Genomic DNA, 113,207 nt, shown 5'->3' with positions numbered 1-113,207 from the left:
GGTCTGGCGGCCCGCTTCGGCCGCCAGCTTGACCAGGGAGCCGACGCCGTCCTTGTCGATCGTCTCGAAGGGGCTGACGCCGAAGATGCCCTTCTCCAGGTACGCCGTGAAGAAGCTCGCCTCCACGTCGTCGCGGCTGAAGCCCCACACCGTCTGGGTCAGGTCGTTCGTGCCGAAGGAGAAGAACTCCGCCGCCTCCGCGATCTGACCCGCGGTGAGCGCGGCACGCGGCAGCTCGATCATCGTGCCGATCGCCAGGTTCAGCTCCGTGCCCGTCGCCGCCTGGACCTCCGCGATGACCCGGTCGGCCTCCTCGCGGACGATCTCCAGCTCCTGGACCGTGCCCACGAGCGGGATCATGATCTCGGCGCGCGGGTCGCCCTTGGCGTTCTTACGCTCCGCCGCCGCCTCCGCGATCGCGCGGACCTGCATCGTGAACAGGCCGGGGATCACGAGGCCGAGGCGTACGCCGCGCAGGCCCAGCATCGGGTTCTGCTCGTGCAGGCGGTGTACGGCCTGCAGCAGGCGCAGGTCGTTCTCGTGCGGCTCCTGACGGGACTCGGCCAGGGCCACGCGGACCGACAGCTCCGTGATGTCGGGCAGGAACTCGTGCAACGGCGGGTCCAGGAGACGGACCGTGACCGGGAGGCCGTCCATCGCCTCGAAGAGTTCGACGAAGTCCTTCTTCTGGAGGGGAAGAAGCGCCTTCAGCGACGCCTCGCGCTCTTCCTCCGTGTCCGCCAGGATCAGGCGCTCGACCAGCTCGCGGCGGTCGCCGAGGAACATGTGCTCGGTGCGGCACAGGCCGATGCCCTGGGCGCCGAACCTCCTCGCCCGCAGCGCGTCTTCCGCGTTGTCGGCGTTGGCGCGCACCCGCAGGCGGCGCTTGCGGTCGGCGAACGCCATGATGCGGTGCACGGCCTCGACCAGCTCGTCGGCGTCGTCGGCGCCCGCGTGCATACGGCCCTCGAAGTACTCCACCACGGGAGAGGGGACGACCGGTACCTCACCGAGGTACACCTTGCCGCTGGAGCCGTCGATGGAGATCAGGTCGCCTTCCTCGACGACGTGGCCGCCCGGCACCGTCATCCGGCGGCGCTTGGTGTCGACCTCCAGCTCCTCAGCGCCGCAGACACAGGTCTTGCCCATGCCGCGGGCGACGACGGCGGCATGGGAGGTCTTGCCGCCGCGGCTGGTCAGGATGCCCTCGGCGGCGATCATGCCGTCCAGGTCGTCGGGATTGGTCTCGCGGCGGACCAGGATGACCTTCTCGCCCGATCGGGACCACTTCACCGCGGTGTAGGAGTCGAAGACGGCCTTGCCGACGGCCGCGCCCGGCGAGGCCGCGATGCCGCGGCCGACCTGCTGGACCTTGGCCTTCTCGTCGAAGCGCGGGAACATCAGCTGCGCGAGCTGGGCGCCGTTGACGCGCTGGAGGGCCTCCGCCTCGTCGATCAGGCCCTGGTCGACGAGCTGCGTGGCGATGCGGAAGGCCGCGGCCGCGGTGCGCTTGCCGACGCGGGTCTGCAGCATCCACAGCTTGCCGCGCTCGATGGTGAACTCGATGTCGCAGAGATCCTTGTAGTGGTTCTCAAGGGTCTCCATGATCTGCATCAGCTCGTCGTACGACTTCTTGTCGAGCTTCTCCAGGTCCGCGAGCGGCACCGTGTTGCGGATGCCGGCGACGACGTCCTCGCCCTGCGCGTTCTGCAGGTAGTCGCCGTAGACGCCCTGGTGGCCGGAGGCGGGGTCGCGGGTGAAGGCGACGCCGGTGCCGGAGTCGGGGCCGAGGTTGCCGAAGACCATCGAGCAGACGTTGACCGCGGTGCCCAGGTCGCCGGGGATGCGCTCCTGGCGGCGGTAGAGCTTGGCGCGGTCGCCGTTCCAGGAGTCGAAGACGGCGCGGATGGCGAGGTCCATCTGCTCGCGCGGGTCCTGCGGGAAGTCCCGGCCGGTCTCCTTCTTCACGATCTTCTTGAAGGTGGTGACCAGCTTCTTCAGGTCGGCGGCCTCCAGCTCGGTGTCGACCGCGACCTTCTTGGCCTCCTTGGCCTTCTCCAGGGCGTCCTCGAAGAGTTCGCCGTCGACGCCGAGGACGGTCTTGCCGAACATCTGGATGAGGCGCCGGTAGGAGTCCCACGCGAAGCGCTCGTCGCCGGCCTGCTCGGCGAGGCCCTTCACGGACTTGTCCGAGAGGCCGATGTTGAGGACCGTGTCCATCATGCCCGGCATGGAGAACTTCGCGCCGGAGCGTACGGAGACCAGGAGCGGGTTGTCGGCCTGACCGAGCTTCTTGCCCATCCGGCTCTCCAGCGCGTCGAGGTGTGCGCTCACCTCGTCACGCAGTGCCGCCGGCTCCTCGCCGCTGTCGAGGTAGACCTTGCAGGCCTCCGTGGTGATGGTGAAACCGGGCGGGACCGGAAGGCCCAGGTTCGTCATCTCGGCGAGGTTGGCACCCTTGCCGCCGAGGAGGTCCTTGAGGTCCTTGTTGCCCTCGGTGAAGTCGTAAACGAACTTCACGCCCTCAACGCTGTTGCCCGACGCGGGTCGCTGCTGATCTTTGTTTTCCGACACGGGTCTCGACTCCTCGAGGACGCGGTGGCTGCCCTGACGTCGAGGAACATACCCAGATCGAAGGCGCCTGGGTACGTCCACTTGCACGTCATACGCCTGTAACCAGTCGTCTGCCAGCGGATCGAAAGTCAAGGCTTGGCAAGCAACCGAGGCTTTTTGTTTTCACTTCTTGAACGCATCAACACCCGTAGACCGTGCGCAGCGCTCATATGAGCGGCTTTCGGCACGTCTGATTTTCTCCGATGAACGATCAAGTCGTGGCACTGAGTGCCACCCCTTGATGAAGTGCAATCGCTCTTGATTCGCTCATCTGAGCGCAACCCTTATCAGGGGTGGCGAGAATCACGCTCCCACAGGGGACGGGATTTCACCATGCGGACGAGTATCCGGACGGTCGAGCCCTCACACGCCCGGGAGGGGCCGAGCCCTTGCCCTTCCCCTGCCGAATCTGTTCACCGCCACGCCGCGGGCGACCGTGACTCCGGCCGCGGCCGGAGTGCCGGTGACGTTCTCCGCGGGCGGCCAGGTGGTCGGCACCGCCGTCACCGACGCCTCCGGGGCGGCCCCCTCTCAACACCGGCCTGTCCCTGCTGCAGGTCCTCAGCGGCAGCTACACGGCCTCCGCCACGGTCAAGGGGACCCTGGTGCGGGCCAACGGCATCCCGACCCCGTGCGTGCCCCGCTGTGACACTCGAGGCCGCTCGGCCGGGCGCCGTGTACGTCATGACACGGCACGGCGCCGGCAGGCCGGCCGGTAGCGTCGGCACCGGTCCGCCGGAGCTGGCGCTCGACGCAGCCGACCACTCGGCGCGGCGCCGCGCCGAGTGCGCCGTACGGCACGGGGCGCAGCGGACGGTCGACGGGCGCCCTCCCCCGACTGCCGTGAAGGCTCTGCGACGGCACCTTCACCCCGCGCTTCCCAGTGGGTACCGCTGGCCTCGGCGGCCGATGCCGAGGCCGCCCCTTGCGTGAACACGGGGGCCGGATACCGAGTGCCCCGAGGCCGTGGACGGCCGGCAGCGATTCCACCGCGGGCAGACGGTCGGGGCCGGCGAGGACACGCCGGGCGACATCACCGGCAGCGCGATCGCAGCCGGTCAGTGCGGTGCGGCACCGTGCCGGGCGGCAATGAAGCGGGCGGGCATGCCGCCCTTGACGGGGCCAGGGCAAAAGGGCTGCTCCGGCTCCGTGCCGTTCACACGCCCAGCGCCCGCAACCGCTCCTCCACCCGCTCCGGGGCGTACAGGTGCTCCACCACCACCGCACCCGCGCCCACCAGCGCCGCACGCTCCCCCAGCCGCGAGGTCACCACCTCCAGATGAGCGGTGGAGCGCGGCAGCGCCCGCTGGTACAGCAGCTCCCGTACGCCGGTGACGAACGCGGTGCCCGCAAGATCACCCGCGATCATCAGCACGCCCGGGTTCAGCAGGGTCACCACGGTCGCCAGCACCTCGCCGACCCGGCGCCCCGCCTCCCGCGCCAGCCCCACCGCCTCCGGATGCCCGGCCGCCAGCAGCTCCCGCACATCCGAGCCGGACGCCGCCGCGACCCCCGCCTCCGCCAGCCGCCGCGCCACGGCGCCGCCGCTCGCGACGGCCGCGAGACAGCCGTAGGAACCGCACCGGCACAGCGCCCGCTCACCGCCCGGCACCCGGATGTGCCCGATGTCGCCGGCGCCGCCGTCGACGCCCCGGTAGACGCAGCCGTCCACCACCATGCCCGCGCCGATACCCGTGGACACCTTGACCAGCGCGAACGCCGAGCAGTCGGGGTAGGACGTGCGCTGTTCGCCGTACGCCATCAGGTTCGCGTCGTTGTCGACCAGGACCGGGACCGGTGGCAGGCCCGTGTGGTCGGTGAAGGCTCTGGCGAGGCGGCCCGTTATGTCGTAGCCGTCCCAGCCCGGCATGATCGGCGGCTGCACCACCCGGCCCGACTCGCTGTCCACCGGGCCCGGCACGGCCAGCCCGATGCCGCACACCTGTGCCGCGGGCCGACCCGCGGCGGCCGGCAGGCCGGCGAACCAGCGGCCCAGTTCGCCGAGAACGGCCTCCGGTCCGTCTTCGATCACCAGGGTTCCGGAGCGCTCGGCGAGGATCTCGCCGGTCAGGGTCAGCAGGGCCGCTCGGGCGTGCCGGGTGTCCAGGTCGGCCGCGAGGACGAGCGCGTGCTCGTCGTCGAACTCGAGGGTGATGGAGGGGCGGCCGCCCAGCGGTGAGTCGACCGGCCCGCCGGCGCCCTCGCGCAGCCAGCCCGCCCGGAACAGCCGGTCCAGGCGCTGGCCGACGGTCGCCCGGGACAGCCCGGTCGCCTGCTGCAGCGCCCCGCGCGTGGTCGCGCGGCCGCTGCGCACCAGCTCGAGCAGGTCCCCGGCGCCGGTCTGCGGCGCGCCGCGCCCGGCCCTGCCGGGCCGTGCGGCCTCTCCGGTCCGCCCGGTCCGCCCGGCTTCTCCGGTCCGTCCGGTCATGCCCGCACCCCCTTGCGTTTCCCCATCCTGCATTACACAGTAGGTTCTGCGTGTTAAATAGACGTAACTCAAGGTGGTCCCGGCCGGTCCGCTCGGCCGCACGTCTTTCGGGGAGTCCCGAGTGGATCGCACGGCCCAGCTCAGCGCACGCGGCACCGAGCCGATCACCGCCCGCCGCACCGGGCGGGACACCGCCCACGATCCCCCAGCCGTACCCGCCGGACTGCACGGCAGGGCCGCGGCCGTACTGAACGCCAATTGGACCGGCACCTCCACCGTGCCCTCCCGCACCCTGTATCCGCACCAGTGGTCGTGGGACTCGGCGTTCACCGCGATCGGGCTCAGGCACCTCTCCCCGTTACGGGCGCAGACGGAGCTGGAGACGCTGCTGGCCGCGCAGTGGGGCGACGGGCGTGTGCCGCACATCGTCTTCAATCCCGCCGTCCCCCTCGACGCCTACTTCCCCAGCCCCGACTTCTGGCGCTCCACCGGCGCCGGCCGCGCCGCCGGCGCCCCGCGCACCGTACAGACCTCGGGCATCGTGCAGCCACCGGTACACGCGCTGGCCGCCTGGCTGGTGCACCGGGCCGACCCGGAGGTGTCCCGGGCGCGCGGCTTCCTCGCCGGGCTGTATCCCAAGCTGGCCGCCTGGCACCGGTATCTGCTGCACCGGCGGGACCTGGGCGGCGGCGGGCTGGTGTCCGTGGTGCACCCCTGGGAGCAGGGCATGGACAACAGCCCCTGCTGGGACGCCCCGCTCGCCCGCGTCACCCCCGCCCCGGCCCGCTCCTTCCGCCGCGCCGACCTCGAGCACGGGGCGGCCCAGGACCGGCCCACGGACCTGGACTACGGGCGCTACGTACGCCTCGCGGCCGACTACCGGGACCGCGGATACGCCGACGGGAAGGGCGACTTCGCCGTCGAGGACCCCGCCTTCAACGCCCTGCTCATCGCCTCCGAGCACGCCCTGGCGCGGATCGCGCACGAGCTGGGCGCGCCCGGCGCGGCCCGCCACGCGCGCGCCGAGCGGCTGACCGGGGTGCTCGTGGCGCGGCTGTGGGACCCGGCGCGGTCCATGTTCTTCGGCCGGGACGTCGTCGGCGGCGGCCTGATCGGCGAGCGCGGGGTGTCCGGGCTGATCCCGCTGCTGCTGCCGGCGCTGCCGCGCGAGCAGGCCGCGGCCCTGGTCACCACGCTCACCGGGCCGCACTTCGGGCTGGGCACGACCACCCGCCTGGTGCCCAGCTACGACCTGCTCGGCGAGTCCTTCGACCCGCACCGCTACTGGCGGGGCCCGGCCTGGTTCAACACCGGCTGGCTGATGGAACGCGGGCTGCGGACCCACGGTGAGCGGGAGCGGGCCGACGGGCTCGCGCGGGCGCTGCTGACCTGCGCGGACACCTCCGGTTTCGCCGAGTACGTCGACCCGTACACCGGCGAGCCGTGCGGGACGCGGAACTTCGGCTGGACGGCGGCGCTGGCGCTCGACCTGTTGCACGGCCCGGCAGGGCGGTCCCTCGGCGCGGGCGTGTCCCCGGGGGCCGGCGAGACGTTCGGAAAGAGCAGCGACAGGGACTCAAGGGGAGGGGACGGGGGATGAGCGATCGGCATCATCTGCTGGTGTACGGGGGGACGTTCGCCGCGGTGGGCGACGGCGGCGACATCACCGGGGTGCGCGGCGGGCACGTGCCCGACGGGCTGTTCGTGCGGGACGGGCGGCATCTGAGCCGCTGGCAGCTGACCGTCGACGGCGCGGTGCCCGAGACACTGACGCCGGTCGCGGGCGGGGACACCGCGCGCTGTGTGCTGGTGCCGCGCGGCGGCCGCGACGAGCCGCCCGCGTACACGCTGTTCCGGGAACAGGCCGTCGGGGACGGTTCGTTCGTCGAGGTGCTGCGGGTGGTCGGCAACCGGCCGGTGCCGACGACGGTACGGCTCGCCCTGACCGTCGACGCCGACTTCGCCGACCAGTTCGAGCTGCGCTCCGACCACCGCACCTACGCCAAGCTCGGCGTCGTACGCTCCCGCCGGATCCTGGACGACGGGGTGGAGTTCACCTACCGGCGCAGCGAGTGGCGCTCGTGCACGACGGTCGGCGCGGACCCGGCCCCGGACGCCGTCGAGGAGACCGGCACGGGCGCGCGGCGGATGGTGTGGACGCTGGATCTGCCTGCGCACGGCACGGCCGAGCTGACCCTGCGGGTGATGGCCCGCCCGCACGGGGAGAAGCGGGCGCTGCGCGTGCCGCGCTCCCCGCGGTCGGTCGCCGAGCGGCTGCGGGCGGACGAGGAGCGGTTCCTCGAGGGCGTGGCCTTCCCCACCGGCTGGCCGGAGCTGGCCGCGGCCTGTGCGCGCGGCCTCGCCGACCTCGCCGCGCTCCAGGTGCCGGCGCGGGGACCGGACGGCGAGGAGCTGCGGGTGCCCGCGGCGGGCGCGCCCTGGTACCTGACGCTGCTCGGCCGGGACGCCCTGCTCACCTCGCTGTTCACCCTGCCCTACCGGCCCCGGCCGGCCGCCGACACGCTCCTCGCGCTCGCCGCGACCCAGGCGGGCGAGGACGGGGCCGCGCCGGTCGCCCAGCCCGGCAAGATCGTGCACGAGGTCCGCCACGGCGAGCTGGCCCACTTCGGGCAGGTGCCGTACGGGCGGTACTACGGCTCGGTCGACGCGACCCCGCTCTTCCTCGTCCTGCTCGGCGCGTACGTCGAGCAGACCGGCGACAGCGAACTGGGCCGCCGGCTCCAGCCGCACGCCCGCGCTGCCGTGGACTGGATGCTGGACCACGGGGGGCTCACCTCCCGCGGCTACCTGGTCTACCGCGCCGACCGCGGCGGCCTCGCCAACCAGAACTGGAAGGACTCCCCCGGCGCGATCTGCTCCGCCGACGGCACCCGGCCCGGCGGCCCGGTGATGGCGGCGGGCGCCCAGGGCTACGGCTACGACGCGCTGCGCCGCACGGCGTGGCTGGCGCGCACGGTGTGGCGGGACGAGGCGTACGCGGCCCTGCTGGAACAGGCCGCCACCGATCTGCGCGACCGCTTCCAGCGGGACTTCTGGATGCCGGAGCACGACTTCCCGGCGCTGGCCCTGGACGGGACGGGCCGCCGGGTCGACGCGCTGGCCTCGGACGCCGGGCATCTGCTGTGGTCGGGGCTGCTGGACAAGGAGTACGGCGAGCAGGTGGGCCGACGCCTGCTGGAGCCGGACTTCTTCTCGGGCTGGGGCGTGCGCACGCTGGCGGCCGGGCAGCCGGCGTACCACCCGCTGTCGTACCACCGCGGTTCGGTGTGGCCGCACGACAACGCGGTCATCGCGCTCGGGCTGGCGCGCTACGGGTTGCACGACGAGGCGCGGGTGGTCGCACGGGGGCTGGTCGACGCGGCGGCGGTGAGCGGGCACCGGCTGCCGGAGGTCATGGCGGGGTATGGGCGCGGGGCTCATGCGGAGCCGGTGCCGTATCCGCATGCGTGTGTGCGGGAAGCCAGGTCTGCGGCGGCTCCTCTTGCGCTTCTTGCGGCTGTGGGCGGCGCATAGGGGGCCGGAGGGCGTCGCAGGGGTTCCGTCGTCTGCGGGGTGCGGGTCACTGTGGCTTGTCGCGCAGTTCCCCGCGCCCCTTGCCGGCATTGCCCTGCCCGGCACTTCTCGGAACCGTTTGCCGGGTGTTTGCCGAAGCTCGTGAACGGGGGTCCCGGGGCCGTCGTACGGGAGGACGTCGTGGCCCACCGTCGGAAGGACCCCGGGTTGTCTCAGGACACCAGTACGCGTGAGCGGGAAGAGGGCGCCGCGGCGCCCCTCGCCGCCGAGTCCTCCGGCGCCCGCCGCTTCTTCCGCGCCCCGCACGTGCGTGCTCGGCTCGCCCGGTGGCGGGCCCGGCATCCCTCCGCCGCCCGGTGGTTGTCCCTCGCCGTCACCGTGCTCGCCGCTCTTCTCGTCCAGATGGCCCTTCAGATGCCGAACACGCAGGCCGGGCTGCGGCCCTCCGCGTTCGTGCGGCTGCCGGCCGAGGCGATCATCGGGGCGGTCGTGCTGCTGTACCTGCCGCGGCGGGCGCGGATCGTCGCGGCGGCGCTCGCCGGGGCGCTGGTGGGCTGGCTGGCCGTGCTGGACATGCTGGACATCGGCTTCACGGAGTATCTGGGCCGGCCGTTCAACATGATCCTGGACTGGGGGCTGTTCGACGACGCCCGCTCCTACGTCGCGGACTCCCTGGGCTCCACGGCGGCGCTCGGTCTCACGGTGGGCGCGATCGCCCTGGTCGTGGCTCTGGTCGTCCTCGTCGCGCTGTCCGCCGTGCGCCTCGGCTCGGTGCTCGCCCGGCACCGGGCGCGCGCGGCCCGGGGTGCGCTGATCGCCGGGACGGTGTGGATCGCGTGCACGGCGCTCGGTGTGCAGTTCGCGGGCGCCCCGCTGGCCTCGCGGCACGCCGCGGCCGTCGCGAAGGCGCAGGCCCGTACCGTCCGGGACACGGTGCGCGACGAGGCCGCGTTCGGCAAGGAGGCCCGGGCCGACGCCTTCGGGAACACCCCGCCGGCCCAGCTCGTGCCGGATCTGCGGGGCAAGGACGTGATCTTCACGTTCATCGAGAGTTACGGCCGCAGCGCGATCGAGGACCCGGTCATGGCGCCGGGCGTGGACGGCACCCTCGCCGCGCGCACCCAGGCGCTCGCCAAGGCGGGCTTCCACGCGAAGAGCGGCTGGCTGACGTCGGCGACGTACGGCGGCGGCAGCTGGCTCGGCCACTCCACCTTCATGTCCGGCCTGTGGATCAGTAACCAGCAGCGCTACCGCACGGTCATGGCCAGCGACCACCTGAGTCTGACGAAGGTGTTCGCCAAGACCGGCGCGTGGGACACCGTCGGGGTGATGCCGGGCGTGGTGAAGGCCTGGCCGGAGCAGAAGTACTACGGCCTGGACAAGGTGTACAACGCCTTCCAACTGGGCTACCACGGACCGAAGTTCAGCTGGTCGACGATGCCCGACCAGTTCGCGCTGCAGCAGTTCCAGCAGCGCGAGCACGGCCGTGAGCGCGGCAAGCCGCTGATGTCGGAGATCATCCTGACCTCCAGCCACCAGCCCTGGGCGCCGATCCCGCACATGGTCGGCTGGGACCAACTGGGCGACGGCAGGATCTACGGCCCGATCGAGAAGGCGGGCAAGAAGTCCGCGGACGTCATCGCCGACTCCACGGCCTCCCGCGAGGAGTACGGCAAGTCGATCCAGTACTCGGTGACCGCGCTCACCCAGTGGCTTCAGCGCTACGGCACCGAGGACACCGTGCTGGTCTTCCTCGGCGACCACCAGCCGATCGCCCGGGTCAGCGGCAACCACGCCAGCCGGGACGTCCCGGTGTCCATCGTCGCCAAGGACCCGAAGGTGCTGCAGAAGATCGCCGGGTGGGGCTGGACCGACGGGCTGCGGCCCGCGCACACCGCGCCGGTGTGGAAGATGAGCGCCTTCCGCGACCGCTTCCTGACGGCGTACGGCTCCGTCCCCCACCCCTCCGGGGAGTGACCGGCCCCCGCCTCTCCGGGAGCTGACCGTCCCCCGCCTCTCCGGGAGCTGACCGGCCCCCGCCTCTTCGCAAGCTGACCGTCCCCCGCCGCCCGGTGGCCGGTCAGCCGCCGGAGGTGTCCAGCTCGGCGTCCTCGGTGACGCCCGCGCAGTCGTAGGGGTCCTTCAGCCAGCCGTCGGGCAGGACCACACGGTTGTTGCCGGAGGTGCGGCCGCGCGGGCCGTCGGCGCCGGCCGGCCAGGGCTGGTCGAGGTCCAGCTCGTCGAGACCGGAGCGCAGGTCCTCAAGGGTGGAGGTGATCGCGAGGCGCTTGCGCATCTCGGAGCCGACGGCGAAGCCCTTGAGGTACCAGGCGACGTGCTTGCGGAAGTCGATCACGCCCCGCGACTCGTCGCCGAGCCACTCGCCGAGCAGGGTGGCGTGCCGGACCATGACGTCGGCGACCTCGCGCAGGGTGGGCCGTACGAAGTCCGCGGTGCGCCCCTCGAAGGCGGCCACCAGGTCGGCGAACAGCCACGGCCGGCCGAGGCAGCCGCGGCCCACGACGACGCCGTCGCAGCCGGTCTCGCGGACCATGCGCAGCGCGTCCTCGGCGCACCAGATGTCGCCGTTGCCGAGGACGGGGATCTCCGGCACGTGCTCCTTGAGCCGGGCGATGGCGTCCCAGTCGGCGGTGCCGCCGTAGTGCTGGGCGGTGGTGCGGCCGTGCAGCGCGATGGCGGTGACGCCCTCCTCGACGGCGATGCGGCCGGCGTCGAGGTAGGTGAGGTGGTCGTCGTCGATGCCCTTGCGCATCTTCATCGTCACCGGCAGGTCCCCGGCGCCGCTGACGGCCTCGCGCAGGATGGCCCGCAGCAGGTTCCGCTTGTACGGCAGCGCGGAGCCGCCGCCCTTGCGGGTCACCTTCGGGACCGGGCAGCCGAAGTTCAGGTCGATGTGGTCGGCGAGGTCCTCCTCGACGATCATGCGGACGGCCTTGCCGACAGTGGCAGGGTCGACGCCGTACAGCTGGATGGAGCGGGGGCGCTCGCTCTCGTCGAAGCGGATCAGCTGCATGGTCTTGTCGTTGCGCTCGACCAGCGCCCTGGTGGTGATCATCTCGCTGACGAACAGACCCTTGCCGCCACTGAACTCCCTGCACAGGGTGCGGAAGGGCGCGTTCGTGATACCCGCCATGGGAGCGAGTACCACCGGCGGTGCGACGAGGTGCGGACCGATTCGCAGCGTGGAGTTCACATCAGTCGTGGGCGTGGGCATGGCCCCATTGTCGCGTACGCCTGCCCACACGAACCAAAGTAATTAGTTAGGCACACTAGCAATAAGGGGTATCGTGGTCCCATGCCTGAGCTGAGCCCTCGCCGCAGACTGCTCGTGCTCGCGATCTGCTGCATGAGCCTGCTGATCGTGAGCCTCGACGTCACCGCTCTGAACGTCGCCCTGCCCGCCATGCAGCGCGACCTGCACGCGTCGACCTCCGGGCTGCAATGGACGATCGACGCCTACACGCTGGTCCTGGCCTCCCTGCTGATGCTGGCCGGCTCCACCGCCGACCGCGTCGGCCGCAAGCGGGTCTTCATGGCGGGCCTGGTGGTCTTCACGGCCGGATCGGCGCTGTGCTCCCTCGCGCCCAGCCTCGACGCGCTGGTGGCTTTCCGCATGATCCAGGCGGTCGGCGGCTCGATGCTCAACCCGGTGGCGATGTCGATCATCACCAACACCTTCACCGACCCGCGCGAGCGGGCCCGGGCCATCGGCGTGTGGGGCGCGGTCGTCGGCATCTCCATGGCCGCCGGCCCGATGGTCGCCGGGGTGCTGGTGGAGACGGTCGGCTGGCGGTCGATCTTCTGGCTCAACCTGCCGGTCGGCCTCGCGGCCCTGCTGCTCACCCTGCGCTGTGTCCCCGAGTCGCGCGCCCCCAAGGCCCGCCGCCCCGACCCCGTCGGCCAGCTGCTGGTCATCGCCTTGTTCGGCGCCCTGACCTACGCGATCATCGAGGCCCCGGCCGCCGGCCTCGCCTCCGTGCTGCCCTTCGCCGCGGTCGCCCTCGCCGCCCTGCTCGGCCTGCTCTGGTACGAGCCGCGGCGCGACGAACCCCTCATCGACCTGCGCTTCTTCCACTCGGCGCCGTTCAGCGGGGCCACCGTGATAGCGATCAGCGCGTTCGCGGCACTGGGCGGCTTCCTGTTCCTGTCCACGCTGTACCTGCAGAACGTGCGCGGTCTGAGCGCTCTGCACGCCGGTCTGTGGATGCTGCCGATGGCCGTGCCGACGTTCCTGTGCGCCCCGCTGTCCGGGCGGCTGGTCGGCTCCCGCGGTCCTCGGCTTCCGCTGCTGATCGCGGGCGTGGCGATGACCGCGAGCGCGGTGCTGTTCGCCGGGTTCGAGGCGGAGACGTCCGACGTGACGCTGTTCCTCGGATACGTGCTCTTCGGCATCGGCTTCGGCTTCGTCAACGCGCCGATCACCAACACGGCGGTGTCGGGCATGCCGCGGGCCCAGGCCGGGGTGGCCGCCGCGGTCGCCTCCACGAGCCGGCAGCTGGGGCAGACCCTGGGCGTTGCGGTGGTCGGGGCGGTCTTGGCCTCCGGCGTGGGAGCGTCGTCGTACCGGGAGGCGTTCGTCTCGGCAGCGAATCCTGGTTGGTGGATTCTGGTGGGCTGCGGGCTCGCGGTGCTGGTGCTGGGCGTCCTGAGCAGTGGGCGTTGGGCTCGTGAGACTGCGTCGCGTACGGCCGAGAGGCTTCAGTCGGACGAGGTGCGGCAGGTTGCGGGGGCCTCTGAGCGGGCCTAGGGCCTCTCGTTTGGATCATGCCGGGCTCGCGGGGTCTGGCACCGCGCCTCGCCGCGTTGTCGTCGGTTGCCATGGCTCCGCCATGGCGCCGTCCTCCGCCTTGCGATCCACGGCACCAGACCCCGCTCCCTGATCCGGCCTGATCCAAACGAAAGACCCTAGCCGCGGGTGGTTCGCGTTGCTAGCGCCCACGCGGGGAGCCGCACAGTGTCACGCCCCGCGCCCCTTCACGGCGTATCCGTACAGCTTCTCCAGACGTGCCCTCGTCTCCTCGTCCGCCGGGACGTAGGTGACCATGCGCGCGCCGACCTCCGGGTTGAGCCACAGGTCCGTGTGGTCCAGCACCAGGCGGCCCACGTACTTGTTGAGGAATTCCTTGCGCTTGGTGCGGTGGGCCACGACCTCGTGGCGGTCCCAGGCCTCGCGGAAGTCGGGAGACTGGTCGCGCAGCCGCTTGAGGAGCATCTTCCAGGCCGGTTCTCCCAGGTGGCCGGCCATCGCGGCGCGGAAGCGGGCGGCCATCAGCCGCTGGGCCTCCTGAAGGTTCACGATCGAGGACTGCCAGTCCGGGTGGGTGTAGGACAGGACCAGGCAGTTGCGGTCCTCGGGCGGTACCGCGTCCAGGTCGCACATCAGCAGGCCGTAGGTGCGGTTGTAGGCGACGATGTCGTACCGGTCGTTCTGGATGGCCGCCGGGACCGGCTCCAGTTGCTCCAGCAGGGCCCGCACCGCGGGCGTCACCGAGGGGCAGCTCTGTGCCGGGCTCGGGTCGACGGCGCCGGCCAGCTGGAAGAGGTGGGCGCGTTCGGTGCCGTCGAGCCGGAGCGCGCGGGCGAGGGAGTCCAGTACCTGCACGGAGACCTGGATGTCGCGGGCCTGCTCCAGCCACGTGTACCAGGTGACGCCGACCGCGGAGAGCTGGGCGACCTCCTCGCGGCGCAGGCCGGGGGTGCGGCGCCGGCGGCCGCGGGGCAAACCGACCTGCTCGGGGGTGAGGCGCTCACGGCGGCTGCGCAGAAAGGCGGCCAGCTCGTGGCGGCGGATCTCGGTGCCGTGCGGGGCGGCGGGGCCGGGCTGCGTCTCCTGGGCCAGCATGGTCATGCTCCCAGGATGCCGCCTCGCGGGTCCTGTTTCCAGGTAGTGCTGGTACCAGGACAAGGACACTCTGGTACCAGCCTCCGGCCCGGCGCAGGCTAGGTGGCGTGACCGAGACCATCACTTCACGCCCTGTCCGATCCGACCCTGCCACACCGCCCGCGCTGAGCGGGCCCGGGTTGTTCGCGGTGCTGCTCGCGGCGGCACTGCCGCTGATCGACTTCTTCATCGTCAACGTCGCCCTGCCCACCATCGGCCGCGATCTGCACGCCGGCGAGTCCGTGCTGGAGCTGGTCGTCGCCGGGTACGGCGTCGCCTACGCCGTTCTGCTCGTCCTCGGCGGCCGGCTCGGCGACCTGTTCGGCCGGCGGCGCCTGTTCCTCGCCGGGATGGCCGCCTTCGGGCTGACGTCGCTGGCGTGCGGGCTCGCCCCGGACGCCTGGACCCTGGTCGCCGCACGGGTCGCCCAGGGCGCCGCGTCCGCCGCGATGCTGCCGCAGGTGCTGGCCACCATCCAGGCGGCCACGTCCGGCGCGCGCCGCGCCCGCGCGATGGGCCTGTACGGCGCGACGGCCGGCCTGTCCATGGTCGCGGGCCAGATCCTGGGCGGCCTGCTGGTCGCCGCCGACCTGTGGGGCACCGGCTGGCGCTCGGTGTTCCTGGTCAATGTGCCGGTCGTGGTCGTGGGTCTGCTGCTGGCCGCGCGCACGGTGCCCGAGACGCGCTCACAGCGTCCCGAGCCGGTCGACGGCCCCGGCACGGTCCTGCTCGCGGTCGCCCTGCTCACCCTGCTGGCCCCGCTCACCGAGGGGCGGGCGGCGGGCTGGCCTGTGTGGACGTGGCTGTCGCTGGCCGCGTTCCCCGTCGCGGCGGCCGCCTTCTTCACCGTGGAACGCCGGGCGGATCGGGCCGGCCGGACCCCGCTGGTGCCGCCGAGCCTGTTCGCGCTGGCGTCGCTGCGCCGGGGACTGGTGCTGATCCTGCCGTTCTCGATCGGGTTCAGTGGGTTCATGTTCGTCGTGGCCGTCGCCCTCCAGCAGGGAGCGGGCCTCGGCCCGGTGGCGGCCGGGCTGGCGCTGGCCCCGCTGGCCGTGACGTTCTTCTTCACCTCCCTGGCCGGTCCGCGCCTGGTGGCCCGGTTCGGCACCCGGGTCGTCACGGCGGGCGCGGTGCTGCAGGGCGCAGGCCTGGCGCTGATCGTCCTGGCGGCCTGGCGGTCCTGGCCCCACCTGGGCGTTCTGGAACTGCTGCCGGGCGGGGCGGTCGCCGGGGTCGGCCAGGCCCTGCAACTGCCCGTGATCTACCGGGTGGTCCTCTCCGAGGTGCCACCCGCGCGGGCCGGCGTCGGCAGCGGCGTGATGACGACGACCCAGCAGGCGTCCCTGGCGCTGGGTGTGGCCACGCTGGGCACCCTCTTCCTGTCCCTGACCCCTGGGATCGGCATGCGGGACGCCCTGATCGCGGCCCTGCTGGTCCAGCTGGCCGGGGTGGCGCTGACGGGCCTGCTGAGTCTGCGGCTGCCGCGGACGGTGGGCTGAGCGATGAGTTCCGGTGCCGTGGCCGGTCGTAACCCCCGTCATCACGCGCCCGCACCGGAAGGCCGAGGAATGAGCAGCACGCTGTACGACACATTGCGCCGACGGGTCGACGACGGCACCGTCCCCGGGGCGGTCGCCCTCGTCGCGCGAGGCGATGACGTCGAGGTGGTCGCCGTCGGCTCGGCGGACGCCGGCGGCAGCGTCCCGATGAGCCGGGAGTCGATCTTCCGGATCGCCTCGATCACCAAGCCGGTCACGGCAGCCGCGGTGCTGATGCTGGTTGACGAGGGCCGCGTCGCACTGGACGACCCGATCGCCGAGTGGCTGCCGGAGCTGGCGAAGCCGCGCGTGATGCGCACGCCCGCGGGACCCGTCGAGGACGTGGTCCCGGCGACGCGGCCGATCACGGTGGAGGACCTGCTCAGTTCCCGCCCCGGCTGGGGCTTCCCGTCGGACTTCTCACTGCCCGCCGTCCAGAGCCTGTTCCAGGTGCAGAAGGACGGCCGCTCCCTGCAGAGCTGGCCCGGCCCGGACACCTGGCTCGCCCGGCTCGCCGAGGTGCCGATGCTGCACCAGCCGGGCGAGGCATGGCTGTACGGCACGGCGTCCGACCTTCAGGGGCTGCTGGTCGCCCGGGTGACGGGCCGTACGCTGCCGGAGTTCCTGGCAGAGCGGATCTTCGAGCCGCTGGGGATGAAGGACACCGCGTTCGAGGTCCCGGCGGCCAAGCGGGACCGGTTCACCTGGGCCTTCAACCCTTCCGAGAGCGGTGACCTGGAGCTCGCGGACACTCCGGACGGCGAGTTCGGCAGCGTTCCGCGCTTCACCTCGGGAGGCGGCGGGCTGGTCTCGACCGCCGACGACTGGCTGGCCTTCGCCCGCATGCTGCTGTCCGGGGGCGGGGACCTGCTGTCCCCCGCCTCGGTGAGCCGGATGACCGGCAACCATCTCACCGAGGAACAGCGTGAGAGCGCGGCGCTCTTCCTGGAGGGACAGGGCTGGGGCTACGGCGGCCAGGTCGACATGGTCCCGCGCGACCCGTGGAACGTCCCCGGCCGCTACGGCTGGGTCGGCGGCACCGGCACGACGGCCCATCTGATCCCGGCGACGGACACGGTCACGATCCTGCTGACCCAGGTGGCCATGCGGAACCCGACACCGACCCCGCTGATGCGGGAGTTCTGGCGGGCGTGCGCCCGGACCGGGGCCTGACAGATCGCCGTTCTCCCGAGGAGGCTTTGGATGCGCAGCGTGACCTACTCGATGAGCGTCTCACTCGACGGCTACATCGTCGGGCCGGACGGCACCTTCGGCTGGACGGCGCCCGACGAGGAGACGTTTCGTTTCTGGACCGACGAGATCCGGCAGGTCGGCGTCCACCTGCTGGGACGACGGCTGTACGAGACGATGCTGTACTGGGAGACCGCCGACCAGGATCCGTCGCTGGACGACTCCCAGCGCGAGTGGACCGCGCTCTGGAAGGCGCTCCCGAAGGTGGTGTTCTCCACCACGCTGTCGACGGTGCAGGGCCGTGCCCGCCTGGCCTCCGGCGGCCTGACCGAGGAAATCGAGCGGTTGCGGGCCGAGCCGGGGCGGGACGAGATCGCGATCGGCGGCGCGAGACTCGCCGCCCAGGTGGCCGCGTCGGGTCTGATCGACGAGTACCGGGCCATGGTCTACCCGGTGCTGGTCGGCGGCGGCATCCCGTTCTTCCCCCAGCACGAGCGCCGGGTGGATCTCGAACTCGCCGAGACCCGCACCTTCGGCTCAAGAGTGGTCTACCTCCGCTACCTCGTGGCGCGCTAGGCCAAGCTGGCGAAGTGCCGGGAGGGCGGCGTGCCGGGCGGGCCGCCTCTAGCGGTCCGTCAGTCCCCGTATCACCAGGTCCGCCACCGCCGAGAAGTCCGTCTCGATCGCCGGGTCCGTCCACTCGGCGGCGTGGCACGGGTCGTGGAAGCGGGCGGTGGCCTGGAAGACGGCGCGGGCCGCGACGGCCGGGTCGGCCGCGGTGAAGGCGCCCGAGGCGACGCCGTCCTCGACGATCCGGGTCAGCTGGGTGGTCAGGTCGGCGATGTGCTCGCCGACCGTGGTGCCGTTCTCGTCGGTCAGCACCGTGTAGGTGGCGAACAGCTCGGGGTCGCCGCCCGCCTTCTGCCGCTTGGCCTCGAACAGGGTCGCGAGCCAGGTCCGCAGCCGCTCCTTCGGGTCGTCCTCGGCCGCGGCGATCGCGGCGAGCCGTTCCGAGGTGCGGTCCAGCCACCGCTTGGTCACGGCCTCGCGCAGCGCCGCCTTGGTGGGGAAGTGCCGGTAGACGCTGCCGTGACTGACGCCGAGCGCACGGGCCACGTCGACCACGGTCGCCTTGGCCGGTCCGTGGCGGCGCAGCACCTCCTCGGTGGCTTCGAGGATGCGCTCGGTGGTCAGGGTCTCGCTGGTCGGAGGCATGTCTAGACGGTACCTGGCACCGGGATCAGCGTTCGCTGTCGAGCATGGCCATCTGTGCGGGGGCGTACCGGTCGCCGGCCACCGCGTCCGCCGGCACGGCGGCCTCGATGGCGGCGAGGTCGGACGCGTCCAGGGTCACGTCCAGCGCGCCCACGGCCTCGCCGAGCCTGTCCCGGGTGCGGGCGCCGACCAGCGGGACGATGTCCTCACCGCGGGAGAGCACCCAGGCGATGGCGATCTGGGCGACTGTGGCGCCCTTGGCCTCGGCGATCTTGCGCAGCGACTCGACCAGCGCGAGGTTGTGCCGCAGGTTGTCGCCCTGGAAGCGGGGCGAGTGGGCGCGGAAGTCGTGCGCGGCCAGCTGCCGGTCGCCGGAGAAGTGGCCGGAGATCAGGCCGCGGGAGAGCACTCCGTACGCGGTGACGGCGATGCCGAGTTCGCGCAGCGTGGGCAGGATCTCCCGCTCGGGGCCACGGGAGATGAGCGCGTACTCGATCTGGAGGTCGGCGATCGGGGCGGTCGCGGCGGCCCGGCGGATGGTGTCGGCGCCGACCTCGCTCAGGCCGATGTGCCGGACGTACCCCTTCTCGACCAGTTCGGCGATCGCGCCGACGGTCTCCTCGATCGGCACGTCGGGGTCGAGCCGGGCGGGCCGGTAGATGTCGATGTGGTCGACGCCGAGGCGCTGGAGGGAGTACGCGGCGAAGGTCTTCACGGCGGCCGGGCGGCCGTCGAAGCCGGTCCAGTCGCCTGCCGGGTCGCGGAGGGCGCCGAACTTGACGCTGAGCAGCGCGTTCTCGCGCAGGGCGGGCGGCGCGGTGCGCAGCGCCTCGCCGATCAGCAGCTCGTTGTGGCCCATGCCGTAGAAGTCGCCGGTGTCGAGCAGGGTGACGCCGGCCTCCAGGGCGGCGTGGATGGTGGCGAGGGACTCGGCGCGGTCCGCCTCGCCGTACATGCCGGACATGCCCATGCAGCCGAGGCCGAGGGCGGAGACCTGGGGGCCGGTGGTTCCGAGGGTGCGGGTTCGCGTCGTCATGGCTCCAGCCTGACATGACGGCTGACAGATTTCAATATCTGTCAGCTGTCATTCCAACTTCGTCGCCGCAGCCGCCTCCCGCACCCCCCGTCACGGCCCTGCCGGACCCTCGTCACCCCCTGCCGCGTCGGCCCGCGGTTCGACCAGGGCCCGCACGGCCGGCCGGAGCAGGGCGGCGACGCGGTCGGCCGGGGCGTCGGACAGCGGCGCCAGACCCAGGAGCTGATGACCGATGGTGATGCCCAGCAAGGCGGTGACGACGAGTGCGGCACGCAGCTCGGCATCCTCGGCCTCGGGTAGCGCGCCGCCGATGCCGGCGATCTGGCGGCCGAGGGCGTCCCGGACGTACTCCGCCGCCGCGGGGTCGGTGAGCATGGACCGCATCATCGCCAGCGCACCCTCGGGGAGACCGCCCAGCTTGAGGCCGAGCGTGCCCAGCAGCTGGTCGACGAGCGCGTCGGAGCCGAGGTCCGCCGGTGGCGCGGGGAGCGTCTGGACGGCCTGCGTGAACAGCTCGCGCTTCGAGCCGAAGTACTGCATGACCAGGGCGGGATCGACGCCCGCCGCCGTCGCCACGGCCCGGATGGTGGTGCGGTCGAACCCCCTCTCGGCGAACAGCTCCCGCGCACGGTCGAGGATCCGTGTCTCGGTGGCTCGGCGGCGGTCGGCTCGGGACGGGGGCGGGGTCGGCACGCGTTCACTCTACAGCCGTTGACCGAACGCCCGGCCGACACCTATCGTCGTTCACTCACCGAGTGTTGAGTGAATGGAGTGGTCCCATGCAGGAACACGACCAGCACGAACCCGCCGCCCGGACACCTCACGAGGTGCTGGCCCGCTACCGCCGGGCGATGCTCGACAAGTCCGCCGACGACCTCGCCGATCTGTATGCCGAGGACGCGGTGCACGAGTTCCCGTTCACCGCTCCCGGCTTCCCGCCGCGCTTCGAGGGCCGCGAGGCCGTGCGCGCGGGGTACCGGGCGGCCTGGGGTGCGAGCCCCGCCCGGGTGGAGGCGATCGAGGAGCTCGCCGTCCACGACACCGGCGACCCGGAGGTGATCGTCGCCGAGCAGGTCGTGCGGGCGTCCCTGCCGGGCGGCCCCGCCTTCGCGGTGCCCGGCCTTCTGGTCCTGTGCGTCCACGACGGACTGCTCACCCGGGTCCGCGACTACCTGGACGCCTCGGGCGTCGCCACAGCCGGAAGGTGAGGAGAGCGCACGAAAAGGCCCGCCCGCCGGCCCGGATGAACCGGGCGGCGGGCGGGCGCGAGGCGAGAGGCGTCAGCAGCCGACGAGACGCTGAGCCAGGTAGCCCTCGATCTGATCCAGGGAGACCCGCTCCTGCTTCATCGAGTCACGCTCGCGGACGGTCACCGCGTTGTCGTCCAGCGTGTCGAAGTCGACCGTGACGCAGAACGGCGTACCGATCTCGTCCTGGCGGCGGTAGCGGCGGCCGATCGCGCCGGCGTCGTCGAACTCGATGTTCCAGTGCTGGCGCAGCGCCTGTGCGAGGCCCTTGGCCTTCGGGGACAGCTCGGGGTTGCGGGACAGCGGCAGCACCGCGGCCTTCACCGGCGCCAGACGGTGGTCCAGGCGCAGCACGGTCCGCTTCTCCATCTTGCCCTTGGCGTTCGGCGCCTCGTCCTCGACGTAGGCGTCGAGGAGGAAGGCCAGCATGGTGCGGCCGACACCGGCCGCGGGCTCGATGACGTACGGCGTCCAGCGCTCGCCGGCCTCCTGGTCGTAGTAGGCCAGGTCCTGGCCGGAGGCCTTGGAGTGCGCGCTCAGGTCGTAGTCGGTGCGGTTGGCGACACCCTCCAGCTCGCCCCACTCGCTGCCGCCGAACTGGAAGCGGTACTCGATGTCGGCGGTGCGCTTGGAGTAGTGGGAGAGCTTCTCCTTCGGGTGCTCGTACCAGCGCATGTTCTCCTCACGGAGACCCAGGCCGGTGTACCAGCTCCAGCGCTGCTCCATCCAGTATTCCTGCCACTGCTCGTCCTCGCCGGGCTTGACGAAGAACTCCATCTCCATCTGCTCGAACTCGCGGGTGCGGAAGATGAAGTTGCCCGGCGTGATCTCGTTGCGGAACGACTTGCCCATCTGGGCGATGCCGAACGGCGGCTTGCGGCGCGAGGTGGTCTGCACCTGTGCGAAGTTGGTGAAGATGCCCTGGGCGGTCTCGGGGCGCAGGTAGGCGACGGAGCCGGAGTCCTGGGTCGGGCCGAGGTGCGTCGACAGCAGACCGGAGAACTGCTTGGGCTCGGTGAACTGGCCCTTGTTGCCGCAGTTCGGGCAGTTGATGTCGGCGAGGCCGTTCTCGGGGGCACGGCCCTTCTTCTCCTCGTAGGCCTCCTCCAGGTGGTCCGCGCGGAACCGCTTGTGGCAGGAGGTGCACTCGGTGAGCGGGTCGGTGAAGGTGGCGACGTGGCCGGAGGCGACCCAGACCTCGGGGGCCAGGATCACGGACGAGTCGAGACCGACCACGTCCTCGCGCGACGTCACCATGTAGCGCCACCACTGGCGCTTGATGTTCTCCTTGAGCTCGACACCCAGCGGTCCGTAGTCCCAGGCGGCACGCTGTCCGCCGTAGATCTCACTGCAGGGGAAAACGAAGCCACGGCGCTTGCTCAGGCTGACGATGGTGTCGATCTTGTCGGCGGCCACGGTGCTCTCTTCATTACGACGACGGGCGACGAAGCGAGATGCTTCCAGCGAATGCTTCAGCGTACCGGCGCGGGCTCCCCCTCAACCAAATCGGGGGCCCGGCCGGACGGGCAAAACGGGGCCGGTCCGGCGCTCTCAGCAGGCTTGTTGACAACGGTTTCCATGTTAGTTGAAAATGACTGTCATGAACGTACGACGTCGCCTCATATCCGCCGCCGCGGCCACCGCCGTCGCCGGCCTCGGGATCGGCACCCTGACCGCCTGCGGCGGTGACAGCGCGGCCGCCGGCAACACGGACAAGTTCGACGTCGTCGCATCCTTCTACCCGATGGCCTATCTCGCCGAGCGGATCGGCGGCAGCCATGTGAACGTCACCAGCCTCACCGCGCCCGGCCAGGAGCCGCACGACCTGGAGATCAGCGCCCGGCAGCGGGGGCGGGTCGAGCAGTCCGACGCGGTGCTCTACCTCAAGGGCCTGCAACCGGCCGTCGACGAGGCCGTCGGCCAGTCGGAGGCCCGCACGAAGATCGACGCCGCCTCCCTGACCACTCTGGAGAAGCACGGCAACGAGGTCGGCGGGCACGCCGCCGAGCACGACCACGAGCACGACCACGAGCACGGCGAGGAGAGCGGCGGCCAGGACCCGCACATCTGGCTGGACCCGGTGCGCTACGCCGAGGTCGCCCGCGGTGTCGGCGCCGCCTTCGCCAAGGCCGACCCGCTCCACGCCGCGGACTACCGCAAGAACACGGCCGCGCTGGTCGGCGAACTCGACGCCCTGGACGCCGAGTTCGCCGCCGGGCTGAAGAACACCAAGACCAAGGTGTTCCTCACCACCCACGCCGCCTTCGGCTACCTCGCCGAGCGCTACGGCCTGACCGAGGAGGCCATCAACGGCCTCGACCCCGAGTCGGAGCCGAGCGCCGCCCGCGTCAGGGAGCTGGAGAAGATGGCGAAGGCGGACCATGTCTCCACCGTCTTCTACGAGACCCTCGTCAGCGACAAGACCGCCAGGACCGTCGCCCGGGACGCGGGCCTGAGGACCGACGTCCTCGACCCGATCGAGGGCATCACGAAGAAGTCCCGCGGCCAGGACTACCTCCAGGTCATGCGGGCCAACCTCAAGGCCCTGCAGACCGCTCTGGGGACCAAGTGAGAGACCGATCGGAGGGCGGCATGCCCGAGCCCGTCATATCGCTGCGCGGCGTGCGCGCCGAACTGGGCGCGCGGCCCGTGCTGCGCGGCATCGACCTGAGCGTGCACCGCGGCGAGGTCGTCGCGCTGCTCGGGGCCAACGGCTCCGGCAAGTCCACGGCCGTGCGCAGCGTCATCGGCCAGGTGCCGGTCAGCGGCGGTGAGATCGAGCTGTTCGGCACCCCGCGCCGCCGGTTCCGGCAGTGGTCCCGGGTCGGGTACGTCCCGCAGCGCACCACCGCCGCCGGCGGTGTCCCGGCGACCGTGACGGAGATCGTCTCCTCGGGCCGGCTCTCCCGCACCCGCTTCGGCGTCTTCCGCAAGGCCGACCGGGAGGCCGTACGGCACGCCCTGGAGCTGGTCGGGATGGCCGACCGGGCGGGCGACTCGGTGAACGCCCTGTCCGGCGGGCAGCACCAGCGGGTGCTGATCGCACGGGCGCTCGCCGCCGCACCCGAGCTGCTGATCATGGACGAGCCGATGGCGGGCGTCGACCTGGCCAGCCAGGAGGTGCTCGCGCACACGCTCAAGGGCCAGGTGGAGACCGGGGCGACCGTCCTGCTGGTGCTGCACGAACTCGGGCCCCTGGAGCCCCTCATCGACCGCGCGGTGGTGCTGCGCGACGGCTGCGTGCTGCACGACGGCCCGCCGCCCAAGGCCGTCGGCCAGCACGCCCTGCCCGGCCACGACCACGTCCACCCGCACGCACCCGCGGGCACCGAACCGATCCGCACGGGACTGCTGAGCTGATGGACATCCTCGACTACGCCTTCATGCAGCGGGCGCTGCTCGCCGCCGTCCTGGTCGGCATCACCGCGCCCGCGGTCGGCATCTACCTGGTGCAGCGCCGCCAGGCCCTGATGGGCGACGGCATCGGCCACGTGGCGATGACGGGTGTCGGCCTGGGCTTCCTGCTGTCGGCGTCCCCGGTGTGGATGGCCACGCTGACGTCCGTGCTGGGCGCGGTGCTGATGGAGCTGATCCGCTGGTACGGCAGGACCCGCGGCGACATCGCCCTCGCGATGCTCTTCTACGGCGGTATGGCCGGCGGCGTGATGTTCATCAACCTCGCCCCGACCGGCTCCAACGCGAACCTCACGTCGTACCTCTTCGGCTCCCTGTCCACGGTGTCGCAGTCGGACGTCGTCGCGATCTGCCTGCTCGCCGCGTTCGTGGTGCTGGTGACGCTGGGGCTGCGCCGGCAGCTGTTCGCCGTCAGCCAGGACGAGGAGTTCGCGCGGGTGACCGGGCTGCCGGTGCGGGCGCTGAACCTGCTCACGGCCGTCACGGCCGCCGTCACCGTCACCGTCGCGATGCGCGTGGTCGGGCTGCTGCTCGTGAGCGCGCTGATGGTGGTGCCCGTCGCGGCCGCCCAGCAGCTCACCCGCAGCTTCGCGGCGACGTTCGCGATCGCCGTCGCGATCGGCGTGACCGTCACCATCGGCGGCACCGTCACCTCGTACTACCAGGACGTGCCGCCCGGCGCGACGATCGTGCTGCTGACCATCGCGGCGTTCATCGCGCTCACCGCGGTGGCCGCCCCGCTGGCCCGGCGCCGCGCCCGGGCCCTGTCCGCCGCGCAGCCCGCAGGGGACCCGGCGGAGTGCACCATCCCGGCCGGCCGGGACGCTCCGGACGAGATCGGCGTCTGACCGGCTCCTGTCCGGGCTGGCACAATGGCCCGGCAGGGGCAGACGCCGTCGAAGGAGGCAACCGGTGACGACCGCTGGACCGCCCGTGAAGGGCCGCGCCACCCGGCAGCGTGCCGCCGTGGCGGCGGCGCTCGACGAGGTGGACGAGTTCCGCAGCGCGCAGGAGCTCCACGACATGCTCAAGCACAAGGGCGACTCCGTCGGGCTCACCACGGTCTACCGCACCCTGCAGTCCCTCGCCGAGGCCGGCGAGGTCGACGTCCTGCGCACCTCCGACGGCGAGTCCGTCTACCGCCGCTGCTCCACCGGTGACCACCACCATCATCTGGTGTGCCGGTCCTGCGGCAAGGCCGTCGAGGTGGAGGGGCCGGCCGTCGAGAAGTGGGCGGAGGCGATCGCTTCCGAGCACGGGTTCGTGAACGTGGCGCACACGGTGGAGATCTTCGGGACGTGTGCGGACTGCGCGGGGCGCTCCGCGGGTTGAGGGTGAGCCGTCCCACCCTCGGTTCACACGCGCCGTAGGTGGGTGTCCAGGATCTGGCGGAGGCGGTCCACGTCCTGCGGGGTCCGGGCGCCGCGTTTGGCGAGGATGTTGGCGCAGCGGCCCGCGCGGTCGGGGCTGCGGAGGATGAAGACGTGGTCGGACTCGGCGTAGCTGCCGTAGTTGGCCCAGCCGGTGCGGACGTCCGCGTGGGCGCTGACCAGGCGTACGCCCGCCGCGCCGACGGTCACCCGGACCTGGCCGTGGTGCTCGTGCGCCTTGCGCAGCTGGGCGGCCGACAGACGCGGCACGTAGAGCATCAGCACGCCCCACACGATCAGCGCGATGCCGATCCCGAGGTTGTCCGAGGGCCTGATGACGAGCAGCACCACCCCGATCAGGGCGACCGTCGCCGCCAACGCCGGGTGGTACAGCAGCCCGGACACCCCTTTTCGCTTGCGCATGAGCAGCCGGACCGCGTCCGTCATGTCCTGCTGCTCGTGGGTGTACTCGAGCTCGACCGCGTCGTCCTGAACGACGTCCCACCCCATGTCCATGACCATGAGGCGGGATCGTACGGCAACGGCGATCAGCTCTCCTGGCGGCCCTCCATCGCCAGCAGCTCCTCGTTCGGGATGGCGCCGCCGAAGCGGCGGTCGCGGGAGGCGTACTCCAGGCAGGCCCGCCACAGGTCGCGGCGGTCGAAGTCGGGCCACAGCACGTCCTGGAAGACCATCTCGGCGTAGGCGGACTGCCACAGCAGGTAGTTGGAGGTGCGCTGCTCGCCGCTGGGCCGCAGGAACAGGTCGACGTCCGGCATGTCCGGGTAGTACATGTACTTCTGCAGGGTCTTCTCGTTGACCTTCGACGGGTCGAGGCGGCCCGCCTTCACGTCTTCGGCGAGGGCCTGCGCGGCGTCGGCGATCTCGGCGCGGCCGCCGTAGTTCATGCAGAAGTACAGGGTGAGCCGGTCGTTGCCCTTGGTCTGCTCCTGGGCGATCTGGAGCTCCTTGGCGACGGACTTCCACAGCTTGGGCATCCGGCCCACCCAGCGCACCCGCACCCCGAGTTCGTCGAGGGTGTCGCGGGTCTTGCGGATGAAGTCGCGGTTGAAGTTCATCAGGAAGCGGACCTCGTCGGGCGAGCGCTTCCAGTTCTCGGTGGAGAACGCGTACAGCGAGATGCTGCCCACACCCATCTCGATGGCGCCCTGCAGGACGTCAAGGACGCGCTCGGCGCCGACCTTGTGGCCCTCGGTGCGGGGCAGCCCGCGCTCCTTGGCCCAGCGGCCGTTGCCGTCCATGACGATCGCCACGTGGCCGGGGACCAGCTCCCCGGGGAACTTCGGGGGCCGCGCGCCGGACGGGTGCGGCTCCGGCGTCCTGTACTCACGGCGCTGGCGCCCCAGGAACCCGCGTACGGCCATGTGCTTCTCGTCTCCTTCGGGTGTCTCTACTGTTCGACGTACCGCAGGGAGCGCAGGCCGCGCTCCAGATGCCAGTGCAGGTAGGCGGAGACCAGTCCGCTGCCCTCCCGGACGTACCGCGGCTCGCAGGCGTCCGCACTCTCCCAGTCTCCCGTAAGCAGTGCGCCGAGCAGCGCCAGGGTCTGCGGGGAGGGCACCACGCAGCCGGGAACCCGGCAGTCCACGCACAGGGAGCCGCCGGAGGCGACGGAGAAGAACCGGTTCGGGCCGGGCATGCCGCACTTCGCGCAGTCTCCGAAGCTCGGCGCGTAGCCGTTGACGGCGAGCGAGCGCAGCAGGAAGGCGTCGAGGATCAGGTTCGGCGCGTGCTCGCCGCGGGCGAGCGTGCGCAGCGCGCCCACCAGCAGCAGGTACTGCTGGACGGCCGGCTCGCCCTCGTGGTCGGTGAAGCGCTCGGCGGTCTCCAGCATGGCCGTCCCGGCGGTGTACCGGGCGTAGTCGGTGACGATCCCGCCACCGTACGGCGCGATGGTCTCACTCTGCGTGCACAGCGGCAGACCCCGGCCCACCAGCTCGCTCCCGCGCGCGAAGAACTGCACGTCGACATGGGAGAAGGGCTCCAGCCGCGCCCCGAACTTCGACTTGGTCCGCCGCACCCCCCGGGCCACGGCCCGCACCCGCCCGTGTCCACGGGTCAGCAAGGTGATGATCCGGTCCGCCTCACCCAGCTTCTGCGTGCGCAGCACGATGCCGTCGTCGCGGAACAGGCTCACAGCCCACCTCCGGCGGACACCGGCCGGGGGTACGGGGGTTGCCCCCCGGGCGAGCACAGCATGATCCGGTCCGCCTCACCCAGCTTCTGGGTGCGCAGCACGATGCCGTCGTCGCGGAACAGACTCATGGATCCATTGTGCCCTTACGAGTGGACCGGCAGGACCGGTCACGGACTGTACAAAGGCGTGTACGCAGCTGCTCCCTGCCCGCTGCGGCACCGGGGCGAGCCCGGGGGCAAACCCCCGTATCTACAGGGCTGTTGGCCGGATGGGGCCGTGGGCCGTGATCCGCGAGGCTCGTCGGCATGACCTCGATGAAACGCCACGGCGCGCTCGCCGCCGCCTCCGCCGTCCTGCTGTCCCTCGCCGCGCCGCTCACGGCGGCCGCCGCGCCCGCCGGGCGCACGGCCCTCGCCTGGGGCCCGTGCCCCGGGGCCGCGCCCGCCTCCCGGCAGGAGTGCGCGACCCTCGCCGTCCCCCTGGACCACAGCCGCCCCGGTGGGCCGGTGATCGACCTCGCCGTCTCACGGGTGCGCAGCGAGAGGCCCGGGGCGCGGCGCGGTGTGCTGCTGATGATCCCCGGCGGGCCGGGCGGCTCCAGCCTGGACGATCCCTCCGGCAAGGGACAGAAGCTGCCGAAGGAGGTCCGCGACGCCTACGACCTCGTCGGGTTCGCGCCGCGCGGCATGGCCCCCTCGACGGCCGTCGACTGCGGACTCGACCACGCCGACCTGGCCGTTTCCCGGCTGCGGCCCTGGCCGGCCCCGGACGGCTCCGTCGAAGGGAACCTGGCCACCGCGCGCCGCATGGCCGACGCCTGCGCCCGCAACGCAGGCGAGCTGCTGCGGCACCTCGGCACCGTCGACGAGGCCCGCGACATCGACCGCATCCGGGCCGCGCTGGGTGAGCGGCGCGTCTCGGCGTGGGGTGTGTCGTACGGCACGTACGTCGGGGCCGTCTACAGCCAGTTGTTCCCGCAGCGCACCGACCGGATCGTGCTCGACAGCAACGACGACCCCGATCCCGCCCGGGTCTCGCGGGCCTGGCTGGCCGGGCACGAGCAGGGTGTGGAGGACGTGTTCCCGGTGTTCGCCAAGCGGGTGTCGGCGCCCGGTCACCCCTACCGGGTCGCGGACACGCCGGACGGGGTACGCCGGGAGTTCCTGCGGCTGGCCGCCGAGCTGGACCGCCGGCCGCTCCCCTGGCCCGGCGCCAACCCCCCGGAACTGAACGGCAACGTGCTGCGCCAGACCATGCTGGACAGCCTGTACGACCCCGACCGGTTCGACGGCCTCGCGCGGCTGATGACCGCCGCCCGCGAGGGCACGCTGCCGCCGGCGCCGGCCGGCCCGCCGGAGCCGGTGCTGCAGAACGTGGCCGCGGTGGGCGCCGCGACGCTGTGCAACGACGTGGCGTGGCCGACGGATCCGGCGGTCTACCGCAAGGACGTCGGTCTGAGCCGCAAGGCGTACCCACTGACCGCTGGCATGCCGCGCAACGCGATGGTGTGCGCCGCGTGGCCCTACCCGCCGCGGCAGGCGCCGGTGCGGATCACCGGCCGGGGGCCGTCGAACGTCCTGCTCGTGCAGAACGAACGGGACGTGGCCACCCCGCTCGCCGGGGCCCGAAGGCTCCGTGCGGCGCTGGGCCGGCGCGCGGTCATGGTCACCGTGAACTCCACCGGCCACGACGCCTACCTCGCCAACGGCAACGCGTGCGGGGACGACACGGTCTCCCGCTTCCTGGCGACGGGCGAGCGACCGGACGGCGACGTGTACTGCCGCTGAGTATCTTTCCGGCCCCGGGCAACCGAATCGGCGCGATCGGTGGTCTGGAGGGCGAGGAGGGTGCTTGATGCAGGCCGAACTGGAGGACCGGTTCCATGACTTCGTCTCCGCCAGGTGGTCGCACCTGGTGCGGACCGCGTATCTGCTCACCGGCGACGCACACCACGCCGAGGATCTGACGCAGACGGCACTGGCGAAGGCGTACCGGTCATGGCGGCGCGTGGCGCGCAGCGACAACCCGGAGGCATACGTCCGCCGGATGCTCGTCAGCTGCAACAGCGACCGCTTCCGCAAACGGCGGGTGGCCGAGTCGCTGACGTCGGCGCCGCCGGAGACGGCGGGTCGGGACGAGGTGGGGCCGTCCGACGAGCGGGGTGCGCTGATGACGGCGCTGGCCGAACTGCCGCCCCGGCAGCGGGCGGTGGTCGTCATGCGGTACTGGGAGGACCTGTCGGAGGCGGAGGTCGCCGAGGTGCTCGGCTGCTCGCCGGGCACGGTCAAGAGCCAGGCGTCCAAGGGACTGGCGAAGTTGCGTACGTATCCGGGGCTGATGGAGTTCGCCGGTGGGGCCGGTGGGCGAGGAGGCGGCAGGTGAGCGGCGAACGGCACGAGCGGGACGACGCGTTCGAGGAGCGGCTGCGGCAGCTGCTGTCGAAGGACGCCTACGAGATCCGTCCGGCGCCGGCGCCGTATCCGCGGATCCGGCGGCAGGGCGCGCTGGAGCGGCGGCGCCGGGTGGCGGCGGCCGGGGCGGCGCTGGTGGTGCTGACGGCGCTGCCGGTGGGGGCGTACGCGCTCGGCGGCGACGGTGAGGGGAAGGCGGACACGGCGGCGCCGCGTCCCTCGGCCACGGCCCCGGCGAGCCCGGTGCCGGCCCTGTCGCCGACGCCGTCGGGTCCGGCGAAGCCCGCCGACCCCGGCCGGCAGCTGCTGGACGGGATCACGTTCGCGCAGGCGGCGGACGGGCTGAAGAAGTGCATCGCGTACGACCGGGCGAGCAACAAGGACCTGCGCGGTCCGGCGCGCTGGCCCGACCCGGGCAAGGCCGCCGACTACCGGATCATCCTGGCCATGCGTTCCACGGGCGACTCCAACACCCCGGGCGACGGCATGTTCGTCGTCGCCGTCAGGGAGCGGCCCCCGTCGACCCGGGTGATCTGCAACCTCAAGAACGGCGAGGTGCAGAACCTGAACGGCGGTGGCGGCGGCGCGGAGGAGGCCGCGCCCGTCTCGGCGGACATCAACGGCGGCAAGCTGTACCAGCAGTCCTTCCTCGACAAGGGCCACTGGAAGCTTCCGTTCCGCTGGGGCTTCATCGGGACGGTGAAACCGTCGGTGGCCCGGGTGACGGTGTCGTACGGCGGTGGCACGGGCGAGGCGGTGCTGGACCACGGCTGGTTCGCGGCCTCGGGCACGCTGAACCGCCAGGTCACCACGGCCCCGCACGTCAAGGGCTACGACAACGCCGGCAAGCTCGTCTACGACTCGGACCGCGACCCGATGTACGAGAAGACGCTGCCGTAGTCCCGCCGGTACGGTCGGGCGGGAGGGGACGAGGTCGCGGGCCGCGGCCTCGTCCGACGCAGCGTCCCAGGGAGCCGCAGATGACCGTGCCCGCACCGCTGACCGGTGTGATCCCGCCCGTGTGCACGCCGCTGACCCCTCAGCGGGAGGTGGACGTGGACTCGCTGCTGCGGCTGGTCGACCATCTGGTGGCGGGTGGGGTGGACGCTCTGTTCGTGCTCGGCTCGACGTCGGAGGCCGCGTATCTGACGGACCGGCAGCGGCGGCTGGTCGTGCAGAGCGTCGTGGGGCACGTGGGCGGGCAACTGCCGGTGCTGGCCGGGGCGATCGACATGACGACGGCGAGGGTGCTGGACCAGGTGGGTGCGGTGGTGGCGGCGGGCGCGGACGCGGTCGTGGTCACCGCCCCGTTCTACGCCCGCACCCACCCGGCCGAGATCGAGCGCCACTACCGGTCCGTCGCCGCGGGCAGCCCGGTCCCGGTCCTGGCGTACGACATCCCGGTGTCCGTGCCGGCCCGGCCGCCCGCCGATGTCGTCCTGCGGCTGGCCGCCGACGGGGTGCTGGCCGGGCTGAAGGACTCCAGCGGCGACCTGGCCGGCTTCCGGGAGATCGTGATCGGCGCCCGCGCCCACCCCGGGTTCAGCGTGCTCACCGGCTCCGAGCTGATCGTCGACGCCGCGCTGGCCCTGGGCGCGCACGGCGCAGTCCCGGGTCTGGCCAACGTCGACCCGCACGGCTATGTCCGCCTGGACCGGCTGTGCCGGGCCGGTGACCGGGAGCGGGCCCGGCTGGAACAGGAGCGTCTCGCCGCCCTGTTCGGGCTGGTCCACGCCGGCGGCCCGGCCAGGATGGGCGCCGGCTCCTCGGCCCTGGGCGCCTTCAAGGCGGCCCTGCATCTGCGCGGCGTGATCGCCTGCCCGGTGACGGCGGAACCTCAGATTCCGCTCTCCCCGCGGGAGGTGCGGACTGTGGAACGGCACCTGGTGGCGGCGGGGCTGCTCTGACCTCTGCCCCCGGGCGGGTCAGGACGGTGTGCGCGCCGCCTCCAGCAGGCGGGTGACGTCCTCCGTGCACAGGTTCAGCGCGGCGCCCACCGTCGCGAGCGTCTCGCGCTCGGCCGGGATGTAGGGGCCGTCGGCCAGCGCGATACGGGCACCGGTCAGCAGGATCGACTCGCGGCCGACGCGGGCCAGGTGCGGGGCGAGCGGGTCGAGGGCCTCGTGCAGCTCTATGCCGAGCCCTGCGGTGCTGGACCGGTCGGGGTGGACCCGGCCGGTGTCCTCCTCGACCGCCTCGACGAGCGCGGCGAGCTGCTCCTCGCCGCAGTCGGGGAAACCGGCGGCGCGCACGGCGACCGCGGCAGTCTCCAACGCCGTACGGGAGGAGGTGCCGCCCGCGCAGAGCACGGCGACGGCGACGGTGTGGACGGCGTCGCGCAGCATCGCGGAGAAGCGGGTGGTGGTGGGGTGGTCGAGGACGTCCGTGCCGAAGTGGCGGTGGCAGGCGGCGCACTCGACGACCGGTCCGGACGCGCCGCGCGGCAGGACGGGCAGACCGAGCAGGGTGAGCCGCCGCCGGCCGGTCAGGCGCTGGTAGTTGCGGTCGCCGCCGCAGCCGGGGCAGAAGAACTCGCCGTCGCCGACGGGCGTCCAGGCGATGCGGGTGCCCAGGATGCGCGTCAAAGCGCCGGCATGGCCGTTGTGTCCCCGGACTGGCAGCACGTCGCACCTCCGTAACCCCACGGCAACATCGCCGAGCGCTTGCGTGATGTTAGCCACATCCATGAGGCGGAGTCAGCACCCAGGACGAGACCTTTCCGTGACCTGTGGGCGGGTTGGCGCGAAAACGACGGGGCCCCGGCCGCCGTTCCCGGCGGTCGGGGCCCGAAAACTCCCGGTGAGGAGGGTCAGCGGGCGGCGCGGTTGACGGCGGAGACGACCGCCTTCAGCGACGCACGCGTCGTGTTCGCGTCGATGCCGATCCCCCACAGGACCTTGTCACCGATCGCGCATTCGATGTAGGAGGCGGCCTGCGCGGAGGCGCCCTCGCTCATCGTGTGCTCCTGGTAGTCCAGCAGGCGTACGTCCAGGCCCAGGCCCTCCAGGGCGTTGAAGAACGCCGAGATCGGGCCGTTGCCGGAGCCGGTCAGGACGGTGTCGGAGCCGTCGACCGTCGCCTCGACCGTGAGCGTGTCCACGCCGTCGGTGTCGGTCGTCGACTGGCCGGTCCTGACCTGGATACGGCCCCAGGGGTTCTCCGGGTTGGGCAGGTACTCGTCCTGGAAGACGGCCCAGATCTCCTTCGGCGTGATCTCGCCGCCCTCGGCGTCCGTCTTCGCCTGGATGATCCTGGAGAACTCGATCTGCATCCGGCGCGGCAGGTCCAGCTTGTGGTCGTTCTTCAGGACGTAGGAGATACCGCCCTTGCCGGACTGCGAGTTGACCCGGATGACCGCCTCGTAGGAACGGCCCACGTCCTTGGGGTCGATGGGCAGGTACGGCACGGCCCACTCGATGTCGTCGACGGTGACACCCTTGGCCTTGGCGTCGGCCTCCATGGCGTCGAAGCCCTTCTTGATGGCGTCCTGGTGGGAGCCGGAGAAGGACGTGTAGACCAGGTCGCCCACGTACGGGTGGCGCGGGTGGACCTCCATCTGGTTGCAGTACTCCCACGTACGGCGGATCTCGTCGATGTCGGAGAAGTCGATCTGCGGGTCGACGCCCTGTGAGAACAGGTTCATGCCCAGGGTGACCAGGTCGACGTTGCCGGTGCGCTCGCCCTGTCCGAACAGGCAGCCCTCGACGCGGTCGGCGCCGGCCATCACGGCCAGCTCGGCCGCCGCCACGGCCGTGCCGCGGTCGTTGTGCGGGTGGACGGACAGGCAGACGTACTCGCGGCGCGACAGGTTGCGGTGCATCCACTCGAAGCGGTCCGCGTGCGTGGACGGCGTCGAACGCTCCACGGTGGCGGGCAGGTTGAGGATGATCTCGCGGCCCGGGCCCGGCTGGTAGACGTCCATGACCGCCTCACAGACCTCCAGGGCGAAGTCCAGCTCGGTGTCGGTGAAGATCTCGGGGCTGTACTGGTAGCCGAACTCGGTCTCCGGGCCCAGCAGTTTCTCGGCGTACTCCATCACCAGGCGGGTGCCGTCGACGGCGATCTGCTTGATGTCGTCCTTGGAGCCGCGGAACACCACCCGGCGGAACACGGGAGCCGTCGCGTTGTACAGGTGGACGGTCGCGCGCTTGGCGCCCTTCAGCGACTCCACGGTCCGCTCGATCAGATCCTCACGGGCCTGGGTCAGTACGGAGATCGTGACGTCGTCCGGGATCACGCCCTCTTCCTCGATGATCGAGCGCACGAAGTCGAAGTCGGTCTGGCCGGAGGCGGGGAAGCCGACCTCGATCTCCTTGTAGCCCATCTTGACCAGCTGGTCGAACATCCGGCGCTTGCGCTCGGGCGACATGGGGTCGATCAGGGACTGGTTGCCGTCGCGCAGGTCGGTGGACAGCCACCGGGGCGCTGCGGTGATCCGCTTCTCGGGCCAGGTGCGGTCGGGGATGTCGACCTGCTCGTAACCGCGGTACTTGTGGATCGGCATCGGGCTGGGCTGCTGGCGGTTCGCCATGATCGCGTGGGCTCCTCGAGTGTGCGGGAAAGTCCCGGTGTCCGGAAGGACGGCCGACGACGCAACACCAAGCTCCGCGGGGAGGGAGTCGGCCTCGACTACAGGCCCTCGCCGCGGCAGCTAAGAAGAAGCAGCCCGAAACGCATGATGCTCCGCATGCTAGCCCGAGCCGCCCCGGGGGTGAGGGACTGTCCCAGTATGCGGGACCGGCGTCACATAAAGGACAAAAAGTGCGCTGTTCCACACAGCGCCCACGAGGGGTCACACCACCGTGCCACGACGTCACGCTCGGTCGTCAACCACATCCCGGTATTTCACCAATCATGGTTGCAGGTAGTGACATTACAGTCACACAGTGCAAGGGTGCCGGACATGACCACTCACGGGGGCCATCGCCCCGTCTTCTGCACGATCGTCCCGCCGCACCTCCTCGACAAGCTCGCCCGCGCCGAGGACCCCGCCCTGGCCGGCCCGGCCCGCCGCTCGCTGGAGCACGACGCCTTCCAGCGCACCAGGCGCCGCATGACCACGGTGATCGGCGCCCCCTCCGTCGCCCCGCCCTCCGGCGCCCCCGCCGACCAGCCGTACCGCACCATCTACGACACCGCGCACAGCCAGGACCTGCCCGGCACCAAGGTCTGCGAAGAGGGCGCCGAGCCGGGACGGGACGAGACGGTCAACCGCGCCTACGACGGCCTCGGCGCCACCTTCGACCTGTATCTGAAGGTGTTCGGCCGGCACTCCATCGACGACAACGGGCTGCCGCTCGACGCCACCGTGCACTTCGGCGAGGACTACGACAACGCCTTCTGGAACGGCGAGCAGATGGTCTTCGGCGACGGCGACGGCGAGGTCTTCCTCGACTTCACCATCGCGGTCGACGTCATCGGCCACGAGCTGACCCACGGTGTCACCCAGCACACCGCGAACCTGGACTACTTCGGCCAGTCCGGCGCCCTGAACGAGTCGCTCTCCGACGTCTTCGGCTCCCTGATCAAGCAGTACGCGCTCGGCCAGACCGCCGCCGAGGCCGACTGGCTGATCGGCGCGGGCCTGCTGGCCCCGCGTGTCACGGGGGTCGCCCTGCGCTCGATGAAGGCCCCGGGCACGGCGTACGACGACGACATGCTCGGCAAGGACCCGCAGCCGGCGACGATGGACGACTACGTCCGCACCGGCCGCGACAACGGCGGCGTGCACCTCAATTCCGGCATCCCCAACCACGCCTTCTACCTGGTCGCCTCCGCCCTCGGCGGCTACGCCTGGGAGAAGGCCGGCCGGATCTGGTACGACGTGCTCACCGGCGGGGAGCTGAGGGAGGACGCCCTGTTCTCCGACTTCGCGACGCTCACCGTGAAGGCGGCCCGCGAGCGCTACGGCGCAGGGGACGAACTCCAGGCCGTGCAGAAGGCCTGGGAGCAGGTGGGGGTGCGGGCGGTCTAGTTCCGTACTAGACAGTCCCCATGCGGATTCGAGTACGGCGCACGGGCGGTTTCGCGGGCATCGAGCGGCACGCCGAGGTGGACACCGAGGGCCTCCCCGACGCGACGGAATGGCACACCCTGGCCGAACGGGCGATGGCCACCTGCCACCCCACCCCACCGGCCGGGGTACCCGACGGCTTCGGCTACCAGATCACCGTGAACGACAAAACGGCCTACACAGCGGACCCCCACCTCACGGAGGCCCAGCGAACGCTGATCTCCCGGGTACTGAAGGAGGGGGCGTAGGCCCTCCGGGGTGCGGGGCCCTCCGGGGGTGCGGGCGCCTACAGGGTGCGGCGCCCTCTGGGGTGCGGGGGCGAAGCCCCGCCCGGATCGGGGGCGGAGCCCCGCGTCGGTTCCTCTTGGCCGACCGAGGAACCCCGCCGGGGTCCGGGGCGGAGCCCCCCGGGCGGCACTTCCTGGCCCACCGAGACCAGTGGGCGGGCGGGAAACACCCCGGGGTGCAGGGGAGCAGCCCCGCCGGGGTCCGGGGCGCAGCCCCGTGGCGGCACCTCCTGGCCAACCCAGACGCGCGGGCGGGGAAACACCCCCCGGGGTACAGGGGGGCAAAGTCCCGCCGAGCCGGGACGGGGGGCGCACCTCCTGGCCAACCGGCACGGGATGCCGTACGACCGGCGGAGCCGAACGTCAGAAGCCCAGCTTCCGCAGCTGCTTGGGATCCCGCTGCCAGTCCTTCGCGACCTTCACATGCAGGTCGAGGAAGACCGGCGTGCCCAGCAGCGCCTCGATCTGGCGCCGGGACTTGATCCCGACCTCCTTCAGCCGCTTGCCCTTGGGGCCGATGATGATCCCCTTCTGGCTGGGCCGCTCGATGTAGACGTTGGCGTGGATGTCCAGCAGCGGCTTGTCCGCCGGCCGGTCCTCGCGCGGGAGCATCTCCTCAACGACCACCGCGATGGAGTGCGGCAGCTCGTCGCGGACGCCTTCCAGGGCCGCCTCGCGGATCAGCTCCGCCACCATCACCTGCTCGGGCTCGTCCGTCAGGTCACCCTCGGGATAGAGGGCCGGCCCCTCCGGCAGCAGGGGGATCAGCAGATCCGCCAGCAGGTCCACCTGCTTGCCCGCCGTCGCCGACACCGGCACGATCTCGGCCCACTCGAACCCCAGCTCCTTGCCGAGCTGGTCGATCGCGATCAGCTGCTCGGCGAGGGCCTTGGAGTCGACCAGGTCGGTCTTCGTGACGATCGCGACCTTGGGGGCCTTCTTGATCCCCGCCAGCTCCTTGGCGATGAACCGGTCACCGGGCCCGATCTTCTGGTCGGCCGGCAGGCAGAACCCGATCACGTCGACCTCGGCCCACGTCGTGCGCACGACGTCGTTCAGCCGCTCCCCCAGCAGCGTGCGCGGCTTGTGCAGCCCCGGCGTGTCCACCAGGATCAGCTGCGCCTCGGGCCGGTGCACGATGCCCCGCACGGTGTGCCGCGTGGTCTGCGGCCGGTTGGACGTGATGGCCACCTTCTGCCCGACCAGAGCGTTCGTGAGGGTGGACTTGCCGGCGTTGGGGCGGCCCACGAAGCAGGCGAAGCCAGCGCGGTGGACGGTCTCGCCCGGCTGGCCGGATGACTGGGTGCGAACGCTCATGGCGTTCATTGTCCCTGATCCTCGAGCCCCCGCCGCACCGTGAGGGTTCGGTAACCGTCAGGCAATGAAACGTCACGGAAACACACCCGTACACGAGCGGAAACGCACCCGGGTCACCCTCTGACGCAGCCCCCACCCCCGTTGGAGACTCCCGTGACCCTCGCCGCCGCCCACGTGAACACCGGCGACACCGCGTGGCTGCTCGCCGCGACCGCACTCGTCCTGCTGATGACCCCGGGCCTGGCCCTGTTCTACGGCGGCATGGTCCGCGCGAAGAGCGTCCTCAACATGCTGATGATGAGCTTCGTGTCGATCGCCCTGGTCACGGTGGTCTGGCTGGCGGCCGGCTACTCGCTGGCCTTCGGCGACGACGCCTTCGGCGGGCTCATCGGCGGGCTCGGGCAGGCGGGCATGCGCGGTCTCGGCCCGGACAGCGTCCACGGCTCCGTCCCCACCGTCCTGTTCGCCACCTTCCAGCTCACTTTCGCGATCATCACGGCCGCGCTGATCAGCGGCGCGGTCGCGGACCGGGCGAAGTTCAGCGCCTGGCTGGTCTTCGTGCCCGTGTGGGCGCTGCTCGTATACGTTCCGGTCACCCACTGGGTGTGGGGCCCGGGCGGCTGGATCGGACACCGTCTCGGCGCCCTCGACTTCGCCGGCGGCCTCCCCGTGGAGATCACCTCCGGCGCCTCCGGCCTCGCCTTGTGTCTGGTCCTCGGCCCGCGCCTGGGCTTCAAGAAAGACGCGATGCGGCCGCACAACCTACCCATGGTGATGCTCGGCGCCGGATTGCTGTGGTTCGGCTGGTTCGGCTTCAACGCAGGCAGCGCGCTCGGCGCGAACGGCCTGGCGGCCGAGGCGTTCCTCAACACCCTCGCCGCCGGCTGCACCGGCCTGCTCGGCTGGCTCGTCGTCGAGCAGCGGCGCGACGGCCACCCGACCACCCTGGGCGCCGCCTCCGGCGCGGTCGCCGGCCTGGTCGCGATCACCCCGTCCTGCGGCACGGTCTCCCTGCTCGGCGCCCTCGTCGTGGGCCTCGCCGCCGGGGTGGTCTGCAGTTACGCGGTGAGCTGGAAGTTCAAGCTGAACTACGACGACTCCCTGGACGTCGTCGGCGTCCACCTGGTCGGCGGGATCATCGGCACGCTGCTGATCGGCCTGTTCGCCGAGAGGGTGATGACCGGCGGCGCCGAGGGCCTGTTCTACGGCGGCGGACTCGCCCCGCTCGGCAAGCAGCTGGTCGCCGTGGTCGTCGTGGCGGGATACGCCTTCGCGGTGACGTACGGTCTGGGCAGGGCGCTCGACAAGGTCATGGGCTTTCGCGCGAGCGAGGAACAGGAGCACACCGGCCTGGACCTTACGGTGCACGCGGAGACGGCATACGATCACGGCGTCCTGGGCCACGGCGCCCCGGTCGCCCACTCGCTCGTCTCCACCGCCCAGAAGGTCACCCCCCAGGCATGAAGCTCATCACCGCGATCGTCAAGCCGTACCGCCTCGACGAGGTCAAGACCGCGCTCCAGGAGCTCGGCATCCAGGGCCTGACGGTGAGCGAGGCCAGCGGTTACGGCCGCCAGCGCGGGCACACCGAGGTGTACCGGGGCGCCGAGTACCAGATCGACCTGGTGCCCAAGGTCCGCATCGAGGTCGTCGTCGAGGACGCGCTGGCCGAGGACGTCATCGACGCGATCGTGCGGGCCGCGCAGACCGGCAAGATCGGCGACGGCAAGGTGTGGGCGCTGCCGGTCGACACGGTCGTCCGGGTCCGCACGGGAGAGCGCGGACCGGACGCCCTGTAGGGCTGCCTCAGCCCGCGGAGACGGTCTGCCGCACCTCGCCGTCCGGCCCCGCCAGCAGCACCGGCGTCCCGGCCCCGCCGAGGTCGCGGACGGCGGCCAGGTCCTCCGCGGACGCGGACTCCGCCTGAGTCACCACCGCCGCCGCCTCCAGCGACCTGGCACCGGACGCCACGGCCATGGCGACGGCCGTGCGCAGCGCGCTCAGCTTCAGCGAGTCCAGCGCGACGGTCCCGGCGACATACGTACGGCCGGTGTCGTCGCGGACGGCGGCACCCTCGGGCACACCGTTGCGGGCCCGGGCCGAACGGGCCAGGGTGACGATCTTGCGGTCCTCGGGGTCGAGCGCGTTGCTGTCGGTCATGCCCCGAGCATACGAACAGGGCCGCCCGTCATCCGGCCACGGGGTACATCGCCCCGCGCCGGCCCTCCGGGGAGGCCAGCCACTCCAGCTTTGCGGCGGTGTTCGCCTCGTCCAGCGGGGTGTGCAGCACGATCATCAGGTCGGGACGGGCGGGGACCTTCAGCGCCGTCGCCTCCACGACCAGCAGCCCGACCAGCGGATGGTCCAGCTCCTTGCGGATCTGCCCGGCGTCCTCGATGTCCCGCTGCTCCCACAGCGCGGTGAAGTCCTCGCTGACGGCGCTCACTTCGGCGAGCACCGCCTGGAAGCCCTCGTCATCGGGGCGGGCGCTGGACGCGGCCCGGAACTGGGCGACGACCTTGCGGGCGTTCTCCTCCCAGTTCGTCACCCGGGAGCGGAAGAGCGGCTCGGTGAAGAACTCCACCAGGCAGTTCTGCTGGGCCTCGGGGCGCATGCCGAGCACCACGGCGGCGGCGTCGTTGTACAGCACGCAGTTGTAGTAGGCGTCCATGATGTGCGCCGGATACGGCATCCAGGCGTCGATCAGCCGGCGCAGCCCGTCGCACATGTCCCGGTCGACGGAGGCGACTTCGGGCACCGGCGGGTTGAGGCCGGCCAGCAGGTACAGATGGCGCCGCTCGGTGCCGTTCAGCCGCAGCACCCGCGCCACCGCGTCCAGCACCTGCGGGGAGACGGAGATGTCACGGCCCTGCTCCAGCCACTGGTACCAGGACACGCCGACCCCGGCGAGCACGGCGACCTCCTCGCGCCGCAGGCCGGGCGTACGGCGCCGGGGCCCGCCCGCGGGCAGCCCCGCCTCGGCCGGGGTCACCCGGGCGCGCCGGCTCATCAGGAACTCGCGCAGTTCGCGCCGCCGTTGGGACTTCAGTACGCCTGTGGGCACGGACAGATCCCCCTCGCGCTGTCTGGTGGTGCCACCACCACCATAAGCGGTGACTCCCCAGCGAAGTTCCGCAGGCGACAGGCTCGTTGGCATGGCGATCGACACCACCACCACTCAACCCTCCGCCCCCGTGGGCGAACCGCTCGGCGCCCCACGGCTGTCGACACGTGACAAGCTGGTCCTGTTCGTCCTGTGCGCGGCCCAGTTCATGGTCGCGCTGGACTTCTCCGTCCTGAACGTCGCCCTGCCCGTGCTGGGCGCCGACCTCGGCATGAGCCCGTCGGCGCTGCAGTGGGCGATCACGGCGTTCGCGCTGCCGTCGGGCGGCTTCCTGCTCCTGTTCGGCCGCATGGGCGACCTGTACGGCCGCCGCAAGCTGTTCCTGGCCGGTCTCGCCGTGTTCGGCGCGGCCTCGCTGCTCGCCACCCTCGCCTGGGACCCGGCGTCCTTCCTGGCCGGCCGGGCGCTGCAGGGGCTGGCCGCGGCCGCGATCGTCCCGACCGGCATGTCCCTGCTGACCACGACGTTCCCTGAGGGCCCGGCCCGCGACCGCGCCCTCGGCATCTCGGGAACGCTGCTGTCGCTCGGCTTCACCATCGGCATGGTGGCCGGCGGTGTCCTCACCGACGTCCTCGGCTGGCGCTCCACGATGGGCCTCCTCGCGGTGTTCGCGGTGCTGGTGCTGCCGCTGGCGCCGGGACTGCTGCCCGAGTCGCGCACTCCGCAGCGGCCGCGCCTGGACGTGCCGGGCGCGGTGACCGTCACCGGCGGTCTGCTGTCGCTGATCTACTCCCTGTCCACCGCCGCCGACCACGGCTTCGGCCGCGTCGACGTCCTGGTCGCCCTGGCCGCCGGTGTGCTGCTGCTCGTCGCCTTCGCAGTGGTGGAGTCCCGCTCGGAGGCGCCGCTGGTGTCGCTGCCGATGCTGCGCCGGCGCACGGTGGCGTGGGGCAACCTGGGCGGTCTGGTCACCTTCTCGATGATGTCGACCGTGATCTTCGTGCTGACGCTGTACCTCCAGGAGGTACTGCACCTGTCGGCCTTCGAGACCGGTCTGGTCTTCGGCGTGCAGGGCGCACTGTCGGTCGTCGCGGGCTCCCTCGCCGCGAAGGTCATCGGCCGGTTCGGTGCCCGCCGCACGCTGGTCGCCTCGCTCGCCGGGCAGGGCGTGCTGATCGCGGCTCTGCTGGGCCTCGGCGAGGGCGGCTGGTCGGTGTGGCTGGCGACCGCAGCGGTCTCCCTGGCCAGCATGTGCCACCTGGGCGCGATCATCTCCTACGGCCTGACGGTCACCTCGGGCGTCCCCGACGAGGAGCAGGGCCTGGCCACCGGCCTGGTCACCTCCACCCAGCAGGTCGGCATCACCGTGGGCATCCCGCTCCTCGGCGTCCTCGCCACGACCGCCGACGACCTGCTGACGGGCGCCCGCACGGTGATCGCCCTCGACGCGGCGATCGTGCTGACGGCGGCGGTGCTGGTGGCGGTGGGACTGCGCGCACGCCCGGCGAGCGCCTGACCGCGCAGCGAAACGCGGAAACCGGGCCGACGACGAGGCGGCCCGGCTTCCGCGCTCTTCCACGTTCCTAGGAACGGTCCAGACGAAGACGTTCCGCTTTCGGCAGGCCGGCGACCACCAGGTCGTAGGAGTCCTCGACGAGTTCACGGATCAGAGGGTCCGGGAGGTCGCCGTCCACCGTGACCGTGTTCCAGTGGCGCTTGTTCATGTGCCAGCCGGGCACGATCAGCCCCTCGTGCTCGCGGCGCAGCCGGATCGCGTCCTCCGGGTCGCACTTGAGGTTGATCGTCAGGGGCCGCGCGTCCAGCTGGGTCAGCGCGAACATCTTGCCCAGCACCTTGAACACCGAGATCTCGGGGCGGAACGGGAAGTCCTCCTCGGCCGCGTTGAACGACAGGCAGAGGGCGCGCAGCTCCTTGGGGCTCACTCCGGCTTCTCCTCTTCGCCGTCGGGCTCGTCCGCCGGGGCGACCGGCTCGGCCAGCACCGTGACGATCTTGTTGCGCCGCCCGGCCGCGGACTCGGCCGTCAGCCGCAGCTTCCGCCCGTCGGGCAGTTCGACGACGCTGGAGGCGCCGGCGATGGGCACCCGGCCGAGGGCCTTGGCGAGCAGACCGCCGACGGTCTCCACATCCTCGTCGTCGTAGGCCTCCAGGCCGTACAGCTCGCCGAGGTCGCCGATGTCGAGGCGGGCGGTGACCCGGAAGCGGTCGGCGCCCAGCTCCTCCACGGGCGGCAGCTCCCGGTCGTACTCGTCGGTGATCTCGCCGACGATCTCCTCGAGGATGTCCTCGATGGTGACGATGCCGGCCGTGCCGCCGTACTCGTCGATGACGACGGCGACGTGGTTGCGCTCCTTCTGCATCTCGCGCAGCAGATCGCCGGCGTTCTTGGTGTCCGGGACGAACACGGCGGGCCGCATGGCCGTGGAGACCAGTTCGCTCTCGGCGTCCCGGTTGATGTGCGTCTTGCGGGTCAGGTCCTTGAGGTAGACGATCCCGACGATGTCGTCCTCGTTCTCGCCGGTGACCGGGATGCGGGAGAACCCGGAGCGCAGGGCGAGGGTGAGGGCCTGCCGGATCGTCTTGTACCGCTCGATGGTGACCAGGTCGGTGCGCGGCACCATGACCTCGCGCACGAGCGTGTCGCCCAGCTCGAACACCGAGTGCACCATGCGCCGCTCGTCGGCTTCGATCAGCGACTCGGCCTCGGCGAGGTCGACCAGCGCGCGCAGCTCCGCCTCGGAGGCGAACGGCCCGCGGCGGAAGCCCTTGCCGGGGGTGAGCGCGTTGCCGATGAGGATCAGCAGCGACGGGATCGGACCCATGACCCGGGCGAGCGGCAGCAGCACGTACGCCGCCGCCGTCGCGGTGTTCAGCGGGTGCTGGCGGCCGATGGTGCGCGGGGAGACCCCGACGGCGACGTACGACACGAGCACCATCACGGCGATGGCGACGAGCAGGGCCGCGGCGGTGCCCTCGAACTCCTTGAGGCAGGCGTAGGTGACCAGCGCGGCGGCGGCCATCTCGCAGACGACGCGGACCAGCAGCGCCACATTGAGGTAGCGGGTGGGATCGGCGGCGATCTGGGCGAGCTTGGCGCTGCCGCGGCGGCCGGACTTGACGGCTTCCTCGGCGCGGAAGCTGGAGACGCGCGCCAGGCCCGCCTCCGCGCAGGCGGCGAGCCAGGCGACGACGACCAGGGCGATCGCGCCGAGGACGAGTTGCGGACTCATGGGCCTACGACACGGTGGGCGCCGGGGACGGGCCGGTCAGGCCCCGCTCGGCGCGCCAGCCGTCCACGATGGCCGCCTGCAGGCCGAACATCTCCGCCTTCTCGTCCGGCTCCTCGTGGTCGTAGCCCAGCAGGTGCAGCACCCCGTGGACGGTGAGCAGCTGGAGCTCCTCGTCCATGGAGTGCCGCGTCGGCGCGTCGGCGCCCTGCTTGGCGGCGACCTCCGGGCACAGCACGATGTCGCCGAGCAGGCCCTGCGGGGGCTCGTCGTCGTCCTTGGACGGCGGCCGCAGCTCGTCCATCGGGAAGGACATGACATCGGTGGGTCCGGGCAGGTCCATCCACTGCACATGGAGCTGCTCCATGGCGTCGGCGTCCACGACGATCACCGAGAGCTCGGAGAGCGGGTGGATGCGCATCCGTGCGAGCGCGTAGCGGGCGATGTCGAGGATCGCCTGCTCGTCGACCTCGGTTCCGGACTCGTTGTTGACGTCGATCGACATGGTGCTGTGTGTGTCTACTTCCCCTTGTGCGCGGACTTGCCCCGGCCGGCCCTGGAGCCGCCGTTCTCGGTGCCGTGCGTGATGTCGTACTTCTCGTACGCGTCGACGATACGGCCGACCAGCTTGTGCCGGACGACATCCTGCGACGACAGCCGGGAGAAGTGGACGTCCTCGACGCCCTCCAGGATGTCCTGGACCTGGCGCAGACCGGACTTCTGCCCGCCCGGCAGGTCGACCTGCGTCACATCACCCGTGATCACGATCTTCGAGTCGAAGCCGAGGCGGGTGAGGAACATCTTCATCTGCTCGGGGGAGGTGTTCTGGGCCTCGTCCAGGATGATGAAGGCGTCGTTGAGTGTGCGTCCGCGCATGTACGCCAGCGGGGCGACCTCGATCGTCCCGGCGGCCATCAGCCGCGGGATGGAGTCGGGGTCGAGCATGTCGTGCAGCGCGTCGTACAGCGGGCGCAGGTAGGGGTCGATCTTCTCGTAGAGCGTGCCCGGCAGGAAGCCGAGCCGCTCGCCGGCCTCGACGGCGGGCCGGGTGAGGATGATCCGGTTGACCTGCTTGGACTGCAGGGCCTGTACGGCCTTGGCCATGGCGAGGTACGTCTTGCCCGTACCGGCGGGGCCGATGCCGAAGACGATCGTGTGCTTGTCGATCGCGTCGACGTACCGCTTCTGGTTGAGGGTCTTGGGGCGGATGGTGCGGCCCCGCGAGGACAGGATGTTCTGCGTGAGGACCTGCGCCGGGGTCTCCGGGCCGTCGCTCGTGCCGGCGTCGCTGGCCTTGAGCATGGCGATCGAGCGTTCCACGGCGTCCTCCGTCATCGGCTGCCCGGTGCGGAGCACCAGCAACATCTCTTCCAGCACACGCGAGATGAGGGCGACGTCCACGGGGTCGCCGGCGGCGCTGATCTCATTGCCCCGGACGTGGATGTCGGCCGCCGGGAAGGCCTTCTCGATCACACGCAGCAGGGAGTCGCCTGAACCCAGAACGGTCACCATGGGGTGCTGGGCGGGGACGGTGAACTGTGCCTTCGCCTGCCCCTGCGCGGGGGTGTGAGCTGTCGGTGTCTCAGTCATGGGCCGGCGCGGCGCGCCTTGCGGTTCCTCCTCGTCACGGCCGCGCATGGCTTCGAGCGGCCTCGCGACTCCAAGGGTACGACGCGGGGCTGACATCACCGAAGAGCTTTTCGGGGGTGGGGGTGCTTCGGGGGCGGGACTTCGGCCGGTCCAGGGGCGCGGGGGCCGTATGCGCCGGGCGCTGCCCACCCTCACGCCGGGTTGCGGAAGCCGATCGTGGGGACGGCCCGGCGCAGGGGCCAGCACACGGACCGGGCGTCGGGGACCAGGCCGTCGAGGAAGGCGTAGCGGCGCAGGGCCGTCGGGTTCTGGCCGTCGACCGAGCGGACCTCGCGCCACCAGGCGCCGATCTCGGCCCAGCCGGGCGCCGAGAGCGAGCCGCCGAACTCCTGCACCGAAAGCGCGGCGGTGAGGCCCGCGAAGGCGAGCCGGTCGGCCAGCGGCCAGCCGGCGAGCGTGCCGGTGACGAAGCCCGCGACGAAGACGTCCCCGGCGCCGGTCGGGTCCAGGGCCTGCACGGCGATCGCCGGGACCTCCGCGGACTCCCCCGTGCGCCGGTCCACGGCGTACGCCCCCTCCGCGCCGAGCGTGACGACCGCGACCGGCACATGACGCGTGAGGGCGTGGGCCGCCGCCCGCGGGCAGTCCGCGCCGGTGTAGCGCATCGCCTCGTCGGCGTTCGGCAGGAAGGCCTCGCAGTGCTCCAGGTCGGCGAGGCCCGCCAGGTCCCACGCCCCGGTGTCGTCCCAGCCGACGTCGGCGAAGATGCGGGTGCCGCGGCTCGCGGCCTTGGCGATCCAGGGGGCTCGCCGGCCGGGCGTGAGGGAGGCGACGGCGGCGCGGGCGTGGGGCGGATGGTCCGGGGCGGGCTCCTCCGGCGGCGGTTCGTGGCCGTGGGAGACCATCGTGCGCTCCCCCTCGTACGCCATCGACACGGTGACCGGGGAGTGCCAGCCGGGCACGGTCCGCGACGGCGTGAGGTCGATGCCCTCGCCCTGTTCCAGCGCGTCCCAGCAGTACTCGCCGTAGTGGTCGTCGCCGAAGGCGGCGGCCAGGGAGGTCCGCAGTCCGAGCCGGGCGAGCGCGGTGGCCATGTTGGCGACGCCGCCGGGGCTGGAACCCATCCCCCGCGCCCAGGACTCCGTCCCGCGGACCGGGGCGGAGTCGAGGCCGGTGAAGACGATGTCGAGGAAGACGGTGCCCGTCAGGAAGACGTCCCAGGGTGGATCGCCTGCCGTGCGCAGGGCGGCGAGCGGGTCGATCCGGGGCCGGCGGTCGCGGTCCTCTCCCATGGATCCCATCGGTCCCATGGCTCCGGTGGACGGGGTCACGGTGCGCTCCCTGACGTGGTGCGGATCTGGCCAGTTTGCACCACGGCACCGGCGAAGCGCCGCTTCCGTCGGGCAACGCACCGCGCCCGCGCGGCCCGAACCGGTGTCAGAGCCGGGGCGGCGCCGCCCCGGGCCGCCCCGCCCTCCCCGGCCCCGACCGGCGTCAGGCCGGTGCCGCCCCGGCCGCCCCGCCGCCCTCGCCGCCCCCCGCTCTCCCGCCGCCCGTGCCGCACCCGGACTCGTCCCGGGTGCCGCCGGTGCCACGGCGGCCCGCGCCTTCACGCGGCGCCGGTCGTTGCGGCCGCCGCCCCGCACACACAGCGCGCTCAGCGCGGCGAGGAAACCGACGAGGGTGAGGCCGACCAGCCCCGCCTTCGTCGAGCCCGTCGAGTCCTCGATGAGCCCGAAGGCGGTCGGCGCGACGAACCCGCCCAGGTTTCCGATGGAGTTGATCAGGGCGATGCCGGGCGCGGCGGCCCGCGCGTCGAGGTAGCTCTGCGGGATCGTCCAGAAGACGGGGGACGCCGGCTTGAACCCCATGGCGGCCAAGGCAGAGGGCGCCCAGTGCCAGCCATGGCGAGACGAACACCGCCAGCAGGGTCCCGGCGCCGCCCAGGAGCAGCAGCGCCACCAGCACCGGGCGCCGCCGCCCGAGCCGGTCCGAGAGCCGTCCGCTGACGTACACCGCGGCGATCGCGCACAGCCACGGCACCGCTGTCAGCAGCCCCACCTGGAACTCGCTCAGGCCGCCGATGTCGGCCACGATCGACGGCAGCCAGAACGTCACCGCGTAACAGGGCCACGTTGATCGCGAAGTAGATCCACAGGAACACCAGCATCTGCGGATCGGCGAGCAGCTTCCAGCGGGAGGGCTGCGCGCGGGCGCTGTCCCGTCCGTCGTGCTCGGCGTCGATGACGGCCACCAGCTCCGTCTTCTCCTGCTCGGTCAGCCAGTCGGCGGTGTCGATGCCGGAGTCGAGGAAGCGGTGGACGACGAAGCCGAGGACCACGGAGAAGACGCCCTCGATGAAGAACATCCACTGCCAGCCTGCGTGCCCCACACGCCGTGCATCTCCAGCAGCGCCCCGGAGAGCGGGCCGACGACGACGGTCGCCGTGCCCGAGCCCATCAGGAAGATGCCGGTGGCCCGGCCGCGGTGGGAGTCGGGCAGCCAGCGGCTGAAGTAGTAGATGACGGCCGGGAAGAAGCCCGCTTCCGCGACGCCGAGCAGGAAGCGCAGGGCGTAGAACAGGGCGGCGCTGTCGACGAAGGCCATCGCCGTCGCCACGACACCCCAGCTGATCATGATCCGGGTGAGCCAGACCTTGGCGCCGAAGCGCTCCATCATCATGTTGGAGGGGATCTCGAAGATCGCGTACGCGATGAAGAAGATGCCGGCGCCGAGGCCGAAGGCGGTGGCCGACAGCCCGACGTCGGCGCGCAGCTGGTTCTGGGCGAAGCCGAGGTTGACGCGGGCGTCACCAGCGCGGGACCGACGGCGTGACCCACCCGGGGTCGACGGTCCGCATCGCGGCCGCGTCGTCGCGGTCGCGCAGCCGGCCGTCGTCGTCGAGCCAGCGCCGGTGGAGGAAGGCGAGCTTGCCGGGGTCGAGCTCGACGCCCAGGCCCGGTGCGTCCGATACGGCGACACGCCCGCCCTCGAACGTCAGCCGCTCGGTGAGGACGTCCTCCGACTGCCAGGGGTAGTGGGAGTCGCAGGCGTGGTGCAGGTTCGGCACGGTGGCCGCGACGTGGGTCATGGCGGCCAGCGAGATGCCGAGGTGGGTGTTGGAGTGCATGGACACCCCGACCCCGAAGGTGCGGCACAGCGCGGCGAGCTGCTGGGTGTTGCGCAGCCCGCCCCAGTAGTGGTGGTCGGCCAGGACGACCTGGACGGCGTCGCGGGTGAACGCCTCCTTGATCTCCGCGAACGTCGTCACGCACATGTTGGTGGCGAGCGGCACGTCGGTGTGGCGGGCGACCTCGGCCATGGCCGGGGTGCCGAGCGCGGGGTCCTCCAGGTACTCCAGGACGTCCGCGAGTTCCCGGGCGACCTTCAGCGAGGTCTCCACGGACCAGGCCCCGTTGGGGTCGAGGCGCAGCGGGCGGCCGGGGAAGGCGCCGGCGAGCGCGCGGATCGCCGCGACCTCCTGCTCGGGCGGGAAGACTCCGCCCTTGAGCTTGTAGGAGGTGAACCCGTACCGCTCGGTGAACAGCCGGGCCTGCGCGACGATCCCGGCCGGGTCCAGGGCCGCCCCCCAGTCGTCCTTCTCCGCGGGCAGGCCCTCGGGGTGCTCGGCCCACTTGTAGAACAGGTAGGCGCTGTACTCGACGGCGTCGCGCACCTTGCCGCCGAGCAGGGCGTGTACGGGCAGCCCGAGCGCCTTGCCGAGGGCGTCGAGGCAGGCGACCTCGAAGCCGGAGAGGACGGACAGGCGCAGCTTGTCGGCCGTCTGCACACCGCGCAGCCCGCCGACGTCGACCTGGCCGGAGACCCGGGAGGCGTCCACGGCGAGCTCGTCGGCCACGGTGAACAGGCCGTTCAGGTCGCTGACCTGGCGGCCGACCAGACGCTCGGCGAACGGCCGGGCCAGCTCCAGGTACTTGGTGTCGCCGTAGGTCTCGCCGACGCCCGTGATCCCGTCGGCGGTGACCACCTCCACGATCAGCCGCGGGGTGTACGGCTGGTGGACGCCCTGGGTGTTCAGCAGCGGCGGGTCGGCGACGAGGATCGGCGTGAGGCGGACGTCGGCGATGGTGAGGTTCACAGGGCGGCTCCTACGAGGTCGAGTCCGGCGGCGAGCAGGGTCCTCAGGTCGGCCAGGTCGGCGGCCGAGGGGTCGGTGAGCGGGGCGCGTACGGGCCCGACGGGGGCGCCGCGCAGCCGGGCGGCCGCCTTGACCAGGGACACGGCGTATCCGGGGACACGGTCGCGCAGTTCGACGAGGGGGACGTAGAAGCCGCGCAGCAGCTTGTCGACGGCGCCGTCGTCACCGGCGCGCAGGGCGGTGAGGAAGGCGTGCGCGATCTCGGGGGCGAAGGCGTGGACGGCGGAGGAGTAGGCGGGCACGCCGACGGTGGCGTAGGCGCGGGCCTGGATCTCGGCGGTGGCGGCGCCGTTGAAGAACAGGAAGTCCTCGGGTGCGGCGAGGGTGAGGCGCTGGAGGCGGTCGAGGTCGCTGTGGCCGTCCTTGAGGCCGATCACGCCGGGGATCCCGGCGATGCGCCGCAGGGCGGCGGCGCTGTAGGCGACCTGGCCGCGCTGGTAGGCGATCAGGGGCAGCCTGGTGCGGGCGGCGAGCTGCTCGAGGTGGGCGACGAGCCCGTCCTGCGGGACGTCGACCAGGTAGTGCGGCAGGACCAGGAGGGCGTCGGCGCCGGCTTCCTCGGCGATCCGCGCGAAGCGGGCGGCCTGGGCCCAGCCGTACCCGGTGCCGGCGACGACGGGCACGCGGCCGGCCGCTTCGGTGACGGCGGCGGTCACGACCTGCCGGTACTCGTCCTCGTCGAGGGAGAAGAACTCACCGGTGCCGCAGGCGGGGAAGAGCGCGCCGGGTCCGGCGGCGATCTGGGCGGCCACATGCGCCCGGCAGCCGTCCGGATCGAGGGTGCCGTCGTCATGGAAGGCGGTGAGCGGGAAGGAGAGCACGCCGCCCGCCATCCCGTCCCGCAGCCTGCGCGCCGCGTCCGTGCGCCGGTCGTCGACCACCAACTCATCTCCCCATGTAGATGTCGTCTATGTATGAAGACAGAGATTAAGGAGCTGAACAGGCAGCGTCAATGGGTCGGTGACCGGCCTTTACGATCGGCACATGGCGGAGACAGGCGGCGGCGTCCGCGAGGTGAAGTCGGCGGCGCGCACGGTGGAACTGCTGGAGCTGCTGGCCGCGCGCGGCGACCGCCCGGCCCGCCTCCAGGAACTGGCGGACGCCCTTCAGGTGCCGCGCAGTTCGATGTACGCCCTGCTGCAGACCCTGATCTCGCGCGGCTGGGTGCGCACCGACGTCACGGGCTCGCTCTACGGCATCGGCATCCACGCCCTGCTGACCGGCACCAGCTACCTGGACTCCGACCCCCGGGTGCGTCTCGTACGCCCCTATCTGGACGAGGCGTCGGACGCGCTCGGCGAGACGATCCACCTGGGCCGGCTGGACGGCCGCAGCGTGGCCTACCTGGCGACCCGCGAATCACACGAATACCTGCGCACGATCAGCCGTGTCGGCCGCCGTCTCCCGGCGCACGCCGGCGCCCTGGGCAAGGCTCTGCTGGCCGGACACCCCGACGACTACCTCCCGGAAGGCCCCTACGAGGCGCTGACACCGCGCTCGCACACCACCCGCGCCTCCCTGCTCGCCGACCTGGCCGCGATCCGTGAGCGCGGCTACGCGATCGACCGCGAGGAAGGCGTGCCCGGCATCGTCGGCTTCGGCTTCGCGCTGCGCTACGACACCCCGGCACAGGACGCGGTCAGCTGCTCGGTGCCGGTGGCCCGGCTGACGGCGGAGCACGAGGAGCGGATCGTCGCGGTGATGCGGGAGATCCGGGCCAAGATCGAGGCCACGGCACCCGGCACGGGCGGCGCCCCCCACTGGCGATAGCGCGGTCTTCTACCCCGCCTCAGGCACACCAAACCGCGACGTGCGCCAGATCACACCCCCCGCCCTTCTTCCCGCCCGCCGCGCTTGATACAAATTCTGCGCGCGTTCCTGTCCGTCGACGGTCGTCGCCCATCCCCCCTTTTGTGCCGCTCCTTTCGCATGCCCTGGGAACGCCCGTGTCCGCCCCCCGCACCACACCCTGGCCCCTCGTCGCCCTCTTCACGGCCGGGTATCTCGCCCCCTACCTGCTGCCGACCACCGTCGGCCGCCTCGACTCCGGTCTGCCGCTGACGGCCACTCAGGCCGGCGCGGTCGGCAGCGCGCTGCTGCTCGGCTCGGCCACCGCCGGTTTCCTCCTGGTCTCCCGGGTGGAGCGGCTCGGCGCCCGTCTGGTGGCCCGCCTCGGCCTCACCCTCGCACTGCTCGGCTACGGCGGTGCCGCGCTCACCGCCGCCGTACCGGCCGTCGTGGCGGGCGCGGTGATCGGCGGGTTCGGCTCGGGCACCATCACGGCGGTCGCCGCCACCGGGATCGCCGCCCAGAGGGACCCGCACCGTACGACCACGGTGGGCCTGCTCGGCGTCTCGGCCCTGGCCGCCGCCCTGTGCCTGACGATCCCGCATCTCGGCCCGGGCCACGCCCAGCCGCTGGCGGCGATCGCCCTCACCGCCCTCGCCGTCTGGCCCCTGACGAGCCGTCTGCCCGCCGACGCCGCCACCTCTGCGCACACGCGGCGCGCCCCGGCCATCCGCCTCCCCCATCTGCGGGCCGGCCTGCTCCTCGCGGCGGCGATGCCGTGCTGGTCCCTCGCGCAGAACGCGCTGTGGGGGGTGAGCGGCCGCATCGGCCTCGCGCAGGCCCACCTGTCGGAGTCGGCGGTCGGCGCGGTGTTCGCCGTGGCGCTGGGCGCCGGCCTGCTGGGCGTGACGGGCGCGGGCGCGCTCGGCCCGCGCTTCGGCCGCGTCGCGCCGATCGGCGTGGGCACGGTGCTGATCGCGGCCTGCATCGCGCTGAGCGCGTCCGCGACCGGCCCGGCGTCCTTCGCGGCCGGCGAGATCGCGTGGAACACGCTCTACCCGATCGTGCTGTCGTACCTCATCGGACTGGCCGCCTCCCTCGACCCGCAGGGCCGCTGGGCGGTCCTGGTCGGCTCGGCCTCGTCCCTCGGCACGGCGGCGGGCCCGCTCACCGGCAGTGTGCTGGCCGCGCAGGCCGGCTTCCCGGTGATGGGCACGGTCCTGGCGGCCGCCCTGCTGGTGGTCGCCGTACCGATGACGGTGGTCGCGCGGGCGGCGGGCCGGCGCGCGCTGCCGGTGGTCGAGTTCCCCGTGGAGACCCCGGCCGTGGTCGAGATCCCCGTGGCGAGCACGACCCCCCTGGCCCGGGAGACGACCCCGGCCGCCTGACCGGCGTACGTCCTCAGAAGACGTACGCCTCCACCTCGGCGAGATACCGTGCCCGCCGCTCCTCGTCGTCGTCCAGGAAGGAGGCGAGGAAGGAGTTGCGGGCCAGCTCGCGCAGCCGGTCCTCGCTCAGGTGCAGGTCACGCCGTACGGCGTCGAAGTTGTCGCCGGCGTATCCGCCGAAGTAGGCGGGATCGTCGGAGTTGACCGTGCACAGCAGCCCGGCGTCGAGCATGGCGGGCAGCGGGTGCTCGGCGAGGACGTCCACGGCTCGCAGCCGCACGTTGGACAGCGGGCACAGCGTCAGCGGCACCCGCTCGCGCACCAGCCGCTCGACCAGCGCGGGATCCTCCATGCAGCGCAGCCCGTGGTCGACGCGCTCGACGCCGAGGACGTCCAGGGCCTCGGTGATGTACTCCGGCGGCCCCTCCTCCCCGGCGTGCGCGACGCGGCGCAGCCCGAGCGCGGCGGCGGCCTCGTACACCTCGCGGAACTTCACCGGCGGGTGCCCGACCTCGGCGGAGTCGAGCCCGATGCCCGTGATCCGGTCCAGGTAGGGCTTGGCAGCGTCCAGGGTCGCCATGGCCGACTCGGCGGACTCGTCGCGCAGGAAGCACATGATCAGCCGGGTGGAGACGCCGTGCCGCGCCTCGCTGTTCCCGAGCGCCCGCCACAGCCCCTCGACGACCGTGCCCATCGACACACCCCGTGCCAGGTGGGCCTGCGGATCGAAGAAGATCTCCGCGTGCCGCACGCCCTGAGCGGCGGCGCGGGCGAGATAGGCGTCGGCGAGATCCTCGAAGTCCTGCTCGGTGAGCAGCACGGCCATCAGGGCGTAGTACAGGTCGAGGAAGGACTGCAGATCCTCGAACCGGTACGCCTCGCGCAGGGCGTCCTCGTCGGCGTAGGGCAGCTGGACCCCGTTGCGCCCGGCCAGCGCGAAGGCCAGCTCGGGCTCCAGGGTGCCTTCGATGTGAAGGTGCAGTTCGGCTTTGGGTAGCGGCATCAAAACATGTTACGGCGATCTCACCGTCGCTTCGGAACCGGCACCCGGAGCAGATCATGGGCCACGGTCAGCTCCCCCTCGAAGCCGGCGGCCCGCGCCTGCCGCTCGAACTCCTCCGGCTCCGAGTAGCGCTGGCTGAAGTGGGTGAGCACCAGGTGCCGCACTCCGGCGTCCCGGGCCACCCGAGCCGCCTGACCGGCCGTCAGATGCCCGTGGTCGGCGGCGAGGCGGGCGTCCTCGTCGAGGAAGGTGGACTCGATGACGAGCAGATCGCACCCCTCGGCCAGGGCGTGGACGCCGTCGCACAACCGGGTGTCCATGACGAAGGCGAACCGCTGCCCGCGGCGCACCTCGCTGACGTCCTCCAGCCGCACCCCGCCGAGCGCGCCCTCACGCTGGATGCGTCCGACGTCGGGCCCCTTGATCCCGTGCGCGGCGAGCCTGTCGGGCAGGATGCGACGCCCGTCGGGCTCGACGACGCGGTACCCGAAGGACTCCACGGGATGGGACAGCCGGCGCGCCTCGAGCGTGTAGCCCTCGGTCCGCGCGATCACCCCGTCCCCGGCCACCGGCGCCTCGGTGATCGGCACGGTCTCCCGGTAGGCCGTGGCGTACCGCAGCCGGTCGAAGAACCGCTGCCCGGAGCGCGGGTAGTGGGCGGTGACATCGTGCGGGACCTGGTCGAGGTTGATCCGCTGGATCACCCCGGCCAGGCCCAGCGAGTGGTCCCCGTGGAAGTGCGTGACGCACAGCCGGTTCAGGTCGTGGGCGGCGACCCCGGCGCGCAGCATCTGGCGCTGCGTGCCCTCGCCGGGGTCGAAGAGGATGCCCTCGCCGTCCCAGCGCAGCAGATAGCCGTTGTGGTTGCGGTGCCGGGTCGGGACCTGGCTGGCGGTGCCGAGGACGACCAGTTCGCGGACGGACACGGCGGCTACCCGGGCGGCCAGTTCAGCCCGCGCCCGCCGAGGACGTGGGCGTGCGCGTGCCAGACGGTCTGCCCCGCGCCGCTGCCGGTGTTGAACACGATCCGGTAGCTGTCCAGCTTCTCCTGATCGGCCACCGCCTGCGTCTCGCACAGCACGTCCGCGGCCAGCTCGGGCGCCTCGGCGGCGAGCGCGGCGGCGTCCCTGTGGTGCGCCTTGGGGATCACCAGGACGTGGGTGGGCGCCTGGGGGTTGATGTCACGGAAGGCGATGGTCGTCTCCGTCTCACGGACGAGCGTCGCCGGGACGCTGCCCGCGACGATCTTGCAGAACAAGCAGTCGTCCTGCGGCTCCCCTGCCATGCGTGTGCCTCCTCGCGCCGGGATGATCGCGTACGGAGGCATCGTAGCGAGTGGCTCCGACAGTGCCGGCGCCGTCACTTGCCCTGCACGGGCCAGCACGTCGGATCGCCCTGGCACCAGATGGTCCGCGTGACGGTCACGGTGACCGTCGGCCGCGCCGGCCCGGGGCCGTTCCCCGGCGGCCTGACGGGTGACGGGGTGGCGTTGCAGTTGCCCAGCCCGCTCACATGGAACACCTGCTTCCCGCCGACCTTGGCGGTCAGATCCCCGCGCACACAGGCCCCGTCGACGGCCCGGGTCACGTGCCCGGTGACGGCGATGTCCCTGCCGTCCTTGGTCTGTCCCCGGCAGTCGACGGTGGCGACGGTGTCCGCGGTGGCGGAGGGCGTGGCCCCCCGGTCGCCGTAACCGGCCGTGCAGGTCAGCCAGCGCACGTCCACGTGCTGCCGCTGAAGCTCCTTGGTCGCGGTCTGGTCGGTGGTGTAGGCGACGGCGGCCGAACCGAGCCCACCGGGATCACAGGCCACGACTCCACCGACCACCACGACGAGAAGGCCGACAACGGAGGAAAGACGCCTCGAACCGCGCATGCCCAGCAGCGTCCCACCACCGCCCGCCGGACGGTAGACCGCATACGGCCACCGGGCGGGTCAACCGCGCAGCAGCAACCACTCCTGAAGTTCCACCAGATTGCCCTCGGGGTCCTTCAGATGGGCGACCCGCATCCGGTCCGTCATCGGGGCCGGGCCGTGCAGCAGCGCGGCCCCGCGTGCGGTGATCTCCTCGCAGTACGCGTCCAGGCTGTCCACCCTCAGCACCACCAGCGACCGGTGTCCTGCCGCCGTCTCCCCCAACTCGCCCAGCACGGACGCCATCATCGCCCGGTCCTGCAAGGCGATCCCCGCGGACCCCGCGGTGGGGCTGAACTTCTCGTACGGCCCCGAAGCCGCCCCCGACTGCGGCTTCAGCCCCAGCACGTCGGCGTAGAAGCGGTAACACGCGGCGAAGTCGGTGACCAGCAGCCGCACTTGAGCCAGTTCCACGAGGCAACCCCCCAGGTCAGGACCACCGCCCGGTACGGCCGAGCAGCAGTGCCGCGGCCGCCGTCCCGGCGGTCGACGTACGCAACACCGTAGGCCCCAGGACGTACGGCGTGGCACCGGCCTGACGGAACAGCGCCAACTCGTCCCCGGCAACGCCCCCTTCGGGGCCGACGACCAGCACGATCTCCCCGGATGCGGGCAGCTCGGCCGTCGCCAGCGGCTGACTGTCGACGTCGAAGTCGGAGTGCAGGACCCCGGCGAAGTCCGCCGTGCCCAAAAGTGCCGCAACCTGCTTGGTCGTCGCCGCGTCCGCGACCTCCGGGAACCGCACCCGCCGGGACTGCTTGCCCGCCTCCCGGGCGGTGTTGCGCCACTTGCCGAGCGCCTTCAGTCCCCGCTCGCCCTTCCACTGCGTGATGCACCGCGCCGCCTGCCACGGCACGATCGCGTCCACCCCGACCTCGGTCATGGTCTCCACGGCCAGCTCGCCCCGGTCGCCCTTGGGCAGGGCCTGCACCACGGTGATCCGCGGCGTCGGCGCGGGCTCCTCCTCGACCGACGGGACGTCGACGATCAGCCGGTCCTTGCCCTCCACCCCGGTCACCGGGCACAGCGCGTACCGCCCGGCGCCGTCCGTGAGGACGACCTCCTCGCCCACCTGGAGCCGCTTGACCGAGACGGCGTGCCGCCCCTCGGGCCCGTCGAGGACGAACCGGCCCCGGTCCGTCCCGAACGACTCGACGACGAAGACGGGCGCCGTCATCGCACCTCACCCCCATGGCTCCCGGCCGACAACGCTGTCCCCGCCGCCCGGACTTCGCCGACCAGCAGCTCCACCAGCCGCCCGGCCGGCAGGGCCCGGGCCAGCCGGTGCCCCTGTCCCGCCCACAGCGCCATGCCCTGCGCGTCGCCCGCCTTCGCGGCGGCCTTGCGCAGCGGCGCGGTCAGATGGTGGATCTCCGGGTACGCGGCCGGTGCGTACGGGCCGTGTTCGCGCAGGAACCGGTTGACCAGCCCGCGCGCCGGTCTGCCGGAGAACGCCCGGGTCAGCTCGGTCCGCACGAACAGCGGGTTGGTCAAGGCGTCCTTGTGCACGGCGTGCGCCCCGGACTCCTCCGTCGCGAGGAACGCCGTGCCGAGCTGGGCGGCGCTCGCCCCCGCCGCGAGCGCCGCGGCGATCTGGCTGCCCCGCATCAGTCCGCCCGCGGCGACCACCGGGATCGACACGGCCTCCCGCACCTGCGCCAGCAACGCCAGCAGTCCGATCCCCGAGCCGTCGTTCTCCGGTACGTCCCGGTGCGTGCCCTGATGGCCGCCGGCCTCCACGCCCTGCGCGATCACCGCGTCGGCGCCGGAGTGCTGTACGGCGACCGCCTCGTCCGCGGTCGTGGCGGTGGCCATCACGAAGGTGCCGACCCGGTGGAGGGAGTCGACGACCTCACGGCTCGGCACACCGAAGTGGAAGGAGACCACCGGCACCGGGTCGTCCCGCAGCACGGCGAGCTTTGCCTCGTAGCCGTCGTCCCGCCCGCTGTCGGGGTCGCCCAGCTCGGTCTCGTACCAGGTGGCCTCCCCGGCCAGCTGGTGCGCGTAGACGTCGACGGCACCGGATTCGGCGTACTGCGGCTGCGGCATGAAGACGTTGACCCCGAAGGGGCGGTTCGTCAGGCTCCGCAACTGCTTGATCTCCTGGTACATCCCGTCGGCGGTCTTGTACCCGGCGGCGAGGAAGCCCAGCCCGCCCGCCTCGCAGACGGCGGCGGCCAGCGGCGGTACGGAGACGCCGCCCGCCATGGGAGCCTGCACGATCGGATGGGGGAAGAGATCGGTCAGGGAGGACATGACGGCATGGTGTCACGTCCCCCGAACAAGTCCGAACCCACCCGTCCTCTTGGCATAGGCCACAGGAACGGGCCGGTGGCCGGGCGGAGAACCACCCGGCCACCGCAGTCGGTCACCGCCCGTTGAAGACGTCCTTCAGCAGCACGTCACCGCCCGTTGAACGCGTCCTTCAACCGCGAGAACAAGCCCTGCTGCCCGGGCTGGAACTGGCCCGTGGGCCGTTCCTCGCCGCGGAGCTTGGCCAGCTCGCGCAGCAGGCGCTCCTGCTCGGGGTCGAGCTTGGTCGGCGTCTGGACCTCGACGTGCACGATCAGGTCGCCGCGGCCGCCGCCCCGCAGATGCGTGACACCGCGGTCGTGCAGCGGGATCGACTGGCCGGACTGGGTGCCGGGCCGGATGTCGACCTCCTCCATGCCGTCCAGCGTCTCCAGCGGCACCTTCGTGCCGAGCGCCGCCGCCGTCATCGGGATCGTCACCGTGCAGTGCAGATCGTCGCCGCGCCGCTGGAAGGTCGGGTGCGGCAGCTCGTGGATCTCGACGTAGAGGTCACCGGCGGGACCGCCGCCGGGCCCGACCTCGCCCTCGCCGGCGAGCTGGATGCGGGTGCCGTTGTCGACACCGGCCGGGATCTTCACCGTCAGCGTCCGCCGCGAGCGCACCCGGCCGTCACCGGCGCACTCCGGGCACGGGTTCGGCACGATCGTGCCGAAGCCCTGGCACTGCGGGCACGGCCGCGAGGTCATGACCTGGCCCAGGAAGGACCGGGTGACCTGCGAGACCTCACCGCGGCCGCGGCACATGTCACACGTCTGCACGGAGGTGCCCGGCGCGGCGCCCTCACCCGAGCAGGTGGAACACACGATCGCGGTCTCGACCTGGATGTCCTTGGTCGTGCCGAAGGCCGCCTCGTCCAGCTCGACCTCGACCCGGATCATCGCGTCCTGGCCCCGGCGGGTGCGCGAGCGCGGCCCGCGCTGCGACGCCGTACCGAAGAACGCGTCCATGATGTCCGAGAAGTTCCCGAAGCCGCCCGCGCCGAAGCCGCCCGCGCCGGCGCCGCCGGCCTGCGAGAGCGGGTCGCCGCCGAGGTCGTAGACCTGCTTCTTCTGCGGGTCCGACAGCACCTCGTAGGCGGCGTTGATCTCCTTGAACCGCTCCTGCGTCTTCGGATCGGGGTTGACGTCCGGGTGCAGCTCGCGAGCGAGCCGCCTGAACGCCTTCTTGATCTCATCCTGCGACGCGTCGCGGCGCACGCCGAGTACGGCGTAGTAGTCCGTGGCCACCTACGACTCCGCCAGGATCTGTCCGACGTACCGTGCCACTGCGCGTACCGCTCCCATCGTTCCCGGGTAGTCCATGCGGGTCGGTCCGACCACGCCGAGCTTGGCGACAGCCTCGCCGCCCGAACCGTAGCCGACCGACACGACGGACGTGGAGTTGAGTCCTACGTGGGCGTTCTCATGACCGATACGGACGGTCACGCCCGGATCCTTCGCCTCGCCGAGCAGCTTCAGGAGGACGACCTGCTCCTCCAGCGCCTCCAGCACCGGCCGGATCGTGAGGGGGAAGTCGTGCGAGAACCGCGTCAGATTGGCGGTGCCGCCGATCATCAGCCGTTCCTCGTTCTCCTCGACGAGCGTCTCCAGCAGCGTGGACAGCACCGTCGAGACCGTGCCGCGGTCCTCCATTTCGAAGGCCTCCGGCAGATCCTCCACCAGCTTCGGCACATCCGTGAAACGGCGGCCCGCGACCCGGCTGTTCAGCCGGGCCCTCAGGTCCGCCAGCGAGGCCTCGCCGAACGGTGCCGGGCAGTCCACCATGCGCTGCTCGACCCGGCCGGTGTCGGTGATCAGCACCAGCATCACCCGCGCGGGCGCGAGCGACAGCAGTTCCACGTGCCGCACGGTCGAGCGGGTCAGCGACGGGTACTGCACGACGGCGACCTGCCGGGTGAGCTGCGCCAGCAGCCGCACCGTACGGGCCACCACGTCGTCGAGATCGACGGCGCCCTCGAGGAAGTTCTGGATCGCGCGCCGCTCCGGCCCGGTCATCGGCTTCACACCGGCCAGCTTGTCGACGAACAGCCGGTAGCCCTTGTCGGTGGGGATGCGCCCCGCGCTGGTGTGCGGCTGCGCGATGTAGCCCTCGTCCTCAAGGGCCGCCATGTCGTTGCGGACCGTCGCCGGGGACACGCCCAGGTTGTGCCGCTCCGTCAGTGCCTTCGAGCCGACCGGCTCCTCGGTGCCGACGTAGTCCTGGACGATGGCGCGCAGCACCTGAAGCCTTCGCTCACTCAGCATCGCGCACACCTCCAGAAGTCTTCCCTCGGCATCTTCCCCGACATCTCCCTGGCACTCAGCGCGTCCGAGTGCCAGACGTCCCCGGGCCAGTGTACGGCGGTGGGGTACGCCCCCGGCAAGGCTGGTCATACTGCACGGCCGGTTGGGGCTAGCGTCGCGGGTATGACGGTGACTTGGGAAGAGCTGGGGTGGGAACGGCTGGCGGCAGGGGTCGGACGGTGCCGGCTGCCGGGCTGGGACTGCACGGCGGGGCTGGTCGTCGGCGCCGGCACGGCGCTCATGGTCGACGCCGGATCCAGCCTCGCGGAAGGGGCCCGGCTGCGCGCGCAGGCCGAGCGGCTCACCGGTCACGGTGTGACCCATATCGCGCTCACCCATCCCCACTTCGACCACGTCTTCGGTGCGGCGGCGTTCGAGGGCGCGGAGGTCTTCGGTGCCGTCGGCATCGAGTCGGTGCTCACCCCGCGCGGCCGCGAGGAGCTGCGCACGGACGCGGTGGCCAACGGCCTGGACGCGCGGGACGCCCAGGAGGCCGCGGCGGCCCTCGCACCGGCCCGGCACCACGTCAGCGGCGAGTGGACCCTCGACCTCGGCGACGGCCGCCAGGTACTGCTCGCCAACGTGGGTCCCGGGCACACCGCCCACGATCTCGCCGTCCTGGTCCCGGGCGAGCGGGAGGTGGTGTTCTGCGGTGACCTCGTCGAGGAGTCCGGCGAGCCGCAGGCGGGCCCCGACGCCGTACCGTCGCACTGGCCGGACGCGCTGGACCGGCTGCTGTCGCTCGGCGGCGAGGACGCGCTGTACGTGCCCGGTCACGGAGCGGCGGTGGACGCGGCGTTCGTGCGGGCGCAGCGGGACGCCCTGGTGGCCCGCTTCGGCGTGTCGCGCTGATCCGCGCCCCTGTGGGCCCGGATTTCTCCTATCGTCATCCGAATGCGGCAGTACTCCCCCGACCTGACCCCACCCTGGAAGAAGAAGCCCCAGGCCGCCCCCGAGGTCCCGGCCGAGCCGGGCCTGGTGGTGGAGGAGCCCGGCAGCGGCTTCTGCGGCGCGGTGATCCGCTGCGAGGCAGGCACGGTCACCCTGGAGGACCGCTTCGGCAAGCACCGGGTGTTCCCGCTCCAGCCGCGCGGTTTCCTGCTGGAGGGCCGGGTGGTGACGCTGGTCAGGGCCGCCCCGGCGGCTCCGGTACGGCCCGGTCGTACCGCTTCCGGTTCGGTCGCCGTGCCCGGCGCCCGCGCGCGGGTCGCCCGCGCCGGCCGGATCTACGTCGAGGGACGGCACGACGCGGAGCTGGTGGAGAAGGTCTGGGGTGACGACCTGCGCATCGAGGGCGTGGTCGTGGAGTACCTGGAGGGCGTCGACGACCTCCCGGCGATCGTGGAGTCCTTCGCCCCGGATGCGGACGCGCGTCTCGGCGTCCTGGTGGACCATCTGGTGCCGGGCACGAAGGAATGGCGGATCGCCGAAGCGGTGACGAGCGAGCACGCGCTGGTGGTGGGCCACCCCTACGTGGACATCTGGCAGGCGGTCAAGCCGTCGGCGCTGGGCATCCGGGCGTGGCCGGTGATCCCGCGCGGCCAGGACTGGAAGACCGGCGTGTGCCGGGCCCTGGGCTGGCCGGAGAACACGGGCGCGGCCTGGCAGGCGATCCTCGGCCGGGTGCGGTCGTACAAGGACCTGGAGCCGGAGCTGCTCGGCAAAGTGGAGCAGCTGATCGATTTCGTCACCGAACCCGTGTAGGTCAGTCCGCCAGACCCGTGCAGGTCAGTCCACCAGGTCCCGCACCACCGCGTCCGCGAGCAGGCGCCCGCGCAGGGTCAGCACCGCGTGGCCCTCGGCGTACGGCTGTGCCTGGAGGAGTCCGTCGGACAGGGCGCGGTCGGCGGCCCGGCGGCCGTCGGCCTTCAGCAGGTCCAGCGGTACGCCCTCGCGCAGTCGCAGCTCCAGCAGGATGCGCTCGACGCGCCGGTCCTCCTCGCTCAGGATCTCCCGCCCGGCGCCCGGGGAGCGGCCCGCGGCCAGCGCCGCCGCGTAGGCGCCCGGGTGCTTGACGTTCCACCAGCGCACCCCGCCGACGTGACTGTGGGCGCCCGGGCCCGCGCCCCACCAGTCGGCGCCGCGCCAGTACAGCTCGTTGTGCAGGCAGCGGCCCGCCTCGGAGGTGGCCCAGTTGGACACCTCGTACCAGTCGAAGCCCGCCGCGGAGAGGGTCTCCTCGGCGATGAGGTAACGGTCGGCGTGCACGTCGTCGTCGGTCATCGGGACCTCGCCGCGCCGGATGCGCCGGGCGAGCTGCGTGCCCTCCTCGACGATCAGCGCGTAGGCGCTGACGTGGTCAGGACCGGCGCCGATCGCGGCGTCCAGCGAGGCCCGCCAGTCGTCGTCGGACTCCCCGGGCGTGCCGTAGATCAGGTCGAGGTTGACGTGCTCGAAGCCCGCCGCGCGCGCCTCGGCCACGCACGCCTCCGGGCGGCCGGGGGTGTGGGTGCGGTCGAGGATCTTCAGCACGTGCCGGCGGGCGCTCTGCATGCCGAAGGAGATCCGGTTGAAACCGCCCTCACGGAGGGTGGCGAGATAGGCCGGGTCGACGGACTCGGGGTTCGCCTCCGTCGTGATCTCCGCGTCCGGCGCGAGGCCGAACTCGTCACGGATCGCCGCCAGCATCCGCACCAGGTCGCCCGCGGCCAGCAGAGTCGGTGTACCGCCGCCGACGAACACCGTGCGCACCGGGCGCGGGTCGTCGCCGAGCACCTTGCGGGCGAGGCGGATCTCGTCGGTGAGGGTGTCGGCGTAGTTGTCGCGGGAGGCCAGCACTCCGCCCGTGCCGCGCAGCTCGGTCGCCGTGTAGGTGTTGAAGTCGCAGTAGCCGCAGCGGGTCGCGCAGTAGGGCACGTGCAGATAGAACCCGAGGGGCCGCTCGGCGGCGCCGGCGAGCGCGGACGCGGGCAGCGCGCCGTCGTCGGGGACGGGCTCGCCGTCGGGGAGTGCGGAAGGCATGTCTCCCATTGTCCAGGACGGCGGAAGGTTACTCCGCCTGGAGGACCAGCAGCGCCAGGTCGTCCTCCGGCGGCTGCCCGCCGAACTCGTGCACCAGCCGGCTGATCCGCTCGGCGACGAGGTCCGCGTCGAGGCCGGTGCAGCCGGCGAGCGCGCGGGCCAGCCCGTCGCGGTCGTCGAACTGGTCGGGGCCGTTGCGCCGCTCGGTCACCCCGTCGGTGACGCACAGCAGGGTGTCGCCGGGCCCCAGCTCGATCGTCTCGCTGGTGTACGTCTCGTCCTCGACGACGCCGAGCAGGGTCTGCGGGCGCGCGGCGGTACGGACCTCGCCGCCGGGGCCGAGGACCAGCGGCAGCGGGTGCCCCGCGGAGGCCAGGGTGCAGCGGACGCCGCCCTCGTACGGCAGCAGCTCGCCGTAGAGCAGGGACAGGAAACGGGTCTGCGGGCCGTCCCCGGGGGCGACGGGACCGGCGAAGGCGCGGGCGGCGGCGTCGGCGGCCTCGGTGGCGTCGTCGAGGAGAAGCTGGTTGAGGCGGTCGAGGACGTCGGGGACACCGTAGCCCTCGCGGGCCAGCAGCCGCAGCCAGGGCCGGGCCAGTCCGATCACGACGGCGGCCTCGGGGCCCTTGCCCTGGACGTCGCCGACGGCGAAGCACCAGCGGCCGTGCCCGGCCGGGAAGACGTCGTAGAAGTCGCCGCTGGGGCCGCCCTTGTCGCAGGGCTCGTAAACGAGCGCGGTGCGCACTCCGGGGATCTCGGCGACGGCGCCGGGCAGCAGGCCGCGCTGGAGGACCGCGCTGATGGTGGCCTGCCGGGCGTACTGGCGTGCTGCGCCGATGGCGAGCGCGACACGGCGGCTGAGGTCCTCGACGAGCCCGGTGACCTCGTCGGGGAAGCGCATCAGTCCGGTGCGGCCGATGACGAGGGTGCCGAGCGGGCGGCCGCCGGCGACGAGGCGGTAGGCGAGGGCGGCGCCGTGCGGGCCGAGCGCGGCCCTCGGCCAGGGATAGGGCAGCGGTCCGGGGGAGGCGGGGCCGGGCGGGCGGGGCGGTTCCTTCTCCAGGGCCTGGCACAGCTCCTCGACGAGGTGCTCGCTGCTGTGCCACACCCGGGCCGGCCGTACGCCCGGTCCGCCGCCGTCGGCCCACCCGCGCCCGGTGACCTCGTCCTCCAGCCACACCGCGCACCAGTCGGCGAGGCGGGGCACGACGAGCTGGCCGGTGAGGGAGGCGACGAGGTCCTCGTCGAGCTGCCCGGCGAGCAGGTCGGAGGCCTCGGCGAGGAAGGACAGGGCCCCGCGGCCGAGCCAGTCCCGGTCGCTGTCGGCGCCGCGCGCGTCGGGGGCGAGGACCCCGGCGAGCCGGAGGGCGTCGCCGAGGGCGTGGTCGCCGCAGTCGTCTCGGTGCGGGCGGTCGTCGGGGCGGGCGCGGTCCTCGGACTCCGGGGTGAGCCGGGCCCACACCGTCTTGGCGGTACGGCGGTAGGTGACGCCCCAGGACTCGGCGAGCGCGGCGACCAGGCGCAGTCCGCGCCCGTACTCCGGTTCCGGTGTCTCGGCGTCGGCCGCGGTGTCGCGCGGGGCGCGGGCGGGGTGCCGGTCGGTCACCTCGACGACGACGGCGCCGGCCGGCTCCAGCCGGCAGTGCAGTTCGACGTCGGTGCCCGCGTGCACGACGGCGTTGGTGACGAGCTCGCTGACGAGGAGGGCGGCGTCCTGCGCGAGCCGCTCGGTGAGCCGGTCCGCGCCGGGCAGGGCGAGGCCGGTCCACTCGGCCAGCGCCGCGCGGACCATGCCGCGGGCGGTGCCGGGCGCGAGTTCGCCGCCGGGCAGGAGGGCGTGCGCCCGCGCGCGGCTGTCGGTGTGCGCGGCCGCGGCACCCGTCAGGACCTCGGTCTCGCGCTGCGTCGGTACGACCCCCATCGACAACTCCCCGAGCGGTCCGGCTGGATATCTGTCGGTCGATGGCGACAGGGTGACAGACCGGACCGGCGCATAAGCGTGGAGTTACCGAACTGGGTCGCGATGCGTGAGAACCAGGGCGCGCGGATGCCCGGATCCGGACAGAAAGAGTCCGGATCCGGGCATCCCGCGTTCACGAGGCGTCCGCCGCTGGACTATGCCAGGCAGGTCCGCGGCGTCACCGGTCTACCCCTCGCGCGTCCCGGCGTACATCTCGTCCAGCAGGTGCTTGTACTCGCGCTCCACGACCGGCCGCTTCAGCTTCAGGCTCGGGGTGATCTCGCCGTGCTCGACGTCGAGGTCGCGGGGCAGGAGGCGGAACATCTTGATGGTCTGCCAGCGCTGGAGGCCCTCGTTGAGCTGCTTGACGTAGCCGTCGATCAGCTCGACGGTCTGCGGCGCGGCGACCACCTCGGCGTACGCCTTGCCCGCAAGGCCGTTGTCCTTCGCCCAGTCGAGGATGGCCGGCTCGTCGAGGGCGATGAGGGCGGTGCAGAAGTTCCGGTCGGCGCCGTGGACGAGGATGTTGGAGACGTACGGGCAGATCCCCTTGAACTGGCCCTCGACCTCGGCCGGCGCGATGTACTTGCCGCCGGATGTCTTGATCAGGTCCTTCTTGCGGTCGGTGATGCGCAGATAGCCGTCGGGCGACAGCTCGCCGATGTCACCGGTGTGGAACCAGCCGTCGCTCTCCAGCACCTCGGCGGTCTTGTCGGGCAGCTTGTGGTAGCCCTGCATGATGCCGGGGCCGCGCAGCAGGATCTCGCCGTCGTCGGCGATCCGGACCTCGGTGCCGGGCAGCGGCTTGCCGACGGTGCCGGTGCGGTAGGCCTCGCCGGGGTTGACGAAGGAGGCCGCGGAGGACTCGGTGAGGCCGTAGCCCTCCAGGATGTGGATGCCCGCGCCGGCGAAGAAGTAGCCGATCTCGGGGGCGAGCGCGGCGGAGCCGGAGACACAGGCGCGCAGCCGGCCGCCGAAAGCCTCGCGGATCTTGCTGTAGACGAGCGTGTCGGCGACCTTGTGCTTGGCGCCGAGGCCGAAGGGCACGGTGCGGTTGCCGGTGCGCCGGAAATTGTCCTGGGAGACCTTGGCGTACTCGCGGGCGACCTCGGAGGCCCACTGGAAGATCTTGTACTTGGCGGCGCCGCCGGCCTTCGCCTTGGCGGCGACCCCGTTGTAGACCTTCTCGAAGATGCGCGGTACGGCGGCCATGTACGTCGGCTGCACGACCGGCAGATTGTCGATGATCTTGTCCACGCGGCCGTCGACGGCGGTGACGTGGCCGACCTCGATCTGGCCGGAGGTGAGCACCTTGCCGAAGACGTGCGCCAGCGGCAGCCACAGGTACTGCACGTCGTCCGCTCCGACCAGCCCGGTCGCGGCGATCGCCTTGGCCATGTACGACCAGTTGTCGTGCGGCAGGCGCACGCCCTTGGGGCGGCCGGTGGTGCCGGAGGTGTAGATGAGGGTGGCGAGCTGGTCGCGGGTGATCTTGCCGACCCGCTCCTTGACCAGCTCAGGCTCCTGCGCGAGACGGGCGGCGCCGCGCTGCTCCAGCTCGGCGAGGGTGAGCACCCAGTCACCGCTCTCGACGCCGGCCGGGTCGATCACCACGACATGGGTGAGGTCGGGCAGCTCGTCGCGCCGCTCGACCGCCTTGGCGAGCTGGGCGGCGTTCTCCGCGATCAGGATCTTGCTCTCGGAGTCGGAGAGGATGAACGCCGACTCCTCGGCGTTGGTCTGCGGGTAGATCGTGGTGGTGGCCGCCCCCGCGCACATGATGCCGAGGTCGGCGAGGATCCACTCCAGGCGCGTGGAGGAGGCGAGCGCGACGCGCTGCTCCGGCTGGACACCCAGCTCGATCAGCCCGGCCGCGATCGCGTGGACCCGCTCGGCCGCCTGTGACCAGCTGAGGGACTTCCAGCCGTCCGGGCCCTCACCGGAGGCGGCGGGTACCGGGTAGCGGTATGCCTCGGCGTCCGGCGTGGCCGCCACGCGCTCCAGGAAGAGGCCCGCCACGGACGGCGGACGGTTCTCGATCAGGGTAGTTGCGTCGCTCACGACATCCTCCGGGGCCCGCGACAGTGCGGCTGGCGCGACAGTGCGGCTGGTTCCTACCCACGAGACGTTGTTTAACTCGCGAGTAACTATCGGGCAGGGACAGAGTAGAGCCCGACCGCCGCCTGCGTAAGAGCTGACGCCCGGTAGTTTCCCCACTCGATGGCCTGAGAGAACACACGGGGGCCCGGCGCACTTTCGTACGGCGGACCCCTGTGTGACCGGATTTTCCGGGGCGGCGAGGCGCTACCGGCGGTTACTTCTTGCCCTTGGCCGATGCCCCGCTGTCATCGCTGGACAGGACGGCGATGAAGGCCTCCTGCGGAACCTCCACAGAACCGACCATCTTCATCCGCTTCTTGCCTTCCTTCTGCTTCTCCAGCAGCTTCCGCTTACGGGAGATGTCACCGCCGTAGCACTTGGCGAGGACGTCCTTGCGGATGGCGCGGATGGTCTCGCGGGCGATCACCCTCGAGCCGATGGCGGCCTGCACCGGCACCTCGAAGGCCTGCCGCGGGATCAGCTCCTTGAGCTTGGCGACGAGCCGCACACCGTACGCGTACGCCTGGTCCCTGTGGGTGATCGCCGAGAAGGCGTCCACCTTGTCGCCGTGCAGCAGGATGTCGACCTTGACCAGGGAGCTGGTCTGCTCGCCGGTGGGCTCGTAGTCGAGGGAGGCGTAGCCGCGGGTCTTGGACTTCAGCTGGTCGAAGAAGTCGAAGACGATCTCGGCGAGCGGCAGCGTGTAGCGGATCTCGACGCGGTCCTCGGAGAGGTAGTCCATGCCGAGCAGGGTGCCGCGCCGGGTCTGGCACAGCTCCATGATCGAGCCGATGAACTCGGTGGGCGCGAGGATGGTGGCCCGCACGACCGGCTCGTACACCTCGCTGATCTTGCCCTCGGGGAACTCGCTCGGGTTGGTGACCGTGTACTCGCTGCCGTCCTCCATGACCACGCGGTAGACCACGTTGGGGGCCGTGGCGATCAGGTCGAGGCCGAACTCGCGCTCCAGGCGCTCGCGGATCACGTCCAGGTGCAGCAGGCCGAGGAAGCCGACGCGGAAGCCGAAGCCGAGCGCGGCGGAGGTCTCCGGCTCGTAGACCAGGGCGGCGTCGTTGAGCTGCAGCTTGTCCAGTGCCTCGCGCAGCTCGGGGTAGTCCGAGCCGTCCAGCGGATACAGGCCCGAGAAGACCATCGGCTTCGGGTCCTTGTAACCGCCGAGCGCCTCGGTGGCGCCCTTGGACTGGCTGGTGACGGTGTCACCGACCTTGGACTGGCGGACGTCCTTCACACCGGTGATCAGGTAGCCGACCTCGCCGACGCCGAGGCCGTCGGCCGGGAGCATCTCGGGCGAGTTGGTGCCGATCTCCAGCAGTTCGTGGGTGGCGCCCGTCGACATCATCTTGATGCGCTCGCGCTTGCTGAGCTGCCCGTCGATGACACGGACGTACGTCACGACACCGCGGTAGGAGTCGTAGACCGAGTCGAAGATCATGGCGCGCGCGGGGGCGTCCTTGACGCCGACCGGGGCGGGGATCTCCGCGACGACCTTGTCCAGCAGCGTCTCCACACCGAGACCGGTCTTGGCGGAGACCTTCAGCACATCGCCCGGCTCGCAGCCGACGAGGTTCGCGAGCTCCTCGGCGAACTTCTCGGGCTGCGCGGCCGGCAGATCGATCTTGTTCAGCACCGGGATGATCGTGAGGTCGTTCTCCATCGCCAGGTAGAGGTTGGCGAGGGTCTGCGCCTCGATGCCCTGGGCGGCGTCGACGAGGAGGATGGTCCCCTCGCAGGCGGCGAGCGACCGCGAGACCTCGTAGGTGAAGTCGACGTGCCCCGGGGTGTCGATCATGTTGAGGATGTGCGTGTTGCTCTTGTCGTGGGTGGGGGCCCACGGCAGCCGCACCGCCTGGGACTTGATCGTGATGCCGCGCTCGCGCTCGATGTCCATCCGGTCGAGGTACTGAGCACGCATCTGCCGCTGCTCGACGACGCCGGTCAGCTGGAGCATCCGGTCGGCGAGCGTGGACTTGCCGTGGTCGATGTGCGCGATGATGCAGAAATTGCGGATCAGAGCCGGGTCGGTACGGCTCGGCTCGGGCACATGGGAAGGGGTCGCGGGCACGCAGGGTCCTGTCTCTTGAGGCGCCTTATGCCTCGGGTCGGATCGATACGTAGCTTCCATGGTCCCACGGGTGCGGCGCGGTGACCGGTTTGGGCCACTCGAAGGGCCGCTGGTAGTGTAGGGGGCTGTGTCTCTTGCCCTCTCAGCGCGAGGCACATCCCAAGAAATCACCTGGCACGGGACCCGGGGTTCTGTTGTGGAATCCTCCTGGCCCCGCGCCTGAACCTGAAAAGGCTCATTCGTGGCGAACATCAAGTCCCAGATCAAGCGGATCAAGACCAACGAGAAGGCGCGGCTGCGCAACAAGGCCGTCAAGTCCTCCCTGAAGACCGCGATCCGCAAGGCCCGCGAGGCCGCTGCCGCGGGTGACGTCGAGAAGGCCACCGAGCTGCAGCGCGCCGCGGCGCGTGCGCTGGACAAGGCCGTCTCGAAGGGCGTCATCCACAAGAACCAGGCCGCCAACAAGAAGTCGGCGCTGGCTTCCAAGGTCACGTCCCTCCAGGGCTGAGCACCTCTTTTGATCTGACGGGTCCCCGGTAGGGGCCCACTTCGCCGGAGGGGCTCAGAGCGGGCCCTCTCTCATCCGCTCCCGTCCGGCACCCCGAGCCTGTTCGCGGCCTGCGTTCGCCACGCGGGAACGGGCTCACCGCTTCATCCGACGGCCCCGCCGCCACGCCCTTCCCCAGGGCGGGCGACGGGGCCGTTCGGCATGCGCGCGCCTCACGTCCAGAACTCGTTGCCCCTGTCGATGTCCGCGACGCACTCGTCGAGATCCGTGATCTTGTCTCCGACGATGCGGAAGACGATGCCTCCGCGGTCCTCGAGATGCTTGTCGCCCCGGTCCGCGGTGACTCGGTGCACCGAAACGGCGTGCCCGCGGCCGTCGACGAACACGTCCTGCAGCTCGACCCGGAACGATCCGCCCGTCTCCTCGTACAGGCGCCGGTAGTACCCGTCGAGTATCGAGTCGGCCCCCTTGTGGTCCCCCGAGAGGGGGTGCGAGCCGGGCACGTGGTGCGTACAGTCCCCGGTCATCATGCCGCGCAGGGTCTCCATGTCCCCGCTCTGGAACGCCTCGTAGCCCCTGCGGACCAACGCCGCGTGCGGGTGTTCAGCCATGGCGATCGCCACCTTTCCGTCGTCGGCGATGTGGCTGATACGGCCGATTCTCCTCCGCCGGATGGAGGTGCGCGCGGCGCCGTGTCTTACAGGGAGCCCGGCCCCGAGGCGCCCTTGCGCGTGGCCTCGCGGAGGCGGGCAGGGGGCGCGGCGAGGGGGCAGCCGGGCGCGTGGTCTGTGGAAGGTGGCCTGCGCGGCTCTCCGTGCCGTCCGCCCAGGAGAGAGAAGCCTGCGTGGCTATCGGGCACCCGCCGGGGGGAGCGTGCGTGGCTGACGAAGTCCTCCGCCGGAGGGGCGGCCCCGCGCGGCTAGCCGCGGCCTCGGGAGCGGGCCGCTCTGGCGATGGTCACCACGGCTTTCTCCAGCGCGTACTCGGGGTCGTCGCCGCCGCCCTTGACGCCCGCGTCCGCCTCGGCCACCGCGCGCAGCGCGACGGCGACCCCGTCCGGCGTCCAGCCTCGCATCTGCTGGCGCACCCGGTCGATCTTCCACGGCGGCATGCCCAGCTCACGGGCCAGGTCGGCGGGGCGTCCGCCGCGCGCGGAGGACAGCTTGCCGATCGCCCGGACCCCCTGCGCCAGCGCACTGGTGATCATCACCGGCGCGACACCCGTGGCCAGCGACCACCGCAGCGCCTCCAGCGCCTCGGCCGCCCGCCCCTCCACGGCCCGGTCGGCGACGGTGAAGCTGGAGGCCTCGGCCCGGCCGGTGTAGTACCGGCCGACGACGGCCTCGTCGATCGTCCCCTCCACGTCGGCCACCAGCTGCGACACGGCGGACGCCAGCTCCCGCAGATCGCTGCCGATCGCGTCGACGAGCGCCTGGCACGCCTCGGGCGTGGCCGAGCGCCCCACGGCCCGGAACTCCTGCCGCACGAAGGCCAGCCGGTCGGCCGGCTTCGTCATCTTCGGGCAGGCGACCTCCCGCGCCCCCACCTTGCGCGCGGCGTCCAGCAGCCCCTTGCCCTTGGCACCGCCGGCGTGCAGCAGCACCAGCGTGATCTCCTCGGCGGGCGCCGACAGATACGCCTTGACGTCCTTGACGGTGTCGGCCGACAGATCCTGCGCGTTGCGTACGACCACGACCTTGCGCTCGGCGAAGAGCGAGGGGGAGGTCAACTCGGCGAGCGTGCCCGGCTGCAACTGGTCCGGGCTCAGGTCCCGCACGTCCGTGTCGGCGTCGGAGGCCTTGGCGGCGGCCACCACCTCCTGCACGGCGCGGTCGAGCAGGAGGTCCTCCTGGCCCACGGCGAGCGTCACGGGGGCGAGAGGGTCGTCATTCGCAGTCTTCCTGGCCATCGCGACAAGCATGGCACGGCGCACTGACAACGGGGGTCACGGCCGTTCCATGACGGCGGCGGCGATCAGCCGGCCGCCTGACGGCTCAGGGCTCCTCCCGCCACCCGTCCCACTCCCCCGCGAACGCGTCCAGCTCCCCGGGGTCGAGCCGCTCGTGCTCGTCGCGCAGCACCACCAGCCACTGCGCGTCCTCCGCGTCGTCCTCCCCCGCCAGCGCGTCCCGGACGAGCCGCGGCTCCTCGTCGATCCCGAACCGCTCCCCGAGCGCCTCCGCCGCCTCCTGGGCCGCGTCACGGTCGGGCAGCACCAGCACATGTCTCACATCGCTCACGTGCCCATTTTCCGGCAGCCGGGGCGGAAGCCGGACGGCGGGGCCGCGGCGACGGACCCCCATACAGACGGACACCCTAGGCGTGCACCCCGACGGCTTCCTCGTTATGCACCCCGACGGCTTCCTCGGGATGCACCCCGGCGGTTTCCCCGGGTTTCAGCAGTCCCCCTTGCCCTCCCGCACCACCGGCACGACGCCCAACTCGATCCCGAACAGCTCCCGATACGCCCCCAGCACCCCGGCATCCCCCTCCAGCTCCCGCTCCCGCCGTGCTCCGTCGGCCGCGGTCGTGGTCAGCCGCCGCCCGCTGAGCGTCACGCGCCCGCCGTCGTCGGTGAGCCGGGAACACACCAGCGACTGCACGAAGTGCGACCGCGGGGAGGTGCTGTGCCACCAGGCCCCGGTCACGAAGTCACCGAGCACCCGGGGCCGCGCCTCCAGCCGGTACTGCGGGCGCCCGTCCCGCAGCACGTCCAGGTCGGCCGCCCCGCCCGCCCCCTCGGCGCCTCCGCGCACCCCGGCCGCGTCGGGCCCCGCCTCCGCGATCCGGAACACCCCGCCGGGATCCGGCTGCTCGCCCCGCTCGCCGAACCGCAGCGGAAGGTGACTGTGCGCCCCGAACCCGACGTCGGCCAGCCAGTCGCCGCCGTCCGCCGTGCGCACCCGCAGCGCCAGATGGTCGTAGGGGATGCCGGTCCGCTCGCCGTCCCCGTACACCCGCGCCGCGAGCAGCGTCACCTCGAACCCGAGCACCGCCAGCAACGCCCCGAAAGCACCGTTGAGTTCGTAACAGAAGCCTCCCCTCTTCGCCCCCACGACCTTGTCCACCAGCCGCTTCTCCTCCAGCACGATCTCCTCCCCGAGGTGGATCGAGAGGTTCTCGAAGGGCACGGTGCGCAGATGCCGCAGGTGCAGTTCCCTCAGGGCGTCGTCGGTGGGCCGGGCCGGGAACCGGGCGCCCAGTCGGCGGAGATAGGCATCGGCCTGTGCGGAGTCCATGCCCTCAGTCTGGCGCCACCCGCAGCCCCCCGTCCGCCCCCGAGCCACCCGGACCCGCCGACCCGAGCACGGCCAGCGACCCGTCCCGGTCGGTCCGCAGCACCGTCGCTCCCCGTGCCCGCAGCGCGTGGACGGTCACCGGAGCGGGATGCCCGTACGGGTTGTCCGCACCCACGGACACCAACGCCAGCCGCGGAGCCGCCATCCGTATCAGCTCCGGGTCCTGGTACGCGGAGCCGTGGTGGGCCACCTTCAGCACGTCCACACCCCGCAGCGACGCGGCGGCCGGCGACCGTGCCAGCGCCTGCTGCGCGGGCGGTTCGAGATCGCCCAGCATCAGCACCCGCAGTCCCGCCGTCCGCACGAGCAGGGTGACGCTGGCGTCGTTCGGACCGTCCACCGCCGGTGACGGACCGGGCCGCGGCCACAACACCTGCCAGGACAGCCCGCCGACCCGTCGCTCCTCCCCCGCCGCGGCCCGGGTGAGCGGAATGTGCCGCGCGGACGCCTCCCTTCGGACGAACCGCACCTGGTCCGCGGGCTGTTCCAGAGCGGTCGTCTCGATCGCCCCCACCGCCCGGCCACGCAACACTCCGGGCAGCCCGGCGACGTGGTCGGCGTGGAAGTGCGTGAGCACGACGAGCGGAATCCGGGTGATGCCCAGGGTGCGCAGGCACCGGTCCACACGGCGAGGCTCGGGTCCGGCGTCCACGACCACCGCACGGCCCTCGCCCGCCGCGAACACGGTCGCGTCGCCCTGCCCCACATCGCACATCACCAGCCGCCAGCCCGGTGGCGGCCAGCCCGTGACGAGCCGGGTCAGCGGCGCCGGCTGCACCACGAACAGCAGGAGCAGCACCCCGCACGCCCCGCACAGCCAGGGGTGACGCAGCAGCCTCCGCCCGGCGAGCACCGCGAGCACGATGACCAGCGCGAGCAGCAGCGCCCCCGTCCAGCTGCCCGGCCAGTCCACGCCCCCACCGGGCAGGGCCGCTCCCGTCCGCGCCACACCGGCGATCCACTCGGCCGGCCAACTCGCGCACCACGCCAGCGCCTTGGCCACCGGCATCGCGAGCGGGGCGGTCGTCAACGCGGCGAAACCGAGCACCGTCGCCGGTGCGACCGCGACCTCCGCGAGCAGGTTGCAGACCACCCCGACCAGGCTCACTCGCGCGGACAGCACCGCCACGACCGGCGCGCACAGCGCCTGGGCGGCACCCGCGGTGGCCAGCGCCTCGGCCACCCGCGGCGGCACCCGGCGCCGCCGCAGCGCGGCACTCCACCGGGGCGCGATCGTGAGCAGGGCACCGGTGGCCAGCACGGAGAGCAGGAAGCCGTAACTGCGGGCGAGCCACGGGTCGTACAGGACGAGCAGCAGTACCGCCGTCGCGAGCGCCGGGATCAGCGTTCTGCGGCGTCCGGTCGCCAGCGCGAGCAGCCCGACGGATCCACAGGCCGCCGCCCGCAGGACGCTCGGGTCCGGCCGGCACACCACCACGAAGGCGAGGGTCACCCCCGCGCCCAGCAGGGCCGTCGCCCGCAGGGGAAGTCCGAGGCGGGGTGCCAGGCCCCGGCGTTCGGCCCGCTGGGCCAGGCCGGGTGGGCCGAGGAGCAGCGCAAGGAGGATGGTGAAGTTCGCACCGGACACGGCCAGGGTGTGGGTGAGGTCGGTCTCCTTGAACGCCTCGTCCAGGTCCGGCGTGATCCGTGAGGTGTCCCCCACGACCAGCCCGGGCAGCAGGGCCCGCGCGTCGCCCGGCAGGCTGTCGGTCGCCTTGCGCAGCCCGGTCCGCAACCGCCCCGCCAGCCGCTGGGGCCCCGACGGCTGACCGACCACCCGCGGTTTCCCGGGGTCCCGCACCCGCAGCACGGCGGCGACCCGATCCCCGCTGAGGAGGGACGGAGCGAGCCGACCGCTCACCCGTAGCGTGGTGCTCGGCAGCAGTTCCAGCCACGGGGAGTCGGCGGGGCCGGGCCCGCCCCTGCTCCCCGCGTCCACGATCAGCAGCACGGGCGCCCGTGTCCCCACCCGCCGCCCACCGCTCTTCTCCACCGCCCGCACCTCCGCCTCGATCACCAGGGAGGGCGAGGTGACATGGTCGCCTCGCACCCGGGGCCGGGTGAGGCGCGCGTCGGAGGTGATCTCCACGTCGGCGGTCACCGTCACGTACTGCCGGGCCAGCACCGGCACCGGTCCCCTGCGCAGATCCGCGCCGTGCAGCCCGGCGGAGGCCGCGGCGGCCGCGGCGCACAGGAGGACGGCGGCGAGGGTCACACCGATCCCCGCGCGCCCCTTGGGCCACGGCACCGGCCCCCGCTGCCGTGGGACGCTCGGCGCACCGGCCCCGCCTCGCCCGACCGCCAGCAGGGCGAAGCCGATGGCCAGGCAGGCGGCCGTCACGCCCACGACCACCCACGGCGGTGCGTCCAGCGTCACGGCTGCCGTCGCCCATGCCGCCAGCGCCGGCGGCACCAGCCGGAGGTCAACCGGCCCCTCCTGCCGGGGATGGGCGTCCCCGAGCCGGTTACCGGACGCGGCGTGCACCGGGTTACGGAGGGTCTCGGCGGGACTTTCCCCAGCCGTCCGCCGCTCCCCGGCGGCACCTTCCTCAGCAGTCCGCCGCTCCTCGGCGGGACTCTCCTGCGCCGCCCTCCGCACCCCGGCGGGTACTTCCTCCGCCGCCCTGCGCTGCCCCTCGTGCCGAACACGCGGCCCGGCGCTCACGGCCGCACCAGTTCCCGCAGGTCGGCGAAGCGGCGGTCGCCGATGCCGTTGACCTCGCGCAGTTCGTCCACCGACCGGAAACCGCCGTGCCGGGTGCGGTAGTCGATGATGTGCTGCGCCAGGACGGGACCCACCCCCGGCAGGGCGTCGAGCTGGTCCACCGTGGCGGTGGTGAGCGAGACGGGAGCCGCGGGGGCACCCCCGGCCATGGCTCCCGCCGAGCCACCGCCCCCACCGGCCCCGCTGCCCGCGCTGCCCCCGCCACTCGCGCCGGTCCCGGCGGCGGGCGGGGGTCCGCCGACGACCACCTGTTCCCCGTCGATCAGGAAGCGGGCGCGGTTGAGGCCCTGGGTGTCGGCGCCGGGTCGCATCCCGCCGGCCGCGCGGAGCGCGTCGACGACACGGGAACCGGCCGGCAGGCGGTGGATGCCGGGTTTGCGGACCTTGCCGCTGACGTCCACCACGATCTCGGGCCCGGCGGTCACGGCGGGGCGGGGCGGGTCCGCGCGGACGTCTGTCGTGGCCGGCTCCACGGCCTGGGGGGCTGCCGCGCGCACCACTTCGGGCGCGCTCACGGTCTCCGTGCGGCCCGTCCAGAAGTGCTGCGCCGCGAGAACGGCCGCCACGAGGAGCAGCACGCCGAGCGCGAGCACGCTGCGGCGTTCCAGACCGCACCGGGTCTGCACCCACACCGGCATCCGCTCGCGCAGCGCCGGCCCGATCCCCGTCCACCGACGCCCGCCCCGCTGCTCCGGCGCCGGCGGCTCGGTCCGGACCGGGTCCGCGTCCGCGTCCGGCGCCCTCGCCACACCGGGCGTGGGTGGCGCCGCGCCCGACTCCGGTCCGGCGCCAGTGTGTTGGGCGAAGAGGATCTGTGCACGCCGGCGCAGTTCGTCCGCCGACACGTGCCGCGTGTGGTGGCGGACGCGGCCGGCCGGGCGCCGTTCACGCAGGCGGCCGTCGGAGGCCGGGCCCCGGCCGGGACCGCTGGTCGCATGAGCTGGACGGGTGCGTTCTCGAAGTGCCATGCGACGAGCATCGGCCAGAACGCCGATACGCGATGATCTTGCTTGTATTCCGTGGACGGCCACCGAGTTGTGGATATCCGGGCCACTCACACGGGTGAGTCACGGCGGCAAGACAGGTGATCCCCCGCGGCAAGACGGGTAATTCGCCGCGGCAAAACGGGTGCTTCACCTCGGCGAGACCACGACCCCCAGCAGGCCCGGCCCCGTGTGCGCGCCGATGACCGCGCCGACTTCGCTCACATGAAGGTCGGCCAGCCCCGGCACCCGCGCCCGCAGCCGCTCCGCGAGCGCCGACGCCCGGTCGGCGGCGGCGAGATGGTGGACGGCGACATCGACCGCCGCGCCGCCCGCCCGTTCGGCGACGATCTCCTCCAGACGCGCGATCGCCTTGGACGCCGTGCGCACCTTCTCCAGCGGCTCGATCCGGCCGCCTTCCAGTTGCAGCAGCGGCTTCACCGCGAGCGCGGAGCCCAGCAGGGCCTGCGCGGTCCCGATCCGCCCGCCCCGGCGCAGGTAGTCGAGGGTGTCGACGTAGAAGTAGGCGGCCGTGCCCGCGGCCCGCTTCTCCGCGGCCGTGACGGCCTCGTCCACGGTGCCGCCGCTCTCCGCCGTCTCGGCGGCGGTGACCGCGCAGAAACCGAGTGCCATCGCGACCATGCCGGTGTCCACGACCCGCACGGGTACGGGAGCCTCACGCGCGGCGCAGACGGCCGCGTCGTAGGTGCCGGACAGTTCGCCGGACAGGTGCAGGGAGACGATGCCGGTGGCGCCCGACGCGGCGACCTTGCGGTAGGTCTCGGCGAACAGCTGCGGGCTGGGGCGCGAGGTCGTGACGGACCGTCGCTTCTGCAGGGCCTGGACGAGCGAGCGGGTCGAGATCTCGGTGCCCTCGTCGAGGGCCCGGCCGCCGAGCACCACCGTCAGCGGCACCGAGGTGATGCCGTGCCGCTCCCTCATCCGGGGCGGCAGGTAGGCCGTGGAATCGGTGACGATCGCGACATGGCGGGACATGAGCTGGAGGTTACCTGCCGTGGCGCGCGGGCGGCAGTCCGGGCCCTTGCACCTGGGAATGCCTTGACCGAATCAGGTCGTGCTCTCCGGGCGCGGCCTCTTCTGCCAGGGGTAGGACGGGCGCGCGGCCGCCGGCGGGGTGATGGCACGCCGCGCCCGCTCCTCGGAGGTTCGGGCCTCGGGGGTCTCGGGCCAGGTCTGCCGGTGGTCCGTGCCGGCGGCGGGGGTCTCGGGCCAGGTGGCCGGCGGCGGGGTCGTCGGCTCGGTCATCGGCTCGGTCGTCGTCCAGTGCCGCAGGGCGCCCGTCTCCACGTCGATCTGGGCGCTGAGCGCGTCGAGGTCGTCGTCGGCGAGGTGGCCGGCGCGGTCGCGGACCGCCCAGCGCAGGGAGTCCGCGGAGTGCACGATGCGCTCGGTGCGCTCGCGCAGCCGGGGCAGCCGCTCGGCGAGGGTGGCCCGGTCCGGCTCGGACTCCAGGCGCCTGAGGTCGCCGTCCAGCTCGCGCCCGTGCACGCTGAGCCGCTCGAACAGGCCCAGGGACTCCTTCAGCGACTCGTCCTCGGCCACGCCCGCGTGCAGCGCGTCCTGCGTGGCGCGCATCGAGGTGCGCAGCTTCAGCCTGAGCTCGGCGATCTCACCGGCGGGGCCCGGCCGACCGAAGGACTTGGCCCGCAGGGTGTGGTCCTCGACCGTGCGGCGGGCCTGGGTGATCGTGCGGTCCACGCCCCGCTTGGCGGCACCGATCGCCTTCGTGGCGGCGTACGCGCCCAAGGCCACGAAGAGCACGAAAAGCAGGGCGAAGACTGCGATCACTGCTTCCACGACGCTCCTCCTCCAGCCCGCTGCGGCACGCTGCGCGCCACTCCTCCACGGTAAACGCACCGGGCAGGCCCGGAGTTCCGGAAGAACCCCGAACCTGCCCGCAGACAACCCCGCCGAACCCTTAGGGGTCCAGTCCGGGTGCGTCACGCCGGGACGATGTTCACCAGCTTCGGCGCGCGCACGATCACCTTGCGGATGCCGGCGCCGTCCAGCGCCGCGACGACCTTCTCGTCGGCCAGCGCCACCTTCTCCAGCTCCTCCTCGGAGATGGCCGGCGGCACCTCCAGGCGGGCCTTGACCTTGCCCTTGATCTGGACGACGCAGGTCACGGTCTCGTCCACGACGTACGCCGGGTCGGCGACCGGGAAGTCCCGGTGGACGACGGAGTCGGTGTGGCCCAGCCGGCGCCACAGCTCCTCGGCGATGTGCGGGGCCAGCGGCGCGATCAGCAGCACCAGCGCCTCGGCGACGCTCCGCGGCACCGGCCGGCCCGCCTTGGTCAGGTGGTTGTTCAGCTCGGTGACCTTGGCGATGGCGGTGTTGAACCGCATCCCCTCGAAGTCCTGGCGCACGCCGTCGATCGCCTTGTGCAGGGCGCGCAGCGTCTCCTCGTCGGGCTCGGCGTCGACGACGGTGACCTCGCCGGTGGTCTCGTCGACGATGTTGCGCCACAGCCGCTGCAGCAGACGGAACTGGCCGACCACCGCGCGCGTGTCCCACGGCCGCGAGACGTCCAGCGGGCCCATCGCCATCTCGTACAGGCGCAGCGTGTCCGCGCCGTACTCGGCGCAGATCTCGTCCGGCGTCACCGCGTTCTTCAGGGACTTGCCCATCTTGCCCAGCAGGCGGCTGACCTTCTCGCCCTGGTAGTAGTAGGCGCCGTCGCGCTCCTCCACCTCGGCGGCGGGCACCGCGATGCCACGGCTGTCGCGGTAGACGTAGGCCTGGATCATGCCCTGGTTGAACAGCTTGTGGAACGGCTCGCGCGACGAGACGTGACCCAGGTCGTACAGCACCTTCGACCAGAAGCGCGCGTACAGCAGGTGCAGCACCGCGTGCTCGGCGCCGCCGACGTACAGGTCGACACCGCCGTGCGGCTTGCCCTCGCGCGGGCCCATCCAGTACTGCTCGATCTCCGGGTCGACCAGCCGCTCGCTGTTGTGCGGGTCGAGGTAGCGCAGCTCGTACCAGCAGGAACCGGCCCAGTTGGGCATGGTGTTGGTCTCGCGGCGGTACTTCTTCGGCCCGTCGCCCAGGTCCAGGGTGACGTTGACCCAGTCCTCGTTGCGCGACAGCGGCGTCTCGGGCTGGGTGTCGGCGTCGTCCGGGTCGAAGGTGCGCGGGCTGTAGTCCTCGACCTCGGGCAGCTCCAGCGGCAGCATCGACTCGGGCAGCGCGTGCGCGATGCCGTCCTCGTCGTAGACGATCGGGAAGGGCTCGCCCCAGTAGCGCTGGCGGCTGAACAGCCAGTCGCGCAGGCGGAAGTTGACGGTGCCCTCGCCGATGCCGCGGGACTCCAGCCACTCGGTGATGCGCGCCTTGGCCTCGGCGACGCCCAGGCCGTCCAGCGTCACGCCCTCACCGGCGGAGTTGACGATCTTCGCGTCGTACGACACGAAGGCGTCGTCCCACGCGGCGGTGTCCTCGCCCCGGCCGTCGGTCGGCGCGACGACGCAGCGGATCGGCAGCTCGAAGGCGCGCGCGAAGGCGAAGTCACGGCTGTCGTGTGCCGGGACGGCCATGATGGCGCCGGTGCCGTAGCCCATCAGGACGTAGTCGGCGATGAAGACGGGGACCTGCTCGCCGTTGACCGGGTTGGTGGCGTAGGCGCCGATGAAGACGCCGGTCTTGTCCTTGGCCTCGGCCTGCCGCTCGACGTCGGACTTGGCGGCGGCCTGCGCGCGGTAGGCGGCGACGGCCTCGGCGGGCGTGGCGTGACCGCCGGTCCACACGTCGTGGGTGCCCTCGGGCCAGGCGTCCGGGGTGAACTTCTCCACCAGCGGGTGCTCGGGCGCCAGCACCATGTAGGTGGCGCCGAACAGGGTGTCGGGGCGGGTGGTGAAGACGGTGATCTTCTCGCCGTCGATGGGGAACTCGACGCGGGCGCCCTCGGAGCGGCCGATCCAGTTGCGCTGCTGCAGCTTGATCGCCTCGGGCCAGTCCAGCGCGTCCAGGTCCTCCAGCAGCCGGTCGGCGTAGGCGGTGATGCGCATGTTCCACTGGCGCAGCTTGGCCTTGAAGACGGGGAAGTTGCCGCGCTCGGAGCGGCCCTCGGCGGTGACCTCCTCGTTGGCCAGGACGGTGCCCAGGCCGGGGCACCAGTTCACCGGCGCGTCGGAGGCGTAGGCCAGCCGGAACTCGCCCAGGACGTCGGCCTTCTCGGCGGCGCTCAGCTCGCTCCACGCGCGCGTGTGGCCCGGGACGGGGCGCTCACCGGACTCGAGCTGCGCGACCAGCTCGGAGATCGGGCGGGCCTTCTTCGCCTCGTGGTCGTACCAGGAGTTGAAGATCTGCAGGAAGATCCACTGGGTCCACTTGTAGTAGTCCGGGTCGATCGTGGCGAACGACCGGCGCTTGTCGTGGCCCAGACCCAGCCGGCGCAGCTGGGCCTTCATGTTCTCCATGTTGGCCTCGGTGGACACGCGCGGGTGCGTGCCGGTCTGCACGGCGTACTGCTCGGCGGGCAGGCCGAAGGCGTCGAAGCCCAGGGTGTGCAGGACGTTGTGGCCGGTCATCCGCTGGAAGCGGGCGAAGACGTCGGTGGCGATGTAGCCCAGCGGGTGGCCGACGTGCAGACCCGCACCGGAGGGGTACGGGAACATGTCCATGATGAACTTCTCGGGCCGGGCGGCGGTCTGCGCGTCTCCCGCCAGGTCGCCCTTGGGGTTGGCCGCGGCGTAGGTGCCGTCCGCGTCCCAGAAGTCCTGCCAGCGTGCCTCGATCTCGGCGGCCGTCGCGGCCGTGTAGCGGTGCGGCGCGGCCGCCTCCGAAGAGGCGGCGGGGTTCGTCTCGCTCATGATCCTCAAAGCTCCATCGATCGTCTCTGCCAGCGGCTTCCTCATCCGGAAACGAAAAATCCCCTCGCACAGGAGGGGACGCCGCGCCGATTCCAACCCCGTTCTCACCGGCGGTCGGGACTGATCAGCGCGGCTCGCTAAGCAGAAGGCGTACGGCACGCATGGCGCCAGGGTACCGCACCCCTTGAGCAAGCTGCGACGCGCTTCCGTACGACTGGGAGAACAACGACACACACGGATCGAAGGCCAAAGATTACCCGGCGTAACAGCAACTAAGGGACATCACCACAAGCTCATTGTCATTTGATAACAGCGCAATAACTCAAACCTCGTACTCGCCGGTATGGCGCCACCTAGAGTGCGGCAACGGGACCGCTTTCCCGAACTGCTCGGAGTTGCCCCCATGAACCGTCGTCGTAGTACCCCCTCGCTCCCCCGGCCGGGCCGCTCGGCCTACGGGGTCGCGTCGGCCGTCGTCCTGCTCCTCATACCCGTGTTCGTGCTGGTGGGAGGTGACCGGGTCCGCGACTTCCTCAACTTCGGCGCGGGCGTGCTCTCGCTCGTCTCGCTCAGCTGCTCGGTGATCTGGGGCCTGGTCGCCCAGGACCGGATCCTCCTCAACACCCGCCAGCGGATCGTCGGACAGGCCGTGCACCGCACCACCGCGGTCGCCTCGATCGCGTTCCTGCTGCTGCACATCACCACCAAGATCGCCCTGGACCACACGGTGCTGATCGCCGCGGTGATCCCGTTCTCGCTGGGCGTCACCGGCAGCGGCGGACTGATCGGGCTCGGCTCCGCGGCCGGACTGCTGATGATCTTCGTGGGCGTCACCGGGGCGCTGCGCAGCAGGTTCGCCTCGCCCGCGCCCGTCGCGGCGCGCTGGCGGGCCATGCACATGCTGGCCTACCCGGCCTGGTGCGCCGCGCTGGTCCACGGCCTCTACGCGGGTCGATCCGCCAAGCCGCTCTTCATCTTCCTGTACGGCCTGGCCCTGCTCGCCGTCATCGCCGCGCTGGCGCTGCGTGCGGCGCCGCGCCCGGTCAAACGCCGCTTCGCCGACACGGTCGCCTCCCTCCTGGGCACGGAAGAACGCGCCGGCCGCGAGGAACCGGAGGCGGGCCGAGCCCGGGTGACGGAACAGGAAGGCGGTGCGCCGGCGGCGCCGGACGCCTCCGCGCTGCCCGGTTACGGCATCCCCCGGCAGCGCACCGGCACACCGGCCGCGGCGGCCTACGACGCTCCGAAGCCGGAGCCGGCCGGCGGCTTCGCGGCGGCCTACCGTGCCGTCTCCGCACGCGCGCGTGCGGCGCAGCCGTTCGCCGCCGACCAGCCCTACGCGACCGGTCAGAGCCTGGCCGCGAACCAGCCCTACGCGACCGGTCAGCCCTTCGCCGCAGATCAGCCGTACACGACCGGTCAGACCCCCGCCGTGGACCACGCCTTCGCCACCGACCAGACCTTCGCAACCGGGGCGTCCTACGCCGGCGACCGGACCGCGCGGACGGACGGCCCCCGGTACGCGCGCGTGGATACGCCGCTGGACACGCAGCCCACCCAGGCGATGCCCCGCACGGACGGCGGCGGCCCCGCCGGCGACTGGCCGATCCCGTCCCCGCCGCCGGTCGGCGAGGCGCCCCCCTCCGCGTACGACCCGCTGAGCGACACCGGCTACACCGTCCCGGCCTACGGTGGCGCGGACAGCTCCGGCTACGGGGGACGTGACCTGTACGACACCGGTGAGACGAACCCCCTGTCCGGCGCGTACCACTCGAACGACACGTACACCAGCGGTCCCGCCACGGAAACCCTGCCCGGCGCCTCCTTCGACGCTCCGGGTTCCGGCGAGCCCTGGAACACGCCTTCCGGAGGCTACAGGTGAACGAGGCCCTACCCGACGTCCCCGAGGTCCGCGTGGTCGGACTTCCGCAACTCACGTCGGGTTTCGACCTTGTCGAGCGACTCGATCTGCCGATGCACCTGAAGGTGCACGGGCCGCTCGAACCGATGGGCGGCGAGCAGCTCGCCCAGCTCGCCGAGCGCATCAACCTCAGGGGCCGCGGCGGCGCGGGCTTCCCCTTCCACAAGAAGCTGCGCTCGGTCGCCGAGTCGGCGATCCGCCGCGGGGTGCGGCCGGTCGTCGTCGTCAACGGCAGCGAGGACGAACCGGCCTGCCGCAAGGACACGGTCCTCATCAACCGGGCCCCGCACCTCATCCTGGACGGCGCTCTGCTGTGCGCGGAGGCCCTCGGTGCCCGCACACTCGTGGTGGGCGTCACCCGGGAGTCCACGCAGCGCTCCATGGAGGCGGCGCTCGCCGAACGCGGCCTGAGCAACGGCCGTAGATCCGCGCTCCGCGCGCGCGTGCAGCGCAACCCGGTGCGCATGGTCACCGGCGCGGCCGCCTCACTGATCCGCTCGATCGACGGCGGCCCGGCGATCCCGCCCGGCCGCAAGATCAGCGCCTCGCAGAGCGGCGTGGGCGGCGCACCGACCCTGCTGTCCAACGCCGAGACGTTCGCGCAGATCGCGATCGCCGCCCGCATCGGCTCGGAGCGCTACGGCAACACCGGCCTGTACGACGAGCCGGGCACCGTCATGCTGACGGTGTCCGGCGCGGTGGCGCGCCCCATGGTGATCGAGGTCCCCACGGGCGTGCCGCTGCGCTACGTGCTGCAGCTGGCGGGCGCGCCGCCGGTGCCGCAGGGCGTGCTGACCGGCGGCTACCACGGCAAGTGGATCGACGCGGCGACCGTGGACGAGGCGATCGTCTCGCGCAACTCCCTGGACGCGGTGGGCGGTTCGCTGGGTGCCGGGGCGATCCTGCCGATCAGTCAGGAGACCTGCCCGCTGGGCGAGTCGCTGCGGGTGGCGCAGTGGCTGGCCGAGGAGAGCGCCGGCCAGTGCGGCCCCTGCTACCTCGGTCTGCCGGCCGCCGCGCGTGGTCTCGCGGACATCCTGAACGGGGGCGGTCCGGCCGCCCTTGAGGCGGTGAAGCAGGTCGCCAAGAACGTCAAGCGGCGCGGGGCGTGTTCGCACCCGGACGGCTCGGCGATGTTCCTGGAGTCGACCATCAAGGCGTTCACCGACGACCTCGCCGCGCATGTCCTCGGCAACGGCTGCGGGCGGCCCGTACAGGGCGTGCTGCCGCTCTTCGAGGGGGGCAGGGGGCCGACGGGCCTGCCGGGCGGCGCGGCAGCCGAGGACACCGGGCCGAGCCGGCAGAAGATCTACGTCGACTGGACGCTGTGCCGGGGCCACGGCCTGTGCGCGGACATCCTTCCGGAGGTGTTCGAGCTCGGCGCCGACGGCTTCCCGACGGTCGCGCAGGCATCGGTGCCGCGCTACGCGGAGGCGAAGGCGCTGCGCGCGGTACGCCGTTGCCCGGCGCTGGCGCTGCGCATCGAGGAGGACACGCGCGCGGAGCCCGCCCGCGCCAATCTGCCGGTGCTCTCACAGGGCCGGGGCCGGAGGGCGCTCGGCCGCTGACGCGAGGAGAGGCGTGCCCCTCGGGGCCGCCTCTCCTGATGCCGGTGTGACGCACCGAACACGTCGAGGGCGGGCCATCCTCTCGGATGACCCGCCCTCGATTGCTGTGGAGCTAAGGAGAATTGAACTCCTGACCTCCTGCATGCCATGCAGGCGCTCTACCAACTGAGCTATAGCCCCTTGTTCCGCTTCGCCGCCCGGTTTCCCTCTCGGTTCCGCCGGCGACGACGTAAACATTACAGGGCCTGCGGGTGCAGCACCAAATCCATTCCCCTGGCACCCCACTTAGGGGCAAATGTCCGCTTCGCTAGGCCGTGACGAAGGAGTAGAACCGCTTGAGCGTGCAGTGCTCCTCGAGCAGCCGGCCGTAGATCGGCTCGCCTTCCAGCTCCCGGTACGTCTCGATGGGGTCGCCTTTTATGATCAGCGCCCGCGCGCATTCCTCGCACCAGTACTGGTAGTCCGGGTTGACCGGCTCCATGTCACGGACGATCGGCGTACCGCTGCCGCACCAGTCGCACTTCCGCCTGTGGGCACCCATGGGTCAGCTCCAGCTGTGGCCGCAGGCCGTACACACGTACGAGACTCCGCCGTTGTCGCCGAGGACTTGGGCCACATGCGCGGAACCGCAGGAAGGGCAGCTGAGCCGGGCCACCGTGCCCCGGGCACCGCCGACGTCGAAGAGGTGACCGACCTCTTCGAGGATGCTCGCAGGCATCACTACTCCCTCCCGTCGGGCCGCGCCCCCTTCCGGCCGTTTGATTCTGCCACGACGGGGCCAATACGGTCAGCGACGCCGTCGTACCGGTCCGGACAGGGCACCCACCAGGGCCGACGCGGCGAGCGCCGCATGCGTGTGAGAAGCGCTTCCGCAGAGCTATACGCCCCCGGGCGCCGAGTGACTCAAGCGAAGGAGAGGAAGCGGGCCCCGACCCTGCCGGGTGGCACCCGGACATGAAAAATCCCGCCCCTGGGGGACGGGATCATCATCTACCGATCGTTGACATCTCCAAGGAGTGTCGATCAGTGGAGCTAAGGAGAATTGAACTCCTGACCTCCTGCATGCCATGCAGGCGCTCTACCAACTGAGCTATAGCCCCGGGCTTTGTTCTTCCCGCTCGGGCGGGGCGAACAAGAAGAACTTTAGCCTGCGACCTGCCGGAAAGTGAAATCCGGGTCCCGGGCGCCGCCGGCGGGGCGCCCGACCCGGCGGTCAGTCGTCGTCGCCGAGGACGGGTTCCGGCAGGGTGCCGGCGTTGTGCTCCAGCAGCCGCCAGCCGCGGGCGCCCTCGCCGAGCACCGACCAGCAGCAGTTGGACAGCCCACCCAGGCTCTCCCAGTGCTGGGCCTCCAGTCCGAGCAGGCGGCCGATGGTGGTGCGGATGGTGCCGCCGTGGCTGACGACGACGAGCGTGCCGTCCTCGGGCAGCTTCTCGGCGTACCGGAGCACCACCGGGGCGGCGCGGTCGGCGACCTCGGTCTCCAGCTCGCCGCCACCGCGGCGGACCGGCTCACCGCGCTTCCACGCGGCGTACTCGTCACCGTGGCGCGCGACGATCTCGTCGTGGGTCAGTCCCTGCCACACCCCGGCGTAGGTCTCGCGCAGGCCCTCGTCGTGGGTGACCTCCAGGCCGGTGAGCGCGGCCAGCTCGGCCGCGGTGCGCGCGGCCCGCTCGAGGTCGGAGGAGACGATCGCGTCGGGCCGCAGCGAGGCCAGCAGCCGGGCGGCGCGGCGGGCCTGGGCCACGCCGGTCTCGGTGAGGGGGACGTCCGTGGAGCCCTGGAAGCGGCGCTCCACGTTCCAGGACGTCTGGCCGTGCCGCCACAGGATGACGCGGCGGCCCCGGCGCGGCTCGCCGCCGCCCCGGGAACCGGTGCCGGTGCCGGTAGCGGGTTCGGTCATCGCCAGTCACCGTCCGGTTCGACGGCCTCCTCGGCTGCCTGCTGCTTGGCGTGCTCCTCGGCCTTGCCGCGGGTGGCCCGGGCGTCCTCGGGCAGGTCGAGCTCGGGGCAGTCCTTCCACAGCCGCTCCAGCGCGTAGAAGACACGCTCCTCGCTGTGCTGTACATGGACGACGATGTCGACGTAGTCGAGCAGGACCCAGCGGGCCTCGCGGTCGCCCTCGCGGCGCACGGGCTTGGCGCCGAGTTCCTTCTGCAGGCGCTCCTCGATCTCGTCGACGATCGCCTTGACCTGGCGGTCGTTGGGTGCGGAGGCCAGCAGGAAGGCGTCCGTGATGGACAGGACGTCGCTCACGTCGTAGGCGATGACGTCGTGGGCGAGCTTGTCCGCGGCCGCCTGGGCGGCGGTGTTGATCAGTTGGACAGAGCGGTCGGTTGCGGTCACTACAGAGCTTTCCCTCGGCGGTCGGTTTGCCTCCAAGGGTCTCATGACCGCCGACGGCGCCCCGGGTGATTAAAGGATCACCCGGGGCGGGGCCGCCCCGCACGGCTACGAGGCGGAGGGCTTGTAGTCGCGGCCGACGATCACGGTGACGTCCGCGTTGCCGGACGCCGTGCCCTTGGTCACGGAGCCGGCGGGCAGGCCGAGGGTCTTGGCGACCTCGGCGGCGTCGTCCTTGTGCGCGGGGTCGGCGTACACGACCTGCGAGGTTTCGCGGGTCGAGGCGGTGCCGCCCTCGAGGAAGGTGAAGCCGCCGTTGAGGAGGACCACGCGGACCTTGCCGGTGTTGTCCTTCTCACCGCTGGCGTTCTGCACGGAGACCCGGAGCGCTGAACCCTGCTCGGGGCTCTTGGCGGTGCCGCCGAGGATGTCCTTGACCACACTGTTCGCCGCCTGGGCGCTCAGAGTGCCGTCGCCCTGCACCGGCAGCAGCGCCGTCTTGTAGTCGCCGCCCTTGGCCAGGTCGGCGAGCTTGGCCAGGAAGGTGCCGAGGTCCTTGTCGGTCAGGGAGGGGTCGAGGATCTGCTGGAGCGTCTGCACGGTGACCGTGGCGGCCTGCGGGTCGGACGACAACTTGCGCAGCACGCCCTGCATGACCTGGCCGAACCGCTGCAGCTGGGCGTTGGGCGCCTCGCCCGCGGCCCGGTAGGTGGCGTAGGCGACGGCCATCTTGCCGCTGAGGGTCTGGGCGGTGCCCTTGTGGACGAGCGGCGGGCCGCCCTTCTTCTTGGCGTCGGGGTCGGGGACGTCGGTGTCGGTGTCGACCTCGACGGCGCCGACGACGTCGACCAGGTTCTGCAGGTAAGGGGTGTCCAGACGCCAGGTGCCCTCGATGTCGGTGCCGAGGACGGTGTCGAGGGCGTCGCGGGTGCCGGAGGAGCCGTCGGCGTCGACGGACTTGGCGAGGGTGGTGGCGGTGCCGTCGTCGTCGGTCAGGGCGAGGTTGTTGGGCAGCAGGACGGTGGTGCCCTGCCGGGTGGTGCTGTTGTCGACCAGCAGCGCCGTGGCGGTGCCGCCCTTCTTGGTGTCGTGCAGGTGGACGACGATCACGTCGCGTTTCTGCGCGGCCACGGCGGTGGCGGAGCCGCCGGACTTCGTCTTGGAGGAGGACAGACCCGGCAGCTTCCCGGCGTACCAGAGCCAGCCGACGCCACCGGCGGCGACGAGGGCGAGGACGACGACCACGGCGATGAGGCGGCTGCGGGCGCGGCGGCGGGCCTCCTCGCGGCGCTCGGTGCGGTTCTCGGTGAACTTCAGCCAGTCGATGACGTCCTCGGAGTCGCCGTCCGGCTCCTCGACGAAGGCGAACTGCTCGGTGCGGTAGTCCCCCGCCTCCTGCTCCTGCCGCTGCCAGGCGCCGGTGTCGTCGTCGGCGGGCCCGGCCTGGTGCGGGATGTGGGCGGTCTGCTCGGCGACCCGGGGCTGCTGCCCGCTGGTCGCGGCCTGCCCGTAGGGGTCGTAGGCCGCGGGATCGTAGGCCGGGGTGTGCGCACCCGTGCCGTACGTGCCGTAGGGGTCGGCGGCCGGCTGGTTGCCGGGGTTCTGGGCGGGGACGGCGTACTGCTGGTGACCGTAGGGGTCGTGGGCGGGCGCCTGGGGCTGGTGTCCGGTCGGGTACGCGCCGTAGCCGTACCGTTGCGCGGCGTACGGGTCGTAGGGCGCCTGCGCGCTCGGCTGCTGCGCCTGGACCTGCTGGTAGACCGGCCGGCCGTACTCGTCGTATCCGACGATTTCGTACTGGTCGCCGCCGTGGCTGCCGTGCCCCGCGTCGTATCGGTCGTTCACCGGTGCCCCTCTCGGTTCACTCGCCGCGGTACAGCTCGCGTTTGTCGATGTAGCGCACGACTCCGTCGGGCACCAGATACCAGATGGGGTCTCCCTTGGCGACCCTCGCCCGGCAGTCGGTGGAGGAGATGGCGAGCGCGGGGACCTCGACGAGGGAGACGCCGCCCTCGGGCAGCCCGGGGTCGTCCAGGTGGTGGCCGGGGCGGGTGACGCCGACGAAGTGGGCGAGGGAGAACAGTTCCTCGATGTTGCGCCAGGTGAGGATCGCGGAGAGGGCGTCGGCGCCGGTGATGAAGAACAGGTCCGTGTCGGGGTTGAGGGCCCGCAGGTCGCGCAGGGTGTCGACGGTGTAGGTCGGCCCGCCGCGGTCGATGTCGATGCGGCTGACGGAGAACTGCGGGTTCTCGGCGGTCGCGATGACCGTCATCAGGTAGCGGTCCTCGGCCGGGGAGACCGTGCGATGGCTCTTCTGCCACGGCTCACCGGTCGGGACGAAGACGACCTCGTCGAGGTGGAACTGCGCGGCGACCTCGCTGGCGGCCACCAGGTGGCCGTGGTGGATCGGGTCGAAGGTGCCGCCCATGACGCCGAGACGGCGCTTGCCCGCGCCGGCCGGGCCGTGGCCCGGGGCGTTCAGGGGCGCGAGGCGCGGCCTCTCGTCGTGCGTGCCGTGCGGGCCGCCGGCCGTGTCGTGCGCCGGACCGGTAGGCATGTCCTGCTCTCCCATGCGTGCAGACCCTACCGGCCCGGCCTGAGGGCTCCGTTGCGGCCGCCGGTTCCCCGTACGGCCCGGGGCGGCCGGGGCCGTCTCGCGGGGCCCTTGGTCAGCGGTCGCGGTTGAACCGGGTGGTGATCCACAGCAGGAGCAGCAGGATCCCGAGGGCGCAGCCGCCGGTGATCGCGGGATTGAGGCTGTTGTGGTTGCCGCCGTGCTCTTCGCCCTCGGCGGCAAGGGTGACCAAGTGGGCGGCGGCGAGATGGATGCTCATCTTCGGCAGGACCTATCGCGTGTGGGCGGGATAAAGACGTCGGCTCATCGTAAGCGGGCGCCTTCCCGGCGATCACGCCGACTCCGCCGTTGGGGAACCTTCGCAGGTCCTCAGTCGTCCTTCCGCTTGTAGCCCCGCAGCAGGAACCATCCCGTCAGCGCACACCCCACGATCATCACGATCAGTACGACCCGGAGCAGATTCCCAGGCCCTTGCTGCTGGGCGGCGCTCGCGGCCTCGGTGAGCCACGCGGCTCGGGGGGTGTGCTCCATGGCGCGGAACTCCTTCGCTGTAGTGCCCGTCCACGGTAACTCCGCCTAGGCTGGGCTCTGCTTCGGGGGCGCACAGGGCCGCAGGGCGGCCACACAGACGCACATGGGGGATCACATGTCCGACGACGGCCACGAGCAGAGCGGGCACGGGGGCGTGCCCAGCAGGCAGCGCAGGCGGTTCCCGGGGATCTCCTCGCGGGCGTACGAGCATCCGGCCGACCGTTCCGCCCTGGTCGCCCTGCGCAAACTGAGCGGCTTCGACACGGTGTTCAAGGCGCTCAGCGCGCTGCTGCCCGAGCGGAGCTTGAGGCTGCTGTTCCTGTCCGACTCGGTGCGGGTGTCGGAGCAGCAGTTCGCGCACCTCAACGTCATGCTGCTGGACGCCTGCTACATCCTGGACCTGGAGAAGGTCCCGCCGATGTACGTGAACCAGGACCCGCAGCCGAACGCGATGTGCATCGGCCTGGACGAGCCGGTCATCGTGGTGACCACCGGTCTCGTCGAGCTGCTCGACGAGGAGGAGATGCGGGCGGTCGTCGGCCACGAGGTGGGGCACGCCCTGTCCGGGCACGCCGTGTACCGCACGATCCTGCTGTTCCTGACCAGTCTGGCGGTCCGGGTGGCCTGGATCCCGCTGGGCAACCTCGCGATCATGGCGATCGTGACGGCGCTGCGCGAGTGGTTCCGCAAGTCGGAGCTGTCCGCGGACCGGGCGGGCCTGCTGGTCGGGCAGGACGTACAGGCCTCGATGCGCGGCCTGATGAAGATCGCCGGCGGTAACCATCTGCACGAGATGAACGTGGACGCGTTCCTGCAGCAGGCCGAGGAGTACGAGTCCGCGGGCGATCTGCGCGACTCGGTGCTGAAGATCCTGAACGTGCTGCCGCGCTCGCACCCGTTCACCACCGTGCGGGCGGCCGAGCTGAAGAAGTGGTCGCAGTCGCGGGACTTCCAGCGGCTCATGGACGGCCACTACCCGCGGCGCAGCGAGGACAAGGACACCTCGGTGTCGGACTCGTTCCGGGAGTCGGCGTCGCACTACGCCAACCATGTGAGGACGTCCAAGGACCCGCTGATGAAGCTGGTCAGCGACCTCGCGGACGGTGCGGGTGACCTGGGCAGCCGGATGCGGCGCGGCTTCGGCGGGTTCGCCGGACCGCCGCCGTCCGAGGGCGGCTCACCGAAGGACACCCCGCCGCGCGAGGGCTGACGGCGCCGGGCGGTCCGTCGCGCCCAGCCTCCGGTTCGCGGCCTCCGGCTCACACCTTCGGCTGGGCGCTCGTGGCCAGGGTGCCGCACAGGGCCGTCGCGCTGCCGGTGGCGTAGGGGTCGGTGCCGGCCGGGCCGCCGGATTTCGCGGTCCGTCCGGCGAGCAGCGGGTGCAGGTGGTCGGTGGCGTCGTCAGCGCAGGACAGCGGGCCCGCCTGGACGTAGGAGGCGATCAGCTGGGCCTGGTGCAGCCGCAGGTCGTCGCGGTTGAAGCGGAACTGCAGCTCCCGGCGGACGGTGAAGAGGGATGCCGTGGCGTGCTCGCCGGAGCCGGTCGGGCGCAGGGCGTAGACGAAGGTGTGGTCGGCGGTGACCTCGAGGTTCGCGGCGTCGGTCTCGGCGGCCGCGAGGGTGCCCTGGACGCGGATCTTGTCGTCGGCCAGCTGGGCCTGGGAGGGGTCGAAGCGGACCATCCAGCCGGTGGGCGCGTGCCGTCCGTCGGCGGAGGGCCGGCGGAAGCTCTGGTCGAACTGGTCGAGCTGGTCCTGGTCGAGCAGGACGCGCACGGGCCGCACCTGCTGCCCGGTGAGCACCTCGGGGTAGAGCGAGGAGCGCACGATGTAGTCCTTGGCGGTGGTGAGGGCGGTCACCACCTGGCTGTCGGAGAAGTGCGCGGTGCTCTGGGAGGCCGGCAGCGGGATGCCCTCGGCCCCGATCCGGTACTGCGCGGCGGGGCTGTGCGCGTACAGATACTCGGCGTCGGCGACGCCGGGCACCTTGCCCTGCGGGGCGAGCGGGATGACGGTCATCCGCGCCGGGTCGGCGGGCCGGCGGGCCACCTCCGAGCTGTAGGGGTGCCGTACACCCATGTACACGGCGGTGCCGAAGGCGACCGCGATGAGCAGGACCAGGATCAGCGCCTGCCGGGACAGCCCCCGGTTGAGGGGCGGGCGGCGGCGCACGGCGGGGGTGTGCTCGGCCATGCGCTCCTCGGCGGAGTACTCCTGGAGGCGGGCAGCGCGGACGAACGACTCGTCGAACACGACGGATCGGTATTCGTCCTCTCCACCACCGGGGGCGCCTTGGGGTGTCCCCTCAGGTGGCTCTCCGGGCCCGGCCATATATTCAGAGTATGTCTCCGGGAGGTCCGGTAAACGCCCTGGTACACCACAACTTCTGATAGCGACTCACCTGCCGGGGACGGCCGCTGCGGGCCTGTTCGGCCCGCCGGTCAGGGTGTACGCGGATTGGCCGGGACGGCCGGACGCGAGTAGTCCGCGGAGGCCGAGGGAGCCACCGGAGGGCTCTGTTCCAGGCCGGTGGTCGCGGGCGGCGGGGCCTGTTCCCGGTTGCCGCCGGAGCCGCCGCGGTAGACCGCGGTGAAGGCCAGCGCGACCATGCCGATGCCCATCACGAGGGCGAGCATCCAGGCGACGGGCCGATGCCAGCGGACCTGTTTGGCGTACTCCCAGGGGGCGCGGTGGCGGCTGTCGAAGAGGTAGGGGTCGTCGAGGTCGTCGACGTCGCCTTCAAGGCCGTAGGCGCCGCGCTCCCCCCGGCCGTAGTCGTCGTAGCTCTCGCCCGGGTGGCGGGCGCGGCGGGCCGCCTCGGCCTCGGAGGCCTCGGCGCGGGCCTGGGCGGCGGCCAGGAGGCGTTCGACGGCGCTCGGCTCGTGGACCGCGGCCGCCCGTACGAAAGCCTCGTCGAAGACCACGGAGGCGAACTCTTCGTCCGACACCCCGCGGTCCTGGTCGTCGTCGGGCTCCCAGCCGTCAGAAAACGGCGAACCCCCCACGTCCTCCGGCACAGATCCAGAGTAGACCTGGGGGGTCAATTTGGGCAGACAGTAGGGAAATTCGTCCAAGGGACGGGACGGCTTCAGGCCATCTCCCGAAAGAGCGGCGGGCATACGCCATTCGCATATGCCCACCGTCCGAGTGGGACCCTCAGCGCCGCACGTGGCCGTCGCCGGTGACGATGTACTTGGTGCTGGTCAGCTCCGGCAGACCCATCGGGCCGCGCGCGTGCAGCTTCTGCGTGGAGATGCCGATCTCGGCGCCGAAGCCGAACTGGCCGCCGTCGGTGAACCGGGTGGATGCGTTCACCGCGACCGTGGTGGAGTCCACCAACTGGGTGAAACGGCGGGCCGCCTGCTGGGAGGTGGTCACGATCGCCTCCGTGTGGCCGGACGTCCACAGCCGGATGTGCTCGACGGCGCTGTCGAGGGAGTCCACGACGGCCGCGGCGATGTCGTACGACAGGTACTCGGTCTCCCAGTCCTCGGCGGTGGCCGGCACCACGGCGGCCCGGGACTCCTTGGCGTACGCCTGCACGCGCTCGTCGGCGTGCACGGTCACCCCGGCGTCGGCGAGGGCGTCCAGGGCACGGGGCAGGAACTCGGCGGCGATGTCCTGGTGGACCAGCAGGGTCTCGGCGGCGTTGCAGACGCCGACCCGGTGCGTCTTGGAGTTGATCAGGATCTCCACGGCCATGTCGAGGTCGGCCTGAGCGTCGACGTAGACGTGGCAGTTGCCGGTGCCGGTCTCGATCACCGGGACGGTGGACTCCTGCACCACGGTGTTGATCAGCGAGGCGCCGCCGCGCGGGATGAGCACGTCGACCAGGCCGCGGGCGCGCATCAGCTCGCGCACGCTGTCCCGGCTCTCCCCCGGCACCAGCTGGACGGCGTCGGCGGGCAGCCCGGCCCCGCCGACGGCGTCGCGCAGTACGCGCACCAGGGCGGTGTTCGACTGGTAGGCCGAGGAGGAGCCGCGCAGCAGGACGGCGTTGCCGGACTTCAGGCACAGGACGGCGGCGTCCACGGTGACGTTCGGGCGGCCCTCGTAGATGATTCCGACGACGCCGAGGGGGACGCGGACCTGACGCAGATCGATGCCGTTGGGCAGGGTGGAGCCGCGCACGACCTCGCCGACCGGGTCGGGCAGCGCGGCCACGTCGCGCACGTCGGCGGCGATGGCGCGCACCCGCTCGGGGGTGAGCGTCAGCCGGTCGATCATGCCCTCGCTCGTGCCGCTCTCGCGGGCCTTGGCCACGTCCAGGGCGTTGGCCTCGACGATCTCGCTCGTGCGGACCTCCAGCGCGTCCGCGATGGCGAGCAGCGCGTCGTCCTTCTCGGCCCGCGGCAGCGGCGCGAGGGTGGCGGCGGCGGCCTTGGCACGGTAGGCGGCCTGGGTGACCGGGGACATCGAGTCGTACGGCGAGAGCGTGGTCATGAGGGAAGCGTAGTGCGGCCGGCCGGAGCTCTCATCGCCTGTTCCACACCCCGAGACGGCATCAAACGCCCTCAGACGTCATCAAAAGGGGTGAACACCCACACGTGAGGCGGGCGGCGGGCCGTAACCCTCGGCGACGCGCTGGTGGTAGGTCTCGCGGTCGATGACCTCCAGGCCGACGATCTCCCAGGCCGGCAGCCCGGCGGTGCGGCGGTGCTCGCCCCACAGCCGCAGGGCGACGGCGGCCGCGTCGTGCAGATCGCGGGCCTCCTCCCAGTACCGGATCTCGGCGTGGTCGGGGGCGTATCTGCTGGTCAGCAGGAAGGGGTGGTCGTGGGCGAGCTGTTCGAGGGCGCGGCGCAGCTCCGGCAGCGGGGCCGGGTCGCCGGACACGCTGAGGGTGACGTGCCACAGCCGGGGCAGGTCCTGCGGTTCCGTCTCCTGCCGGTCGCCGGCCGCGACGGACGTCAGGGCGCGCTCCTCACCGGCCGCCCGGGGTCCGCGGCTGCCCGCGGCACCGCCGCCCGTGCCGCCACGGGATGCCGCCGCCCCGGGGCGCACTCGTCTCACGACGGCCACGACGGCCTCCTTCGCCCAGTGTTCGTGCGGATGTGTCCCTGAGACAGGAATGGTGTGCCTCGGACAAAGTCCAGCAGGCCGCACGGCTCCGCGGGGTGGTTTTGCGGAACGTCGCCCGCGGATGCGGACGTTTCGACCCCGCATCCGGGCACGTTCGACCCCATTCAGGGGTGCAGCAGGACCAGATCGTCCCTGTGTACGACCTCGCGTTCGTAGGCCGGGCCCAGCTCGCGGGCCAGTTCGCGGGTGGAGCGGCCGATCAGCCGGGGGATCTCCCTGGCGTCGAAGTTGACCAGGCCGCGGGCGACGGCGTTGCCCTGCCGGTCGCGCAGCTCGACCGGGTCGCCGGCGCTGAAGTCGCCCTCGACCGCGGCGATGCCGGCCGGCAGCAGCGACGTGCGCCGGTCCACGACCGCGCGCACCGCCCCGTCGTCCAGCAGCAGGGCACCCTGCGGGGTGGAGGCGTGCTGCAGCCACAGCAGCCGGTCGGCGGAGCGGCGGCCCGTGGGGTGGAAGTAGGTGCCGGTGTCGCCGCCGGCGAGGGCCTCCGCTGCGTGCACGGCGCTGGTCAGCACGACCGGGATGCCGGCAGCGGCCGCGATCCGGGCGGCCTCGACCTTGGTGACCATGCCGCCGGTGCCGACGCCGGCCTTGCCCGCGCTGCCGATCTCGACGTGCGCGAGGTCCTGCGGGCCCTTCACCTCGGCTATCCGGGAGGTGCCGGGCTTGCTGGGGTCGCCGTCGTAGACGCCGTCGACGTCGGACAGCAGGACCAGCAGGTCGGCGTGGACGAGGTGGGCGACGAGGGCGGCGAGGCGGTCGTTGTCGCCGAAGCGGATCTCGTCCGTGGCGACGGTGTCGTTCTCGTTGACGATCGGGAAGGCGCCCATCGCCAGCAGCTTGTCCAGGGTGCGCGAGGCGTTGCGGTGGTGGGTGCGACGGCTCATGTCGTCGCTGGTCAGCAGCACCTGGCCGACGCGGACGCCGTAGCGGGCGAAGGAGGCGGTGTAGCGGGCGACGAGCAGGCCCTGGCCGACGCTGGCGGCGGCCTGCTGGCGGGCGAGGTCCTTGGGGCGGCGGCGCAAGCCCAGCGGGGCGAGGCCGGCGGCGATGGCGCCGGAGGAGACCAGGACGATCTCCTTCTCACCACCGCTGCGGTGCTTGGCCAGCACGTCCACGAGGGCGTCGACGCGGTCGGCGTCCAGGCCTCCGGTGGCCGTGGTCAGCGAGGAGGAGCCCACCTTGACGACGATCCTGCGGGCGTCCCCCACGTCCTGCCTTGCCACTGCCACCTGCGCCGTCCTCACTCGGTCCCTCGCACCGCGCGCCAGATGGCGCGGTCTGCCGGGAAGGAAAATCTACGCGAGCGGGCCCGGTCGCCGCGCGCCCGTTTCGCACCGTGGACCTGCCGGTGGCGTGGGGGTGAGCGCGGTGGGCCCGCCGGGCGGGGGTTTTCCGGGGGCCGGGGGCTCGGTGGCCGCCGTGGGGTGCGCGGCGCGGCGTTTCTGTGCGGCCGGCGCCGGTGTGGACGCCGCGGGTTGTGCGTCCCGGCGCTGCGGCCGCCCGGCTCAGGTGTGGCCGCCGCCGCGGGGGTCACGGCCCGGCGTTTCCCCGCGCCCGGCGCCGGTGTGGCCGCCGTGGAGGTCGCGGCGCGGCGTCGGCATAGCCGCCGTGGGGTGCGCGGCCCGGCGCTTCTCTGCGCCCGGCGCCGGTGTGGCCGCCGTGAGGGTCGCCGCCCGGCGCCGATGCAGCCGCCGCCGGTTGCGCGGCCCCGCGCTGCGGGGTGCCCTGCCGGTCGCGTCTACCCGCGTGACGCGCGCCGGGCCTCCCACGCCGACGCGATCATCGCGTGGACGTCGTGGCTGGCCTTCCAGCCGAGGTCCGTCGCGAGACGGTCGGCGGAGGCGACCACCTTCGCCGGGTCGCCGGGGCGGCGGTCGGTGACCTCGGGGGCGATCTCGTGGCCGGTGATCTCGGCGATGAGGCGGATCATCTCCCGCACCGAGACGCCCTCGCCCCGGCCGATGTTGTAGACGAGATCGCCGGCCCCCCGGCCCGAGGCGAGCCGGCGCGCGACGGCGAGATGGGCGTCGGCGATGTCGGCGACGTGAATGTAGTCCCGCACGCACGTGCCGTCGGGCGTCGGATAGTCGTCGCCGAAGATCAGCGGGGGCAGCCCGGCGTCGAGCCGCTCGAAGACCATCGGGACGAGATTGAACACACCGGTGTCGGCGAGCGCCGGCTCGGCGGTGCCCGCGACGTTGAAGTAGCGCAGACAGGCGGTGGCCATGCCCTGGGCGCGGCCGGTGGCGCGGACCATCCACTCGCCGGCGGTCTTGGTCTCGCCGTACGGGCTGAGCGGAGCGAGCGGGGTGTCCTCGGTGACGACCTCGGTGGGGGGCGTGCCGTACACGGAGGCGGAGGAGGAGAACAGGAAGCTGCTCACCCCCGCCGACACCGCGGCGTCCAGCAGGACCTGAAGACCCGTCACGTTCTCGCGGTAGTAGAGGAGGGGCTTCTCTACGCTCTCGCCGACGGCCTTCTTCGCGGCGAGATGGACGATCCCCTCGACCGCGTGCTCACGCAGCACACGGTCGAGGAAGGTCCGGTCGAGGACGGTGCCGCGCTCCAGCGGGACCTGCCCCGGCAGCCGGCGCGGATCACCGCCGGAGAGGTCGTCCACGACGACCACCGGCTCACCCGCCTCGGCCATGCTCTTGACGACATGCGAACCGATGTAGCCGGCACCGCCGGTGATCAGCCAGGTCATCCGCGCAGCCTAACAGTCCGGTATATGCACTCTGTAAGTGTTCAGTGGCGCTGCGCGAGCGACGCACGGAACGCGAGGCATTCCTCGTACACCGGCAGGATGCCCGCCTCGCTCGCCTGCTGAAGCGTCGGGCCCTGGGCGTCCTTCGCGGACAGCTCGGGCTCGCCGCCGACCGGCCACTCGACGCCGATCGCCGGGTCGAGCGGGTGGACGGTCCGTTCGCGCTGCGGGGCGTAGCCCTCGGAGCACAGGTAGGTGACGGTCGCGTCGTCGGTCAGCGCGCAGAAGCCGTGGCCGAGACCCTCGGAGAGGTAAACGGCCTTGCGGTCCTTCTCGTCGAGGCGTACGGCCTCCCACTGCCCGAAGGTGGGCGAGCCGACCCGCACGTCGACGATCACGTCGAGCACGGCGCCGCGCACGCAGGTGACGTACTTGGCCTGGCCGGGCGGCACATCGGCGAAGTGGATGCCGCGCACCACACCGGCGGCGGACACGGAGAGGTTGCCCTGCTTCAGGTCGAGCGGGTGGCCGACGGCCTCGGCCATGCGCTCGGCCTTGTACCACTCCAGGAACAGGCCGCGGGCGTCACCGTGCTGCTGCGGGACGAACTCCCACGCGCCTTCGATGCCAAGGGGGTTGACCTTCATGAAACAGCCGTTTCCTCTCTCAGGCCCGCTCGGACTCGTGAGCCAGCAGATCCAGCAGGTAGTCGCCGTAGCCGCTCTTGGTCAGCGGCTCGGCGAGCTCACGCAGCCGGGCGTCGTCGATGAACCCGGCGCGCCAGGCGGCCTCCTCGAGGCAGCCGATCTTCATGCCCTGCCGCTCCTCGACCACGCGCACGTACTCGGAGGCCTGGACGAGGGACTGGAAGGTGCCGGTGTCCAGCCAGACCGTGCCGCGGTCGAGCACCGACACCTGCAGCTCACCGCGCTCCAGGTAGTAGCCGTTGACGTCGGTGATCTCCAGCTCGCCGCGGGCGCTGGGCTTGAGGCCCTTGGCGATCTCGACGACCCGGCTGTCGTAGAAGTACAGACCGGGCACCGCGTAGCGGGACTTGGGGTTCTGCGGCTTCTCCTCGATGGAGCGGGCGCGGCCGTCCTCGTCGAAGTCGACGACGCCGTAGGCGGTCGGGTCGGAGACGGCGTGCGCGAAGACGACACCGCCCTCGGGCTCGCGGTACTTGGCGAGCTGCCGGCCGAGGCCGACGCCGTGGAAGATGTTGTCGCCGAGGATCAGCGCGACGGGCTCGTCGCCGATGAAGTCCTCGCCGATGACGAAGGCCTCGGCGATGCCGTTGGGGTGCTCCTGCGTGGCGAACTCGATGTTCAGGCCCCAGTCGGAGCCGTCGCCGAGCAGCCGCTCGAACTGGGGCCGCTCGTCGGGGCCGGTGATGACCAGGATGTCCCGCAGACCGGCCATGACCAGGGTGGACAGCGGGTAGTAGATCATCGGCTTGTCGAAGACCGGCATCAGCTGCTTCGACACCGCACGGGTGATCGGCCACAGACGGGAGCCGGTACCACCGGCGAGCACAATTCCACGCATGGCCACGCAGCCTACGGCAGGCGGATGACCGCCCCGGACATCCACTGGGTGAGACGGAGGTGAGAACCGCCACGGAAACGGCGGCCGAACCGGGACCCAACCGGCACCGAACGGGAGGCTGCGCCGCTGCGCCTAGGATAGTGGGCCTTATGAAGATTCTCGTCACCGGCGGCGCCGGCTTCATCGGTTCACAGTTCGTGCGCGCCCTGCTTCTCGGAGAGCTGCCCTCCGGTGAGGGTGCCCAGGTCACCGTGCTGGACAACCTGACCTATTCCGGGAACGAGGCGAACCTCGCCCCGGTGGCCGACAAGCCCGGCTACACGTTCGTGCGCGGCGACATCCGCGACGACGCAGTCGTCGACGACGCGATGCGCGGCCAGGACGCGGTGGTGCACTTCGCCGCCGAGTCGCACGTGGACCGCTCGATCATGGACTCCTCGCCGTTCGTCACCACGAACGTGCTGGGCACCCAGGTGCTGCTGGACGCCGCGAAGCGCCACGGCGTGGGCCGGTTCGTGCACGTCTCCACGGACGAGGTGTACGGCTCGATCGCCGAGGGCTCGTGGACCGAGGACTGGCCGCTGGCGCCGAACTCCCCGTACTCGGCCTCGAAGGCCGGCTCGGACCTGCTGGCGCTGTCGTACCACCGCACGCACGGCATGGACGTGGTGGTGACCCGCTGCTCCAACAACTACGGGCCGTACCACTTCCCCGAGAAGATGATCCCGCTGTTCACCACGAACCTGCTGGACGGCAAGAAGGTCCCGCTGTACGGCGAGGGCCTGAACGTGCGCGACTGGCTGCACGTGTCCGACCACTGCCGGGGCATCGAGATGGTGCTGCGCGGCGGCCGCGCCGGTGAGGTCTACCACATCGGCGGCGGCACCGAGGTGACCAACAAGGAGCTGACCGGCCTGCTGCTGGACGCCTGCGGCGCCGGCTGGGACATGGTCGAGCACGTCGAGGACCGCAAGGGCCACGACCTGCGCTACTCCCTGTCGATCGCCAAGATCCAGGAGGAGCTCGGCTACAAGCCGCAGGTCACCTTCGAGCAGGGCCTGGCCGACACCGTCCAGTGGTACCGCGACAACCGCGCCTGGTGGGAGCCGCTCAAGGCGAAGGCGGCGCTTCCGGCATGACGCGTGTACTGATCACCGGCGCGGGCGGCATGCTCGGCCGTGACCTGGCCGAGGTCCTCGGCGGGCGCGGGCTGTACGTGAACGCGGTCACCCGCCACGGGCTGGACATCACCGACGCCGCCGCGGTGCGCGCGGCGCTCGCCGGGCACGACGTCGTGGTGAACGCCGCCGCGTGGACCGACGTGGACGGCGCCGAGGCCGAGGAGGCCGCGGCCACCCGGATCAACGGCGAGGGCCCGCGGGTGCTCGCCGAGGCGTGCGCCGAGAGCGGCGCCGTACTGATCCAGGTCTCCACCGACTACGTCTTCCCGGGCGACGCCGACGAGCCGTACCGGCACGACGCCCCGACCGCACCCGTCAACGCCTACGGCCGCAGCAAGCTGGCCGGTGAGCAGGCGGTGACCGAGCTGCTGCCCGAGCGCGGCTATGTGGTGCGCACGGCGTGGCTGTACGGCGCGCACGGGCGCAACTTCGTCGCGACGATGCTGAACCTGGCCGCGCAGCGGGACACCGTGGACGTGGTCGACGACCAGCGCGGCCAGCCCACCTGGACCGTCGCGCTCGCCCGGCAGATCGCGGACCTGGCCGAGGCGGCCCTGGCCGGGCGGGCCCCGGCGGGCGTCTACCACGGCACCGCGTCCGGTACCGGGACCTGGTTCGACCTGGCCCGGGCCGCGTACGAGCTGACCGGCCTGGACCCTGAGCGGGTGCGCCCGACGACGTCGCAGAAGTTCGTCCGGCCGGCCCGCCGCCCCTCCTACAGCGTGCTCGCGCACGAGCGGTGGGCCGAGGCGGGCGTGGCGGTGCAGCCGCACTGGCGCGAGCAGCTGGCCGAGGCGCTGAAGGTGATCGCCTCCGAGGAGCGGACGCGCGCGTGAGCCTCCTCGACCGCATCACCACGGCGCTGCCGCAGGGCACCGCGTTCGTCGGCGCCGGTACCGCGGTGCTCGGGGTGGCCAGTTACGTCCATCTCGCGGCGGCGGGCCACGCGCTCGCCGTCGACGACATGGCGAGCTTCTCGGTGCTGTGGACGGTGGTGTTCTCCATCGGCCTCGGGCTGTTCTTCCCGGTCGAGCAGGAGATCACCCGGATCGTCGCCGCCCGGGTGGTGCACGGTGACGGGGTGCTGCCGGTGCTGCGGCGCGGCGCGGCGCTCTCCGCGAGCCTGCTGGCGCTGGTGCTGGTGCCGCTCGTGGCGTTCTCCGGGTGGATCGCCGATCTGTTCTTCCACGGCGACACCAGCCTCGTGTACTCGCTCGCCGGTGCCTTCGCGGCGCTGGCCGTGGCGTATGTGACGCGTGGCATCCTCGCCGGTCTCGGCCGGTTCCAGGCGTACGGCATGCAGCTGGGTCTGGACGGCGTGCTGCGGACCGTGCTGTCGGGCGCGCTGGCGGTGTCCGGTGTGACGTCGCCGTTCGCGTTCGCGGCCGTGCTGACGGTGGCCCCGCTGCTGGCCGTACTGGCGACGATCAAGCCGGTGTTCCAGGGAGCGCGGCCGGGGTCGCAGGCGCACTGGCGGGAGCTGATCGAGCACCTCGGGCTGCTGGTCGGCTCGACGCTGCTCGCGCAGCTGCTCGTCAACATCGCGGTGATCAGCACCAAGTTGATCTCGACGAACGACGACGCGCTGGTCGCGGCGCTGCTGTCGGCGCTGGTGCTGGCCCGGGTGCCGCTGTTCGTCTTCGGCGCCTTCCAGGTGTCGCTGCTGGCGGGGCTGTCGGCGGCGGCGGCCGAGGGGGACACACAGGGTTACCGTCGGCTGCTGCTGCGGGCCGCGTCGGTCACGGCCGGGCTGGGTCTCGCCGGCGGGCTGGGCGCGGTGGCGCTCGGACCTGCGATCCTGCCGACGGTGTTCGGCGCCCCGGATGTGCTGGGCGCCACGGACTTCGCCTGGCTATCGGCCGGTACGACCCTGTACATGCTGGCCATGGTGCTGGGTCAGGCGCTGCTCACCAGTAACGGTGCGCGACTTCAGCTGTTGTCCTGGGTGGTGGGCACGTTGGTGCTGATCGCGGTCACGCTGAGCCCGCTGGACCTGCGCACGAGGGTCGAAGTGGCGTACACAGCAGGGTCACTGACGGTGGCCACCTGTATGTCACTCGCCATTCGCGCTCGTGTAAGCTACCGCCCGGTGCGCTCATAGGGTGACCGCCACTTCATCACTCTTCGTAACCGTCCCTCCGCGTGCAGTCGGGGTCCGGTCGGGTGGGTCCCTCAGCAGCCGCTCCCCCTGGTACACACCCCTGGAAGAGTAGACAGGCCCTTTCCATGAGTCGTCCGATACACCGGAGTGCGGTATGCAGTTGTGGATGCTGACTTCGGTCACCGGAGTCGTCCTCGTCGCGTGCATCGTCGAGCTCCTGCGCCGTCGCAAGCTCAAGGAGAAGTACGCCTTCCTCTGGGTGATCACCGGCCTTGTGATCATCCCGCTCGGGTTCTTCCCGCGGGGTGTGGACGCGGTGTCCGAGGCCCTCGGAGTCCGTTCCGGCGTCAGCCTGGTGCTGTTCATGGGCGTCGCCTTCCTCTTCGTCGTCTCGCTCCAGCTGAGCTGGGAAGTCGGACATCTGGAGGAGGAGGGCCGCACCCTCTCCGAAGAGGTGGCGCTGCTCCGTATCGACGTCCAGGACCTGCGGGCCCGGCTCGCCGAGCCGGAGACCCCCGCCGCATCTGCAGAACAGGGGGACGGTAAGTGATCGACGGCAAGCGTGTGCTGATCATCATGCCGGCGTGGAACGAGGCGGCCGGCGTCGCCGACGTCATCAAGGAGGTCCACACCACCCTTCCTGGTGCGGACGTCCTCGTGGTGGACGACGGCTCCGCCGACGAGACCGCCTCGGTCGCCCGCGCCGCCGGCGCGACGGTGATGAAGCTGCCGTACAACCTCGGGGTGGGCGGCGCGATGCGCGCCGGGTACAAGTACGCCCACGACCGTGACTACGACATCGCCATCCAGGTCGACGCCGACGGCCAGCACGACCCGCGCAACGTGCCGGAGCTGCTCGCCCGGCTGGAGAGCGGCGCCGACCTCGTCATGGGCGCCCGGTTCGCCGGCACCGGCGAGTACGAGGCCCGCGGCCCGCGCCGGTGGGCGATGCTGGTGCTGGCGTTCTGGCTGTCGCGCATGGCGCGCACCCGGCTCACCGACGTCACCTCCGGCTTCCGGGCCTGCGGCCGCGACCTCATCGACGTGTTCGCCCGCTGGTATCCCGTGGAGTACCTGGGCGACACCGTGGAGTCCACGATCGCCGTGATCCGGGCCGGGTACCGCGTCGAGCAGGTCCCCGTCGCGATGCGCCCGCGCACGACCGGCACCCCCAGCCAGTCGCCCCTGAAGGCCACCCTGTATCTCGGCCGCATCGGCATGATCCTGCTGCTCGCGTTCAGCCGCCGTTCGGTGCTGCGGCCCGCCCGGAACGGGAAGTGACGCGCGTGCGGACCCTCGACATCATGCTGCCGCACTACGGCGACACCGCCCTGATGCAGGCAGCCGTGCAGAGCGTGCTGGACCAGACCGACAAGGACTGGCGGCTCACCGTCGTCGACGACGGCCGTGAGCCGGGCGTGCCGGAGTGGTTCGCCTCCCTCGGCGACGAGCGGGTGCGCTACCTGCGCAACGAGCAGAACCTTGGCATCACCCGCAACTTCCGCAAGTGCGTGGAGCTGGTGGAGTCGACGCACTTCACCATGCTCGGCAGCGACGACCTGCTGCTCCCGACCTACGTCGAGACGCTGCGAGCCGCGATCGAGGCCGTCCCGGACGCGGCGATCTACCAGCCCGGCGTCGAGGTCATCGACGAGCACGGCAACCCCTCGACCTCGCTCGGCGACGAGGTCAAGCGGCGCCTGTACGCACCGAAGCACAACGGCCGGCGCCTGGTGCTGTCCGGTGAGCCGCTGGCCGCCAACCTGCTCGGCGGGAACTGGCTGTACTTCCCGTCGATCTGCTGGCGCGCCGACGCCGTCAAGGCGGTCAACTTCCGCGAGGACCTCTCCGTCATCCAGGACCTGGCCCTGATCATCGAGCTGATCCGGCGCGGTGAGAAGCTGGTCGTGGAGCCGGCCCCCGCCTTCCGCTACCGGCGCCACTCCGGCAGCCTGTCCTCGGCCGAGGCCCTCACCGGCGCCCGGTTCGGGGAGGCCGTACGGTTCTTCAACGAGGTGGCCGACGACCTGGACCGCCACGGCTGGCCCAAGGCCGCCCGGTCCGCGCGGCGGCACCTGTCGATGCGGCTGCACGCCCTGACCCTGCTGCCCGGTGCCCTGCGCCACCGCCAGTCCGACGCCACGCGCCGTCTGCTCAGGTACGCCCTGACCCGATCCGAGTGACAGCCCGCAGGGGCGGGCCGGTTGCGTCCCCCACCCCCGCCCCGCGGAACCGCGCCCCGCTTCCCCCCTCCGAAAGCGCAAAGTCGACATGATTCCCACGCAAGCCCAAGAGAGCGCCACACCCCGGTTCAGCATCATCGTTCCGGCGTACGGGGTCGAGGCGTATCTGCGCGACTGTCTCGACTCGGTGCTCGGCCAGTCCTTCACGGACTTCGAGGTCATCGCGGTCAACGACGCCTCACCCGACGCGTGCGGCGAGATCATGGACGAGTACGCGGGGCTCGACCCGCGTGTGGTGGCGGTGCAGCTCGAGCAGAACGTGGGGCTCGGCCGGGCGCGCAACGTGGGCATGTCCCGTGCCCGGGGCGCCTACCTGATCTTCCTGGACAGCGACGACACACTGCTGCCGGGTTCTCTGCAGGCCATCGCGCGCCGCCTGGAGGAGACCGGCGACCCCGAGCTGCTGGTCTTCGACTACGAGCGCACCTACTGGGACGGCCGCGTCTCCGCGAACGCCAAGCGGTCGCTGCTCACCGACGGCCCGCGCGGCGCATTCCGGCTGGACGACCACCCCGACCTGCTGCTGCTGCTGCAGGTCGCCTGGAACAAGGCCTACCGCCGCGACTTCGTGGAGCGCTGGGGCTTCGAGTACCCCGCGGGCTACTACGAGGACACCCCGTGGACCTATCCGGTGATGGTGGCCGCCGAGACCATCGCCCTGCTGGACCGGGTCTGCGTGCACTACCGCCAGCGGCGCCAGGGCTCCATCCTGTCCTCCTCCAGCCGTAAGCACTTCGACGTCTTCGACCAGTACGACCTGGTGTTCGCGTTCCTCGACCAGCACCCGCAGTTCGACCACTGGCGCGGCCCGCTGTACGAGCGCATGGCCTTCCACCTGGGCGTCATCGAGCGGATGCCGGGCCGGCTGCCCGCCGACGCGCGTGCCGAGTTCCGGGCCCGCCGGCTCCAGGCCGAGCAGGCCCGCCGCCCGGCCGGCCACCGGGCCCCCAAGGCGACGGGATCCTCCCGGTCGGGCGTGCGCCGCGTCGCCGAGCGACTCCCGGTCCGGCTGCGCCCCGTCGCGCGCCGCGCCTACCGGGCCGCGCGCCGGCTGAAGAAGCCGGTGCGCTCGGTGGTGCTGCGCGCCTACTACCGGGGCCAGCGGATGCTGCCGGTGCGCAAGGACACCGCGGTCTTCGCCGCGTACTGGAACGCCGACTACGCCTGCAACCCGGCGGCCATCCACCAAAAGCTGCTGGAGCTGGCCCCGCATGTGAAGACGACCTGGGTGCTCAAGCCGGACGCGCGCAACAAGCCGCCGGCCGGCACCACCGTGGTGCGTCCGGGCTCGTGGGGCTTCTGGAAGGCGATGGCCCGCAGCAAATACTTGGTCAACAACGTCAATTTTCCGACCCTGGTGGTCAAGCGCCCGGGTCAGGTCTTCGTGCAGACCCACCACGGCACGCCGCTCAAGCGGATGGGCGTCGACCTCGTCGAGTACCCGATCGGGCAGGCCGACCTCGACATGGAGACGCTGGTCCAGCGGATAGACCGCTGGGACTACAGCATCTCCGCCAACAGCTTCACCACCGCGATCTGGAACCGGGCCTACCCGGCCGAGTACACCTCCCTCGACTACGGCTACCCGCGCAACGACGTGCTGGTCAACGCCACCGACGAGGACCGGGCGCGGGCCCGCGAGAAGCTCGGCCTCGCCCCGGACAAGAAGGTCGTGCTGTACGCGCCGACCCACCGCGACTACCAGGCGGTGCCCCGGCCGCTGCTCGACCTGGAGCACTTCGCCGAGCGGCTCGGTGACGGCTTCACGGTGCTCTCGCGCGTCCACTACTTCAACCTCGGCACGGGCCCGGGCTCCACGGACGGCTCCCCGATCGTCGACGTGAGCGGGCACCCGTCGGTGGAGGAGCTGTACCTCGCGGCGGACTGTCTGCTGACCGACTACTCCTCGTTGATGTTCGACTACGCGCTGCTGGACCGGCCGATCGTCGTCTTTGCCAACGATTGGGACGTGTACCGGGCCACTCGGGGCACCTACTTCGACATTCACGTAGAGTCGCCCGGCCACGTGGTGGCAACCGAAGGGGACCTCCTGGACGTCTTCCTCTCGGGGCGCTGGTGCGACGACACCTCCGCCAAGGCGCGCACGGAGTTCCGCAGGCGGTTCTGCGAGTTCGACGACGGCCGGGCGGCGGAGCGTGTGGTACGCAGGGTCTTCCTGAACCAGGAGGATGTGCCGCCGGTGACACTTCCGGCGGAGCGTCCGAGCCGTCTCACGCGGGGCTAGAGCTACCGTGTCCGGCGGGTCCGGTCACCACCGGACACATACGTAACCTGAGAAAGGCGCAGTACCGCAGATGCCTCCCCGTCTGTCACTAGTCGTTCCCGTGTACAACGTGGAACTCTTCCTCGACGAGTGCCTGCAGTCGATCGCGGACCAGACGTTCACCGACTGGGAGGCAATCGTCGTCGACGACGGCTCCACGGACGGCAGCCTCGCGATCGCCGAGAGATGGGCGGCCAAGGACGACCGGATCCGGGTCGTCCCCCAGGAGAACCAGGGACTCGGCCCCGCCCGCAACACCGGTGTGGCCCACCTCACCGAGGGCACCGAGTTCCTCGCGTTCGTGGACAGCGACGACATCGTGCTGCCCGACGCCTACGAGCGCTGCATCGCCAGCCTGGAGGCGTCCGGCTCGGACTTCGTCAGCGGCAACGTCAACCTGCTCAAGGCCGGCGAGATCCTCCTCTCCCCGCTGCACGAGAAGCGGCTGCGAACCGACCGCACGCGGACCCACATCAGCCGCGACAAGAACCTCGTCTACGACCGCACCGCCTGGAACAAGGTCTTCCGCCGCTCGTTCTGGGACAAGCACGCCTTCGAGTTCCCCGGGATCCTCTACGAGGACGCCCCGGTCACGCTGCCCGCGCACTTCCTGGCCTCCGCCGTCGACGTGCTCGGCGAGCCGATCTACCTGTGGCGCCAGCGCACCGGCGGCGCCCCGTCGATCACCCAGCGCCGCACCGAGCCGGTCAACGTCCGCGACCGCATCCGCTCCTGCGACCGGGTCAGCCGCTTCCTCGCCTCCCAGCCCGGCGAGGAGTACGTCGCCCACAAGCACTGGTACGACGAGATCTTCATCACCGACGAGCTGCCGCTGTTCATGGGCGTGCTCGACGAGGCCGGCGACGAGTTCCGCGAACTGTTCATGAGCGGCGCCGCCGACTTCCTCGGCCGCGTCGACGAGTCGGTCATGCCCCGCCTGCCGGTCGCGCTGCGGCTGAAGTGCCATCTGATCCGCGAGGGCCGCCTGACGGAGCTGATGGAGCTGCTCGCCTACGAGCGGGAGACCGGGCGGGCCGTCCCCGTGGTCCGCCAGGGGCTGCGCCACGTCGCCGACTACCCGGTCCTCGACCAGGGCAAGCGGCCCGTGCCGCGCTCGGTGCTGCGCGTCGACAACGACTTCTCCGCCCGCGCCCGCGCCGAGGCGCTGATCTGGCGCGACGGCCGGCTGCGGCTCGAGGGCCACGCCTACATCCGCAACCTGGCCGCCGAGCGGCCGCAGCGCACCGCCCTGCGCGTGCTGATGCTGCGTGAGGTCGGCAGCCGCCGCACCGTCCTGGTGCGGCCGAACCAGGCGCGCGCGCTGCGCGCCACGCAGACCTCCGGCCAGTCGCTGCACAACTACGACTGGTCCGGCTTCACCGCCGAACTGAACCCGGCCAAGCTCAAGGCGCGCGGCGGATGGCGCGACGGCGTGTGGCGGCTCACCGTCACCACCGTCCAGCAGGGCATCGTGCGCCGGACCCGGCTGAAGGCCGGCGAGACCGGCAGCGCGCAGAGCCCGTCGCCGTTCTGGGTCGACAAGGACGTCCGGGTCGTGCCGTACGTCGCCGACGAGCACCTGTACGTGCGGGTGGAGCGGGTGCGGGCCCGGCTGACCGGGCACCGGGCCGTCGACGGTGTGCTGGAGCTGACCGGCACACTCGGCCACGACGCCGCCACCGGCGACGCGCCGCTCACCCTGCGCCTGACCCACGGGTCCACCGAGGCCGAGCTCGACCTGCCGGTGGAGCGCGGCAGCGGCGGCACGTTCTCCGTGCGGGTGCCGCTGGCCGACCTGGACGTCGAGGGCCGTGACAGCCACAACCTGCACGTCTCCGACAAGTGGACGGCCGAGCTGGGCGTCGGCGCCAAGCGCCGCTTCCCCGTCGCCGTGGACGCCGCCGAGGGAGACCTCGGCCGGCAGATCTCCGTGGACGGCGGGCCCACCGCCGCCTGGGGCGGCCGTGTCATCGCCGTCACCAGCGACGGCTCCGGCCGCCTGGTGCTGCGCACCCAGCCCGTGCAGCCCATGACCGGCGAACTGTCGGTCAGCGCGGAGGGCCGCATCGCCCTCACCGCCGCCCTGCCCGCGCAGGTCGAGGAGCCGGTCGAGATCGTCGTACGGCACAGCCGGCACGCCGAGGAGCACACCTACCCGGCGACCGTCGCCGACGGTGTGCTGAGCGCCGAGTTCCTGCCGGTGCCGGACAGCATCGCCAAGGTGCCGCTGCGCCAGGGCCGCTGGTACCTGTTCGCCCGCACCGCCGACTCCCGCGTGGAGGTGCCGGTGCGCGCCGTGCCGTCCGCGCTGGACGCCCTGCCGGTCGACTTCACCGTGCGCGGCCGGGACTACACGCTCACCCATCGCTTCTTCGACCGGCTGCTCATCGAGGCCGCCTCCGACCTCGGCCCCGCCGAGGTCGGCTGGTACCGCCAGCGCGAGCTGCGCACCAAGGTGTACGCGCAGGCCCGCACCGCGCCGCTGAAGGACACCGTCCTGTACGCCTCCTTCTCCGGCCGCCAGTTCTCCGACTCGCCGCGCGCCGTCTACGAGCAGCTGGTGCGCCAGGGCGCCGAGCTGGAGCACGTGTGGGTGGTGGAGGACCTCCGCGCGGAGATCCCCGAGGGCGTGAAGGTCATCCGCCGCTGGAGCCGCGAGTGGTACGAGGCGCTCGGCCGCAGCCGGTACATCGTCACCAACACGCACCTGCCGCACTGGATCCGCCGCCGCGAGGGCCAGGTCATCGTGCAGACCTGGCACGGCACGCCGCTCAAGCGGATCGGCCACGACATCGACAGCGTCCAGTTCGCCGACCGCAAGTACCTGCAGAAGGTCGCCGAGGAGACGCCGAGCTGGTCCTTCCTGGTCTCCCCCAACCGCTTCTCCACGCCGATCATGCGGCGGGCGTTCCAGTTCGAGGGCGAGATCCTGGAGTCCGGCTACCCGCGCAACGACGTGCTGCTCTCCGAGGAGACTCAAGAGCTGGCGAAGAGCGTGCGCGAGCGGATCGGCCTGCCGGCCGGCAAGAAGGTCGTGCTGTACGCGCCGACCTGGCGCGACGACCAGTTCTACCGGGCCGGCAACTACAAGTTCGACATGCGGCTGGACGTGAAGAAGGCGGCCGAGCGCCTCGGCGACGACCACGTCCTGCTCGTGCGCAAGCACTCGAACATCGTCGACGCCGTGCCCGGCGCCGGTGACGGTTTCGTCTTCGACGTCTCCAGCTACCCGGACATCGCCGAGCTGTTCCTGATCACCGACGTGCTGGTCACGGACTACTCGTCGCTCATGTTCGACTTCGCGAACACGGGCCGCCCGATGCTGTTCTTCACGTACGACCTGGAGTACTACCGCGACCAGCTGCGGGGCTTCTACTTCGACTTCGAGGACAAGGCCCCCGGTCCCCTGCTGCAGACCTCGGACGAACTGATCGACGCGCTCGCCGACATCGACCGGATCAGCGCCTCCTACACGGAGACCTACCGGGAGTTCAAGGACGTCTTCTGCGACCTCGACGACGGCCAGGCCGGGGAACGAGTGATCAACCGGATGCTGGAACTCGCGCACCCCGACCCATCGTCCACCGAGCCCGCGGAGCGTTGAGCGTGCCCACGATCCCCAGAGCCGTCAGGCAGCGCCTGGAACGCATCCCGGCCCGGCGCCGGATGCCCCTGGCCGTCTACGCCGTCACCCAGGTCATCTTCCTGCTGTGGTGGGCGGCCTTCTACCCCGGCGGGATGAGCTACGACTCGATCTCCTACGTCTGGCACGTCACCACCGGCCACTGGATGTCCAACCACTCGGTGGCCTACGACGGACTGGTCTGGCTCTCCCTGCAGATCACCGGTGACCTGGCCCTGCTGACGTTCGTGCAGGGCGTCGCCATGGCCGCGGCGCTGGCCTATGTGGCGATGACGCTGCGCCAGTTCGGCGTGCCGGGCAAGTGGAGCGCGACGGCCGCGATCGTGGTGGCGGCGCTGCCGTCGATCGGCTCGTTCACCATCTTCGTGTGGAAGGACGTGCCGTTCGTCATCGGCGCGGTCGTGGCCTTCGGCGCGGCCGGACGGCTCGTGGTGCGCCGGATGCGCGGCAGGCAGGCAGTGCGCGACAAGGCGTTCCGCAACGACGTCGCCATGCTGTTCATCGGTTTCCTGGCGATGGGCCTGTTCCGCAACAACGGTCTGCTCGTCGCCGTCCTCGCCGCGCCGGTGCTGCTGTTCGTCCTGCCGAAGATGCGCCGGGCGATGCTGGTCGCGACGGTGATCCCGGCGGTGATCGCGGGCGTGCTGCAGGTGGCGATCTACCCCGCGCTGGGCGTGATCACCCCGACCAAGGACCAGGTGTACGCGATGAACTACGCGGACATCGCGGTCGTCTACGGCAAGGCGCCGTGGACCTTCACCTCGTCGGACAAGGCCCTGATGGCCAAGGTGGCGCCGCTGTCCCACTGGGGCGGCCGGGCGGCCAACTGCTACAACGCCGACTGGGCGATGCAGAAGCCGATGAACCGCAAGAAGGCCGCCGAGTACAACGACCAGCTGATGGACCTGTGGATGCGGGTCCTGCAGCGCACCCCGGACCAGATGATCGGGGCGCGGCTGTGCCGCTCGCACATCGCCTGGTCGCCGTTCCCGGGTCCCGCCGACAAGATGGGCCAGACGCTGATCAGCCCGCCGTCGGTGCCGAAGAACCTGTTCGGCTGGGCCGACTGGAACCAGGACATCAAGCACAGCGAGTACCGGCCGGTCCTGAAGATCCGTCCGCTCAGCGACACGCTGCACAAGCTGGCGTTCTTCTCGTGGAAGGCCAGCAAGACGCCGCAGCTGCAGTGGCTGCTGTGGCGGGGCGCGACCTGGTGCTACGTCGCCTACGCGATCTTCCTGACGTTCGCGCGCCGGCAGCGCTCCTGGGCTCCGCTGGCCATGATGTCGATCCCGCTGGCGCTCCAGCTGACGGTGGTGGCGGCCAACCCGGCGCCGCTCGCCCGGTACATGTTCGCGCCGCTGTTCCTCGGCATCCTGACGCTGCCGCTGATCGCGGCGAAGCCGCGCTTCGGCCGCGTGGGCGGGGAGAGCCCGGGGTCCTCGGGGCCGTCGGAGAAGGCGGAGGAGCCGTCGCCGGCGGACCGGGATCCGGAGCCGGTGGCGTAATACCCGCTCATCGAGAAGGGCCCGCCCGCACCTCCCTCGAGGGAGGTGCGGGCGGGCCCCTCACGGAGGGCCGGAAAAACCCTACCGCCCGCCCCAC

Annotated in this window: 102 protein-coding genes and 2 tRNA genes (1 of these 104 cut by a window edge); 38 read left to right on the top strand and 66 right to left on the bottom strand. The window is 71.9% G+C overall.

Features of this window, described 5'->3' with window-relative positions:
- Window positions 1-2,574: the 5' portion of a pyruvate, phosphate dikinase gene (gene ppdK, locus ACF1GV_RS02420; protein WP_391677060.1), read on the bottom strand. The gene continues 174 nt to the left of window position 1, outside the view; 2,574 of the gene's 2,748 nt are visible here — the first part of the coding sequence; the start codon lies at window positions 2,572-2,574; its stop codon lies beyond the left edge, outside the window.
- 1,195 nt (window positions 2,575-3,769) lie between these two features.
- Window positions 3,770-5,041, bottom strand: coding sequence for an ROK family protein (locus ACF1GV_RS02415; RefSeq protein WP_391677058.1), 1,272 nt, complete (start codon window positions 5,039-5,041; stop codon window positions 3,770-3,772).
- Between the two features lie 121 nt (window positions 5,042-5,162).
- On the opposite strand from ACF1GV_RS02415, the gene ACF1GV_RS02410 reads away from it, so the two are divergent.
- From ACF1GV_RS02410 to ACF1GV_RS02400, 3 genes are all read left to right on the top strand, one after another.
- Window positions 5,163-6,641, top strand: a complete 1,479-nt coding sequence (locus ACF1GV_RS02410) for a hypothetical protein (RefSeq protein ID WP_391677057.1) — start codon at window positions 5,163-5,165, stop codon at window positions 6,639-6,641.
- Entirely contained in the window at window positions 6,638-8,575 is a 1,938-nt protein-coding gene (locus ACF1GV_RS02405; RefSeq protein WP_391677056.1) for a glycogen debranching N-terminal domain-containing protein, read from the top strand. The genes ACF1GV_RS02410 and ACF1GV_RS02405 overlap by 4 nt, the downstream gene beginning before the upstream one ends.
- A 207-nt stretch (window positions 8,576-8,782) precedes the next feature.
- The gene (locus ACF1GV_RS02400; protein WP_391677054.1) at window positions 8,783-10,552 is read left to right on the top strand and encodes a CDP-alcohol phosphatidyltransferase; all 1,770 of its coding nucleotides are present in this window, start codon (window positions 8,783-8,785) and stop codon (window positions 10,550-10,552) included.
- 103 nt (window positions 10,553-10,655) lie between these two features.
- Here the strand turns inward: ACF1GV_RS02400 and dusB are convergent, their stop codons facing one another.
- Window positions 10,656-11,810 (bottom strand): tRNA dihydrouridine synthase DusB, encoded by a 1,155-nt coding sequence (gene dusB, locus ACF1GV_RS02395; RefSeq protein ID WP_391677053.1) that lies wholly within the window; start codon window positions 11,808-11,810, stop codon window positions 10,656-10,658.
- Between the two features lie 81 nt (window positions 11,811-11,891).
- Here dusB and ACF1GV_RS02390 point away from each other — a divergent pair, with 81 nt between their 5' ends.
- The gene (locus ACF1GV_RS02390) at window positions 11,892-13,343 is read left to right on the top strand and encodes an MFS transporter (protein WP_391677052.1); all 1,452 of its coding nucleotides are present in this window, start codon (window positions 11,892-11,894) and stop codon (window positions 13,341-13,343) included.
- A gap of 210 nt (window positions 13,344-13,553) precedes the next feature.
- Here the strand turns inward: ACF1GV_RS02390 and ACF1GV_RS02385 are convergent, their stop codons facing one another.
- Window positions 13,554-14,444, bottom strand: coding sequence for a helix-turn-helix transcriptional regulator (locus tag ACF1GV_RS02385; protein WP_391677050.1), 891 nt, complete (start codon window positions 14,442-14,444; stop codon window positions 13,554-13,556).
- A gap of 101 nt (window positions 14,445-14,545) precedes the next feature.
- On the opposite strand from ACF1GV_RS02385, the gene ACF1GV_RS02380 reads away from it, so the two are divergent.
- From ACF1GV_RS02380 to ACF1GV_RS02370, 3 genes are all read left to right on the top strand, one after another.
- Window positions 14,546-15,976 carry an MFS transporter gene (locus ACF1GV_RS02380; protein ID WP_391677048.1) on the top strand — a complete coding sequence of 477 codons (1,431 nt, stop codon included), beginning with the start codon at window positions 14,546-14,548 and terminating at the stop codon, window positions 15,974-15,976.
- Window positions 15,977-16,045: 69 nt separating this feature from the next.
- Window positions 16,046-17,188: a serine hydrolase domain-containing protein gene (locus ACF1GV_RS02375; RefSeq protein ID WP_391677047.1), complete on the top strand. Its 1,143-nt coding sequence runs from the start codon at window positions 16,046-16,048 to the stop codon at window positions 17,186-17,188.
- Window positions 17,189-17,218: 30 nt separating this feature from the next.
- Window positions 17,219-17,782 (top strand): dihydrofolate reductase family protein, encoded by a 564-nt coding sequence (locus ACF1GV_RS02370; RefSeq protein WP_391677045.1) that lies wholly within the window; start codon window positions 17,219-17,221, stop codon window positions 17,780-17,782.
- Window positions 17,783-17,830: 48 nt separating this feature from the next.
- Here the strand turns inward: ACF1GV_RS02370 and ACF1GV_RS02365 are convergent, their stop codons facing one another.
- The 3 genes from ACF1GV_RS02365 to ACF1GV_RS02355 all read right to left on the bottom strand — a co-directional run bounded on the left by ACF1GV_RS02365 (window position 17,831) and on the right by ACF1GV_RS02355 (window position 20,150).
- Window positions 17,831-18,421, bottom strand: coding sequence for a TetR/AcrR family transcriptional regulator (locus ACF1GV_RS02365; protein ID WP_391677043.1), 591 nt, complete (start codon window positions 18,419-18,421; stop codon window positions 17,831-17,833).
- Window positions 18,422-18,446: 25 nt separating this feature from the next.
- Entirely contained in the window at window positions 18,447-19,457 is a 1,011-nt protein-coding gene (locus ACF1GV_RS02360; protein WP_391677041.1) for an aldo/keto reductase, read from the bottom strand.
- A gap of 90 nt (window positions 19,458-19,547) precedes the next feature.
- Window positions 19,548-20,150, bottom strand: coding sequence for a TetR/AcrR family transcriptional regulator (locus ACF1GV_RS02355; RefSeq protein WP_391677039.1), 603 nt, complete (start codon window positions 20,148-20,150; stop codon window positions 19,548-19,550).
- Between the two features lie 86 nt (window positions 20,151-20,236).
- On the opposite strand from ACF1GV_RS02355, the gene ACF1GV_RS02350 reads away from it, so the two are divergent.
- Window positions 20,237-20,665 (top strand): nuclear transport factor 2 family protein, encoded by a 429-nt coding sequence (locus tag ACF1GV_RS02350; protein ID WP_391677037.1) that lies wholly within the window; start codon window positions 20,237-20,239, stop codon window positions 20,663-20,665.
- A 72-nt stretch (window positions 20,666-20,737) separates the two neighbouring features.
- Here ACF1GV_RS02350 and ACF1GV_RS02345 read toward each other — a convergent pair whose 3' ends face one another.
- The gene (locus ACF1GV_RS02345; RefSeq protein WP_363264655.1) at window positions 20,738-22,120 is read right to left on the bottom strand and encodes a glycine--tRNA ligase; all 1,383 of its coding nucleotides are present in this window, start codon (window positions 22,118-22,120) and stop codon (window positions 20,738-20,740) included.
- 184 nt (window positions 22,121-22,304) lie between these two features.
- Here ACF1GV_RS02345 and ACF1GV_RS02340 point away from each other — a divergent pair, with 184 nt between their 5' ends.
- The 4 genes from ACF1GV_RS02340 to ACF1GV_RS02325 all read left to right on the top strand — a co-directional run bounded on the left by ACF1GV_RS02340 (window position 22,305) and on the right by ACF1GV_RS02325 (window position 25,450).
- The gene (locus tag ACF1GV_RS02340) at window positions 22,305-23,276 is read left to right on the top strand and encodes a metal ABC transporter substrate-binding protein (protein ID WP_391677035.1); all 972 of its coding nucleotides are present in this window, start codon (window positions 22,305-22,307) and stop codon (window positions 23,274-23,276) included.
- Window positions 23,277-23,296: 20 nt separating this feature from the next.
- Entirely contained in the window at window positions 23,297-24,064 is a 768-nt protein-coding gene (locus ACF1GV_RS02335; RefSeq protein ID WP_391677033.1) for a metal ABC transporter ATP-binding protein, read from the top strand.
- Entirely contained in the window at window positions 24,064-24,966 is a 903-nt protein-coding gene (locus ACF1GV_RS02330) for a metal ABC transporter permease (protein WP_391677031.1), read from the top strand. Before ACF1GV_RS02335 ends, ACF1GV_RS02330 begins: the two co-directional genes overlap by 1 nt.
- A 64-nt stretch (window positions 24,967-25,030) precedes the next feature.
- The gene (locus ACF1GV_RS02325; RefSeq protein ID WP_391677030.1) at window positions 25,031-25,450 is read left to right on the top strand and encodes a Fur family transcriptional regulator; all 420 of its coding nucleotides are present in this window, start codon (window positions 25,031-25,033) and stop codon (window positions 25,448-25,450) included.
- Between the two features lie 23 nt (window positions 25,451-25,473).
- Here ACF1GV_RS02325 and ACF1GV_RS02320 read toward each other — a convergent pair whose 3' ends face one another.
- From ACF1GV_RS02320 to ACF1GV_RS02305, 4 genes are read right to left on the bottom strand one after another with little or no spacing between them, the layout of a single operon-like run.
- Entirely contained in the window at window positions 25,474-26,010 is a 537-nt protein-coding gene (locus ACF1GV_RS02320; protein WP_391677029.1) for a hypothetical protein, read from the bottom strand.
- 26 nt (window positions 26,011-26,036) lie between these two features.
- Window positions 26,037-26,873 (bottom strand): isoprenyl transferase, encoded by an 837-nt coding sequence (locus ACF1GV_RS02315; protein WP_391677027.1) that lies wholly within the window; start codon window positions 26,871-26,873, stop codon window positions 26,037-26,039.
- 26 nt (window positions 26,874-26,899) lie between these two features.
- On the bottom strand, window positions 26,900-27,646 hold the full coding sequence (gene recO / locus ACF1GV_RS02310) for a DNA repair protein RecO (RefSeq protein WP_391677025.1): 747 nt from the start codon (window positions 27,644-27,646) through the stop codon (window positions 26,900-26,902).
- Window positions 27,643-27,774, bottom strand: coding sequence for a hypothetical protein (locus ACF1GV_RS02305; protein WP_391677023.1), 132 nt, complete (start codon window positions 27,772-27,774; stop codon window positions 27,643-27,645). Before ACF1GV_RS02305 ends, recO begins: the two co-directional genes overlap by 4 nt.
- Window positions 27,775-27,951: 177 nt before the next feature.
- Between ACF1GV_RS02305 and ACF1GV_RS02300 the strand changes: the two genes are divergently transcribed.
- The 4 genes from ACF1GV_RS02300 (at window position 27,952) to ACF1GV_RS02285 (ending at window position 31,964) form a co-directional block, all read left to right on the top strand.
- Window positions 27,952-29,433 (top strand): alpha/beta hydrolase, encoded by a 1,482-nt coding sequence (locus ACF1GV_RS02300; RefSeq protein WP_391677022.1) that lies wholly within the window; start codon window positions 27,952-27,954, stop codon window positions 29,431-29,433.
- Between the two features lie 67 nt (window positions 29,434-29,500).
- Entirely contained in the window at window positions 29,501-30,028 is a 528-nt protein-coding gene (locus tag ACF1GV_RS02295; protein WP_391677020.1) for a SigE family RNA polymerase sigma factor, read from the top strand.
- Window positions 30,025-30,957 (top strand): hypothetical protein, encoded by a 933-nt coding sequence (locus ACF1GV_RS02290; RefSeq protein ID WP_391677018.1) that lies wholly within the window; start codon window positions 30,025-30,027, stop codon window positions 30,955-30,957. Before ACF1GV_RS02295 ends, ACF1GV_RS02290 begins: the two co-directional genes overlap by 4 nt.
- 80 nt (window positions 30,958-31,037) lie before the next feature.
- A complete protein-coding gene (locus ACF1GV_RS02285) occupies window positions 31,038-31,964 on the top strand; it encodes a dihydrodipicolinate synthase family protein (RefSeq protein ID WP_391677017.1) in 927 nt (308 codons plus the stop codon).
- A gap of 18 nt (window positions 31,965-31,982) precedes the next feature.
- Here the strand turns inward: ACF1GV_RS02285 and ACF1GV_RS02280 are convergent, their stop codons facing one another.
- A complete protein-coding gene (locus ACF1GV_RS02280; protein ID WP_391677016.1) occupies window positions 31,983-32,681 on the bottom strand; it encodes a TerB family tellurite resistance protein in 699 nt (232 codons plus the stop codon).
- Window positions 32,682-32,866: 185 nt separating this feature from the next.
- Window positions 32,867-34,588 (bottom strand): 2-isopropylmalate synthase, encoded by a 1,722-nt coding sequence (leuA, locus tag ACF1GV_RS02275; RefSeq protein WP_391677015.1) that lies wholly within the window; start codon window positions 34,586-34,588, stop codon window positions 32,867-32,869.
- Window positions 34,589-34,960: 372 nt separating this feature from the next.
- On the opposite strand from leuA, the gene ACF1GV_RS02270 reads away from it, so the two are divergent.
- On the top strand, window positions 34,961-36,031 hold the full coding sequence (locus ACF1GV_RS02270) for a M4 family metallopeptidase (RefSeq protein WP_391677014.1): 1,071 nt from the start codon (window positions 34,961-34,963) through the stop codon (window positions 36,029-36,031).
- Window positions 36,032-36,051: 20 nt separating this feature from the next.
- Window positions 36,052-36,318, top strand: a complete 267-nt coding sequence (locus ACF1GV_RS02265; RefSeq protein ID WP_391677012.1) for a protealysin inhibitor emfourin — start codon at window positions 36,052-36,054, stop codon at window positions 36,316-36,318.
- A gap of 402 nt (window positions 36,319-36,720) precedes the next feature.
- Here the strand turns inward: ACF1GV_RS02265 and era are convergent, their stop codons facing one another.
- Window positions 36,721-37,674 carry a GTPase Era gene (gene era, locus ACF1GV_RS02260; RefSeq protein WP_391677010.1) on the bottom strand — a complete coding sequence of 318 codons (954 nt, stop codon included), beginning with the start codon at window positions 37,672-37,674 and terminating at the stop codon, window positions 36,721-36,723.
- A 153-nt stretch (window positions 37,675-37,827) separates the two neighbouring features.
- Between era and ACF1GV_RS02255 the strand changes: the two genes are divergently transcribed.
- Together ACF1GV_RS02255 and ACF1GV_RS02250 are read left to right on the top strand one after the other, a co-directional pair.
- Window positions 37,828-39,138: an ammonium transporter gene (locus tag ACF1GV_RS02255; protein WP_391677009.1), complete on the top strand. Its 1,311-nt coding sequence runs from the start codon at window positions 37,828-37,830 to the stop codon at window positions 39,136-39,138.
- On the top strand, window positions 39,135-39,473 hold the full coding sequence (locus ACF1GV_RS02250) for a P-II family nitrogen regulator (protein WP_391677007.1): 339 nt from the start codon (window positions 39,135-39,137) through the stop codon (window positions 39,471-39,473). The genes ACF1GV_RS02255 and ACF1GV_RS02250 overlap by 4 nt, the downstream gene beginning before the upstream one ends.
- A gap of 7 nt (window positions 39,474-39,480) precedes the next feature.
- Here the strand turns inward: ACF1GV_RS02250 and ACF1GV_RS02245 are convergent, their stop codons facing one another.
- Together ACF1GV_RS02245 and ACF1GV_RS02240 are read right to left on the bottom strand one after the other, a co-directional pair.
- Window positions 39,481-39,834, bottom strand: a complete 354-nt coding sequence (locus ACF1GV_RS02245) for a cytidine deaminase (protein ID WP_391677005.1) — start codon at window positions 39,832-39,834, stop codon at window positions 39,481-39,483.
- A 28-nt stretch (window positions 39,835-39,862) separates the two neighbouring features.
- Window positions 39,863-40,684 (bottom strand): helix-turn-helix transcriptional regulator, encoded by an 822-nt coding sequence (locus ACF1GV_RS02240; protein WP_391678455.1) that lies wholly within the window; start codon window positions 40,682-40,684, stop codon window positions 39,863-39,865.
- A 145-nt stretch (window positions 40,685-40,829) separates the two neighbouring features.
- On the opposite strand from ACF1GV_RS02240, the gene ACF1GV_RS02235 reads away from it, so the two are divergent.
- Window positions 40,830-42,254 carry an MFS transporter gene (locus ACF1GV_RS02235; RefSeq protein ID WP_391677004.1) on the top strand — a complete coding sequence of 475 codons (1,425 nt, stop codon included), beginning with the start codon at window positions 40,830-40,832 and terminating at the stop codon, window positions 42,252-42,254.
- Between the two features lie 67 nt (window positions 42,255-42,321).
- Here ACF1GV_RS02235 and ACF1GV_RS02230 read toward each other — a convergent pair whose 3' ends face one another.
- From ACF1GV_RS02230 to ACF1GV_RS02190, 9 genes are all read right to left on the bottom strand, one after another.
- Complete coding sequence (locus tag ACF1GV_RS02230; RefSeq protein WP_391677003.1) at window positions 42,322-42,681, bottom strand: MmcQ/YjbR family DNA-binding protein; 360 nt, start codon at window positions 42,679-42,681, stop codon at window positions 42,322-42,324.
- On the bottom strand, window positions 42,678-43,988 hold the full coding sequence (locus ACF1GV_RS02225; protein ID WP_391677002.1) for a hemolysin family protein: 1,311 nt from the start codon (window positions 43,986-43,988) through the stop codon (window positions 42,678-42,680). Before ACF1GV_RS02225 ends, ACF1GV_RS02230 begins: the two co-directional genes overlap by 4 nt.
- 4 nt (window positions 43,989-43,992) lie before the next feature.
- On the bottom strand, window positions 43,993-44,490 hold the full coding sequence (ybeY, locus tag ACF1GV_RS02220) for an rRNA maturation RNase YbeY (protein WP_363264679.1): 498 nt from the start codon (window positions 44,488-44,490) through the stop codon (window positions 43,993-43,995).
- 14 nt (window positions 44,491-44,504) lie between these two features.
- Window positions 44,505-45,575, bottom strand: coding sequence for a PhoH family protein (locus ACF1GV_RS02215; RefSeq protein WP_391677000.1), 1,071 nt, complete (start codon window positions 45,573-45,575; stop codon window positions 44,505-44,507).
- A gap of 191 nt (window positions 45,576-45,766) precedes the next feature.
- A complete protein-coding gene (locus ACF1GV_RS02210; protein ID WP_391678453.1) occupies window positions 45,767-46,885 on the bottom strand; it encodes a carbohydrate kinase family protein in 1,119 nt (372 codons plus the stop codon).
- A 184-nt stretch (window positions 46,886-47,069) separates the two neighbouring features.
- Entirely contained in the window at window positions 47,070-47,636 is a 567-nt protein-coding gene (locus ACF1GV_RS02205) for a hypothetical protein (RefSeq protein ID WP_391678452.1), read from the bottom strand.
- A gap of 216 nt (window positions 47,637-47,852) precedes the next feature.
- Window positions 47,853-48,332 (bottom strand): MFS transporter, encoded by a 480-nt coding sequence (locus tag ACF1GV_RS02200; protein ID WP_391678451.1) that lies wholly within the window; start codon window positions 48,330-48,332, stop codon window positions 47,853-47,855.
- 52 nt (window positions 48,333-48,384) lie between these two features.
- Window positions 48,385-49,674: a glucarate dehydratase family protein gene (locus ACF1GV_RS02195; protein WP_391676998.1), complete on the bottom strand. Its 1,290-nt coding sequence runs from the start codon at window positions 49,672-49,674 to the stop codon at window positions 48,385-48,387.
- The gene (locus ACF1GV_RS02190) at window positions 49,671-50,567 is read right to left on the bottom strand and encodes a 5-dehydro-4-deoxyglucarate dehydratase (RefSeq protein ID WP_391678449.1); all 897 of its coding nucleotides are present in this window, start codon (window positions 50,565-50,567) and stop codon (window positions 49,671-49,673) included. Before ACF1GV_RS02190 ends, ACF1GV_RS02195 begins: the two co-directional genes overlap by 4 nt.
- A 151-nt stretch (window positions 50,568-50,718) precedes the next feature.
- On the opposite strand from ACF1GV_RS02190, the gene ACF1GV_RS02185 reads away from it, so the two are divergent.
- Together ACF1GV_RS02185 and ACF1GV_RS02180 are read left to right on the top strand one after the other, a co-directional pair.
- Window positions 50,719-51,504, top strand: a complete 786-nt coding sequence (locus ACF1GV_RS02185) for an IclR family transcriptional regulator (RefSeq protein ID WP_391676996.1) — start codon at window positions 50,719-50,721, stop codon at window positions 51,502-51,504.
- A gap of 176 nt (window positions 51,505-51,680) precedes the next feature.
- On the top strand, window positions 51,681-52,910 hold the full coding sequence (locus ACF1GV_RS02180) for an MFS transporter (RefSeq protein WP_391676995.1): 1,230 nt from the start codon (window positions 51,681-51,683) through the stop codon (window positions 52,908-52,910).
- 13 nt (window positions 52,911-52,923) lie between these two features.
- On the opposite strand, the gene ACF1GV_RS02175 is transcribed toward ACF1GV_RS02180, so the two are convergent.
- From ACF1GV_RS02175 to hrcA, 9 genes are all read right to left on the bottom strand, one after another.
- Entirely contained in the window at window positions 52,924-53,913 is a 990-nt protein-coding gene (locus ACF1GV_RS02175; RefSeq protein WP_391676993.1) for an adenosine deaminase, read from the bottom strand.
- 20 nt (window positions 53,914-53,933) lie between these two features.
- Window positions 53,934-54,839: a ribonuclease Z gene (locus tag ACF1GV_RS02170; RefSeq protein ID WP_363264687.1), complete on the bottom strand. Its 906-nt coding sequence runs from the start codon at window positions 54,837-54,839 to the stop codon at window positions 53,934-53,936.
- A 5-nt stretch (window positions 54,840-54,844) separates the two neighbouring features.
- Window positions 54,845-55,198: an HIT domain-containing protein gene (locus tag ACF1GV_RS02165; RefSeq protein ID WP_391676992.1), complete on the bottom strand. Its 354-nt coding sequence runs from the start codon at window positions 55,196-55,198 to the stop codon at window positions 54,845-54,847.
- Between the two features lie 74 nt (window positions 55,199-55,272).
- A complete protein-coding gene (locus tag ACF1GV_RS02160) occupies window positions 55,273-55,788 on the bottom strand; it encodes a hypothetical protein (RefSeq protein ID WP_391676991.1) in 516 nt (171 codons plus the stop codon).
- Window positions 55,789-55,848: 60 nt separating this feature from the next.
- Window positions 55,849-56,241, bottom strand: a complete 393-nt coding sequence (locus tag ACF1GV_RS02155) for a VOC family protein (RefSeq protein ID WP_391676990.1) — start codon at window positions 56,239-56,241, stop codon at window positions 55,849-55,851.
- Between the two features lie 16 nt (window positions 56,242-56,257).
- Window positions 56,258-57,004, bottom strand: a complete 747-nt coding sequence (locus tag ACF1GV_RS02150; protein WP_391676989.1) for a 16S rRNA (uracil(1498)-N(3))-methyltransferase — start codon at window positions 57,002-57,004, stop codon at window positions 56,258-56,260.
- Window positions 57,001-58,083, bottom strand: coding sequence for a nitronate monooxygenase (locus tag ACF1GV_RS02145; RefSeq protein WP_391676988.1), 1,083 nt, complete (start codon window positions 58,081-58,083; stop codon window positions 57,001-57,003). Before ACF1GV_RS02145 ends, ACF1GV_RS02150 begins: the two co-directional genes overlap by 4 nt.
- A 146-nt stretch (window positions 58,084-58,229) precedes the next feature.
- Window positions 58,230-59,366, bottom strand: a complete 1,137-nt coding sequence (gene dnaJ / locus ACF1GV_RS02140; protein ID WP_391676987.1) for a molecular chaperone DnaJ — start codon at window positions 59,364-59,366, stop codon at window positions 58,230-58,232.
- The gene (gene hrcA, locus ACF1GV_RS02135) at window positions 59,367-60,383 is read right to left on the bottom strand and encodes a heat-inducible transcriptional repressor HrcA (RefSeq protein WP_391676985.1); all 1,017 of its coding nucleotides are present in this window, start codon (window positions 60,381-60,383) and stop codon (window positions 59,367-59,369) included. It lies immediately after the preceding gene.
- 162 nt (window positions 60,384-60,545) lie between these two features.
- On the opposite strand from hrcA, the gene ACF1GV_RS02130 reads away from it, so the two are divergent.
- Complete coding sequence (locus tag ACF1GV_RS02130) at window positions 60,546-61,274, top strand: MBL fold metallo-hydrolase (RefSeq protein ID WP_391676984.1); 729 nt, start codon at window positions 60,546-60,548, stop codon at window positions 61,272-61,274.
- A 42-nt stretch (window positions 61,275-61,316) separates the two neighbouring features.
- A complete protein-coding gene (locus tag ACF1GV_RS02125; protein ID WP_391676982.1) occupies window positions 61,317-62,126 on the top strand; it encodes a DUF3097 domain-containing protein in 810 nt (269 codons plus the stop codon).
- Window positions 62,127-62,150: 24 nt separating this feature from the next.
- Here ACF1GV_RS02125 and hemW read toward each other — a convergent pair whose 3' ends face one another.
- The 4 genes from hemW to lepA all read right to left on the bottom strand — a co-directional run bounded on the left by hemW (window position 62,151) and on the right by lepA (window position 69,526).
- The gene (gene hemW, locus ACF1GV_RS02120; RefSeq protein WP_391676980.1) at window positions 62,151-63,383 is read right to left on the bottom strand and encodes a radical SAM family heme chaperone HemW; all 1,233 of its coding nucleotides are present in this window, start codon (window positions 63,381-63,383) and stop codon (window positions 62,151-62,153) included.
- 28 nt (window positions 63,384-63,411) lie between these two features.
- Window positions 63,412-65,304, bottom strand: a complete 1,893-nt coding sequence (locus tag ACF1GV_RS02115; RefSeq protein WP_391676979.1) for a SpoIIE family protein phosphatase — start codon at window positions 65,302-65,304, stop codon at window positions 63,412-63,414.
- Window positions 65,305-65,529: 225 nt separating this feature from the next.
- Entirely contained in the window at window positions 65,530-67,404 is a 1,875-nt protein-coding gene (locus ACF1GV_RS02110; protein ID WP_391676978.1) for an AMP-dependent synthetase/ligase, read from the bottom strand.
- A gap of 253 nt (window positions 67,405-67,657) precedes the next feature.
- Window positions 67,658-69,526, bottom strand: a complete 1,869-nt coding sequence (lepA, locus tag ACF1GV_RS02105) for a translation elongation factor 4 (RefSeq protein WP_363264700.1) — start codon at window positions 69,524-69,526, stop codon at window positions 67,658-67,660.
- Between the two features lie 241 nt (window positions 69,527-69,767).
- Here lepA and rpsT point away from each other — a divergent pair, with 241 nt between their 5' ends.
- Window positions 69,768-70,034 (top strand): 30S ribosomal protein S20, encoded by a 267-nt coding sequence (gene rpsT, locus ACF1GV_RS02100; protein ID WP_225100940.1) that lies wholly within the window; start codon window positions 69,768-69,770, stop codon window positions 70,032-70,034.
- A gap of 212 nt (window positions 70,035-70,246) precedes the next feature.
- On the opposite strand, the gene ACF1GV_RS02095 is transcribed toward rpsT, so the two are convergent.
- The 9 genes from ACF1GV_RS02095 to leuS all read right to left on the bottom strand — a co-directional run bounded on the left by ACF1GV_RS02095 (window position 70,247) and on the right by leuS (window position 81,876).
- Window positions 70,247-70,645 carry a nuclear transport factor 2 family protein gene (locus ACF1GV_RS02095; RefSeq protein ID WP_391676977.1) on the bottom strand — a complete coding sequence of 133 codons (399 nt, stop codon included), beginning with the start codon at window positions 70,643-70,645 and terminating at the stop codon, window positions 70,247-70,249.
- A gap of 308 nt (window positions 70,646-70,953) precedes the next feature.
- Complete coding sequence (holA, locus tag ACF1GV_RS02090; RefSeq protein WP_391676976.1) at window positions 70,954-71,943, bottom strand: DNA polymerase III subunit delta; 990 nt, start codon at window positions 71,941-71,943, stop codon at window positions 70,954-70,956.
- Window positions 71,944-72,028: 85 nt separating this feature from the next.
- Window positions 72,029-72,274 carry a hypothetical protein gene (locus ACF1GV_RS02085; protein ID WP_363264703.1) on the bottom strand — a complete coding sequence of 82 codons (246 nt, stop codon included), beginning with the start codon at window positions 72,272-72,274 and terminating at the stop codon, window positions 72,029-72,031.
- 156 nt (window positions 72,275-72,430) lie between these two features.
- On the bottom strand, window positions 72,431-73,273 hold the full coding sequence (locus ACF1GV_RS02080) for an arylamine N-acetyltransferase (protein WP_391676973.1): 843 nt from the start codon (window positions 73,271-73,273) through the stop codon (window positions 72,431-72,433).
- A 4-nt stretch (window positions 73,274-73,277) separates the two neighbouring features.
- Window positions 73,278-75,818, bottom strand: coding sequence for a ComEC/Rec2 family competence protein (locus ACF1GV_RS02075; RefSeq protein WP_391676972.1), 2,541 nt, complete (start codon window positions 75,816-75,818; stop codon window positions 73,278-73,280).
- Window positions 75,819-75,994: 176 nt separating this feature from the next.
- Entirely contained in the window at window positions 75,995-77,026 is a 1,032-nt protein-coding gene (locus ACF1GV_RS02070; protein WP_391676970.1) for a helix-hairpin-helix domain-containing protein, read from the bottom strand.
- Between the two features lie 165 nt (window positions 77,027-77,191).
- Window positions 77,192-78,037 (bottom strand): DegV family protein, encoded by an 846-nt coding sequence (locus tag ACF1GV_RS02065; protein WP_391676968.1) that lies wholly within the window; start codon window positions 78,035-78,037, stop codon window positions 77,192-77,194.
- 72 nt (window positions 78,038-78,109) lie between these two features.
- Window positions 78,110-78,859 carry a hypothetical protein gene (locus ACF1GV_RS02060; protein ID WP_391676966.1) on the bottom strand — a complete coding sequence of 250 codons (750 nt, stop codon included), beginning with the start codon at window positions 78,857-78,859 and terminating at the stop codon, window positions 78,110-78,112.
- A 143-nt stretch (window positions 78,860-79,002) separates the two neighbouring features.
- Window positions 79,003-81,876 carry a leucine--tRNA ligase gene (gene leuS / locus ACF1GV_RS02055; protein ID WP_391676964.1) on the bottom strand — a complete coding sequence of 958 codons (2,874 nt, stop codon included), beginning with the start codon at window positions 81,874-81,876 and terminating at the stop codon, window positions 79,003-79,005.
- A gap of 403 nt (window positions 81,877-82,279) precedes the next feature.
- Between leuS and ACF1GV_RS02050 the strand changes: the two genes are divergently transcribed.
- Window positions 82,280-83,758: a cytochrome b/b6 domain-containing protein gene (locus ACF1GV_RS02050; protein ID WP_391676963.1), complete on the top strand. Its 1,479-nt coding sequence runs from the start codon at window positions 82,280-82,282 to the stop codon at window positions 83,756-83,758.
- Complete coding sequence (locus ACF1GV_RS02045; protein WP_391676962.1) at window positions 83,755-85,365, top strand: NADH-ubiquinone oxidoreductase-F iron-sulfur binding region domain-containing protein; 1,611 nt, start codon at window positions 83,755-83,757, stop codon at window positions 85,363-85,365. The genes ACF1GV_RS02050 and ACF1GV_RS02045 overlap by 4 nt, the downstream gene beginning before the upstream one ends.
- Before the next feature lie 107 nt (window positions 85,366-85,472).
- Here ACF1GV_RS02045 and ACF1GV_RS02040 read toward each other — a convergent pair.
- The 10 genes from ACF1GV_RS02040 to ACF1GV_RS01995 form a co-directional block, all read right to left on the bottom strand.
- Window positions 85,473-85,545: transfer RNA gene (locus ACF1GV_RS02040), tRNA-Ala, on the bottom strand.
- A 127-nt stretch (window positions 85,546-85,672) separates the two neighbouring features.
- Window positions 85,673-85,906: a hypothetical protein gene (locus tag ACF1GV_RS02035; protein WP_003976229.1), complete on the bottom strand. Its 234-nt coding sequence runs from the start codon at window positions 85,904-85,906 to the stop codon at window positions 85,673-85,675.
- 3 nt (window positions 85,907-85,909) lie between these two features.
- Complete coding sequence (locus tag ACF1GV_RS02030; RefSeq protein ID WP_391676960.1) at window positions 85,910-86,083, bottom strand: hypothetical protein; 174 nt, start codon at window positions 86,081-86,083, stop codon at window positions 85,910-85,912.
- A gap of 309 nt (window positions 86,084-86,392) precedes the next feature.
- A tRNA-Ala gene (locus ACF1GV_RS02025) sits at window positions 86,393-86,465 on the bottom strand.
- 113 nt (window positions 86,466-86,578) lie between these two features.
- Window positions 86,579-87,268 (bottom strand): histidine phosphatase family protein, encoded by a 690-nt coding sequence (locus tag ACF1GV_RS02020; protein WP_391676958.1) that lies wholly within the window; start codon window positions 87,266-87,268, stop codon window positions 86,579-86,581.
- Window positions 87,265-87,711: a ribosome silencing factor gene (rsfS, locus tag ACF1GV_RS02015; protein WP_361638445.1), complete on the bottom strand. Its 447-nt coding sequence runs from the start codon at window positions 87,709-87,711 to the stop codon at window positions 87,265-87,267. The genes ACF1GV_RS02020 and rsfS overlap by 4 nt, the downstream gene beginning before the upstream one ends.
- Before the next feature lie 105 nt (window positions 87,712-87,816).
- Window positions 87,817-89,553: a LytR C-terminal domain-containing protein gene (locus ACF1GV_RS02010; protein ID WP_391676957.1), complete on the bottom strand. Its 1,737-nt coding sequence runs from the start codon at window positions 89,551-89,553 to the stop codon at window positions 87,817-87,819.
- 16 nt (window positions 89,554-89,569) lie between these two features.
- Entirely contained in the window at window positions 89,570-90,280 is a 711-nt protein-coding gene (nadD, locus tag ACF1GV_RS02005) for a nicotinate-nucleotide adenylyltransferase (RefSeq protein WP_391676956.1), read from the bottom strand.
- A gap of 97 nt (window positions 90,281-90,377) precedes the next feature.
- Window positions 90,378-90,542: a hypothetical protein gene (locus tag ACF1GV_RS02000; RefSeq protein WP_361638440.1), complete on the bottom strand. Its 165-nt coding sequence runs from the start codon at window positions 90,540-90,542 to the stop codon at window positions 90,378-90,380.
- 110 nt (window positions 90,543-90,652) lie between these two features.
- The gene (locus ACF1GV_RS01995) at window positions 90,653-90,814 is read right to left on the bottom strand and encodes a hypothetical protein (protein ID WP_363264715.1); all 162 of its coding nucleotides are present in this window, start codon (window positions 90,812-90,814) and stop codon (window positions 90,653-90,655) included.
- Window positions 90,815-90,929: 115 nt separating this feature from the next.
- Between ACF1GV_RS01995 and ACF1GV_RS01990 the strand changes: the two genes are divergently transcribed.
- Window positions 90,930-92,024 (top strand): M48 family metallopeptidase, encoded by a 1,095-nt coding sequence (locus ACF1GV_RS01990; protein ID WP_391676954.1) that lies wholly within the window; start codon window positions 90,930-90,932, stop codon window positions 92,022-92,024.
- Between the two features lie 49 nt (window positions 92,025-92,073).
- Here ACF1GV_RS01990 and ACF1GV_RS01985 read toward each other — a convergent pair whose 3' ends face one another.
- The 8 genes from ACF1GV_RS01985 to rfbA form a co-directional block, all read right to left on the bottom strand.
- Window positions 92,074-93,144: a hypothetical protein gene (locus ACF1GV_RS01985; RefSeq protein WP_391676953.1), complete on the bottom strand. Its 1,071-nt coding sequence runs from the start codon at window positions 93,142-93,144 to the stop codon at window positions 92,074-92,076.
- Window positions 93,145-93,254: 110 nt separating this feature from the next.
- Window positions 93,255-93,857, bottom strand: a complete 603-nt coding sequence (locus ACF1GV_RS01980) for a hypothetical protein (RefSeq protein ID WP_391676951.1) — start codon at window positions 93,855-93,857, stop codon at window positions 93,255-93,257.
- A 112-nt stretch (window positions 93,858-93,969) separates the two neighbouring features.
- Complete coding sequence (locus tag ACF1GV_RS01975) at window positions 93,970-95,256, bottom strand: glutamate-5-semialdehyde dehydrogenase (protein ID WP_391676950.1); 1,287 nt, start codon at window positions 95,254-95,256, stop codon at window positions 93,970-93,972.
- An 81-nt stretch (window positions 95,257-95,337) separates the two neighbouring features.
- Complete coding sequence (locus tag ACF1GV_RS01970; protein ID WP_391678447.1) at window positions 95,338-95,826, bottom strand: hypothetical protein; 489 nt, start codon at window positions 95,824-95,826, stop codon at window positions 95,338-95,340.
- A 173-nt stretch (window positions 95,827-95,999) separates the two neighbouring features.
- A complete protein-coding gene (gene proB / locus ACF1GV_RS01965; protein WP_391678445.1) occupies window positions 96,000-97,106 on the bottom strand; it encodes a glutamate 5-kinase in 1,107 nt (368 codons plus the stop codon).
- A gap of 530 nt (window positions 97,107-97,636) precedes the next feature.
- A complete protein-coding gene (gene galE / locus ACF1GV_RS01960) occupies window positions 97,637-98,605 on the bottom strand; it encodes a UDP-glucose 4-epimerase GalE (RefSeq protein WP_391676949.1) in 969 nt (322 codons plus the stop codon).
- A gap of 41 nt (window positions 98,606-98,646) precedes the next feature.
- Window positions 98,647-99,252, bottom strand: coding sequence for a dTDP-4-dehydrorhamnose 3,5-epimerase (rfbC, locus tag ACF1GV_RS01955; protein ID WP_391676948.1), 606 nt, complete (start codon window positions 99,250-99,252; stop codon window positions 98,647-98,649).
- A gap of 19 nt (window positions 99,253-99,271) precedes the next feature.
- Window positions 99,272-100,150: a glucose-1-phosphate thymidylyltransferase RfbA gene (gene rfbA / locus ACF1GV_RS01950; protein WP_363264721.1), complete on the bottom strand. Its 879-nt coding sequence runs from the start codon at window positions 100,148-100,150 to the stop codon at window positions 99,272-99,274.
- Between the two features lie 149 nt (window positions 100,151-100,299).
- On the opposite strand from rfbA, the gene rfbB reads away from it, so the two are divergent.
- The 9 genes from rfbB (at window position 100,300) to ACF1GV_RS01905 (ending at window position 113,110) form a co-directional block, all read left to right on the top strand.
- Window positions 100,300-101,289, top strand: coding sequence for a dTDP-glucose 4,6-dehydratase (rfbB, locus tag ACF1GV_RS01945; protein ID WP_391676947.1), 990 nt, complete (start codon window positions 100,300-100,302; stop codon window positions 101,287-101,289).
- Entirely contained in the window at window positions 101,286-102,167 is an 882-nt protein-coding gene (rfbD, locus tag ACF1GV_RS01940; protein ID WP_391676946.1) for a dTDP-4-dehydrorhamnose reductase, read from the top strand. Before rfbB ends, rfbD begins: the two co-directional genes overlap by 4 nt.
- The gene (locus ACF1GV_RS01935; protein WP_391676944.1) at window positions 102,164-103,432 is read left to right on the top strand and encodes a hypothetical protein; all 1,269 of its coding nucleotides are present in this window, start codon (window positions 102,164-102,166) and stop codon (window positions 103,430-103,432) included. Before rfbD ends, ACF1GV_RS01935 begins: the two co-directional genes overlap by 4 nt.
- A gap of 166 nt (window positions 103,433-103,598) precedes the next feature.
- Window positions 103,599-103,982 carry a DUF2304 domain-containing protein gene (locus ACF1GV_RS01930; RefSeq protein WP_391676942.1) on the top strand — a complete coding sequence of 128 codons (384 nt, stop codon included), beginning with the start codon at window positions 103,599-103,601 and terminating at the stop codon, window positions 103,980-103,982.
- Window positions 103,979-104,713: a glycosyltransferase family 2 protein gene (locus tag ACF1GV_RS01925; protein ID WP_391676941.1), complete on the top strand. Its 735-nt coding sequence runs from the start codon at window positions 103,979-103,981 to the stop codon at window positions 104,711-104,713. Before ACF1GV_RS01930 ends, ACF1GV_RS01925 begins: the two co-directional genes overlap by 4 nt.
- Window positions 104,710-105,615, top strand: coding sequence for a glycosyltransferase family 2 protein (locus tag ACF1GV_RS01920; protein WP_391676939.1), 906 nt, complete (start codon window positions 104,710-104,712; stop codon window positions 105,613-105,615). The genes ACF1GV_RS01925 and ACF1GV_RS01920 overlap by 4 nt, the downstream gene beginning before the upstream one ends.
- A gap of 88 nt (window positions 105,616-105,703) precedes the next feature.
- The gene (locus ACF1GV_RS01915) at window positions 105,704-107,920 is read left to right on the top strand and encodes a CDP-glycerol glycerophosphotransferase family protein (protein WP_391676938.1); all 2,217 of its coding nucleotides are present in this window, start codon (window positions 105,704-105,706) and stop codon (window positions 107,918-107,920) included.
- Window positions 107,921-108,020: 100 nt separating this feature from the next.
- Window positions 108,021-111,563: a CDP-glycerol glycerophosphotransferase family protein gene (locus tag ACF1GV_RS01910; RefSeq protein WP_391676937.1), complete on the top strand. Its 3,543-nt coding sequence runs from the start codon at window positions 108,021-108,023 to the stop codon at window positions 111,561-111,563.
- Window positions 111,564-111,565: 2 nt separating this feature from the next.
- Complete coding sequence (locus tag ACF1GV_RS01905) at window positions 111,566-113,110, top strand: DUF6020 family protein (RefSeq protein WP_391676936.1); 1,545 nt, start codon at window positions 111,566-111,568, stop codon at window positions 113,108-113,110.
- The last annotated feature ends 97 nt before the right edge of the window (window positions 113,111-113,207 follow it).

It is taken from the genome of Streptomyces sp. NPDC014006, assembly GCF_043088925.1.
In the GTDB taxonomy this organism is placed as follows: Bacteria; Actinomycetota; Actinomycetes; order Streptomycetales; family Streptomycetaceae; genus Streptomyces.
Note: the sequence above shows the minus strand (reverse complement) of the source record. Positions and strands in the feature narration are given on the sequence as shown.

What these genes read in the sequence shown, in the direction of transcription:
- ACF1GV_RS02080 (WP_391676973.1), bottom strand. Translation starts at nt 73,273, where the DNA reads ATGGACTCCGCACAGGCCGATGCCTATCTCCGCCGACTGGGCGCCCGG.
- rfbC (WP_391676948.1), bottom strand. Translation starts at nt 99,252, where the DNA reads ATGAAGGTCAACCCCCTTGGCATCGAAGGCGCGTGGGAGTTCGTCCCG.
- hrcA (WP_391676985.1), bottom strand. Translation starts at nt 60,383, where the DNA reads ATGCTGAGTGAGCGAAGGCTTCAGGTGCTGCGCGCCATCGTCCAGGAC.
- ACF1GV_RS02160 (WP_391676991.1), bottom strand. Translation starts at nt 55,788, where the DNA reads ATGCGCGGTTCGAGGCGTCTTTCCTCCGTTGTCGGCCTTCTCGTCGTG.
- ACF1GV_RS02250 (WP_391677007.1), top strand. Translation starts at nt 39,135, where the DNA reads ATGAAGCTCATCACCGCGATCGTCAAGCCGTACCGCCTCGACGAGGTC.
- leuA (WP_391677015.1), bottom strand. Translation starts at nt 34,588, where the DNA reads ATGGCGAACCGCCAGCAGCCCAGCCCGATGCCGATCCACAAGTACCGC.
- ACF1GV_RS02125 (WP_391676982.1), top strand. Translation starts at nt 61,317, where the DNA reads ATGCGGCAGTACTCCCCCGACCTGACCCCACCCTGGAAGAAGAAGCCC.
- ACF1GV_RS02245 (WP_391677005.1), bottom strand. Translation starts at nt 39,834, where the DNA reads ATGACCGACAGCAACGCGCTCGACCCCGAGGACCGCAAGATCGTCACC.
- ACF1GV_RS02415 (WP_391677058.1), bottom strand. Translation starts at nt 5,041, where the DNA reads ATGACCGGACGGACCGGAGAAGCCGGGCGGACCGGGCGGACCGGAGAG.
- ACF1GV_RS02265 (WP_391677012.1), top strand. Translation starts at nt 36,052, where the DNA reads ATGCGGATTCGAGTACGGCGCACGGGCGGTTTCGCGGGCATCGAGCGG.
- ACF1GV_RS02150 (WP_391676989.1), bottom strand. Translation starts at nt 57,004, where the DNA reads ATGACGGCGCCCGTCTTCGTCGTCGAGTCGTTCGGGACGGACCGGGGC.
- ACF1GV_RS02370 (WP_391677045.1), top strand. Translation starts at nt 17,219, where the DNA reads ATGCGCAGCGTGACCTACTCGATGAGCGTCTCACTCGACGGCTACATC.
- ACF1GV_RS01975 (WP_391676950.1), bottom strand. Translation starts at nt 95,256, where the DNA reads ATGACCACGCTCTCGCCGTACGACTCGATGTCCCCGGTCACCCAGGCC.
- ACF1GV_RS02030 (WP_391676960.1), bottom strand. Translation starts at nt 86,083, where the DNA reads ATGCCTGCGAGCATCCTCGAAGAGGTCGGTCACCTCTTCGACGTCGGC.
- ACF1GV_RS02000 (WP_361638440.1), bottom strand. Translation starts at nt 90,542, where the DNA reads ATGAGCATCCATCTCGCCGCCGCCCACTTGGTCACCCTTGCCGCCGAG.
- dusB (WP_391677053.1), bottom strand. Translation starts at nt 11,810, where the DNA reads ATGCCCACGCCCACGACTGATGTGAACTCCACGCTGCGAATCGGTCCG.
- ACF1GV_RS02330 (WP_391677031.1), top strand. Translation starts at nt 24,064, where the DNA reads ATGGACATCCTCGACTACGCCTTCATGCAGCGGGCGCTGCTCGCCGCC.
- leuS (WP_391676964.1), bottom strand. Translation starts at nt 81,876, where the DNA reads ATGAGCGAGACGAACCCCGCCGCCTCTTCGGAGGCGGCCGCGCCGCAC.
- ACF1GV_RS02190 (WP_391678449.1), bottom strand. Translation starts at nt 50,567, where the DNA reads ATGGCGGGCGGCGTGCTCTCCTTCCCGCTCACCGCCTTCCATGACGAC.
- ACF1GV_RS02165 (WP_391676992.1), bottom strand. Translation starts at nt 55,198, where the DNA reads ATGGCAGGGGAGCCGCAGGACGACTGCTTGTTCTGCAAGATCGTCGCG.
- ACF1GV_RS02130 (WP_391676984.1), top strand. Translation starts at nt 60,546, where the DNA reads ATGACGGTGACTTGGGAAGAGCTGGGGTGGGAACGGCTGGCGGCAGGG.
- ACF1GV_RS02390 (WP_391677052.1), top strand. Translation starts at nt 11,892, where the DNA reads ATGCCTGAGCTGAGCCCTCGCCGCAGACTGCTCGTGCTCGCGATCTGC.
- holA (WP_391676976.1), bottom strand. Translation starts at nt 71,943, where the DNA reads ATGGCCAGGAAGACTGCGAATGACGACCCTCTCGCCCCCGTGACGCTC.
- ACF1GV_RS02335 (WP_391677033.1), top strand. Translation starts at nt 23,297, where the DNA reads ATGCCCGAGCCCGTCATATCGCTGCGCGGCGTGCGCGCCGAACTGGGC.
- ACF1GV_RS02235 (WP_391677004.1), top strand. Translation starts at nt 40,830, where the DNA reads ATGGCGATCGACACCACCACCACTCAACCCTCCGCCCCCGTGGGCGAA.
- ACF1GV_RS02185 (WP_391676996.1), top strand. Translation starts at nt 50,719, where the DNA reads ATGGCGGAGACAGGCGGCGGCGTCCGCGAGGTGAAGTCGGCGGCGCGC.
- ACF1GV_RS01915 (WP_391676938.1), top strand. Translation starts at nt 105,704, where the DNA reads ATGATTCCCACGCAAGCCCAAGAGAGCGCCACACCCCGGTTCAGCATC.
- ACF1GV_RS02375 (WP_391677047.1), top strand. Translation starts at nt 16,046, where the DNA reads ATGAGCAGCACGCTGTACGACACATTGCGCCGACGGGTCGACGACGGC.
- ybeY (WP_363264679.1), bottom strand. Translation starts at nt 44,490, where the DNA reads ATGTCGATCGACGTCAACAACGAGTCCGGAACCGAGGTCGACGAGCAG.
- ACF1GV_RS02020 (WP_391676958.1), bottom strand. Translation starts at nt 87,268, where the DNA reads ATGACCGAACCCGCTACCGGCACCGGCACCGGTTCCCGGGGCGGCGGC.
- ACF1GV_RS02300 (WP_391677022.1), top strand. Translation starts at nt 27,952, where the DNA reads ATGACCTCGATGAAACGCCACGGCGCGCTCGCCGCCGCCTCCGCCGTC.
- ACF1GV_RS02225 (WP_391677002.1), bottom strand. Translation starts at nt 43,988, where the DNA reads ATGAGTCCGCAACTCGTCCTCGGCGCGATCGCCCTGGTCGTCGTCGCC.
- rfbA (WP_363264721.1), bottom strand. Translation starts at nt 100,150, where the DNA reads ATGCGTGGAATTGTGCTCGCCGGTGGTACCGGCTCCCGTCTGTGGCCG.
- ACF1GV_RS02295 (WP_391677020.1), top strand. Translation starts at nt 29,501, where the DNA reads ATGCAGGCCGAACTGGAGGACCGGTTCCATGACTTCGTCTCCGCCAGG.
- ACF1GV_RS02270 (WP_391677014.1), top strand. Translation starts at nt 34,961, where the DNA reads ATGACCACTCACGGGGGCCATCGCCCCGTCTTCTGCACGATCGTCCCG.
- ACF1GV_RS02035 (WP_003976229.1), bottom strand. Translation starts at nt 85,906, where the DNA reads ATGGGTGCCCACAGGCGGAAGTGCGACTGGTGCGGCAGCGGTACGCCG.
- ACF1GV_RS02210 (WP_391678453.1), bottom strand. Translation starts at nt 46,885, where the DNA reads ATGGGACCGATGGGATCCATGGGAGAGGACCGCGACCGCCGGCCCCGG.
- ACF1GV_RS02070 (WP_391676970.1), bottom strand. Translation starts at nt 77,026, where the DNA reads ATGGCACTTCGAGAACGCACCCGTCCAGCTCATGCGACCAGCGGTCCC.
- rfbB (WP_391676947.1), top strand. Translation starts at nt 100,300, where the DNA reads ATGAAGATTCTCGTCACCGGCGGCGCCGGCTTCATCGGTTCACAGTTC.
- ACF1GV_RS02115 (WP_391676979.1), bottom strand. Translation starts at nt 65,304, where the DNA reads ATGGGGGTCGTACCGACGCAGCGCGAGACCGAGGTCCTGACGGGTGCC.
- ACF1GV_RS02320 (WP_391677029.1), bottom strand. Translation starts at nt 26,010, where the DNA reads ATGGTCATGGACATGGGGTGGGACGTCGTTCAGGACGACGCGGTCGAG.
- ACF1GV_RS01990 (WP_391676954.1), top strand. Translation starts at nt 90,930, where the DNA reads ATGTCCGACGACGGCCACGAGCAGAGCGGGCACGGGGGCGTGCCCAGC.
- ACF1GV_RS02405 (WP_391677056.1), top strand. Translation starts at nt 6,638, where the DNA reads ATGAGCGATCGGCATCATCTGCTGGTGTACGGGGGGACGTTCGCCGCG.
- ACF1GV_RS02365 (WP_391677043.1), bottom strand. Translation starts at nt 18,421, where the DNA reads ATGCCTCCGACCAGCGAGACCCTGACCACCGAGCGCATCCTCGAAGCC.
- ACF1GV_RS02360 (WP_391677041.1), bottom strand. Translation starts at nt 19,457, where the DNA reads ATGACGACGCGAACCCGCACCCTCGGAACCACCGGCCCCCAGGTCTCC.
- ACF1GV_RS01995 (WP_363264715.1), bottom strand. Translation starts at nt 90,814, where the DNA reads ATGGAGCACACCCCCCGAGCCGCGTGGCTCACCGAGGCCGCGAGCGCC.
- ACF1GV_RS02240 (WP_391678455.1), bottom strand. Translation starts at nt 40,684, where the DNA reads ATGAGCCGGCGCGCCCGGGTGACCCCGGCCGAGGCGGGGCTGCCCGCG.
- ACF1GV_RS02145 (WP_391676988.1), bottom strand. Translation starts at nt 58,083, where the DNA reads ATGTCCTCCCTGACCGATCTCTTCCCCCATCCGATCGTGCAGGCTCCC.
- ACF1GV_RS02340 (WP_391677035.1), top strand. Translation starts at nt 22,305, where the DNA reads ATGAACGTACGACGTCGCCTCATATCCGCCGCCGCGGCCACCGCCGTC.
- ACF1GV_RS02285 (WP_391677017.1), top strand. Translation starts at nt 31,038, where the DNA reads ATGACCGTGCCCGCACCGCTGACCGGTGTGATCCCGCCCGTGTGCACG.
- hemW (WP_391676980.1), bottom strand. Translation starts at nt 63,383, where the DNA reads ATGCCTTCCGCACTCCCCGACGGCGAGCCCGTCCCCGACGACGGCGCG.
- ACF1GV_RS02050 (WP_391676963.1), top strand. Translation starts at nt 82,280, where the DNA reads ATGAACCGTCGTCGTAGTACCCCCTCGCTCCCCCGGCCGGGCCGCTCG.
- ACF1GV_RS02350 (WP_391677037.1), top strand. Translation starts at nt 20,237, where the DNA reads ATGCAGGAACACGACCAGCACGAACCCGCCGCCCGGACACCTCACGAG.
- ACF1GV_RS02315 (WP_391677027.1), bottom strand. Translation starts at nt 26,873, where the DNA reads ATGGCCGTACGCGGGTTCCTGGGGCGCCAGCGCCGTGAGTACAGGACG.
- ACF1GV_RS01930 (WP_391676942.1), top strand. Translation starts at nt 103,599, where the DNA reads ATGCTGACTTCGGTCACCGGAGTCGTCCTCGTCGCGTGCATCGTCGAG.
- ACF1GV_RS02065 (WP_391676968.1), bottom strand. Translation starts at nt 78,037, where the DNA reads ATGTCCCGCCATGTCGCGATCGTCACCGATTCCACGGCCTACCTGCCG.
- galE (WP_391676949.1), bottom strand. Translation starts at nt 98,605, where the DNA reads ATGACCTGGCTGATCACCGGCGGTGCCGGCTACATCGGTTCGCATGTC.
- ACF1GV_RS02305 (WP_391677023.1), bottom strand. Translation starts at nt 27,774, where the DNA reads ATGAGTCTGTTCCGCGACGACGGCATCGTGCTGCGCACCCAGAAGCTG.
- nadD (WP_391676956.1), bottom strand. Translation starts at nt 90,280, where the DNA reads ATGGGAGAGCAGGACATGCCTACCGGTCCGGCGCACGACACGGCCGGC.
- ACF1GV_RS02385 (WP_391677050.1), bottom strand. Translation starts at nt 14,444, where the DNA reads ATGACCATGCTGGCCCAGGAGACGCAGCCCGGCCCCGCCGCCCCGCAC.
- ACF1GV_RS02215 (WP_391677000.1), bottom strand. Translation starts at nt 45,575, where the DNA reads ATGACTGAGACACCGACAGCTCACACCCCCGCGCAGGGGCAGGCGAAG.
- rfbD (WP_391676946.1), top strand. Translation starts at nt 101,286, where the DNA reads ATGACGCGTGTACTGATCACCGGCGCGGGCGGCATGCTCGGCCGTGAC.
- ACF1GV_RS02095 (WP_391676977.1), bottom strand. Translation starts at nt 70,645, where the DNA reads ATGGCTGAACACCCGCACGCGGCGTTGGTCCGCAGGGGCTACGAGGCG.
- era (WP_391677010.1), bottom strand. Translation starts at nt 37,674, where the DNA reads ATGAGCGTTCGCACCCAGTCATCCGGCCAGCCGGGCGAGACCGTCCAC.
- ACF1GV_RS01985 (WP_391676953.1), bottom strand. Translation starts at nt 93,144, where the DNA reads ATGGCCGGGCCCGGAGAGCCACCTGAGGGGACACCCCAAGGCGCCCCC.
- ACF1GV_RS02175 (WP_391676993.1), bottom strand. Translation starts at nt 53,913, where the DNA reads ATGCCGCTACCCAAAGCCGAACTGCACCTTCACATCGAAGGCACCCTG.